This is a genomic window from Streptomyces sp. CLCI03, assembly GCF_053615355.1.
Map to the genome: position 1 here is coordinate 7,503,175 of NZ_CM132132.1, position 113,439 is coordinate 7,616,613.

Annotated in this window: 101 protein-coding genes and 4 pseudogenes (1 of these 105 only partly in view); 54 read left to right on the top strand and 51 right to left on the bottom strand. The window is 71.3% G+C overall.

Going from position 1 to position 113,439, the window contains the following annotated elements:
- Positions 1-944 carry the 3' portion of a DUF2252 domain-containing protein gene (locus ACWG52_RS34550; protein WP_453126886.1) on the top strand. The gene continues 397 nt to the left of window position 1, outside the view, so only the last 944 of its 1,341 coding nucleotides appear in the window; the start codon falls outside the window, past its left edge; it ends in the stop codon at positions 942-944.
- Between the two features lie 20 nt (positions 945-964).
- On the opposite strand, the gene ACWG52_RS34555 is transcribed toward ACWG52_RS34550, so the two are convergent.
- Positions 965-2,257: an MFS transporter gene (locus ACWG52_RS34555; protein ID WP_389813012.1), complete on the bottom strand. Its 1,293-nt coding sequence runs from the start codon at positions 2,255-2,257 to the stop codon at positions 965-967.
- A 132-nt stretch (positions 2,258-2,389) separates the two neighbouring features.
- Between ACWG52_RS34555 and ACWG52_RS34560 the strand changes: the two genes are divergently transcribed.
- The 3 genes from ACWG52_RS34560 (at position 2,390) to ACWG52_RS34570 (ending at position 6,453) form a co-directional block, all read left to right on the top strand.
- Positions 2,390-3,466, top strand: coding sequence for an AI-2E family transporter (locus ACWG52_RS34560; protein ID WP_389813015.1), 1,077 nt, complete (start codon positions 2,390-2,392; stop codon positions 3,464-3,466).
- 47 nt (positions 3,467-3,513) lie between these two features.
- Positions 3,514-5,547: a prolyl oligopeptidase family serine peptidase gene (locus ACWG52_RS34565; protein ID WP_390136396.1), complete on the top strand. Its 2,034-nt coding sequence runs from the start codon at positions 3,514-3,516 to the stop codon at positions 5,545-5,547.
- 132 nt (positions 5,548-5,679) lie between these two features.
- Positions 5,680-6,453 (top strand): class I SAM-dependent methyltransferase, encoded by a 774-nt coding sequence (locus tag ACWG52_RS34570; protein WP_389813021.1) that lies wholly within the window; start codon positions 5,680-5,682, stop codon positions 6,451-6,453.
- 33 nt (positions 6,454-6,486) lie between these two features.
- On the opposite strand, the gene ACWG52_RS34575 is transcribed toward ACWG52_RS34570, so the two are convergent.
- Positions 6,487-7,011 carry a DUF4188 domain-containing protein gene (locus tag ACWG52_RS34575; RefSeq protein WP_389813024.1) on the bottom strand — a complete coding sequence of 175 codons (525 nt, stop codon included), beginning with the start codon at positions 7,009-7,011 and terminating at the stop codon, positions 6,487-6,489.
- A 90-nt stretch (positions 7,012-7,101) separates the two neighbouring features.
- On the opposite strand from ACWG52_RS34575, the gene ACWG52_RS34580 reads away from it, so the two are divergent.
- Positions 7,102-7,782 (top strand): MerR family transcriptional regulator, encoded by a 681-nt coding sequence (locus tag ACWG52_RS34580; RefSeq protein ID WP_453129095.1) that lies wholly within the window; start codon positions 7,102-7,104, stop codon positions 7,780-7,782.
- Between the two features lie 3 nt (positions 7,783-7,785).
- On the opposite strand, the gene ACWG52_RS34585 is transcribed toward ACWG52_RS34580, so the two are convergent.
- The 3 genes from ACWG52_RS34585 to ACWG52_RS34595 all read right to left on the bottom strand — a co-directional run bounded on the left by ACWG52_RS34585 (position 7,786) and on the right by ACWG52_RS34595 (position 10,066).
- Complete coding sequence (locus ACWG52_RS34585) at positions 7,786-8,811, bottom strand: NAD-dependent epimerase/dehydratase family protein (protein ID WP_389813027.1); 1,026 nt, start codon at positions 8,809-8,811, stop codon at positions 7,786-7,788.
- 128 nt (positions 8,812-8,939) lie between these two features.
- A complete protein-coding gene (locus ACWG52_RS34590) occupies positions 8,940-9,488 on the bottom strand; it encodes a GNAT family N-acetyltransferase (protein WP_389813030.1) in 549 nt (182 codons plus the stop codon).
- A 35-nt stretch (positions 9,489-9,523) separates the two neighbouring features.
- A complete protein-coding gene (locus tag ACWG52_RS34595) occupies positions 9,524-10,066 on the bottom strand; it encodes a GNAT family N-acetyltransferase (protein WP_390136398.1) in 543 nt (180 codons plus the stop codon).
- A 218-nt stretch (positions 10,067-10,284) separates the two neighbouring features.
- Here ACWG52_RS34595 and ACWG52_RS34600 point away from each other — a divergent pair, with 218 nt between their 5' ends.
- From ACWG52_RS34600 to ACWG52_RS34615, 4 genes are all read left to right on the top strand, one after another.
- A complete protein-coding gene (locus ACWG52_RS34600; RefSeq protein WP_453126890.1) occupies positions 10,285-11,697 on the top strand; it encodes an Ig-like domain-containing protein in 1,413 nt (470 codons plus the stop codon).
- A 101-nt stretch (positions 11,698-11,798) separates the two neighbouring features.
- On the top strand, positions 11,799-12,497 hold the full coding sequence (locus ACWG52_RS34605; protein WP_389813040.1) for an HAD family hydrolase: 699 nt from the start codon (positions 11,799-11,801) through the stop codon (positions 12,495-12,497).
- 63 nt (positions 12,498-12,560) lie between these two features.
- On the top strand, positions 12,561-13,397 hold the full coding sequence (locus tag ACWG52_RS34610; RefSeq protein WP_389813043.1) for a class I SAM-dependent methyltransferase: 837 nt from the start codon (positions 12,561-12,563) through the stop codon (positions 13,395-13,397).
- A 126-nt stretch (positions 13,398-13,523) separates the two neighbouring features.
- On the top strand, positions 13,524-14,342 hold the full coding sequence (locus ACWG52_RS34615; RefSeq protein ID WP_453126893.1) for a 3-hydroxybutyrate dehydrogenase: 819 nt from the start codon (positions 13,524-13,526) through the stop codon (positions 14,340-14,342).
- 26 nt (positions 14,343-14,368) lie between these two features.
- On the opposite strand, the gene ACWG52_RS34620 is transcribed toward ACWG52_RS34615, so the two are convergent.
- Both ACWG52_RS34620 and ACWG52_RS34625 read right to left on the bottom strand, forming a co-directional pair.
- Complete coding sequence (locus tag ACWG52_RS34620; protein WP_030758738.1) at positions 14,369-14,626, bottom strand: hypothetical protein; 258 nt, start codon at positions 14,624-14,626, stop codon at positions 14,369-14,371.
- Positions 14,613-14,897, bottom strand: a complete 285-nt coding sequence (locus tag ACWG52_RS34625) for a DUF6400 family protein (protein ID WP_389813049.1) — start codon at positions 14,895-14,897, stop codon at positions 14,613-14,615. The genes ACWG52_RS34620 and ACWG52_RS34625 overlap by 14 nt, the downstream gene beginning before the upstream one ends.
- Before the next feature lie 281 nt (positions 14,898-15,178).
- Here ACWG52_RS34625 and ACWG52_RS34630 point away from each other — a divergent pair, with 281 nt between their 5' ends.
- On the top strand, positions 15,179-16,540 hold the full coding sequence (locus ACWG52_RS34630; RefSeq protein ID WP_453126896.1) for a serine hydrolase domain-containing protein: 1,362 nt from the start codon (positions 15,179-15,181) through the stop codon (positions 16,538-16,540).
- Between the two features lie 101 nt (positions 16,541-16,641).
- Positions 16,642-17,688: an NAD-dependent epimerase/dehydratase family protein gene (locus ACWG52_RS34635; RefSeq protein WP_453126897.1), complete on the top strand. Its 1,047-nt coding sequence runs from the start codon at positions 16,642-16,644 to the stop codon at positions 17,686-17,688.
- 56 nt (positions 17,689-17,744) lie between these two features.
- Here ACWG52_RS34635 and ACWG52_RS34640 read toward each other — a convergent pair whose 3' ends face one another.
- The 3 genes from ACWG52_RS34640 to ACWG52_RS34650 form a co-directional block, all read right to left on the bottom strand.
- Positions 17,745-18,704 (bottom strand): NAD(P)H-binding protein, encoded by a 960-nt coding sequence (locus ACWG52_RS34640; RefSeq protein ID WP_453126899.1) that lies wholly within the window; start codon positions 18,702-18,704, stop codon positions 17,745-17,747.
- 306 nt (positions 18,705-19,010) lie between these two features.
- Positions 19,011-20,123, bottom strand: coding sequence for a sensor histidine kinase (locus ACWG52_RS34645; protein WP_389813061.1), 1,113 nt, complete (start codon positions 20,121-20,123; stop codon positions 19,011-19,013).
- On the bottom strand, positions 20,116-20,985 hold the full coding sequence (locus ACWG52_RS34650) for a response regulator transcription factor (protein WP_389813063.1): 870 nt from the start codon (positions 20,983-20,985) through the stop codon (positions 20,116-20,118). Before ACWG52_RS34650 ends, ACWG52_RS34645 begins: the two co-directional genes overlap by 8 nt.
- A 124-nt stretch (positions 20,986-21,109) precedes the next feature.
- On the opposite strand from ACWG52_RS34650, the gene ACWG52_RS34655 reads away from it, so the two are divergent.
- From ACWG52_RS34655 to ACWG52_RS34665, 3 genes are read left to right on the top strand one after another with little or no spacing between them, the layout of a single operon-like run.
- On the top strand, positions 21,110-21,826 hold the full coding sequence (locus ACWG52_RS34655; RefSeq protein WP_389813066.1) for a glycosyltransferase family 2 protein: 717 nt from the start codon (positions 21,110-21,112) through the stop codon (positions 21,824-21,826).
- Positions 21,823-22,443, top strand: coding sequence for a TIGR04282 family arsenosugar biosynthesis glycosyltransferase (locus ACWG52_RS34660; protein WP_389813068.1), 621 nt, complete (start codon positions 21,823-21,825; stop codon positions 22,441-22,443). The genes ACWG52_RS34655 and ACWG52_RS34660 overlap by 4 nt, the downstream gene beginning before the upstream one ends.
- Positions 22,440-23,096 (top strand): class I SAM-dependent methyltransferase, encoded by a 657-nt coding sequence (locus tag ACWG52_RS34665; RefSeq protein WP_389813070.1) that lies wholly within the window; start codon positions 22,440-22,442, stop codon positions 23,094-23,096. Before ACWG52_RS34660 ends, ACWG52_RS34665 begins: the two co-directional genes overlap by 4 nt.
- Positions 23,097-23,183: 87 nt before the next feature.
- On the opposite strand, the gene ACWG52_RS34670 is transcribed toward ACWG52_RS34665, so the two are convergent.
- Positions 23,184-23,591, bottom strand: coding sequence for a hypothetical protein (locus ACWG52_RS34670; RefSeq protein ID WP_389813073.1), 408 nt, complete (start codon positions 23,589-23,591; stop codon positions 23,184-23,186).
- Entirely contained in the window at positions 23,591-24,733 is a 1,143-nt protein-coding gene (locus tag ACWG52_RS34675; protein WP_390136409.1) for a molybdopterin-dependent oxidoreductase, read from the bottom strand. Before ACWG52_RS34675 ends, ACWG52_RS34670 begins: the two co-directional genes overlap by 1 nt.
- A 112-nt stretch (positions 24,734-24,845) precedes the next feature.
- Between ACWG52_RS34675 and ACWG52_RS34680 the strand changes: the two genes are divergently transcribed.
- A complete protein-coding gene (locus ACWG52_RS34680; protein WP_453126904.1) occupies positions 24,846-26,282 on the top strand; it encodes a glycosyltransferase 87 family protein in 1,437 nt (478 codons plus the stop codon).
- On the opposite strand, the gene helR is transcribed toward ACWG52_RS34680, so the two are convergent.
- The gene (gene helR / locus ACWG52_RS34685; protein WP_390136412.1) at positions 26,269-28,476 is read right to left on the bottom strand and encodes an RNA polymerase recycling motor ATPase HelR; all 2,208 of its coding nucleotides are present in this window, start codon (positions 28,474-28,476) and stop codon (positions 26,269-26,271) included. The two genes, ACWG52_RS34680 and helR, sit on opposite strands and share 14 nt — an antisense overlap.
- A 469-nt stretch (positions 28,477-28,945) precedes the next feature.
- On the opposite strand from helR, the gene ACWG52_RS34690 reads away from it, so the two are divergent.
- Positions 28,946-30,250, top strand: coding sequence for a hypothetical protein (locus tag ACWG52_RS34690; RefSeq protein ID WP_389813085.1), 1,305 nt, complete (start codon positions 28,946-28,948; stop codon positions 30,248-30,250).
- Here ACWG52_RS34690 and ACWG52_RS34695 read toward each other — a convergent pair.
- From ACWG52_RS34695 to ACWG52_RS34705, 3 genes are all read right to left on the bottom strand, one after another.
- A complete protein-coding gene (locus tag ACWG52_RS34695) occupies positions 30,245-31,882 on the bottom strand; it encodes an MFS transporter (protein ID WP_389813088.1) in 1,638 nt (545 codons plus the stop codon). The genes ACWG52_RS34690 and ACWG52_RS34695 overlap by 6 nt on opposite strands.
- Positions 31,883-31,978: 96 nt before the next feature.
- Entirely contained in the window at positions 31,979-33,388 is a 1,410-nt protein-coding gene (locus tag ACWG52_RS34700) for a DUF2252 domain-containing protein (protein ID WP_390166888.1), read from the bottom strand.
- 126 nt (positions 33,389-33,514) lie between these two features.
- Positions 33,515-34,516, bottom strand: coding sequence for a YhjD/YihY/BrkB family envelope integrity protein (locus tag ACWG52_RS34705; RefSeq protein ID WP_389813095.1), 1,002 nt, complete (start codon positions 34,514-34,516; stop codon positions 33,515-33,517).
- 71 nt (positions 34,517-34,587) lie between these two features.
- On the opposite strand from ACWG52_RS34705, the gene ACWG52_RS34710 reads away from it, so the two are divergent.
- From ACWG52_RS34710 to ACWG52_RS34720, 3 genes are all read left to right on the top strand, one after another.
- A complete protein-coding gene (locus ACWG52_RS34710; protein WP_389813229.1) occupies positions 34,588-35,238 on the top strand; it encodes a GAP family protein in 651 nt (216 codons plus the stop codon).
- Between the two features lie 100 nt (positions 35,239-35,338).
- Positions 35,339-35,812 carry a DUF6325 family protein gene (locus tag ACWG52_RS34715; protein WP_389813099.1) on the top strand — a complete coding sequence of 158 codons (474 nt, stop codon included), beginning with the start codon at positions 35,339-35,341 and terminating at the stop codon, positions 35,810-35,812.
- Between the two features lie 27 nt (positions 35,813-35,839).
- On the top strand, positions 35,840-36,142 hold the full coding sequence (locus tag ACWG52_RS34720; RefSeq protein WP_389813232.1) for an SHOCT domain-containing protein: 303 nt from the start codon (positions 35,840-35,842) through the stop codon (positions 36,140-36,142).
- A gap of 236 nt (positions 36,143-36,378) precedes the next feature.
- Here ACWG52_RS34720 and ACWG52_RS34725 read toward each other — a convergent pair whose 3' ends face one another.
- Positions 36,379-37,917, bottom strand: a complete 1,539-nt coding sequence (locus tag ACWG52_RS34725; protein WP_453126908.1) for an aminotransferase class I/II-fold pyridoxal phosphate-dependent enzyme — start codon at positions 37,915-37,917, stop codon at positions 36,379-36,381.
- Positions 37,918-37,989: 72 nt separating this feature from the next.
- Between ACWG52_RS34725 and ACWG52_RS34730 the strand changes: the two genes are divergently transcribed.
- Positions 37,990-38,907, top strand: a complete 918-nt coding sequence (locus ACWG52_RS34730; RefSeq protein WP_389813107.1) for a LysR family transcriptional regulator — start codon at positions 37,990-37,992, stop codon at positions 38,905-38,907.
- 31 nt (positions 38,908-38,938) lie between these two features.
- Here ACWG52_RS34730 and ACWG52_RS34735 read toward each other — a convergent pair.
- Together ACWG52_RS34735 and ACWG52_RS34740 are read right to left on the bottom strand one after the other, a co-directional pair.
- A pseudogene (locus ACWG52_RS34735) lies at positions 38,939-39,265 on the bottom strand (diaminopimelate decarboxylase); the annotation flags it as partial.
- A 65-nt stretch (positions 39,266-39,330) separates the two neighbouring features.
- The gene (locus ACWG52_RS34740) at positions 39,331-43,608 is read right to left on the bottom strand and encodes a ricin-type beta-trefoil lectin domain protein (RefSeq protein WP_453126910.1); all 4,278 of its coding nucleotides are present in this window, start codon (positions 43,606-43,608) and stop codon (positions 39,331-39,333) included.
- A gap of 638 nt (positions 43,609-44,246) precedes the next feature.
- Here ACWG52_RS34740 and ACWG52_RS34745 point away from each other — a divergent pair.
- Together ACWG52_RS34745 and ACWG52_RS34750 are read left to right on the top strand one after the other, a co-directional pair.
- Positions 44,247-51,275, top strand: a complete 7,029-nt coding sequence (locus ACWG52_RS34745; RefSeq protein WP_453126912.1) for a polymorphic toxin-type HINT domain-containing protein — start codon at positions 44,247-44,249, stop codon at positions 51,273-51,275.
- Between the two features lie 11 nt (positions 51,276-51,286).
- Positions 51,287-51,589 (top strand): hypothetical protein, encoded by a 303-nt coding sequence (locus ACWG52_RS34750; RefSeq protein WP_453126914.1) that lies wholly within the window; start codon positions 51,287-51,289, stop codon positions 51,587-51,589.
- Between the two features lie 185 nt (positions 51,590-51,774).
- Here ACWG52_RS34750 and ACWG52_RS34755 read toward each other — a convergent pair whose 3' ends face one another.
- The 5 genes from ACWG52_RS34755 to ACWG52_RS34775 form a co-directional block, all read right to left on the bottom strand.
- A complete protein-coding gene (locus tag ACWG52_RS34755) occupies positions 51,775-53,040 on the bottom strand; it encodes a tyrosine-type recombinase/integrase (RefSeq protein WP_453126915.1) in 1,266 nt (421 codons plus the stop codon).
- Positions 53,037-53,222 (bottom strand): helix-turn-helix domain-containing protein, encoded by a 186-nt coding sequence (locus tag ACWG52_RS34760; protein ID WP_043432604.1) that lies wholly within the window; start codon positions 53,220-53,222, stop codon positions 53,037-53,039. Before ACWG52_RS34760 ends, ACWG52_RS34755 begins: the two co-directional genes overlap by 4 nt.
- On the bottom strand, positions 53,215-54,561 hold the full coding sequence (locus tag ACWG52_RS34765; RefSeq protein ID WP_453126916.1) for a replication initiator: 1,347 nt from the start codon (positions 54,559-54,561) through the stop codon (positions 53,215-53,217). The genes ACWG52_RS34760 and ACWG52_RS34765 overlap by 8 nt, the downstream gene beginning before the upstream one ends.
- 138 nt (positions 54,562-54,699) lie before the next feature.
- Entirely contained in the window at positions 54,700-56,028 is a 1,329-nt protein-coding gene (locus ACWG52_RS34770; RefSeq protein WP_453126918.1) for an FtsK/SpoIIIE domain-containing protein, read from the bottom strand.
- Positions 56,028-56,354, bottom strand: a complete 327-nt coding sequence (locus ACWG52_RS34775; RefSeq protein ID WP_453126920.1) for an SCO3933 family regulatory protein — start codon at positions 56,352-56,354, stop codon at positions 56,028-56,030. Before ACWG52_RS34775 ends, ACWG52_RS34770 begins: the two co-directional genes overlap by 1 nt.
- A gap of 259 nt (positions 56,355-56,613) precedes the next feature.
- Between ACWG52_RS34775 and ACWG52_RS34780 the strand changes: the two genes are divergently transcribed.
- Positions 56,614-57,450: a GntR family transcriptional regulator gene (locus tag ACWG52_RS34780; protein ID WP_453126922.1), complete on the top strand. Its 837-nt coding sequence runs from the start codon at positions 56,614-56,616 to the stop codon at positions 57,448-57,450.
- Between the two features lie 70 nt (positions 57,451-57,520).
- Here the strand turns inward: ACWG52_RS34780 and ACWG52_RS34785 are convergent, their stop codons facing one another.
- The gene (locus tag ACWG52_RS34785) at positions 57,521-58,243 is read right to left on the bottom strand and encodes a GntR family transcriptional regulator (RefSeq protein WP_453126924.1); all 723 of its coding nucleotides are present in this window, start codon (positions 58,241-58,243) and stop codon (positions 57,521-57,523) included.
- A gap of 156 nt (positions 58,244-58,399) precedes the next feature.
- Here ACWG52_RS34785 and ACWG52_RS34790 point away from each other — a divergent pair, with 156 nt between their 5' ends.
- The 4 genes from ACWG52_RS34790 (at position 58,400) to ACWG52_RS34805 (ending at position 61,901) form a co-directional block, all read left to right on the top strand.
- Entirely contained in the window at positions 58,400-58,597 is a 198-nt protein-coding gene (locus ACWG52_RS34790; RefSeq protein WP_453126926.1) for a hypothetical protein, read from the top strand.
- Positions 58,594-58,824 (top strand): DUF7848 domain-containing protein, encoded by a 231-nt coding sequence (locus ACWG52_RS34795; protein ID WP_453126927.1) that lies wholly within the window; start codon positions 58,594-58,596, stop codon positions 58,822-58,824. The genes ACWG52_RS34790 and ACWG52_RS34795 overlap by 4 nt, the downstream gene beginning before the upstream one ends.
- Positions 58,825-59,934: 1,110 nt before the next feature.
- The gene (locus ACWG52_RS34800; protein ID WP_389813117.1) at positions 59,935-60,360 is read left to right on the top strand and encodes a hypothetical protein; all 426 of its coding nucleotides are present in this window, start codon (positions 59,935-59,937) and stop codon (positions 60,358-60,360) included.
- Between the two features lie 1,199 nt (positions 60,361-61,559).
- Entirely contained in the window at positions 61,560-61,901 is a 342-nt protein-coding gene (locus ACWG52_RS34805; protein WP_453126929.1) for a hypothetical protein, read from the top strand.
- 100 nt (positions 61,902-62,001) lie between these two features.
- Here ACWG52_RS34805 and ACWG52_RS34810 read toward each other — a convergent pair.
- A pseudogene (locus tag ACWG52_RS34810) lies at positions 62,002-62,604 on the bottom strand (site-specific integrase); the annotation flags it as partial.
- Between the two features lie 165 nt (positions 62,605-62,769).
- Here ACWG52_RS34810 and ACWG52_RS34815 point away from each other — a divergent pair.
- Positions 62,770-63,378: a hypothetical protein gene (locus tag ACWG52_RS34815; RefSeq protein WP_389813122.1), complete on the top strand. Its 609-nt coding sequence runs from the start codon at positions 62,770-62,772 to the stop codon at positions 63,376-63,378.
- On the opposite strand, the gene ACWG52_RS34820 is transcribed toward ACWG52_RS34815, so the two are convergent.
- Positions 63,303-63,686 carry a hypothetical protein gene (locus ACWG52_RS34820; RefSeq protein ID WP_389813125.1) on the bottom strand — a complete coding sequence of 128 codons (384 nt, stop codon included), beginning with the start codon at positions 63,684-63,686 and terminating at the stop codon, positions 63,303-63,305. The genes ACWG52_RS34815 and ACWG52_RS34820 overlap by 76 nt on opposite strands.
- A gap of 7 nt (positions 63,687-63,693) precedes the next feature.
- Positions 63,694-64,047 carry a hypothetical protein gene (locus tag ACWG52_RS34825; protein WP_390136425.1) on the bottom strand — a complete coding sequence of 118 codons (354 nt, stop codon included), beginning with the start codon at positions 64,045-64,047 and terminating at the stop codon, positions 63,694-63,696.
- A 299-nt stretch (positions 64,048-64,346) separates the two neighbouring features.
- On the opposite strand from ACWG52_RS34825, the gene ACWG52_RS34830 reads away from it, so the two are divergent.
- Both ACWG52_RS34830 and ACWG52_RS34835 read left to right on the top strand, forming a co-directional pair.
- A complete protein-coding gene (locus ACWG52_RS34830; protein WP_453126932.1) occupies positions 64,347-64,712 on the top strand; it encodes a hypothetical protein in 366 nt (121 codons plus the stop codon).
- A gap of 1 nt (position 64,713) precedes the next feature.
- The gene (locus ACWG52_RS34835) at positions 64,714-65,103 is read left to right on the top strand and encodes a hypothetical protein (protein ID WP_389813130.1); all 390 of its coding nucleotides are present in this window, start codon (positions 64,714-64,716) and stop codon (positions 65,101-65,103) included.
- Here the strand turns inward: ACWG52_RS34835 and ACWG52_RS34840 are convergent.
- Positions 65,030-65,266, bottom strand: a pseudogene (locus tag ACWG52_RS34840) (ATP-binding protein); the annotation flags it as partial. The gene ACWG52_RS34835 and the pseudogene ACWG52_RS34840 overlap by 74 nt on opposite strands.
- A 1,033-nt stretch (positions 65,267-66,299) precedes the next feature.
- Here ACWG52_RS34840 and ACWG52_RS34845 point away from each other — a divergent pair.
- From ACWG52_RS34845 to ACWG52_RS34855, 3 genes are all read left to right on the top strand, one after another.
- Entirely contained in the window at positions 66,300-66,872 is a 573-nt protein-coding gene (locus tag ACWG52_RS34845; protein ID WP_386461127.1) for a hypothetical protein, read from the top strand.
- A gap of 89 nt (positions 66,873-66,961) precedes the next feature.
- The gene (locus ACWG52_RS34850; protein WP_389813133.1) at positions 66,962-67,798 is read left to right on the top strand and encodes a hypothetical protein; all 837 of its coding nucleotides are present in this window, start codon (positions 66,962-66,964) and stop codon (positions 67,796-67,798) included.
- Positions 67,799-68,120: 322 nt separating this feature from the next.
- Positions 68,121-69,137: a PucR family transcriptional regulator gene (locus ACWG52_RS34855; protein WP_390166655.1), complete on the top strand. Its 1,017-nt coding sequence runs from the start codon at positions 68,121-68,123 to the stop codon at positions 69,135-69,137.
- 34 nt (positions 69,138-69,171) lie between these two features.
- Here the strand turns inward: ACWG52_RS34855 and ACWG52_RS34860 are convergent, their stop codons facing one another.
- Positions 69,172-69,786: a TetR/AcrR family transcriptional regulator gene (locus tag ACWG52_RS34860; protein ID WP_389813138.1), complete on the bottom strand. Its 615-nt coding sequence runs from the start codon at positions 69,784-69,786 to the stop codon at positions 69,172-69,174.
- Between the two features lie 95 nt (positions 69,787-69,881).
- Here ACWG52_RS34860 and ACWG52_RS34865 point away from each other — a divergent pair, with 95 nt between their 5' ends.
- Positions 69,882-70,328: a nuclear transport factor 2 family protein gene (locus ACWG52_RS34865; RefSeq protein WP_389813141.1), complete on the top strand. Its 447-nt coding sequence runs from the start codon at positions 69,882-69,884 to the stop codon at positions 70,326-70,328.
- On the top strand, positions 70,325-71,188 hold the full coding sequence (locus ACWG52_RS34870) for an NAD(P)H-binding protein (RefSeq protein ID WP_389813144.1): 864 nt from the start codon (positions 70,325-70,327) through the stop codon (positions 71,186-71,188). The genes ACWG52_RS34865 and ACWG52_RS34870 overlap by 4 nt, the downstream gene beginning before the upstream one ends.
- On the opposite strand, the gene ACWG52_RS34875 is transcribed toward ACWG52_RS34870, so the two are convergent.
- Both ACWG52_RS34875 and ACWG52_RS34880 read right to left on the bottom strand, forming a co-directional pair.
- Positions 71,185-72,045, bottom strand: coding sequence for an alpha/beta fold hydrolase (locus ACWG52_RS34875; protein WP_389813147.1), 861 nt, complete (start codon positions 72,043-72,045; stop codon positions 71,185-71,187). The genes ACWG52_RS34870 and ACWG52_RS34875 overlap by 4 nt on opposite strands.
- A 50-nt stretch (positions 72,046-72,095) precedes the next feature.
- Complete coding sequence (locus ACWG52_RS34880) at positions 72,096-73,277, bottom strand: UDP-N-acetylglucosamine--N-acetylmuramyl-(pentapeptide) pyrophosphoryl-undecaprenol N-acetylglucosamine transferase (RefSeq protein WP_375942592.1); 1,182 nt, start codon at positions 73,275-73,277, stop codon at positions 72,096-72,098.
- Positions 73,278-73,516: 239 nt separating this feature from the next.
- Here ACWG52_RS34880 and ACWG52_RS34885 point away from each other — a divergent pair, with 239 nt between their 5' ends.
- From ACWG52_RS34885 to ACWG52_RS34900, 4 genes are all read left to right on the top strand, one after another.
- Positions 73,517-73,876 (top strand): hypothetical protein, encoded by a 360-nt coding sequence (locus tag ACWG52_RS34885; RefSeq protein WP_030732855.1) that lies wholly within the window; start codon positions 73,517-73,519, stop codon positions 73,874-73,876.
- A gap of 153 nt (positions 73,877-74,029) precedes the next feature.
- Complete coding sequence (locus ACWG52_RS34890; protein ID WP_390136438.1) at positions 74,030-74,473, top strand: SMI1/KNR4 family protein; 444 nt, start codon at positions 74,030-74,032, stop codon at positions 74,471-74,473.
- Positions 74,474-74,596: 123 nt separating this feature from the next.
- Positions 74,597-74,791, top strand: a complete 195-nt coding sequence (locus ACWG52_RS34895) for a hypothetical protein (RefSeq protein ID WP_389813155.1) — start codon at positions 74,597-74,599, stop codon at positions 74,789-74,791.
- Positions 74,792-74,918: 127 nt separating this feature from the next.
- Positions 74,919-76,343 carry a serine hydrolase domain-containing protein gene (locus tag ACWG52_RS34900; RefSeq protein ID WP_453126940.1) on the top strand — a complete coding sequence of 475 codons (1,425 nt, stop codon included), beginning with the start codon at positions 74,919-74,921 and terminating at the stop codon, positions 76,341-76,343.
- A 53-nt stretch (positions 76,344-76,396) separates the two neighbouring features.
- Here ACWG52_RS34900 and ACWG52_RS34905 read toward each other — a convergent pair whose 3' ends face one another.
- The 3 genes from ACWG52_RS34905 to ACWG52_RS34915 all read right to left on the bottom strand — a co-directional run bounded on the left by ACWG52_RS34905 (position 76,397) and on the right by ACWG52_RS34915 (position 80,153).
- Entirely contained in the window at positions 76,397-77,161 is a 765-nt protein-coding gene (locus ACWG52_RS34905) for a phosphatase PAP2 family protein (RefSeq protein WP_389813235.1), read from the bottom strand.
- Positions 77,162-77,329: 168 nt separating this feature from the next.
- Entirely contained in the window at positions 77,330-78,310 is a 981-nt protein-coding gene (locus tag ACWG52_RS34910; protein ID WP_453126942.1) for a YihY/virulence factor BrkB family protein, read from the bottom strand.
- Between the two features lies 1 nt (position 78,311).
- Entirely contained in the window at positions 78,312-80,153 is a 1,842-nt protein-coding gene (locus ACWG52_RS34915) for a diacylglycerol kinase family protein (RefSeq protein WP_453126944.1), read from the bottom strand.
- A 126-nt stretch (positions 80,154-80,279) separates the two neighbouring features.
- Between ACWG52_RS34915 and ACWG52_RS34920 the strand changes: the two genes are divergently transcribed.
- The 4 genes from ACWG52_RS34920 to ACWG52_RS34935 all read left to right on the top strand — a co-directional run bounded on the left by ACWG52_RS34920 (position 80,280) and on the right by ACWG52_RS34935 (position 83,335).
- A complete protein-coding gene (locus ACWG52_RS34920) occupies positions 80,280-80,831 on the top strand; it encodes a DoxX family protein (protein WP_390136448.1) in 552 nt (183 codons plus the stop codon).
- Between the two features lie 121 nt (positions 80,832-80,952).
- The gene (locus ACWG52_RS34925; protein WP_453126947.1) at positions 80,953-81,339 is read left to right on the top strand and encodes a hypothetical protein; all 387 of its coding nucleotides are present in this window, start codon (positions 80,953-80,955) and stop codon (positions 81,337-81,339) included.
- Between the two features lie 134 nt (positions 81,340-81,473).
- A complete protein-coding gene (locus ACWG52_RS34930) occupies positions 81,474-81,983 on the top strand; it encodes a GNAT family N-acetyltransferase (protein ID WP_453126949.1) in 510 nt (169 codons plus the stop codon).
- A 404-nt stretch (positions 81,984-82,387) separates the two neighbouring features.
- The gene (locus ACWG52_RS34935) at positions 82,388-83,335 is read left to right on the top strand and encodes an NADP-dependent oxidoreductase (RefSeq protein WP_453126950.1); all 948 of its coding nucleotides are present in this window, start codon (positions 82,388-82,390) and stop codon (positions 83,333-83,335) included.
- Between the two features lie 189 nt (positions 83,336-83,524).
- Here the strand turns inward: ACWG52_RS34935 and ACWG52_RS34940 are convergent, their stop codons facing one another.
- The 6 genes from ACWG52_RS34940 to ACWG52_RS34965 form a co-directional block, all read right to left on the bottom strand.
- Entirely contained in the window at positions 83,525-84,889 is a 1,365-nt protein-coding gene (locus tag ACWG52_RS34940) for a carotenoid oxygenase family protein (protein ID WP_389813179.1), read from the bottom strand.
- A gap of 81 nt (positions 84,890-84,970) precedes the next feature.
- Positions 84,971-85,411 carry an SRPBCC family protein gene (locus ACWG52_RS34945; RefSeq protein ID WP_453126952.1) on the bottom strand — a complete coding sequence of 147 codons (441 nt, stop codon included), beginning with the start codon at positions 85,409-85,411 and terminating at the stop codon, positions 84,971-84,973.
- 73 nt (positions 85,412-85,484) lie between these two features.
- On the bottom strand, positions 85,485-87,038 hold the full coding sequence (locus ACWG52_RS34950) for an MFS transporter (RefSeq protein WP_389813184.1): 1,554 nt from the start codon (positions 87,036-87,038) through the stop codon (positions 85,485-85,487).
- Positions 87,039-87,153: 115 nt separating this feature from the next.
- Entirely contained in the window at positions 87,154-89,157 is a 2,004-nt protein-coding gene (locus ACWG52_RS34955) for an AAA family ATPase (RefSeq protein ID WP_453126955.1), read from the bottom strand.
- A gap of 109 nt (positions 89,158-89,266) precedes the next feature.
- Positions 89,267-89,659: a nuclear transport factor 2 family protein gene (locus tag ACWG52_RS34960; RefSeq protein WP_033221360.1), complete on the bottom strand. Its 393-nt coding sequence runs from the start codon at positions 89,657-89,659 to the stop codon at positions 89,267-89,269.
- A gap of 126 nt (positions 89,660-89,785) precedes the next feature.
- Positions 89,786-91,006, bottom strand: a complete 1,221-nt coding sequence (locus tag ACWG52_RS34965; RefSeq protein WP_453126958.1) for a cytochrome P450, cyclodipeptide synthase-associated — start codon at positions 91,004-91,006, stop codon at positions 89,786-89,788.
- A 371-nt stretch (positions 91,007-91,377) separates the two neighbouring features.
- Between ACWG52_RS34965 and ACWG52_RS34970 the strand changes: the two genes are divergently transcribed.
- Entirely contained in the window at positions 91,378-91,674 is a 297-nt protein-coding gene (locus ACWG52_RS34970) for a hypothetical protein (RefSeq protein WP_266355377.1), read from the top strand.
- A 46-nt stretch (positions 91,675-91,720) separates the two neighbouring features.
- On the opposite strand, the gene ACWG52_RS34975 is transcribed toward ACWG52_RS34970, so the two are convergent.
- Both ACWG52_RS34975 and ACWG52_RS34980 read right to left on the bottom strand, forming a co-directional pair.
- A complete protein-coding gene (locus tag ACWG52_RS34975; RefSeq protein ID WP_453126960.1) occupies positions 91,721-92,395 on the bottom strand; it encodes a DUF4097 family beta strand repeat-containing protein in 675 nt (224 codons plus the stop codon).
- A 220-nt stretch (positions 92,396-92,615) separates the two neighbouring features.
- Positions 92,616-93,182, bottom strand: a complete 567-nt coding sequence (locus ACWG52_RS34980) for an HPP family protein (RefSeq protein ID WP_390136468.1) — start codon at positions 93,180-93,182, stop codon at positions 92,616-92,618.
- 212 nt (positions 93,183-93,394) lie between these two features.
- On the opposite strand from ACWG52_RS34980, the gene ACWG52_RS34985 reads away from it, so the two are divergent.
- A complete protein-coding gene (locus ACWG52_RS34985) occupies positions 93,395-94,009 on the top strand; it encodes a dihydrofolate reductase family protein (protein WP_389818248.1) in 615 nt (204 codons plus the stop codon).
- A gap of 20 nt (positions 94,010-94,029) precedes the next feature.
- Here the strand turns inward: ACWG52_RS34985 and ACWG52_RS34990 are convergent, their stop codons facing one another.
- Positions 94,030-94,575, bottom strand: coding sequence for a hypothetical protein (locus ACWG52_RS34990; RefSeq protein ID WP_389818245.1), 546 nt, complete (start codon positions 94,573-94,575; stop codon positions 94,030-94,032).
- A gap of 164 nt (positions 94,576-94,739) precedes the next feature.
- Here ACWG52_RS34990 and cutA point away from each other — a divergent pair, with 164 nt between their 5' ends.
- The 3 genes from cutA (at position 94,740) to ACWG52_RS35005 (ending at position 97,756) form a co-directional block, all read left to right on the top strand.
- On the top strand, positions 94,740-95,063 hold the full coding sequence (gene cutA / locus ACWG52_RS34995; RefSeq protein WP_389818242.1) for a divalent-cation tolerance protein CutA: 324 nt from the start codon (positions 94,740-94,742) through the stop codon (positions 95,061-95,063).
- A 323-nt stretch (positions 95,064-95,386) separates the two neighbouring features.
- Positions 95,387-96,553 carry an alanine--tRNA ligase-related protein gene (locus tag ACWG52_RS35000; RefSeq protein ID WP_453126964.1) on the top strand — a complete coding sequence of 389 codons (1,167 nt, stop codon included), beginning with the start codon at positions 95,387-95,389 and terminating at the stop codon, positions 96,551-96,553.
- Between the two features lie 135 nt (positions 96,554-96,688).
- Complete coding sequence (locus ACWG52_RS35005) at positions 96,689-97,756, top strand: MBL fold metallo-hydrolase (RefSeq protein WP_453126966.1); 1,068 nt, start codon at positions 96,689-96,691, stop codon at positions 97,754-97,756.
- Here the strand turns inward: ACWG52_RS35005 and ACWG52_RS35010 are convergent.
- The gene (locus ACWG52_RS35010) at positions 97,753-100,239 is read right to left on the bottom strand and encodes a CehA/McbA family metallohydrolase (RefSeq protein WP_453126968.1); all 2,487 of its coding nucleotides are present in this window, start codon (positions 100,237-100,239) and stop codon (positions 97,753-97,755) included. The two genes, ACWG52_RS35005 and ACWG52_RS35010, sit on opposite strands and share 4 nt — an antisense overlap.
- 107 nt (positions 100,240-100,346) lie before the next feature.
- Positions 100,347-101,138 (bottom strand): SDR family NAD(P)-dependent oxidoreductase, encoded by a 792-nt coding sequence (locus ACWG52_RS35015; protein WP_161290688.1) that lies wholly within the window; start codon positions 101,136-101,138, stop codon positions 100,347-100,349.
- A 147-nt stretch (positions 101,139-101,285) separates the two neighbouring features.
- Between ACWG52_RS35015 and ACWG52_RS35020 the strand changes: the two genes are divergently transcribed.
- Positions 101,286-101,858, top strand: coding sequence for a TetR/AcrR family transcriptional regulator (locus tag ACWG52_RS35020; RefSeq protein WP_389818232.1), 573 nt, complete (start codon positions 101,286-101,288; stop codon positions 101,856-101,858).
- A gap of 96 nt (positions 101,859-101,954) precedes the next feature.
- Here the strand turns inward: ACWG52_RS35020 and ACWG52_RS35025 are convergent, their stop codons facing one another.
- Positions 101,955-102,491 (bottom strand): NUDIX hydrolase family protein, encoded by a 537-nt coding sequence (locus tag ACWG52_RS35025; protein WP_030728338.1) that lies wholly within the window; start codon positions 102,489-102,491, stop codon positions 101,955-101,957.
- 141 nt (positions 102,492-102,632) lie between these two features.
- Here ACWG52_RS35025 and ACWG52_RS35030 point away from each other — a divergent pair, with 141 nt between their 5' ends.
- The 3 genes from ACWG52_RS35030 to ACWG52_RS35040 all read left to right on the top strand — a co-directional run bounded on the left by ACWG52_RS35030 (position 102,633) and on the right by ACWG52_RS35040 (position 104,811).
- Positions 102,633-103,448, top strand: coding sequence for a hypothetical protein (locus tag ACWG52_RS35030; protein ID WP_389818229.1), 816 nt, complete (start codon positions 102,633-102,635; stop codon positions 103,446-103,448).
- A gap of 183 nt (positions 103,449-103,631) precedes the next feature.
- Positions 103,632-103,997, top strand: coding sequence for a hypothetical protein (locus ACWG52_RS35035; RefSeq protein WP_389115224.1), 366 nt, complete (start codon positions 103,632-103,634; stop codon positions 103,995-103,997).
- Positions 103,998-104,109: 112 nt separating this feature from the next.
- Positions 104,110-104,811 carry a GNAT family N-acetyltransferase gene (locus ACWG52_RS35040; RefSeq protein ID WP_389818226.1) on the top strand — a complete coding sequence of 234 codons (702 nt, stop codon included), beginning with the start codon at positions 104,110-104,112 and terminating at the stop codon, positions 104,809-104,811.
- Between the two features lie 532 nt (positions 104,812-105,343).
- Here ACWG52_RS35040 and xdhC read toward each other — a convergent pair.
- The 3 genes and pseudogenes from xdhC to ACWG52_RS35055 all read right to left on the bottom strand — a co-directional run.
- A pseudogene (gene xdhC, locus ACWG52_RS35045) lies at positions 105,344-106,144 on the bottom strand (xanthine dehydrogenase accessory protein XdhC); the annotation flags it as partial.
- A gap of 1 nt (position 106,145) precedes the next feature.
- Positions 106,146-108,557 carry a xanthine dehydrogenase molybdopterin binding subunit gene (xdhB, locus tag ACWG52_RS35050; protein ID WP_389818223.1) on the bottom strand — a complete coding sequence of 804 codons (2,412 nt, stop codon included), beginning with the start codon at positions 108,555-108,557 and terminating at the stop codon, positions 106,146-106,148.
- Positions 108,554-110,026, bottom strand: coding sequence for a xanthine dehydrogenase small subunit (locus tag ACWG52_RS35055; RefSeq protein ID WP_389818220.1), 1,473 nt, complete (start codon positions 110,024-110,026; stop codon positions 108,554-108,556). The genes xdhB and ACWG52_RS35055 overlap by 4 nt, the downstream gene beginning before the upstream one ends.
- A gap of 593 nt (positions 110,027-110,619) precedes the next feature.
- Between ACWG52_RS35055 and ACWG52_RS35060 the strand changes: the two genes are divergently transcribed.
- Both ACWG52_RS35060 and ACWG52_RS35065 read left to right on the top strand, forming a co-directional pair.
- Positions 110,620-110,919 (top strand): hypothetical protein, encoded by a 300-nt coding sequence (locus ACWG52_RS35060; RefSeq protein WP_390136485.1) that lies wholly within the window; start codon positions 110,620-110,622, stop codon positions 110,917-110,919.
- Positions 110,916-111,512, top strand: a complete 597-nt coding sequence (locus ACWG52_RS35065; RefSeq protein ID WP_389818214.1) for a hypothetical protein — start codon at positions 110,916-110,918, stop codon at positions 111,510-111,512. The genes ACWG52_RS35060 and ACWG52_RS35065 overlap by 4 nt, the downstream gene beginning before the upstream one ends.
- A gap of 63 nt (positions 111,513-111,575) precedes the next feature.
- Here the strand turns inward: ACWG52_RS35065 and ACWG52_RS35070 are convergent, their stop codons facing one another.
- Positions 111,576-112,826, bottom strand: coding sequence for an esterase/lipase family protein (locus tag ACWG52_RS35070; protein WP_390136488.1), 1,251 nt, complete (start codon positions 112,824-112,826; stop codon positions 111,576-111,578).
- Positions 112,827-113,439 lie beyond the last annotated feature (613 nt).

The window sequence follows — 113,439 nt, forward strand, 5'->3', positions numbered from 1 at the left end:
GCGTCGCGGTGGCCGCCCGCGACAACGGGCACGGCGACGACCGCGCCGCGAGAGCGGCCCGTCGCGCCGCCCGGGCCTACCGCCGCACGATCCGGGAGCTCGCCGGACACCGCGAGCTGGACGTCTGGTACCACCGGATCGACACCGCCGACCTGCTGCCGCTCATCCGCACGCCGGAACTGCGCGACCGGGTGGAGGCCAATCTGGCCCGCGCCCGCCGTCGCACCAGCCTGCGCGCGCTCGGCAAGCTCACCGAGGTCCAGGGCGGGCGCCGGCGCATCATCCACGATCCGCCGCTGCTGGAGCCGCTCGCCCGGGCCGACTCACGGGAGGTCGCCGAGGTCTTCGGCAAGTACCGCGACACCCTCCCCGAGGAACGCCGCCTCCTGCTCGACCGGTTCCGCCTCGCCGACGCGGCACGCAAGGTGGTCGGCGTAGGGAGCGTCGGGACCCGCTGCTTCATCGTGCTGCTGCTCGGGCGCGACGCCGACGACCCGCTCTTCCTGCAGATCAAGGAGGCCGTGCCGTCCGTCCTGCAAGGGCACCTCCCGGACGACGGGCACGATCACCAAGGGCACCGGGTGGTCGCCGGTCAGCGGCGCATGCAGGCCGCGAGCGACATCTTCCTCGGCTGGACGACCGGACCCGCCGGTCGCCACTTCTACGGCCGGCAGCTGCGCGACATGAAGGGGTCAGCCGACATCGCCGGCATGTCCCCGGCCATGCTCACCCAGTACGCCGAGCTGTGCGGCCGGGCCCTGGCCCGCGCGCACGCCCGCACCGGTGACCGCATCGCCATCGCGGGCTACCTCGGTGGCGGCGACACCTTCGACCGCGCCGTGGCCGGTTTCGCGCTCCGCTACGCGGACCGCACCCACGCCGACCACGCGCTGCTGACCGCCGCCGTCGCCGACGGCCGGATCACCGCCACCACCGGCGTCTGACCGGCGGCGCGCCAGGCGCCTCAGGCCGGTGCGCCGCTCGGCTCCGCCTCCCGGGCCGCCCGGCGGCGCAGCGCGTCCTCGTCGGTGTCGGCGTCGTAGGAGATCAGCTTCGGGAGCAGGGCGGCCAGTATCGCCACCGCCGCCACACAGGCCAGGCCGCCGCCCCAGAAGGCCGATCGGGTACCGGTCCAGCCGGCCATCGTGCCCGCCCGGACCTGCCCCAGCTGCGGTCCCACGCTGTACGACAGCACCTCGATGCCCGCGAGCCGGCCCCGCAGCTCCTCCGGGATCGTCTGGTTCCAGATCGTCGCCCGGCCCAGCCCGCTCACCATGTCGCCCGCACCCGCCACGGCGAGGCACAGCAGCACGAGCCAGATACCGGAGGACGCGCCGGCCCCCGCGACCGCCAGGCCCCAGACCGCCGCACCGAACACCACCAGCAGCCCGTGCCGGCGCACCCGGGACGTCCAGCCGCTGGTCATGCCCAGCACCAGTGAGCCCACCGCCCCGGCCGCGTACATCAGCCCCAGCGCCCAGACCGCGTCGAGCTCGTCCGCGAGGAAGGGGTAGATGGCGTTCGGGAAGGCGAAGAACATCGCCGCCAGGTCGACGGCGTACGTCCCCAGCAGGACGGGCCGGCTCCACGCGTAGCGCGCGCCCTCGGCGATCCCGCGCAACGACGGGCGTTCGGCCCCCTTCACCGGCGGCGCCGGACTGAGCCGCAGGCACAGCAGTACCGAGGCGAGGAAACCGAGCACGGTCACGGCGTACGCCGCGGCGTGACCGGCGAAGGCGACGACCACACCGGCCAGCGCCGGACCGGCGATCGCCCCGAACTGGTAACGCAGCCCGTTGAGCGCCGCGGCGGCCGTCAGCTGCTCATGCGGCACGATCCGCGCCATCAGCGAGTCCAGTGCCGGCCGCTGGAGCCCGCTCAGGGCCGACACCCCCGCCGCGACCACGTACAGCGGCCACAGCAGCGGATCCGGCAGCAGCGCGTTGACCAGGAGCACCAGGGCGAGCACCCCGAGCCCGGCCTCGGTCAGCAGGATCATCCGCCGCCGGTCGACCGCGTCGGCGAGGGCGCCCCCGTACAGCCCGAAGACCACCAGCGGAACGAGCTCCACCGCACCCATCGCACCGACCGCCATGGGCGAGTCCGTCAGGTGCTTGATCTGCAGCGGCAGCGCGATCATCGCCATGAACGAACCGAAGTACGTCACCGTGCCCTGGTAGAACAGCAGCCTGAAGTCCCGACCGGATCGGAACGGGGCGAAATCGGGCAGGACGGCGGACCATCGGGAAGCGCTCACGAGATGCCATCGTCCGTGGACGCCGCGGCCGCGGCAACGGATTTTCCGTGCACCCGCCCCCTATCGATCACGGACGGGCGAATCCGGCGCCCGGCGCGTGGCATCGCGGGCCCGCCGTGGCACCCATGGGTCATGCCGCCGGTGTCCGCGTTCCTGCGTACGGCAGCGTCGTACGCCTGGCGCCTGCTGGTGGTCGGCGCCGCCGTCTACGCGCTCTTCGCCGTGCTCGGCCGCTTCCACGAGATCGCCGTGGCGCTCTTCCTCGGTCTCGTCGTCGCCGCCCTGCTGTGGTGGCCCACCCGGCGCCTCGCCCGCGTCCTGCCCCGCTCGGTCGCCGTCGCGGTCACCCTCCTCGGCAGCGCGCTGGTCCTGCTGGGCGTGCTGACCCTGGTCGGCACGGCGGTGGCGGGGGAGAGCACCACCTTGGCCCGGGAGTTCCGCGACGGAATCTCCAGCATCGAGGAGTATCTGGAGAAGCCGCCCTTCCGGCTGAACCCGAACGCGCTCTCCGACCTCCAGTCCCGCCTCGGCTCCTACCTGTCGAGCCACCGCTCCACCCTGCTCAGCCAGGCACTCAGCGGAGCCGGGGCCCTGGTGCACGTCCTGACCGTCCTCGCCCTCGGGGCCTTCTGCTCCTTCTTCTTCCTGCACGGCGGCGACCGGCAGTGGTCCTGGTTCTGCGCCCAGCTGCCCCGGTCGGTGCGCGCCCGCGTGGGCATCGCGGGCGCCGCGGCCTGGCGTACCTTCACCGGCTACACCCGGGGGATCGTCCTCGTCGCGGCGACGAACGCCCTGCTGGTGGGGGTGGCCCTGTACTTCCTGGGGGTCCCGCTGGCGGTGCCGCTGGCCGTGCTGGAGTTCTTCGCGGCCTTCATCCCGCTCATCGGATCGCCGGTCGCGCTGGCGGTCGCCGCCGTGGTCGCGCTCGCCGCGAAGGGGCCCTTCGTCGCGGGCCTGGTGGTCGCGCTGATCGTGGTCATCGGTCAGATCGAAGGCCATCTGCTGCATCCGCTGGTGATGAGCCGGGCGGTCCGGCTGCACCCGCTGGTGGTGGCGATCTCGGTGGTCGCGGGAGCCATCGCCGCCGGGGTGGTCGGCGCGGTGGTCGCGGTCCCCTTGGTCTCGGTGACCTGGTCGGTGCACACGGCGCTGCGCGACGCCCGCCTCGGCTCCGTCGGATCCGCCGGCCCGACGACCGACGACGCCTGAGCGGGCGGCCGGCGGACACCGGCGGTCGCTTCCTGCACAATCGCCTGATGAGCGATGAAGACCCCTACCTGTGGCTGGAAGACGTATCCGGCGACGCCGCCCTCGCCTGGGTGCGGGAACGCAATGCCGAGACCGTGGACGCGCTGACCGGTTCCCCCGGCTTCAAGGTCCTCGAGCAGGAGATGCGCGAGGTGCTGGACGACGACGGCCGGATCCCCTACACCGTCCGTAGAGGCGGCCACCTCTACAATTTCTGGCAGGACGCCGACCACGTGCGCGGCCTGTGGCGCCGGACGACGCTGGAGGAGTACCGGACCGACCACCCGGCCTGGGAGGTGCTCCTGGACCTCGACGCGCTCGCCGAGGCCGAGGGCGAGAAGTGGGCCTGGGCGGGCAGCCGGGTCCTGGCCCCCGACCACCGCCACGCCCTCGTCCTGCTGTCCCGGGACGGAGCGGACGCCTGCGTGGTGCGCGAGTTCGACCTGGAGAGCCTGGAGTTCGTCGAGGACGGGTTCGCCGTCGCCGAGGCCAAGACCCGGATCGGGTGGATCGACCACGACCGGGTCTGGATCGGCACGGACTTCGGCGCAGGCTCGATGTCCGCGTCCGGCTACCCGCTCCAGGTCCGCCGCTGGCGGCGCGGTACGCCCCTCACGGACGCCGAGCTGGTCTACGAGGGCCGGCCGACGGACCTGTCCGCCTCCGGGTGGCACGACGACACCCCCGGCTTCGCGCGGGACTTCGTCCACCGGCAGATCGACTTCTGGAACCAGGAGCTCTTCCTGCTGCCGGGCGACGCCGCCGGTCCGCCCCTGAAGATCGAGGTCCCGGACGACGCGGGCGCCTCCGTCCACCGCCGATGGCTGACCGTCACCATCAAGTCGCCGTGGCTCGGCCACCCCGCGGGCAGTCTGCTGGCCTTCGACCTCGACGCCTTCCTGGCGGGGGAGCGGGAGGCCGAGGTGCTGTTCACGCCGGACGAGCGCACCGCGCTCGCCGGGTACAGCTGGACCCGTGACCACCTCATCCTCAGCACCCGCGCGGACGTCTCCTCCCGGATGGAGCTCCTCACCCCGGGCGAGGGCGCCGGCGGATGGCGTCGCGCACCGCTGCCCGGACTGCCGCCGCTGTCCACCGCCTCGGTCACCGACACGGACCCGGACGTCGGCGACGAGTACTTCCACCAGGTCTCCGGCTTCCTCCAGCCCGCCACCCTGTACCGGGGCACGGCCGGTGACGACGGCGGGAGCGAGACCCTCAAGCAGAGCCCGGCCCTCTTCGACACCGCCGGCCTCGCCGTACGCCAGTACTTCGCGACCTCCGCGGACGGTACGAGGGTGCCGTACTTCGTCGTCGGACCCGAGGACCGCCCGGGCCCCGGCCCCACCCTGCTCTACGGGTACGGCGGCTTCGAGATCTCCATGGTTCCGCACTACAGCGCGGTCACCGGACGGGCCTGGCTCGCGCGCGGCGGTACGTACGTCGTCGCGGGCATCCGGGGCGGGCACGAGTACGGGCCCGCCTGGCACAAGGCGGCCCTCGGCGCGAACCGGGTCCGGGCCTACGAGGACTTCGCCGCGGTCGCCCGGGACCTCACCGCCCGGGACATCACCACCCCCGCCCAGCTGGGCATCGAGGGCGGCAGCAACGGTGGTCTGCTGATGGGCGCCATGCTCACCCGCGACCCCGAACTCTTCGGCGCGGTCGTCGCGCACGTACCGCTGCTCGACATGCTCCGCTTCCACAAGCTGCTCGCCGGAGCCAGCTGGATCGCCGAGTACGGGGACCCCGACAACCCGGCCGACCGGGCGCACCTGGAGGGGATCTCCCCCTACCACCGGATCCGGGAGGACGGTCCCGCGTACCCGCCGCTGCTCCTGTTGACCTCGACCCGTGACGACCGGGTGCACCCCGGCCACGCCCGCAAGATGGCCGCCCGGCTGCGCGAGTACGGGCATCCCGTCCTCTTCCACGAGCACCTCGGGGGCGGCCACGCGGGCGCCACCGACCACCGGCAGACGGCCTTCAACGAGGCCCTCGTCCACACCTTCCTGTGGGAGCGGCTGACCCCGCGGAACTGATCGGTACCGGGGCGTACCGGGTGCCCAGGTGAACGGGAGGCATCCGTACGGGGGATTTGCGGGGCCAGGCGCCGCCTTGGGCCGGGTTGTGCTCCACCATCGGCGGATGCGACCCCGGCCAGGGAGGACCCCATGAGTACCCCGTACGCGTCCGCCGCCCCGTACTACGCCCGCTACCGGCCCCCGTACCCGGCGGAGCTCTACGCGCTCCTCGCGGACCGCTTCGCGCTCGACGGCTCCCAGACCGTCCTGGACCTCGGCGCCGGACCGGGCACGGTCGGTCTGCCGCTGGCTCCGCTGGTCGAGCAGGTCTACGCCGTCGACCCGGAGCCGGCCATGCTCGCCGAAGGGTGCGCGCTCGCCGAGGAACAGGGCCACGGGAACATCTCCTGGCTGCGGGGCGACGCCGCCGGCATCGGCCGGCTGTGCCTGCCCCGGATCGACCTGTGCGTCATCGGCGACGCGTTCCACCGGATGGACCGGGCGCGGGTCGCGGCCGACCTGGACGCCGTGCTCGCACCCCGAGGAGGGATCGCGGTCGTCACCTCCCTGGCGGCGGCCTGGCCGGCCGTCGTCGACGAGGTGCGCGCCCGCTTCCTCGGGCCCGGGGCGGGGACGGGGACGGGGGCGGGGGCGGACCACGTGCGGGACGCGGAGGACCAGCTCGCGAAGTCCGAGTTCTCCCGCGTCGGGACGACCAGGTGGGAGCGGTCCGCACGCTGCACCGTGGACCAGGTGATCGGCCTGCAGTTCGCCCGCGCCTCCTCCCACCCGGCCCTGCTGGGCGACCGCAAGGACGCCTTCGCGTCCGAGCTGCGGCGCGCGCTGCTGGACCACGACCCGGGCGGTACCTACACCCGTACCGTCACCGTCGCGGTCACCGTCGCGACCCGGCCGCGGCGGTGACCACGGCCCCACGGCGGTGACCGCCGCCACGCCTCACCCGGCGCGCCGATCCGTTCCGGCGGCGGGTGTCCGGTGCGCGAACCGGTCGGCCGCGCGTCGGCCGCGGCTCTCCAGGGGCAGCACCCCGGTGGCCGCGGCCAGGCCGAACGGGGGCATGTCGAAGTAGATCGACTCGTACGAGCCCTCGGGCACGATGTAGGACTCGTGCCAGAGGCCCACGTGGCGGCGCAGCTTGCCCGCGCGGTCCTTGCGGTTGATGATCGACCAGGCTTTGTGGTGGAGCATGTCCGGGGCCGCGGCGTACGCGTAGAGCTTCTCCTTGGACTCCCAGTACTGGACCACGTAGTACGTGCGGGGCGAGGCGGTGAGCAGGACACGGCCGAGCAGGCCCCGGGTGGGGTGCTGGGCGAGTTCGCGGAGCATGCGTGGCATGGCCAGGACCACCGGAACCCAATGGTGCACGGCCCAGAAGTGGTTGATGCGCATGCCGATGAGCAGGACGACGACGTCCCCCTCGGCGGCTGCGGTGGTACGGCCCGGTAAGGGTTTCGCGAACATGCCGGCCTCCCGATCGCTTTGTTGGATAGCGCTGCTGTCCAACCGTCACGTGATGGGATGGTGGCACTCGCCGAGGGAAGGTTCAAGAGAGTGCGGCTCGCGGAACTGAGTGAGCGGAGCGGCGTGGCCATCGCCACCATCAAGTACTACCTGCGCGAAGGGCTGTTGCCACCGGGCCGCCGCGTCAGCGCGACGACCGCGGACTACGACGAGGGTCATCTGCGCAGACTGCGGCTGGTCCGCGCGATGATCCAGGTCGGCCAGGTGCCGGTGGCGAGTGTCCGACAGGTGCTCGCGCACGTCGACGACGAGTCCCTGGGTCGGACGATGCGCCTGGGCGCGGCCCTGTGGGCCTTGCCCCCCGGGTCCGAACAGGACGACGGCACGGGCGCGGGTACGGGCGAGGGCGCTGACGGCGAGGACGAGGCGACGACCGCCGCGCGCGCCGAGGTCGACCAGCTGCTCCGGACGCTGGGCTGGTCCACGGCAAGGGAGTTGGGGGAACTCTCCCCGGTGCACCGCTCGCTCGTGGCGGCCGTGGCCACGCTGACGCGGCTCGGCTACCCGTGGGACGCGACGCTGATGGCCCCGTACGCGCGGCTGATGCACCAAGTCGCCGTGCGGGACCTGGACTTCGTGGAGACCTTTCCCTCGGAGGCGGAGAAGGCCGAGACCGCCGTGGCGGCGACCATCCTGTTCCAGCCGGTGCTGAAGGCGCTGCACCGACTGGCCCAGGAGGAGGAGTCGGCCCGGAGGTACGGCCTTGAGTGACCGTCAGGGGGTCGGGGTGCCGTCCGGGGACGGTGCGTCGGCGAGTGCGGTGAGGAGTTCCTGCTCGCGCGCCGTGCTCAGACCGGCTCGGCGGGGGCGGTCCAGTCCCTCGGCGCGTTCCCACCGCAGGACGTCCGCCAGCATGTCGGCGCGTGGGCGGTCGCGCAGCCCGGCCGCGTGGGCCGCGGCTCCGCTGCGGGCGCAGAAGCCGGCCCACTTCGGATCCGGCATCCACATGGCCATCGACTCGGGGCCCATGAACGCGCCGACGCCTTGGTCGAGGAGCCACTGAGGGTCCGCCACCGCCACCGGTCCGGTGTACCCGGCCGCGGCCGCCGCCAGGGCGACCCAGTCGTCGAAGGGGACGACGGGGCCGACGGCGTCGAAGGTCCCGGTGGTGCCCTGCTGGGCCAGGTCCAGGAGCCAGGCCGCCAGGTCGCGCACGTCGATCGCCTGCGTCGGCACGCCGGCCGGCCGGGGGAGGAGCACGGGCTGGTCCACCTCGCGCGCGAAGCGCGCCGGCCAGTATCCCGACCGTCCGCTCGCGTCGCCCGGGCCGCCGATCAGACCGGCCCGGGCGATGACGAGCCGGTCTCCCACCGCGGCGCGCGACGCCTCCTCGCAGGCGACCTTGGCCTCCCCGTACTCCTCCCGCCCCACGTACGCGCCTTCGGCCGCCGGCAGCAGCGCCGCCGACTCGTCGGCGCCCACCGTGCCGTGGTCGGCGTAGGCGCTGATGGAGGAGACGTAGGTCCAGTGCCGGGCCCGCCCCGCGAGGGCCGCGAGCGCGCCGCGGACGAAGGCCGGCTGCCAGGACACCTCGATCACGGCGTCCCAGTCGTGGTCGCGTTCGAGGAGTTCGGCGTAGGCGGACTCCTCGTTCCGGTCCGCCGTCACCAGCCGCGCGCCGGGCGCGACGGCTCCGCTCTCACCGCGCGCGAGGCAGGTCACCGTGTGCCCCCGCTCCAGCGCCTGCCGCGTGATCTCACGCCCCAGCCATGCGGTCCCGCCCAGTACAAGAAGGTCCATCAGGCCACCTCAACACATCGCGGCCACCGCCGCGATGCCGGTTCACGCTCGGCGAAGAGGAGCCCCGGTGCGTCCGGGTACGGGCGCGGGTACGGATCCGGCCGGGTGCCGCCCGCCCGTCCACCGCGTCATGCGGGCTTCGCCCACTCCTCCCGCAGCATCCCGAAGAGCACGCTGTCGTAGCGCTCGCCTTCCAGCAGGACGGCCGACCGGCGTCGGCCTTCCTCGCGGAAGCCCAGCTTGCCGAAGGCCCGTACGGCGCGCTCGTTGCCGCTCCAGGTGTCCAGCTCCAGGCGGCTCAGACCGTAGGCGCCGAACAGATGGTCCACGAGCAGCCGTAGCGCCTCGCTGCCGTGGCCGCGACCCCACAACCTCCGCTCTCCGATGGTGACTCCGAGCGTGGCCACTCCCGCGTACGGGTCCAGGTCCCGATAGTCGACCATGCCCACCACGCTGCCGTCCGCCAGGTCCTCGACCGTGAACACGGCCGACTCCCGCGGGCTCAGGCGCAGCATGGTGTCGAAGCCGAGCCCGACCGCCTCCGCCGTGACCGGGCCGAAGCAGGGATCGCCGGCCGCGGCCCAGCGGACCACCTCCGGATCGTTGCGCCACCGAAGGTGATGCTCCGCGTCCTCGGAGCGCAGTGCGCGCAGTCGTACCAGTCGTCCTTCGAACATCACGTAACCCTTGTCGCATCGTTCTGTTGAATTGATCATGCTGTCGGTCCGGGGGGCCGTCGGACGTCCCGCCGCATGCAGACGCGGGGCCAGCGGTCCAGGCCGTGCGCCGCCTCGCGCTCGCGGATCTCCCGGAGGCCCGCGGTGAGCTCCGCGTCGTCCAGCCGCCGGAACCCGCAGCGCGCGTAGTACGGGGCGTTCCACGGGACCTCGGTGAAGGTGGTGAGGGTCAGGGCGGGCACGCCCGCGCGCCCGGCGAACCCCGCCAGGTGCTCCAGCAGCCCCCTACCGAGCCCGCGGCGGGCATGGTCCGGGTGCACGGACACCTGCTCGACGTGCAGGTTCCCCTCGACGTGCTCGGCGATCAGATAGGCGGCCGGGGTGCCGGCCCCGTCGACCGACACCCAGGCCAGTCCGGCCCGTTGGTAGGGCGCGAGCTCGTCCGGCGTCAACGGTTCGTCGTCGGCGATCTCCGGCATGCCGATGCCCCGGAAGCAGCGACCGGCGGCCCTCTCGATGTCCTGGAGCACGGTCAGCTCGTCCGGCCGTGCGAGGCGGACGGTAGTAGCGATGGCCATGGCCGCATTCTCGCGGGCGGCCGGCGCGAGGGCATCCGATTATCGGACCCGCGGCCGATCCCCGCTCGCCGAGGGCGGGTTCTGTGCTCCGTACGAGTTCTCTTGCGTGCCCGTTCGGCCGCAGCGCCGAGGGAGTGATCATCATTTTGGTGTCACATCGCTTTGATACGGCTATGCCACGAATGCGACGGAGACAACCGACCAAGGCGTGGGGCGCCGTGGCTGCGGTGACGGGGGCCATGCTGGTCGTCGCCGCAGCGCCGGGCCGCGCGCCCGACGCGGACACCGCGGAGGGGACCCTGGCGGGCCCGCCGCGCGAGGCCGCGGTCACCCTGCTGGTCGGGAGGGTGCTGGACGAGGGCCGCGTGTCCGGCGACGGGCCGTGCGCCGTGCGCATGTTCCGGCCCGGCCTGTGCAGCGGCTGGCAGGAACAGCGGGTACGGGCCACCGCGCGCGGTGTGGGATCCGTCGTGAAGGAGCCCGCCCTCGGCGACACGGCCCGGACCGCCCGGACCGACGTACTCCCCACGGACTCCGGCGGGCCGCTCCAGATCGCCCTCGCCGAACCGGGCCGCCTCACGGACGTCACGGTCCGGGACGGGCACGGCCGTCACCTCGCCGGTGAGCTCGCCCCGCACAGCGAGCGCTGGCTCAACAGCGAGCCGCTGCGGGCCGGGGAGACCTACACCGTGCAGGTCGGCGCCCTGGACCCGGACGGGACCGCGGTCGGCGTGACCATGGCGTTCCGGACCGCTCCCCCCACGGACGGGGGCCGGTTGACGGTCGAGTTCGGCCCCGGCCCCGGCACGTACGGAGCGGGGGAGATCGTGACGGCGAGCCTCAGCCGCCCGGTGCCCGCCGACGACCTCCCGGCCCGCGCCCGGCTGGAGCGGGGCCTGCAGGTGACCTCGGAGCCCCATGTCGAGGGCGCGTGGCACTGGGTCGACGAATCGACCCTGCACTTCCGGCCGCGTACGTACTGGCCCGCCCACACCGTCGTCCGCGTGCGCAGCGGTCTCGACGGGGTCGAGGTCGGGGACCAGGACTACGGAGGCCCCTCCGACGCCGTGCAGTTCACCATCGCGGACCGGATCGAGGCCGTCACCGACTCCGCCACCCACCGGATGACCGTACGCCGCAACGGACGGGTCATCAGGACCATCCCGGTCACCACCGGCAAGGAAGGCTTCCGGACCCGCAGCGGCATCAAGGTCGTGCTGCGCAAGGAGCCCAAGGTCCGCATGCGCGGTGACACCGTCGGCATCAAGCGCGGCACCAGCGAGTTCTACGACCTGCCCGTCTCCTACGCGACCCGGGTGACCTGGAGCGGCGAGTACATCCACGCCGCGCCCTGGTCGGTCGAGGCGCAGGGCGAGGAGAACGTCAGCCACGGCTGCACGGGCATGAGCACCGAGGACGCCGCCTGGTTCTTCGAGACCGTCCGCGAAGGGGACATCGTGGAGGTGGTCAACAGCGGCGGAGAGAAGATGGCCCCCTTCGACAACGGCTTCGGGGACTGGAACGTCGACTGGCGCACCTGGCTGGCGGGCAGCGCCCTGGCCACCGTCGACGGGAGCCCGCAGGACGCACCGGCCACCTCCGTCCCCTCGCGGCTGCACCCGACCACCTGACCACCCGACCGCATGACCCCCGCCCGGGCACCGCGGCCGCCCGGCCGGCCGCGGCGCCCGCACCCGGTCGGCGGCGGCGTGCACCGGACTACGATCACCACATGATCAAAGGAGTGATGTTCGACTTCTCCGGCACGCTGCTGCGCGTCGAGTCGACGCGGGAGTGGCTCGCCGCCGCCCTCGCCGAGACCGGCATCCCGTCCGGCGAGGAGGAGTTCGGCGAGACGACACGGCGGCTGACCGAGTACGGCGCCCTGCCCGGCGGGCTGTCGCCCCAGCACGTGCCGGCCCACCTCGAAACCCCGTGGGACCGGCGCGACATCAGCGCGGAGCTGCACCGGGAGGCCTACTGCGGCCTGATCCACGCCGCCGGGGTCACGAATCCGGAGCTGGTGCGGGCGCTCTACGACCGCCACATGACCCCAGCGGCCTGGCGCCCCTACCCGGACACCGAATCCACCCTGCGCGCACTGCGCCGCCGCGGGCTTCCGGTGGCCGTGGTCAGCAACATCGGATGGGACCTGCGGCCGATCTTCCGCGCGCACGGGCTCGACGAACTGGTCGACGCCTACGTGCTCTCCTTCGAGCTGGGCGTCCAGAAGCCCGATCCGGTGATCTTCAAGGCCGCCTGCGACCGGCTGGGCCTGGCCCCCGCCGATGTGCTGATGGTCGGCGACAGCCGCGAGGCGGACGGCGGCGCGCGTGCGCTCGGCTGCCCGGTCCACTTCGTCGACCACCTCCCCGTCGACCGGCGCCCCGACGCACTGGCCGCGCTCCTGAACCTGCTCGGGCCCGCCTGAACCTGCTCGGGCCCGCCTGAAACGGCTCCCCGGGGACGGTCGGGGTGTGCCATCCTCGGGTCCATGCCCGATCTCAGGCCAGGTACGGACGACGGCCTCGCGCCCAATCGCGCCCTGTGGGACCGGTGGGCCCGTATCCACGGCTCGACGCCCACCGACCGGTTCTACGACGTCGAGTCGTTCGTCACCGGACGCCAGACCCTGCGCGCGCTCGAACGCGACCTCGCGGGGGAGGTGGCCGACCGGGACCTGCTCCACCTCCAGTGCCACATCGGCATGGACACGCTCAACTGGGCCCGGCTGGGCGCCCGGGTCACCGGCGTCGACTTCTCACCGATCGCGATCGAACGGGCCCGGCTGCTGGCCGCCCGGACGGGCCTGCCCGCCACCTTCGTCGAGGCCGACACCCAGCGCCTGCCCGCGACCCTGGCCGGCCGCTTCGACCTGGTCGTCGCCACCTACGGGATCCTGTGCTGGATCGGCGACCTCGACGCCTGGATGGCCGGCGCGGCATCGGCGCTGCGGCCCGGCGGCAGCCTGGTCCTCGTCGACCTGCATCCGGCGTTCCAGGCGGTCGCCACCCTCGATCCGCTCGTCGTCGACTGGCCCTACGGCGGGGGCGAGCCGCACCACGAGACGCTCACCGCGACCTACGCGGAACCCGGCGTGAGCCTGCCGCCCCAGGAATCCGTGCAGTACCCGTACTCGATCGGCGAGATCGTCACCGCCGCCGCGGGCGCGGGTCTCACGATCAAGCACCTCGGCGAACACGTCGCCGCCGACTTCGACCCCCGCGGCATCCTGTCCGCGGACGAGGACGGCCGGTACCGGCTGCCCTTCGGGGACTCCCACCTCCCGATCCTGTACTCACTGCGCGCGGTGGCCCCGGACCGGGCCTGAGCGGGCCGGTACGGGCACAGGTCCGACTCCGCGGCACGCCCTGGCCGCGGCCGACACACCCCGCGACCCGACTGTGGCGGCCGCGCACATGGGAGCGGCCCACGGGTGTCCCGGATGATTCCGGGCATGACAAGCGGATACCTTCCCGTGCCCCCTCCCGTGCCCCCTCCCGCGCCGCACGCGACAGCCGCCACCGCGGGCACCGACCTGGCGGGCCGCACCGCCCTGGTGACCGGCGCGGGCAGCGGCATCGGGCGGGCCGTCGCCTCGGCGCTCGCCGCGGCCGGGGCCCACGTCCACGTGGTGGACATCGACGCCGCCACGGCGAAGGCCGTCGCCGAGACGATCGGCGGGCGGGCGCACGTGGTGGACCTGGCGCGGGCCGAGACCGTCGAGGAACTGCCGGCCGACATCGACATCCTGGTCAACAACGCCGGGCTGCAGCACGTCGCCCCGCTGACCGAGTTCCCGCCGGACCGCTTCGCCCTCATGCAGCGCGTCATGGTGCACGCCCCGTTCCTGCTGATCCGCCGGACCATGCCGCACATGCGGGCAGGCGGCTGGGGCCGCATCGTCAACATCTCCAGCGCGCACGGGCTGCGCGCCAGCGCCTTCAAGGCCGGATACGTGACCGCGAAGCACGCCCTGGACGGGCTGAGCAAGGTCACGGCCGTCGAAGGAGCCCCGCACGGCATCACCAGCAACTGCGTGAACCCCGCCTACGTCCGCACACCACTGGTCGAGCGACAGATCGAGGCCCAGGCCGCCACCCACGGCATCGACACCGGTCAGGTGGTGTCCGACGTGCTGCTGAGCCGCCCGGCGATCAAGCGGCTGATCGAACCGGCGGAGGTCGCCGCGGCCGTTCTGTGGCTCTGCGGCCCGCACACCGGCTACATCACGGGTGCCTCGATCCCCCTGGACGGAGGCTGGACCGCCACCTGACCCCCGGCGGGGCTGTCATCGGCGGGTCAGAAGCCCGGCCCTGCGCCCGTGACGCGGTCCCACAGGGAGCGGGTCGCTCCGAAGCCGCTCTCGTGCACCCACACGTGGGTGCAGCCGGGGCACTGGAGGTGCAGCATGCTGCCGGTGTTGGTGAGCAGGTAGCGCCAGTGCGTGGAGCAGGTACGCCGCTGCTCGCAGGGTTCGCAGCCGCGCGCGTCCGCACACTTCGGGCAGGCCACCCAGGCACGACGCCCAGGATCGGCCTGCGGGTCAAGCGGCAGCACTGCCGTCTCCGCGCGAGGGCAGCACACCGGCCGCGACCAGGTCGTCGTAGAGGCGCTGCTGCTCGGCGTCGAGCCCGGAATAGAGCAGGTCGTACGCGGCCTCCTCGCCGAGGAGCACCTCCAGCGGATCCCAGTCCGGGCCGAGGGCCGCCATCACCTGGGCGCGCCGGAGCACCTCCTGCGAGGTGAGGTCGACGGCGAAATCGACCAGCTCGGACGCGTCGGACGCGTCGGAGGCGTCGGAGGCAGGGGTGGGTTCGTGGGGGGCCATACCTTCGAAGTTAGGTAGCCCTTCCTTCCCCGGTCAAGGGAGGGTGGGCGGAGTCACAGTCCCCTGATCGGAGGGTGTACGAGCCCAGGGGGGTCGGTCCGGACGAGGGGGTGCGGCCGAGAGGCTGACGTGACAAATGTAATGGCCTGTCAAGGTGCTTCTCGGTCTGGAGGTTGATGCCCGCTTCGTCCCTGCGAAGGAGGTCGCGGCGCGGGTCCGGGACGAAGAATTGCAGGGACAGAGATCGCCGGGCCCCACCGGGCCACCGACGAGGAGCCGCCGTGCCCCACACCCGTCCCGCCGACCGACCCGCACCGCGCCTGCGGCGTGCCGTCTCGGCCACCGCCGTCGCCATAGCCCTCCTGGCGGGCCTCGCGCCCGCCGCGAGCGCCGCAGCCCGGCAAGGACCGAGCGCCTACGGTCAGGACGCCGCCCGGCGCCTGGACCGCACGCAGCTGCAGGCCGGACTGGACGCGATCCGGGAGGCGGGCCTGTACGGCGTCTACTCCGGGGTCCGCGACGGCCGCGAGCGCTTCGACGGCGCCGCCGGTCTCGCCGACATCGCCACCGGGCGCAAGGTCCGCCCCGACCTGCGGCACCGCGTCGGCAGCGTCACCAAGACCTTCACCGCCGTCGCCGTCCTCCAGCAGTCCGCGAAGGGCCGGGTGGACCTGGACCGGCCGGTCGGCGACTACGTGCCCGAGCTGCTGCCCGGCGAGCGCGGCCGCAAGGTGACCGTACGCATGCTCCTCAACCACACCAGCGGTATCCAGGACTACCTCGGCGACGCCTTCCCCTCCCTTCCGAAGGGCACCACGGAGAGCCTGGACCAGCACCGGTACCGCACGATCGAGCCCGCAGAGCTGATCGGCCACGGCGTGGCCCGGCCGCAGCTGTTCGAACCCGGAACCGACTGGTCCTACTCCAACACCAACTACATCCTGCTCGGCGAGGTACTCCGCAAGGTGACCGGCCAGGACCCGGAGCAGGTGATCACGCGGGACGTGATCCGGCGCGTGGGGCTGCGCGACACCTACTTCCCCGGGACCGACCCGCGCATCCGCGGCGCCCACGCCCGCATGTACGAGAGCTTCTACGGGCTGATCGACCCCCCGCGCGACTACAGCGACTACAACATGACCTGGGCCGGCACCGCAGGTGCCCTCGTCTCCACCCCGCAGGACCTCAACACCTTCTACCGCGCCCTGCTGGGCGGCGACCTCCTGCCGCGCCGCCAGCTGGACCAGATGCGCACCACCTACGACGTCAAGAACAAGCAGACGGGCGCGGTGGTCATGCACTACGGCCTCGGCATCTACTCCCTGGACACGCCCTGCGGCCCGGCCTGGGGCCACGACGGCGGAGTCTGGGGCGCCGGCACCTGGGCCCTGTCCAGTCCGGACGGCAGGCGTCAGTTCGCCGTCGGGTACAACCTGATGAAGTACCAGCGGGTCAACGCCGACGGCACCGACTTCGACTTGCATCCGGCCGACGCCGCCATGCGCGACTACCGCGACCAGGCCCTCTGCGGCACCACCCCGCCGCGCACCCCGGACCCGACCGCGAAGAACCGCCCCGCCGGGGCCCCGCCCGCCCAGACCACGCCGGCGCTCCCCGGGCCGCTCGCGGGTCCCCTCCGCTGACCGGGCGCAGGTGCGCCACCGCCCTGCCGCCGTTCTTACGGATCCGTGACGTGCGGCCCGGTACGAGCGGCGCGGGGCGGTGCGCGGCATAGCGTCGGGGCATGCGCGTACTTGTGACTGGAGGCGCGGGCTTCATCGGCTCGCACATCGTCGCCGAGCTCATCGGCCGCGGCCACGACCCGGTGGTCTTCGACCTGGCGGAGGACGGACGGGACGTACGGGACCCGGATGCCGTGGCGGAGGCGTTGACGGGCGTGGACGCCGTCTGTCACCAGGCCGCCAAGGTGGGGCTCGGGAAGGACTTCGGGGACGCCCCCGGCTACGTGTCGGCCAACGACCTCGGCACCGCGGTGCTGCTGGCCGAGATGGCGCGGGCCCGGGTGTCACGGCTGCTGCTCGCCGGGTCGATGGTCGTCTACGGCGAGGGGCGCTACGCGTGCCCCGCCCACGGCACGGTCCGGCCCGGGCCGCGCGCCGAGAGCGACCTGCGCGCGGGGCGGTTCGAGCCGCGCTGCCCGGCCTGCGGCGCCGACCTGGCGCCGGGACTGGTCACGGAGGACGCCCCGACCGACCCCCGGAACGTCTACGCCACGACCAAGCTCGCCCAGGAACACCTCGCGTCCTCCTGGGCCCGGGCCACCGCCGGACGGGTCATCTCACTGCGCTACCACAACGTCTACGGACCGGGGATGCCCCGCGACACCCCGTACGCGGGCGTGGCCGCGCTCTTCCGGTCCTCGCTCGCGCGGGGTGAGGCACCGCGCGTCTTCGAGGACGGCGGACAACGCCGGGACTTCGTCCACGTACGGGACGTGGCCGCGGCCAACGTGGTGGCCCTGGAGACCCTGGACGCCTCGGCCGGGGTCATCGCGCCCACCGCGCCCACCGGGCCCGCGGGTTTCACCGCGTACAACGTCGGCAGCGGCGACCCTCGGACCGTCGGCGACATGGCCGTGGCCCTGGCCGCCGCGTGCGGTGGCCCGGCGCCGGTCGTCACCGGCGAGTACCGCCTCGGCGACGTCCGGCACATCACCGCCGACTCGGCGCGCCTGCGCCACGAGCTGGGCTGGCGCCCGGTCGTCCCGTTCGCCGCGGGCATGGCCGAACTGGCCACGGGCCAGGCCGTTTCCGCGGCGACGGGACCGTGACACAGAGCTGACGCCCGGCCGCTCGTCCCGGCCGGCCGGGCCGGCCGGGATCCGCGTCAGCGGAACGTGTCGATGTGCTCGCGCACCCACTCGTCGTAGGTGCGCAGGGGACGGCCGATGACCTCCTGCACGGACGGTCGTTGGTCGAGCGTCCACTGCAGGAGCTCGGCGTAGCGGGCGCCGTAGACCTCGAGTGCGAACAGGGTCACGTCGATCGCGCCTTCGGGCCAGCCGAGACCTCGCCAGTGCGCCCGGCAGTCGTCCGGCGCCAGATCGACCGTGGCGATGTCACGGCCGAGGGCGGCGCCGATGCTCCGTACCCGGGCGCGGGTGCTCAGCGGAGGGCCCACCGCCTCCATGATCGTCCCGGCATGGTCGTCACAGGTCAGGGCCACGGCGGCCACGGCCGCGAGGTCCTCCTCGTGGATGAAGGGGTAGTGCCCCTCACCGAGGTGGGCCTCCCGGACCACCCCGTCGGCCCGGACGGTGGCGGGCCAGTCGGACCCCGTGGCCGGGTAGGTGCCCTCGATGACGGCACCCATCACGGCCGAGGGCCGGATGTGCGTCCAGGCCATGCCCGACCGCTCCACCGCCTTCTCGATCGCCAGCCAGAACCAGGTCTCCGGCGGGTTCGCCGCCTCGTGCTCCGGACCGTGGGACGACAGCACGACGATCTTCTCGGTACCGGCCTTCCGGGCGAGAGCGAGGGCGTCCGGGACCGTCGACGGATGGGCTCCGGCGAGGAACACGGCCTCGACACCGTCGAAGGCCCGGACACATTCCAGCGGTCGTGTGACGGACCCTTCCACGACGTCGACCGTGTCGGGCCAGCCGTCGCACCGGCCCGGCTCCGCCAACACCCGCACCTGTCGGCCCATGGCGAGCAACTGCCGTGCCAGGCACCGGCCGACGATCCCCGTCGGACTGTTGCCCTCGTCCTTGCGCGGACCGACGACGGTCAGCAGGACGGGGCGTTCGGCGGGCGGCACGATGTCATCGCGCTCGACATTTTCCACGGCAAGAACCTTCCACGCGTGAGCGGAGATCTTGCACCTGGCCCGTACACACCGGACGGCTACGGCCGTACCCGGCGCCGACGGAGAACCACGGCTGCGGATCGAGGTCGGCCAGCTTAACCCGGCGCAGGCTCACAGCGGAGGGGAATTCGCGAACGCGTGTCCGTCCGCGACGCCGAAGCCGCTCGCGCAGCGCGGGCATTCCGCCCGGCCCGCGCGCTCCGCGAGGTCAGACGGACCAGAGGCGGCCGTGTGGCGGAACCGGTGGGGAACACCAGGTCGTACCCAGCGGCCAGGACCGGTCACCTATCCGGTGGCGGCCGGCAGGGTCAGCTCGAAGCGGCAACCTCCGGAGACGTTGTGGACGTTCGCGTGGCCCGCGTGGGCCTCCACGATGCCCCGGACGATCGCCAGGCCCAGGCCCGCGCCCGAGGGAGGGGTACGGGCCGGGGTGCCGCGCCAGCCCGTGTCGAAGACGCGCGGGAGGTCCTCCTCGGGGATGCCTCCGCAGGCGTCGGTGACCGAGACCACCACCGAGTCCGCGCGGCGTTCGGCGGCGATCGCGACCGTACCGTCGGCCGGGGTGTGGCGGATGGCGTTGACCAGGAGGTTGGACAGCACCCTGGTCATCTCCTTGCCGTCGACCTCCACCGGCAGCGAGGCGACCCCCTCGCCGACCAGTCGAACGCCGTGCTCGCGGGCGAGCGCGTCGGTCCCGGCCAAGGCGTCGCCCACCAGATCGTGGAGGGACATCCGGGTCAAGGTGAGGGACAGCGCGCCCGCGTGGATGCGGGAGAGCTCGAAGAGGTCGCCCACCATGGAGTTGAGGCGGTCCACCTCGGTGCGGATCTGCCGGTGGTAGCGGGCGGGATCGGCCGCCATGCCGTCCTCCAGCGCCTCCGACATGGCGCGGAGCCCGGCCAGCGGCGTGCGCAGATCGTGCGAGATCCAGGCCACGAGCTCGCGCCGCGAGGCCTCCAGGGCCCGCTCGCGCTCACGGGAAGCGGCCAGCCGTTCGCTGGTGAGGGCCAATTCCCGACTCAGCGCCGTGAATTCGGCGGGGGCGGGTGCGGTCGGCGCCTCGAACGTGCCCTCCTCCCCGAAGATCCGGGCCGCGCCGACGAGTTCCCGGCAGCGCCGCACCACCTGACGGCCCAGCAGCAGCGCGGTGGCCATCGAGACGGCCGCCGCCGTCGCGACGACCAAGGTCACGACGGTCAGGTCGTGGGAGGACAGGAACATCGCCCAAGCCACGGTCAGGGTTCCGGCGAGCATCGCGGACACGGCGACCGCGGCGACGATCGCGAGGGAGACGGCGACGCTGCGCCGGCGCAGTATCCGCAGGGCCACGGCCCCGAGCAGTCCGGCCGCGCCCGCGCCGAGGAGCGCGTACAGGGCGATCAGCAGCAGGTCACGCATGGCCGTCCTCCGTCCGGAAGGCGTGGCCGGACCCGGTGTCCGGGGCCGCCTCGAAGCGGTAACCGGCACCCCAGACGGTCCGGATCAGCTGCGGGCTCCCCGGATCGTCCTCGATCTTGCCCCGGAGCCGCCGGACGTGCACGGTGACCGTCGACAGGTCGCCGAAGTCCCAGCCCCAGACCTCGCGCATCAGCCGCTCCCGATCGCAGACCTGGCCGGGATGGCGCAGGAAGTAGGCCAGGAGATCGAACTCCCGCAGGGTCAGCGCGAGCTCCCGGCCCTCCTTGTGGACCCGGCGGGCCGCCGGGTCCAGCACCAGGCCCGCCACCGAGACCCGCGGACCGCCCTGCGGGCCACCCTCCGAAGCCTCGGCCGGGGCGCCGGCCTGCGCCCGACGCAGGACGGAGCGCACCCGCAGCACGAGTTCCCGCGGGCTGAACGGCTTGGTCACGTAGTCGTCCGCGCCCACCTCCAGGCCCAGGATCCGGTCGTCCTCGTCGCCGCGCGCGGTGAGCATGATGACGGGGACGGGCCGGCGACCGTGCTCCCCGGCACGCAGCCGGCGGCAGACCTCCAGCCCGTCCATCCCCGGGAGCATCAGATCGAGGACCATCAGGTCGGGCCGGTGCTCCTCGGCGGCGCGCAGTCCGGCCGGGCCGTCCGCCGCCAGACGGACCGCGAATCCGGCCCGCTCCAGGTACCCCGCCACCACCTCCGAGACGGTCGGATCGTCGTCGACGACCAGAACGCTGCCCTGGACGCCGACCGCGGCACCGGCCTGGGCCGTCCCCGCGACGTCGGCCCGGGTGGTCCCCCCGGCGCAGGGTCCCTCGTTCGTACTCTCCGCATCGCTCACTGCCATGCCCCCAGGCTGCCACCCCTCCGGGCCCGGGTGGGGCACGCACCCCCTCCCACGGGCCGGGCGTCCGCGTTTCGTAAGGTCTACGGGCCCCTTTTCCCCGGTACCCGTTCCTACGGTGTGGAGGGTGACTTCATCAGCTTGCTCTCCGCCCCGCGCGGACCTCGTACTGCCGTGCCTCGACGAGGCGCAGGCGCTTCCCTGGGTGCTGGCGCGGGTGCCGGCCGGATGGCGCGCCATCGTCGTCGACAACGGTTCGACCGACGGCTCGGCTGACATCGCCCGGAGCCTGGGCGCCACCGTCGTGCACGAGAGCCGGCGCGGTTTCGGCGCCGCCTGCCACGCCGGGCTCCTCGCGGCCCGCGCCGACCTGGTCTGCTTCTGCGACTGCGACGCCTCCATGGACCCCGGGCTGCTCGCCCCCATGGCGGTGCGCGTCGCCGCCGGCGAGGCCGACCTCCTGCTCGGCCGCCGCAGGCCCCGAGGGCGCGGCGCCTGGCCCGTGCACGCCCGCGCCGGGAACCTCGCGCTGGCGCGGATGCTGCGCCGCCGTACCGGACTGCGGCTGCACGACCTCGGACCGATGCGGGTCGCGCGCCGCGAGGCGCTGCTCGGTCTGGAACTGACCGACCGGCGCAGCGGCTACCCGCTCCAGATGGTCGTCCGGGCCGCCGACGCAGGCTGGCGCGTCGCCGAGACCGACATCCCCTACCTGCCGCGATCCGGGAAGTCCAAGGTCACCGGAACCTGGCGGGGCACCTGGCAGGCGGTCCGCGACATGCGCGAGGTGCTCGCCGAGCCACCGGGCAGCCGGTCCGCGCCCACCGAGGGGGTCTCCGCATGAGCACCCTCCTCGTCATCGCCAAGGCGCCCGTCGCCGGCCGGGTCAAGACCCGACTCACCCCGCACTTCACCCCCGAGCAGGCCGCCGAGCTGGCACGGGCCGCGCTCCAGGACACCCTGACCGCCGTACTGGCCACCCCGGCCCGGCGGCGCGTCCTCGTACTCGACGGAGCGCCCGGGCCCTGGCTGCCCCACGGCATCGAGGTCGTCCCGCAGTGCGCGGGTGGGCTCGACGCCCGGCTGGCCGCGGCCTTCGACCGGGCCGACGGACCGGCCCTGCTCATCGGCATGGACACCCCGCAGGTCACCCCGGACCTGCTCGCACGAGCACTCGACTTCGACGAGACGGACGCCTGGTTCGGCCCCGCCGACGACGGCGGCTTCTGGGCGCTCGGCCTCGCCGAACCCGACCCGGCCCTGCTCCGCGGCGTACCCATGTCGCTGCCGACCACGGGCGAGGTGCAGCGCGCCCGGTTGACCGCCTCCGGGCGGACGGTACGGGACCTGCCCGAGCTGTGCGACGTGGACACCCCGGCCGACGCGGCGCGGGTCGCCGCCGCCGTACCCGACAGCCGCTTCGCCGCCCTGCACGCGGGCCTGCGCACGGTGACACGATGACCGCCCAGCTCGCCGAACCGGCGCTCGCCTGGCGGGCCGACCCCTACGCCGACGCGCTGCGCGCCGGCCAGGGCCCCCTCTACCTGCGGCGCTCGGACGGTTGGTTGCTCCCGCTGGACGTCGAACGGTGGTGCGCCGAACCGGACGAGGCCGACGAGGAGGTCCTGGCCCGTTGTACGGGGCCCGTCCTGGACATCGGCTGCGGCCCCGGGCGCCTCGTCGCCACCCTGGCCGCGCGCGGGCACCGGGCGTTGGGAGTGGACGTGACCCCCGAGGCGGTGGCCCGTACGACACGGGCCGGCGGCAGCGCGCTGTGCCGGTCGGTCTTCGATCCGCTGCCCGGCGAAGGCCGCTGGGGCACGGTCCTGCTCATCGACGGCAACATCGGCATCGGCGGCGACCCGGCCGCGCTGCTCCATCGCGCCGCCCGACTCGCGGCCCCGGAAGGCTCCTTGCTGGTCGAGGTGACCACCGTCGACGTGGACGAACGCGTAGAGGTGCACGTCGACGACGGCCGCGGCGGTCGCGGGGCGCCCTTCCGGTGGGCCCGGCTCGGCGCCCGCGCACTGTGCGGTGAGGCCGCGGACGCAGGCTGGACCCGGTCCGAGACCTGGCAGGCCGCGGGCCGCGCCTTCGTGGGCCTGCGGCGCTGACCGGGCAGGAACAAGCAGGCGGAGGGGGAGCGGACGCCGCACCGGCGTCGACTCCCCCCTCGCCGTTCCCCTTCGCCGTTCCGCTCCTCAGCGACGACGGGCCGCCCGCCGGCGCCCCCAGGCGAGCCCTCCCGCGTACCCGGCCGTGAGCGCGCCGATCGCGACCATCGCCAGCAGCCAGTTCCGCGGATAGTCCAACGGCAGCACCGACGGGTTCGCCACACCACCGGGGCGCAGCAGCGGCGGCAGGGCGATCACCGTCAAGGAACCCGCGACGACCAGCGCGGCGCGCGGGACCCCGCGCAGACGCACGCCCGCCGCCGCGCAGAGCGCCCCGACGGCGATGACCAGCGGGGCGATCAGCCCGTCGTGTACGAGGACGCCGCCCGCGAGCCACAGGACGATCCGCCACGGCTCGGGCTCCCGCACCAGCAGGAAGCCACCGAACGCCATCACGGCCACGCCGATCCCGCCGACCGTGTACCGGAAGGCCATCACACCACCTCCAGTCGGCCGACCCACTTGGTCTGCAGCACGCCCGGCCGGTTCGGGGCGATGATCCGCGCCGGGTAGCCGTGGTCCAGGGACAGCTCCTCACCGTTCAGGCGCAGCGCCAGCAGGGTGAGCGGGTCCTGCGCGTACAGCCGGCCCATCTCCATCACCCGGTACGCGCCCACCGCTTCCAGCGACACCACCCGGCAGCGGGAGGCCGGGCCCCCGCCGGCCAGCTCCAGCAGGTCCCGTACCCGTACGCCCGTCCACCGGGCGGACTTGCTCCAGCCCTCCACACAGGCGATGGGCAGTGTGACCTCGTGCTGCGGGAGCGCGCGCAGCTCCGCCAGGGTGAGGGCGGCCGGGCGTGGACCGGCCAAGGTCAGCCGCCAGCCGTCCGGCGAGGCCGCCGTGACCCGTGCCGCGGCGGCCGTACGGTTCACCGGCAGCCCCTGCGGTCCGTGGGCCGGGCTGCGCGGAGCGAACAGCTCCAGCGGGCCGAGCGCGGTGACGGACTGTCCGACCGTGGTCAGTGTGACCGCCCCGACCCCCGCCGCGACCGCCGCCAACAGCTGCCGCCGGTCCGGACCGTCGGCCTCGGGCAGAGCCAGGGTGCCGGGGGAGCGACGGGTGAAGTGGTCACGGATCCGCGGCCATTGAACGGCCACGTGCAGCAGCAGCGCCCCCAGCAGGAGCCAGGCGACGGCGTAGTGCACGGGCACGAACGAGAACGGCCAGGGGTACCACTGGAAGGTGTTCAGCAGCCCGGTGAACAGCTGGAAGATCGCGGCGGCCACGAGCACCGCCACCGAGAGCCGTTCCAGCGCGTGGAGCACGGACCGTACCGGCGGCCACGTGAAGAGCCGCGGATAGACCGCCCACAGCTTGGCCAGAAGCAGCGGGATCGCGGCGGTGCCGGAGGCCACGTGCAGCCCCTGGGTGAGCCGGTAGCCCCAGTACGGGCGGCTCGGCAGCCGGTCGGCCAACCAGACCGGCGGGTGTTGGAGGACGTGGCTGAGCACACCCGTGGCGAAACAGACGACGACGGCGAGCCCGAGCAGCCGGCCGATCACCGTCGCGGTGCGGGCGTCGTGCAGCCGCGCCCTGAACGTGATCGGCGGGCCCGGGGGTGGAGTGAAGCGCATGATCCCATGACACCGCGCCGACGCCCCGAAGAGCGGACGGAACACCTTACGGAACGCGGACGTGCGGGACGGCGGACGGCCCTTCCGGACCCGTAGCTGAAACGCTGCGGAGGTGAAACCGCGTACCGACCCGACCGCGACCGCGATCTTCCTCACCGCGACCGCCGTCCTCGCCCTGATCGCCGCCCTCGTCCTGACCGTCCGCCACGACGGCTACTTCACCGACGGCACGGGGCTGTTCCTCCGGTACGCGGCCTGCTGGGCACTGTTCGCCCTCGCGCTGCTCGCCCTGCGCAAGGTCCCGACCGGCCACGTCGTGCCCCTGCTCCTCGCCGGGGCCCTCGCCGTCGCCATGACCGGGCTGGTGGCGCCGCCCCGCACCAGTACCGACTCCTACCGCTACGCCTGGGACGGCCGGGTCCAGTCGGCCGGCATCTCGCCGTACGACCACGCCCCGCAGGATCCGGGACCGGCCCGGCTGCGTGACCCCTGGCTCTTCCCCACGGGCGCCGCCTGCGCGGGCCCGGACCGTGCCCCGATTCCCGGCGAAGGCCCCGTACCGCACTGCACCCGCATCAACCGGCCCGCCGTGCACACCATCTACCCGCCCGTCGCCGAGGCGTACTTCCTGGCCGTCGACCAGCTCTCCCCGCACGGTGCCCGGCACAAGCCGCTCCAGATCGGAGCCGGTCTCCTCTCCCTCGGCGTGACGGGCGCACTGCTGCTGATCCTGCGCCGCCGGGGCCTGGACCCGCGCCGGGCGGCCTACTGGGCCTGGTGTCCCGCCGTACCGATCGAAGCCGTGAACAACGCGCACGTCGACGTCCTCGGCGTGCTGCTCACCGTGATCGGCCTCGGACTCGTCGCGCGGCGCGGGCTCCGCCACCGGGCGGTGGGAGGCCTGGTCATCGGCGCCGCCGTCGCCACCAAACTGATGCCCGCCGTCGTCCTGCCCGGTGCGCTGTCGGGGGTGCGCCGGGTCCGCGACGCGGCCGCCGTCCTGCTCCCGGCCGCCGCCTTCGTCCTGCTCGCCTACCTGCCCTACATCCTCCTCTCGCACGACTCCGTCCTCGGCTACCTCGGCGGCTACCTGGACGAGGAGGGCTACGACGACCCGTCCGCGGGCTCCCGGTACGCCCTGCTCCGACTTCTCCTGCCCGACAGCTGGGCGTTCGCGGTACTCCTCATCGCCATGGCGGGGGTATCCCTGTACGTGATGCGGCGCGGCGACCCCGGACGCCCCTGGAGCGGCGCCCTCCTGGTCACCGGATGGGCCTTCGTGCTCCTCACCCCCGGCTACTCCTGGTACGCCCTGCTGCTGATCGCCCTCGTGGCCCTGGACGGCCGCTGGGAATGGCTCGGCATCGCCCTCGCGGGCGCGGCGGTCTACCTCCTCGCGCCCGTCGTCGGCCACCGACCGGCGCTGAGCGTGACCGCGTACGGCGCCGCGGTCCTCCTGATCGTGGCGGCCGGAGCGGTCAGGCGGCGCCGCGGGACCGGCGAGCGGGGCGCGACGGCACCGGTCCACGACCGGGTCAGGAACGCGTGAGGACGACGAGTCGCTGCGTCGCGCGGGTCATCGCGACGTAGCGGTCGACCGCCCCTTCGATCCCGGTGCCGAAGGTCTGCGGGTCGAGGAGCACGACGAGGTCGAACTCCAGCCCCTTCGACAGTCCGGGCGTCAGCGACCGGACCCGGGAGGTCTCGCGGAAGGCTCCGGCCCGGATGTCTGTCGCGCCGATGTCCGTGGCTCCCATGTCGGCGGCGCCGATGTCCTCGGCGCGGATGACACAGGCGACCCCGTCGGCATGCTCCGCCAGCCAGCCGTCGAGGATCGCGGTCAGTTCCGTGACCGAGCCGTGCGCGACGGGGATACCGCTGCCGCGGACGGAGACCGGCACGTTGGCGTCCGGGAGCGCCTCCCGGATGGTCGGCTCCGCCACCGCCATGACCTCCTCGGGCGTCCGGTAGTTGATGCTCAGGGAGGCCACCTCGACCCGGTCGAGACCGACCCGCTCCAGCCGTTCCCGCCACGACTCCGTGAACCCCTGCCGGGCCTGGGCGCGGTCCCCCACGATCGTGAAGCTCCGGGACGGGCAGCGCAGCAGCAGCATCTGCCACTCCGCGTCGGTCAGTTCCTGGGCCTCGTCCACGACGATGTGCGCGAACGGTCCGGCGAGCAGGTCCGGGTCCGCCCCGGGCAGCGCGTCCTCGTCGATCAGGCTGCCTTGCAGGTCCTTGCCGCGCAGCATCGTCACCGCGCCCTCACCGTCGTCATCGGCCGCGAGCAGGTCGTCGATGACCCCGGCCATGCGCTCGCGTTCGGCGGCCAGCGCGGCGCCCCGCCGCCGTAGCCGTCGCGCCGACTCCGGGTCGCCGAGCCGCTGCCGCGCCGCGTCCAGGAGCGGCAGGTCGGACACCGTCCACGCCTGGGCGTCCGCGCGCTGCAGCATCGCCACCTCCTCGCGGCCGAGCCACGGAGCGCACATCCGCAGGTAGGACGGCACCGACCAGAGGTCCCCGACGAGATCGGCCGCGTCGATCGTCGGCCACGCGCGGTCGAGCGTCGCGATCAGCTCCTCGTCGTACCGCAGTGATCCGCGCAACAGGTCGGCCGAGAGGTCCTCGTCGTCGAACTTGTCGAGCAGGATCGTCACCAACTCCTCCCAGATCAGCTCGCGTGCCTCGTTGTGCGCGGTACCGGCGGCGGCCTCGAACGCTTCCGCCCAGTCGTCCGGGCTCAGCCGGACGTCGGACCACGGCGTGGTGACCGTCATCCCCTCGGTGGGCGGCTCCTCGTAGATCCTGACGGCCTTCTCGATCGCCTTCACCATGGCCGCCGAGGACTTCAGGAGCGCCACCTCCGGGTCGGCCTCGGGTACGGCCGCGGCCCCCTCGGCGACGAGGTCCCGCACGGTGCAGGTCCGCACGCCCTCCTCGCCGAGGCTGGGTAGGACATCGGCGACATAGGCCAGATACGGCTGGTGCGGGCCGACGAACAGCACGCCGCCCCGACGGTGACCGAGGCGAGGGTCGGAGTAGAGGAGGTGCGCGGTGCGGTGCAGGGCCACGACGGTCTTGCCGGTGCCCGGACCGCCGTCCACGACGAGAGCACCCCCCGAGCCCGCGCGGATGATGGCGTCCTGGTCGGACTGGATGGTGGCGAGCACGTCCCGCATCCGCGGCGAGCGGCTGCCGCCCAGCCCGGCGATGAAGGCGGACTGGTCGTCGAGCGCGGCGTGCCCCTCGAAGGCGTCGGCGAGGAACACCTCGTCCCAGTAGTCACCGATCCGGCCCCGGGTCCAGCGGTACCTGCGGCGGCTCGCCAGGCCCATCGGGTCGGCGTGGGTCGCGGCGAAGAACGGCTCGGCCGCGGGCGAACGCCAGTCGATCAGCAGCCGGTTGCCGGCGTCGTCGGTGAGACCGAGCCGCCCGATGTACACGGGCTCGGAATCGGCCTCGCCGACCATCCGACCGAGGCACAGGTCCGACCCGAAGCGCCGTAGCGCCCGCAGACGGCCCGTCAGCCGATGGATCTCCACGTCCCGGTCCATCGCCTCACGGCCCAGACCGCCCGGAGACCGCCGCAGGGTCTCCAGACGGTCCGACAGCTCGGCGATCGTCTGCTCCAGGCTCTCCGCGACGGCCGCGAAGTGCTTCTCGTCCTCGCCGATCAGCGCCGGGTCGGCCTTGGGGGCCAGGCGGGCGGGAAGGTCGAACGCACTGGTGGTCAGGGAGTTCATCTCAGCGGCTCCTCTTTGCGGTGTGGTACCCGCGAACTCATCGAACGACCTGTCGACCGACAACTGCACACGCACGAGGGGCATCTCCCGTTTTCGCAGGTCCTGGCTTCGAGGAGCGATTCTGCGGGACGGGAGGGGCCTTGCCGCAAGCCCCCCTGTGCGTTATAACTTGAGAGTGGAGAGGAGTGGGTGCTCCTCCTTCTCCCTCGATCGTCCGCTCCGCACGGACGTCCTCCCCCCCCGCCGAGTGGCAGCGCGTAAGCACGCCGGCCCCGGCCTTCCCACCCGTCGAAACCGACGCCCCGCCGCGCGTTCATCCGTACGGCCGAGCTGCGGATGCCGCCCCCGGCCGGCCGAGGCAGGCTGTGGAGGCAAGGAGAGCCGCCATCGCCTGCCCTGGCGCAGCTTCAGCGTCATCCAACCGGATCTCGAGGGATCCACCGGCTCCCGATCCGGTAGGAGGTCAGCCATGCAGGGTGACGAGAACGCGGGCGAACTCGCGGCGCTGCGGGCCAGGGTCGCCGCCCTGGAATCGGAGGCCGCGCGACGGACTCCGCCGAAGCACCGGATGAAGTCGCTGCTGTCCGCACTGCTGATCATCATCGGCTGTGTGCTGGCCCCGCTCGGCATCGTCGCGTCCTGGACCTCCAGCATCGTGGGGAACACGGACCGCTACGTCTCCACGGTCGCCCCACTGGCCTCCGACCCCGATGTGCAGGCGGCCGCCGCGAACCGGGTCACCGCCGCTCTGATGGAGCACCTCGATCTCGCCACCCTCCTGGAGGACGTGGCCCCCGACCAACGGCCGCTGCTCCAGAAGGCACTGGGCAAGCTCGGCGGCTCGCTGGAGGGCGCGGTCAGCAGCTTCGTCAAGGAGAAGGCTCAGGACGTCATCGCCTCGGACCAGTTCGAGACGATCTGGACCAACGCCAACCGCACCATCCACACCTCGCTCGTCAAGGCCCTCACCGGCAGCGGTGACGGCGCGGTGGAGATCAAGAACGACGCCGTGACCATCGACCTCGCGCCGGTGATCGAACAGGTCAAAACGCGGCTCGTGGATGCCGGGATGGGCGTCGCGGCCAAGATCCCGGAGATCCACACCGACTTCACCGTCGTGCAGTCCAACGACATCGGCCGGGTCAAGACCGGCTTCCGGCTGCTCCAGATCCTCGGCGTATGGCTGCCGATCATCGCCGTACTGCTCGTCGCCGCCGGCGTCCTGCTCTCCGCCCACCGGCGCCGCATCCTGGTCACCGCGGCCCTCGCCGTGGCGTTCTCCGTCGCGGTCCTCGGCCTCGGGCTGACCGTCTTCCGTACGGTCTACCTCAACGCGCTCCCGGACACCGTCTCCCAGGCCGCGGCCGGCTCCGTCTACGACGCGATGATCCGCCTGTTGCGCACGACGATCCGGATGGTCGTGGTCCTCGGCGTCGTGATCGCCCTCGCCGCCTGGCTCTCCGGCCCGGGCAAGTACGCCACGGCCGCCCGCCAGATCTGGCACTCCGGGATCGTCGCCACCCGTGCCACGGCCGACCGGCTGGGCCTGCGCACCGGTCCGGTCGGCCCGTTCATCCGGCGCCACCGTGCCTGGTTCACCTGGGGCCTGGTCGCGATCGCCGTCATCGTCTACGTCCTGTGGTCCTACCCCACCGGCTGGGTGGTCGTGGGCCTCGCCCTCGCCCTGCTCTTCGCCCTCGCGGTCACGGACTTCCTCGCCGAGGACACCACCGCCCCCGCCGAGGGGACGACCCCGAGTCCGCACCCGTCATGACGGGGCGCCCTCCGGTTTCCGTGCGGCGCCCGGCTGGGCCACCGGGATCCGCTGGGTGAAGAAGAGGGCGAGCAGCGCCGCCAGCGCCAGGAGGGCGAGCGCGGCCCGCAGCCCCTCGATCCGTGCCTCCTCGTTCGCGTCGAGTGCCGCCTGGGCCACCACCGGGTCCGTGCCCGCCTCTTCGAGGGCCGTGGTGAGCTGCTCGTCCGACAGGAACGGGGCGCTCCCGGCGAGGGCGGTGTGCGCCTGGGTCTTCACATCGGCCGGGATCGCCGGGTTCTGGTCGATGGTGGTCAGGAACGAAGCCGTCAGCACGGCGATCATGATCGACCCGGCGAGTGCGGTGCCGATCGAGGCGCCGAGGTTGGTGACGGTGTTCTGGACGCCGCCGACCTCGGCGCTCTGCTCGTCCGGTACGGCCGACACGGTGACGGCCCCGAGCTGGGAGGCGAGCAGCCCGATCCCGAGCCCGATGAGCAGCATGGGCACGGTGACGACCTCCGCGCCGGAGTCCGGGGTGAGGGCGGCCATCAGAACGACGGCGCCGGCGAACATCGCCAGGATTCCCCACCGCACGACGCGCCGGGGCGAGGCCTTCGGGAGGAACCGGGGGACCCCGATCGCGGCGGCGAGCAGCGTGATGGAGAGCGGCAGGATCAGTGCGCCCGTATGGAGGGCGGACAGGCCGAGCGCCACCGACAGGTAGAGCGGGACGACGAAGAACACGCCCATCTGCACGAGGTACTGGAAGAGGAACATCGTCAGCCCGCCGGAGAGCTGCCGGTTCTTCAGCAGTTCCGGGTCGACGAGCGGTTCGACACCGCGGGCCACCAGGCGTGCCTCCCAGCGGAAGAACAGCCAGAGCAGCAGCAGCCCGGCCATCACCAGCCAGACGACGGGCGAGACCCCGAACCACGAGGGACCCGTGGCCTTGGGCCGGAACCAACCCCATTCGCTGGTCCGCAGGATGCCGAACACGAACAGCCCGATCCCCGCGGCGGACAGGACCGCGCCGAGCACGTCGATCCGCGGCCGGTGGTCCGGGGGCGCGTCGACGATCGGGCGGGCCAGCAGCAGGATCACGAGGACCATCACGACCTCCCCGGCGAAGACCCAGCGCCAGGAGAAGAACGTGGTCGCGGCGCCGCCGATCAGCGGTCCGACCGCGATCGCCACGGCCGCGGCCGCCGCGACCAGACCGTAGGCGGCGGGCCGTTGTTCCTTGCCGAAGTTCGAGGCGACGAGCGCCACGATCGCGGGCAGGATCAGCGCCGCGCCCACGCCCTCCAGGAACGACCAGCCCAGCAGCAGGACCGTCAGGTTCGGGGCGAGCGAGGTCGTGAGGGATCCCAGTCCGTAGATGACACAACCGATCATGAACGCCCGTTTGCGTCCGATGAGCGCGCCGACCTTGCCACCACTGATCATGAGCATCGCCATCACCAGCGTGTAGGCCGTGATCGCGCCCTGCATCCCGCTCACGGTGGTGCCGATGTCCTCCGCCACCGTGGCGATCGAGACGTTCATGACCGAGCTGTCCAAGGCCATCAGGAACTGCCCGGCGGCGAGTGTCAGCAGGATGAGTCTCGTCTTCCCCGCCGCCCCGGCCGGTCCCGCCTTCGCTGCTGTCATGCGCGCAGAGTGCCACGGCCGCGGGAGGCGGCCGGGCACCTCGCCCGCCGTGTCAGGCCTGTCAGCCGACTGGCCGAAGCGCCGGTCCGGTCCGGCTCAGGCCGCGACGGCGGTCACCCGACCGGACGCGATGGCGTCCAACAGACGCTGGTGGTCCCGCTCGTTGAGGTCGGCGTAGCTCTCCGCGAACCGTACGAGCGCCTGGTCGAAGACGTCGCCACGGCCCAGGTACGCCGCGATGGCGATCCGGTCGCCGGACCGGGCGTGCGCCCGCGCCAGGGTCACGCCGCAGAGCGAGGCGAAGACCCGCATGCCCCGCGGCACCATCCGGGCGGGTTCGGCAATGCCCTTCCAGTCCCGCAGCTGGCGTACGTAGAAGTCCCGCTCGACGTCGTCGAGCCCGTGGGTCTGCTGCCAGCCGAGGAAGATGTCGCTCGCGGCCTGCATCAGCCGCTGACCGGCCACCACCCGCTCGCCGCCGGTGGCGTACTCGCTGGGCCCCGCGTACGCGGCGAGCACCGAGTCACCGGCCTCCTTGGCCTGCAGGATCAGTGGGTCCTCGCCGTCGCGGCCCAACAGCAGCACGATCCAGCAGCGCGTGCCGACACTGCCGACACCGACCACCTTGCGGGCCATGTCGACGATGGCGTACTGCTCCAGCAGGTGCCTGCGGTCCGTCTGGAGACTGTCCCCGTACCGCCGGACGACGCCCCGGATCTGGTCCTCGATCGCCTCGCCCTCCTGACCCAGCAGTTCGGAGGCCGGAGTGATCAGCTGCGGCACGGCGGCGAAGCGGCGGCGGCCGTCGACCACCTCGGTGAGTTTCTCGAACGCCTGCAGGCTGTCGCGTCCGCGCGCCTTGCTCAGCGCCTCCGTCAGGTTCTTGCGGCCCCGGGTGTGGAGGGCACCCTCCGCCACCGCCTGGAGGTGCGACTCGTCCACCCTCGCGTACCAGACGTCGAGGTTGTTCATCCGGGCGAAATCGCGCATCTGCTCGCGATAGCCGGCCACCGCCGACGTCACGATCGACGCGCGCTCGCGATCGGAGAAGCCGTTCTCCCGCCCGGCGATGACCAGGCTGGTCGCCAGCCGCTTGACGTCCCACTCCCACGGCCCGGGCAACGTCTCGTCGAAGTCGTTGATGTCGAACAGCAGGTTCCGTTCGGGGGAGCCGAGCAGCCGGAAGTTCAACATGTGGGCGTCGCCGCACAACTGGGCCCGGATACCCGAGTCGGGTGTGCCGGCCAGGTCACCGGCCATGATCGCGGCAGCGCCCCGGTAGAAACGGAACGGCGACTCGGCCATCCGGCCGTAGCGGATCGGCACCAGCTCCTGCAACCGGGTGGCCGACTGCCGCTCGATGACGTCCATCGGGTCCGCCCGGTCCGGCGACGGCTCGAAGTCCCCGTGGGCGGATCTCGGGGCGGCCGTCCGGGCCGCCCGGCCCTTCGCCGCCCGATCCTCGGGGGAGAGCCGGGGGCCACCGCCCGCCGCGGTCGTCGTCATGGCCTCGGTCGTGTCGCGCTTCGCCATCGTCGTTGACCTCCCGGCCACCAGGACCCCTGTCCACCAGGATGGCACTCACCCCGCACCGCTGCCCCACGGGCGCTCGTAGGGCCTGTCTTCCGCCCCTCAGTCGCTGTCCTGCCGCAGCCTGCTCGGTAGCGGGCTCCCCAGCCGCCGGGCGAGGTACGGCTCCTGCGCCAGGGCGGCGCCCAGGGTGATGCCGATCGCCACCGCCACGCACAGCACGATCAGCCACGACAGGATGACGAACACCGAGCCCGTGGACCCGTACGTGGCGAGCGCCCGGTTGAGGGCGTTCGGCATGTAGAACCGTGCGCCCAGCGACAGCGTGGTCACCGCGGCGGCGGTGAGGAGCGCCCCGGGCAGCAGCGGCGGCCACCGGATCACCCCGCCCAGCAGGATGTGCTGGCTCCACCACCAGGCCGCCGTCTGCAGGAGGAGCGTGAGCGGGATCCCGAGCCACAGGCCGAGTCCGAATCCGTCACGGACCGGCCCCTGGAAGATCAGCAGGACCATCCAGGCGCCGATCCAGGCGAACCAGCGCCAGATCGCGATCCGCGTCCCGCCCCGCGGGATCTCCCAGGCACGCTTGCACAGCCGCTGCATGGCACGGCTCACCGCGGTCGCCGACAGCAGCACGATCACGGCGCCGACCGCTCCCACCGTGTTGCGGATGTCGTCCTCGCCCGAGCCGTCGAACACGTTGCTCAGCTGGTCGCTCGCCTGACCGGTCAGCCCGAACATCGTGCGCACGGAGGAGACCAGCTGGTCGCGCACCCCCTCCGGGGCGAACGAGGCGACGACGAAGAGCAGGGGCACCGCTGTCAGGAAGCACTGGGCGGCCAACCGGGTGGCGGAGTCGAAGATGTTCACGCCGATCATGCGCTCCGTGACATGGGTGATCACGGGGAATCGGATCTCGGCCCGCTCCTGAGTGCGTTTGGCGGCCGCGGTCAGCTCCCGGGAGCGGCTGCGCCACCGTGCCTTGCGCTCCGACCACATCAGCGGCCCGCAGCGGCGTGCGGCACGGACGGCGGATGCCGGGTCGTCGTCATGGCGGCCTCCTTCGTCTGCGTCCAGGTTGGTGGACGCGGACGAGGGCGGCATCTCGATGGGCAAAAGGTGTCGGAGGCCGGCCCGGTGCGTAGTGTCGTATGTCGTCGCACGATTGGGGCGCCATGGTCCTCGACCTCATGCTCATCGCCTTGGCCATCGCCCTCTACCCGCTGCCCCTGATGGCGTTCATCCTCGTGGTGTCCTCGCACAGGGGAGTGTGGAAGGGGCTCGCCTTCCTCCTGGCGTGGCTGGCCAACCTCGTCGTGGTGATCGCGATCGTGCTGGCCCTGACCGGCGGCCAACCTCCGTCGCCCCGTTCCCCGCCCGGCGTGGCCGCTCTCGCCCTCAAGCTGGCCATCGGGGTGGGACTGGTGGTCTACGGAGCACGCCGCTACCGCCGTATGAAGGGGAAAGCGGACCGGGACGCCACCGCGGAGCCGTCCCGTGTGGAGGTCGGCTCCGTATGGGCCGCGGCGGGCCTGGCCGTGCTGATCCAGCCGTGGGGCATGGTCGCGGCGGGCGCGACGACCGTGATCGAGGCCGACACCTCGCACGCGACCACGTTCATCGCCCTGTTCGGCTTCTGCCTGCTCGCCAGCTCCGGCCTGCTGGCCGCCGAGCTCTACATGGTGTTCGCCCCCGAGGCCGCTCAGGACCGGCTGCTGCGGATGCGCGCGTGGATGGAGGGCCACAAGGACGAGGCCATCGTGTTCGTCTGTCTGCTGCTCGGGCTGTGGCTGACCGGGCAGAGCATCTACGAGCTGACCGGTTGACCCGGCGGCCCGGCGCCCGGCGGGATCGGCCAGACGTGCGGGGGAGCGGGCAGCGTGCTGGAATGAAAAGACCTTTCCCCCCTCTCCGACAGGAGCTGCCATGAGCAGCGAGACCGAGCCGCGAGCCGATTTCGGCGACATCGACGAACTCGGCCCGGTCGACTACATCGTGGTCGAGTTCCCGGGCAACCGAATGACGGGCGAGGGGTTCCCGATCCTCGTCGACCTCGTCGACCGGGGCATCATCCGCATCTTCGACTTCGCCTTCATCCGCAAGGAGGAGGACGGCACGGTGACCGCGCTGGAGCTCCAGGACCTCGGCGGCGAGATCGATCTCACCGTGTTCGAGGGCGCGTCGTCCGGCCTGCTCGACGGCGGTGACATCCAGGAGGCCGCAGCCGCCCTGGAACCCGGGAGTTCGGCCGGGGTCATCATCTACGAGAACACCTGGGCGGCGCCGTTCGCCCGTGCCCTGCGCCGCGGCGGAGCCCAGCTCGTGGCCGCCGGACGGATTCCCGTGCAGGCCCTACTGGCGTCGCTGGACGCCTTGGAGGACCCGCCCGCCGGAGAGTGAAGCCCCCACAGCCTGGAGATGAGCACCATGCCCGGACTCCTTCGCGGGGTCGCCCGCACCGCCGTCATCGCGGGTACCGCCACCGCGGTGTCCAACCGAGTGTCCCGCCGCCAGGGCGGCCGATGGGCGCAGCAGGACGCACAGCAGCAGCAGGCCCAGCAACAGGCCCAGCAGCAGGCGGCGCCGCCGCCCCCGCCGCCCGCCGCGGCACCGCCGGCCGACGACATGACCACCAAGATCGAGCAGCTGAAGCAGCTCAGCACCCTCAAGGAACAGGGCGTGCTGACCGAGACCGAGTTCGCCGAGCAGAAGCGCCGACTGCTGGGCTAGACAGACGCTCCCTGGGTCCCGTCACGACGACGGAGCAGGGGTACGGACAACGGTCCGTACCCCTCCTCCGTCGTTCATGTGTCGATGTCGTCGGTCACTGCGACTGCCCTTCAGGGGTGCGTGCGGGTCAGGAGCCGGTGTCGACGTTCACCGCGGGGACCGCCCCGGTGCCGGCGCCCCACTCGTCGAGTGCCTTCTTGCACGAAGGGCGAACCGGAGCGGGTACGCCCGGTGTCTCAGGCGACGACGCGCAGGCGCGTCACGCCCAGGTCGAGTGCGCCGCGGACATGGCCGTTCGGCGCGGCCGCGGTCCGCTGGAGGAACCGGACGGCCTCGGCGGTGATCACTTCGCCCGGCAGCACGTTGGGGATGCCCGGCGGGTACGCGGCCAGGGTGTCGGCGGAGATCCGTCCGACGGCCTCCTCCGCGGCCACGACCAGGCCCGGGCTCAGGAACGCCTCGCGGGCGCTCAGCTTCGTGGCACCGGGAGCCGGCAGTCGCAGCATTCCGAGTCCGGCTCCCGCTCCGGTACCGGTACCGGCCGGGGCGGTGGTGAGCGGGGAGGGCAGGGTGTGCAGGGCCTCGACGAACCGGTCGGTGTCCGGGGCCGACCCGGCGCCGATCACGGCGACGATCGCCGCGTCGGTCGCCACCTCGACCATGATCTGGTGGTCCCCAAAGAGCCGGCGCCTGGCTTCGTGGCCGGTGATCCCGCCGGCCCGGGTGTCGATCGCGAGGCGCAGCGGATCGGCTCCGACGATGTCGGCGAAGGCGTGGAACCCGTCGCTCACCACCGTGAAACGGCCCAGCGCGCGGACGGCGCGCCGTACCCGGTCGGCGGCCTCGATCGAGCCGCCCGTCGCGGCGGCGCCGGTGACCAGACTCCTTCGGGCGAGGTCGAGCGAAGCGGTCAGCAGGGCGCTCGCGCTGGTCGACTGCACGAGCCGGAAGGCCCGGTCCACCAGCGGTTCGAGCAGGTCCGCGAAGGGGCCCTCCGCCAGGTGGAGCATCGCCGACTGGGTCAGGCTGCCCGCCAGCTTGTGCGTACTCGACGTCGCCAGGTCCGCGCCCGCGGAGAGGGCGTTCGCGGGAAGCCCGGGGTGGAAACCGAAGTGCGATCCCCAGGCCTCGTCGACGATCAGCGGTACCCCGGCGGCGTGGGCGGTGTCCGCGATGGCACGTACGTCGGCGACCGCGCCGAAGTAGCTCGGGGAGACGATGTACACGGCGGCCGCGTCCGGCGTCCGTTCGAGCGCCTCCGCCACGTCCGCAGCGGTCACACCGTGGGCGATGCCCTGCTCCGGGTCGACGGACGGCTGGACGAAGACGGCGTCCAGGCCCGAAAGCACCAGTCCGTCGATCACGCTGGAGTGCACGCTGCGCTGCACGACGAGGGTGCGTCCGAGGGCGGGGGCGACCATCGAGGCGATCTGATTGCCCTGCGAGGCCCCGTTCGTCAGGAACCAGGTCCGCCGCGCGCCCCAGGCCTCCGCCGCCAGCGCCAACGCCCTGTCCAGCGGGGTGTCCGGGCCGAGGTCGATGCCGTCGAGCAGCGGCGGGAAGTCCAGGGCCGTGATCCGCGAGCCGAAGAGACCGGCGAGATCCGATCCGGGGGCCGCGGCATGGCCGGGGACGTTCAGCCTCAGCCAGTCCCGTCCCGCGTGGCGCAGCACCGCCTCGGCGTACGGGGCGCACAGCTGACCGCCGTCAGGAAGGGAGGGAGCGGGGGAGAAGGAGGGGGAGGGGGTGCGGTGATCGGTGGTTCTTGTGTTCACCCCCGGAGCGTGGCAGCCGTCCAGCCATCGAGGAAGGGTGGACTTTTCGTTACCCCTCCATACGATGTCTATATGCTCGACGTCAGGCAGCTCCAGGTGTTCCGTGCCATCGCGCAGGAGGGCTCGCTCGCCGCGGCCGGCCGCGCCCTGCACTACAGCCAGCCCACGATCACCCACCATCTCGCCGCCCTGGAAGCCCACTTCGACGCCCAGCTCGTCCAGCGCGGACCGCGCGGCGCCACCCTGACCGAGCTCGGTGAGGCCCTGCTGCCGCACGCCGAGGCCGTACTCGACCGACTGCGCCACGCCGAACTGGAGGTACGCGACCTCGCCGAGCGTGGCATGCGCACCCTCCACATCGGTACGTTCCCCACCGCGGGCGCCCTCCTGCTGGCACCCGCGGTCAAGCGCCTCCACCGGCAAGGCGTCCACATCTCGCTCACCGAGGGCGAACTTCCCCTGCTGCTGCGCGGGTTGCGGGCCAAGGAGCTCGACGCCGCCCTCGTCTTCTCACAGCCGGGCGACAGCCTCGACCTCGACGAGCACTTCGAAGTGCACCCGCTGCTGTCCGATCCGCTGCTCCTGGTCATGCCGGAGGACCACCCCTGCGCCTCGCGGGACCAGGTCTCCCTCGGTGAACTGCGGGACACCGCATGGGTGGGCGCCGCGGACCCGCACGACCCCTGCGACCGGGTGCTGGCATGGGCGTGCGGCCAGGAGGGGTACGAGCCCCTGCACGTGATGCGCACCGACGACTACGCGGTGGTCCAGGGCCTCGTGGCCGCGGGGACGGGCGTGGCCCTCGTCCCGCGGCTCGCCCTGGGCCCGTACCGCCCCGACCTGGCCGTGCGGCCCCTGGCCACGCCCGCGCTCGCCCGGGAGATCAGCGTCGCCGTACTACGGTCCACCTCGGCCGGCGCCGCCCAGGAACTGATCGAGGCGCTGCGGGAGCAGGCCGCGCTGATCACGGACCGCTGGGCGGCGGCCTGATCCCACGAGGCGACTCACGGGCCCGGCGCACTCACCCCGCGTCGATGCCGACGTCGCGCCGCAGGAGGTCGTCGTACGTCTCCCGGCGGACCACCTCACGGGCCTCGCCGTCGCGGCAGAACACGATGGGCGGCCGCCGGGCGCCGTTGTAGTTGTTGGCCGGCGAGGAGCAGTAGGCGCCGGTCACCGGCACCGCGACGACATCGTCGACGCGCGGTTCCCGCAGGCGGACGTCACGGATCAGGGTGTCCCCCGACTCGCAGTGACGGCCGACGAGATCGCACGGTTCGCCGCCTCCGACGCGCGAGGCCACGGCGGCCTCGAACCGTTGGCCGTACAGCATCGGCTCCAGGTTGTCGGAGCAAGCGGCCGCCTCCCCGCAGAGGGGAGACGGCCGCTGCTGCTGTCAACCGGGCCGATCGGTCACATGGCCGGCCGGGGATCCGGCACCGGCAGGGGTGCCGTCGCCAGCGCGGCCACGGTCCACCGCTGGGCGTCACTGCGGTTGCAGCTCCAGAGCCAGAGCTGGGTTCCGCTCTCGGTTCGGGCCCCGTTCAGGTCGAGGCAGCGTCCCGAGACGGGGTTGAAGATGCTGCCGTCCGCTCGGGGATGGAACTGCTGGGCGGGGTTGCCCTTGCAGGTGACGAGCTGGATGAGGGTCCCGTCGGTGGTTCCGGCGTTGCGGGCGTCGAGGCACTTGCCCTGTACCCGGATGGATCCGTCGCCGCGCACTTCGAACGTCTGCGGGCCGCTGCCGTTGCAGTCCCAGAGCTGGATCTTGTTGCCGTCGGCCGTGCCTCCTTGGTCGTTGTCGATGCACTTGCCACCCACGACGGTCAGCGAGATGGGGCCGGCGGCCCCCGGGGCGACGGGGGCAGTTGCGTACGGGTAGACGGCGAGGTTGCTGACTCCGCCGATGAAGCCGCCGAAGGTGTCGGGCTGCCCGTTGACCTTGTACCGGCCGAGGACGAGCGGTCCGACCGGGGCCGGGCTGTCGGCGGCCCGGTGGTGTCCGCCGGCGGCGAGGATCCCGTTGGCGTACAGGCTCATCCGGCCCGTGTCGGCGTCGTAGACGGCGGTCAGCCGGGTCCACTCGCCCTTGGTGACGCGTGCTGCGGAGTTGCCGCCGGGGGAGGTCCAGTCGTACTCCCAGCCGGCGGTGTCGCCCTTGGCCAGGGCGAAGCTCCAGGTGCCGTTGGGATCGGCGTAGAGGGTGAACGCGCTGCTGGTCGTGCCGTCCTGGCTGAGGACGAGGCCGCCGGCGCTGTCGACCTTGGCCATCGTGGAGATGGTGAAGCTCTTGCGCGTGTCGATGACCTTGTCGGTCCCGGTGCCGGCGGTGATGGTCGAGTCGGCGCCGCTGAAGGCGGCGTAGGGGGTGGTGCGGCCGTCGACGGTGCCGGTGGGCCAGGTGATGCCGGTGGTGGTGGCGGGGTTGTTGCCGATCTTGCTCGGGGTGGTGGTTCCGCTCTGACCGGTCAGCAGCCACTGGAAGCGGGGTGTGTTGAGGTTGCCGAGGGGGACGACGGTCGGGTCGATCCCTGTGACGGTGGGGTGCTGGGTCGCCGTGCCGAGGCCGGTGAAGGAGACGAGCTGCTGGTCGGTGCCCACGGCCCACAGGTCGGGCACGCCGTCACCGGTGAGGTCGCCGTCGGAGCCGATGCGGGGGTAGGCCTTGGGGTCGACCTTGCCGGTGAGCGTGCCGGAGGCGGGGTCGGTGAATCCGGTGAGGTCGGGCGCCTCGGGGGTGCCCTTGACCGTGAAGGCGTGCAGGGATCCGTCGGCCTTGGAGCGGGCCCAGAGGGTGGGGAAGTCGGTGCCCTGGGCTCGGCCGGGGGTGATCAGGTCGTAGGCGTCCCAGCGCTGGTCGTTGGCTGAGAGGAGGATGGCCGGGGAGTTGAGCTCGTCCGCGCTGCCGGCGGGGCTGTGCCACAACCGTCCGTTCTCCACGAACACAAGGGAGGTGCGGGGCAGGTTCCCGTCGCCGTCCGCCTCGTCGCCCGTGATCGACCCGAGCGCGACGATCTGTGTGACGTCGGACCAGTTGGCGCTGTATCCGTGGGCTGCGCAGTCAAGAGTCGCCAGTGTCGGAGTGGCGCACCCGACGGGCTTGACCAGCTTGCCAGCAGCCTGTCCGTCGAAGCGCCCCCCGTTGCCGTCGTTGGTGTACAGGTGCAGATCGGGGTTCCCCGGCTCGTGCGCGATGAGGTCGTCGATGTTCTTGAAGCCCAGGCTGCCGCGGTGGGTGGTCTGGATGTTGCTCCATCCGTGGCCGCCGGGGGCGGGTCGGATCCGGGCGTTGGGTGCCGCGTACGGGTCTGCGCCGCCGTTGAACTGGCGGAGGTTGCCCGCACCGTCCGGGAGCAGGATGTCCGCTTTCCGGTCGCCGTCGACGTCGCCGAAGATCGGCGCGGGGGCGTTGGGGTCGGACGGTGCGTAGTAGCTGTAGGCGACGGGCTGGGAGAGGTTGCCCGCGATGTCCTGGGTCTGGAAGTAGAGGAAGTTGGTGCCCCAGCGAGGCGGGGTGACCTTGATGTCGGTCTTGCCATTGTTCAGCTTGACGATGCCGGGAGCGGTGTCGGTGCACTTCCAGCTGGTGTTCGCGGCCTTGACCGGGTCGGTGGTCCAGCGGCCGCAGGCGAGCCCGGAGAAGTGGCCGCCGCCGAGCGGGGCGAGGTCGGTTCCCGAGAGGGTGAATGTGCCTTCTTCACCGGCCTTCTTGGGGTGGGCGTCGATGGAGCCGGAGGCGGGGAAGTCGATGGAGGTGACGGCGGCCGTGGGCGGGGTGCGGTCCACCCGGAAGTAGCAGAGGGCCGAGTCAGCGCTGGTCAGGGTGCCGTCGGTGGTGCGGGCCTTCCAGCCGTACGCGTGGCCGTCGTGGATGAGGTCCGGCTGCTGGTCGAGGTTGACGGCGACCTCGCCGTAGTCACCGTTCCAGGGTGTCTGGGGGTAGAACGTCTGCTGTCCGCGGTCCTCGTCCCAGATCTGGAACGTGGTCTGGAGCTGCTGATGGGTGGGGGACCAGGTCGAGGCGTTCAGCGTGATCCCGGTGTGTGCGCCGATCCAGCCGGGGTTGTCCCAGGGGTTGGCCGTTCCGGGGGTGGTGCAGTCGCCGTGGACACCGGTGTCGGCGAAGGCGGGGGTCGGGTTGGTGCGGGGCCACCAGATGGTGGGGGTGAAGTCGTACTTGACGACGATGTGTGGGGTGTTGCTGAAGCGCTGGCGGAAGTGTTTGTTGTACTCGTCGTCCGGCGCGAGACCGAAGGTGAAGTTGCTCCACTTGTCCCGGGCCGCTGCCTTCATCTGGCTGACGACGTCGAAGGAGATGTCTCCCGAGCCGGACATCCAGGTGCTACCGATCTTTGCGCAGCCGGCCATGCGGGACGCCTCGCCGCAGGGCTGGTGGTCCCAGCTGGTCGGGTTGCCGATCGGCGGCGTGTGGTACAGGCCCATCGGCGTGTTGGTCGAGGGGCTGGAGGAGGAGACGACCGTGGCGTACAGGCGGGCTTCGAGGACCTCGGCGCCGTGGATCGTGGAGTTGATGCCGACCTGGAAGTAGGCGCGAGTGCGGCCGATTCCGGTGCAGGGCGGGTTGCCCACGTCGTAGCCGCAGTAGCCGGTGGCCGGCTTGTCCTGGCCGTCGGTGGTGCCGTTGTACTCGTTGGTGGACCGGTACGCCTCCTGGACCTGGGCCCAGGCCTGGGTGGTGTTGTCGAGCGTGGGGTTCAAGCCCGGGTCGATGAACCAGGGGCCGGTGCCCTGACTCAGCAGTGCGGCGTCGGGGACGAGCTGGATGCCCTTGGCATCCACCGAGGTACTGATTTTGGCGACGGTGGCTCCGGTGCCCGGGCCGTCCGTGGTCGAGGCGACGGTCGGTCCGCCCTCGGCTGGGGATGCCGCCAACGTGCGGGTGCCCGCTGTCTTCGACACGCTCTGTTGTGGGGCGGCGGTGGCCGAATCCCACATCATCGGTGTGGGTGCCGAGAAACGGATCCGTCCCTGGGCATCGGCCGCCTTGAGGTTGCCCGCCGCGTCGGCGGAGACGGTCAGGCCGACGGTCTCGACACCGAGTTGAAGCTTCTTCACTGCCGGGTTGGCCGCGGCTTCGGGTGTGCGGACGATGAGGATCTGGCGCCAGCCGCCGAGGGTGGTCGCGCTGAGTTCGAGGTCGACGTTCGGCAGGACGCCCTGGTACAGGGCGCTGTCGCCGTTGAGGGTCGGCTTGGGCAGTGCGAACGGGGCTTTGAGCGCGAGCTTCTTGCCGTCGGCGGTGGTCATGGTGGCCATCGGGCCGTTACCGCCGCCGGAGAAGCTGAGCTTCGACGGTACCGCGCTCGGGGCGATGGAGCCGTCGGCCTGGACGCGGAGCGTGGGATCGATTCCGCGCCAGTTGCCTGCGGCGTCCTTGACGCGCTGCGGGACCGGCGCGGTGTCAGTGGTGAGCGTGCCGTCGGGGTTGGCGAAGGTCTGCGTGTTCTCGGTCGTCAGATGGCCGACGACGGTCTGCTTCCCACTGGCTTTGGCCTCGGCACGGGCGGCGTCCAGCGCCTTTTCGGCCTCCGTGGGCGCAGGCTTCGGCGTCGGGGCAGGCCAGTTGGGATTGGCCGGGCTGTGACCAGGACTGGCCGCGGCATGGACCGGTGGGGCGGCGAGCAGGCCGGCGCCGAGCGAGAGGACGGCGGCGACAGGAAGCACGAGCACGCCCGACGCGGCACGTCGACTTCGGAGGCCAGGCGGCCAGGGTGTGCGTGAAGGAAGTTTCGCCCTCAAGGCAGAGGTCCTCGCTGTGAGCGGTCTGTGGACAGAGATCAGCCGCACCGTTCCTTCCAGTCTGCAAACCTGTCAACAGTCTGTGAGATTCGAATGTCCACTTCATGGCGGCGCATACCGGCTTGCACCCCGAGTGACATTGGTCATGCGATGTGGATTCCGTAAATCCCTGGGCGTGTCGAACGTCCGTTCCTTAAAGTGCGTTCGATCTGGGCCCAGTGGCCCGGTGTCGCCATGTTCCTGTTTCCTGTGGGGGGATTCAGTTGTCTCGTAGGGGTGGGTTCGCCATGCGTTGGAAACGCGGGCGAACGCGGGTAGCGGTCACCACCGCGCTCGCGGTTCTCTTTTCTGGTGCGGGTCTTCCCGCAGTTCAGGCGGCGGAGACGCCGCCGAAGGTGTGGGTGCCGCCGAATACGCCGCTGCCTGACGCCAAACCGGTGAAAGGTTCGAGCGCGAAACTGGCCGGAAATGCGACACAGGGCGGCCGGAAATGGTCGGTGCCGAAGGATTCGGCCAAGCCGGCCGGCGCGGCCGTCGTGAATCTATCGGGGGAGGGAAGGGGCCGGTCGGTGACCGGTCTCGATTCGGCGCGTGCAGGCGAATTGCCGGTATGGGTCGCATCCCGCGATAGCGCAAATCGGCCAGTTTCGCTGGCGCAAAGTGCTCTTGGCTCCGGGGCCGGTGACAGCTCTACCCGTCGCGCCGAGGTCAAGGTCGAGGTCAAGAACGATGCCCAGGCCCGCGCCGCGGGCGTCAACGGCGCCCTCGTCGCGTTTACCGGCACCGCCGCCGTCGGCGCCATCCCTGCCGGCAAGCTCCAGGTCGGCCTCGACGTCTCCGCCTGGGCCAAGTCGGCCGGGGCCAACTGGGCCGACCGGGCTCGGCTGGTCCAGCTTCCGGCGTGTGCGCTGACCACGCCCGGAGCGCAGGGCTGCACCCGGCGGACGCCGGTCGAGACCCGCCGTGACGGCTCCGGGCGCCTGGTCGGCGAGGTCGACGCGCCCAAGGGCCCGGCTGCGGGCATGCTGAAGGCGCCGACAGCGGAGAACTCGGCCTCCGCCGCGACCCCGCAGGTCCTCGCCCCCCAGTCCGTCGCCCTGGCCGTCGAGCCCGGCCCGTCCGGCGCGAGCGGTGACTTCACCGCGACCCCATTGCTGCCCTCCGCTTCCTGGCAGGCCGGTTCGAACGCCGCCAACTTCACCTACGGCTACACCGTCGAGCTGCCCTCCACCATCGCCGGCCCGGCCCCTGGCCTCGGCCTGGGCTACGACTCCTCCTCCATCGACGGCCGGACCGCCTCCACCAACGCCCAGGCCGGCCTCTTCGGCGAGGGCTGGGACTGGCACCCGGGATCGATCTCCCGTACGTACAAGTCCTGTAAGGACGCGGGCATCAAGGACTCGGGCGACGAGTGCTGGGCGGGGGACATCCTCTCCCTGAACCTGGCCGGCCACGCCGGCCAGATCGTTCGTGACGACGCAACGTGCGTCTACCGCCTCCAGGGCGAGGACGGCACGAAGATCGAGCGGCTCACCGGGCAGCGCAACGCCGCCTGGAAGGGCGAGGGCTTCAAGGTCACCACGACCGACGGCACCCAGTACTACTTCGGCGCGAACCGCCTACCTGGCGGCGACGGCACCGACCCCGAGGCCAAGTCCGTCTCCACCGTTCCCGTCTACTTCAACAGCGGCCAGGACAAGTGCCTCGGCGCCGACACCCCCGCCAACGGCTCCTGGGCCCAGATGGGCTGGCAGTGGAACCTCGACTTCGTCGTGGACCCGCACCAGAACCTGCTCCAGTACCGCTACGAGCAGGAGGGCAACTTCTACAGCCGCGGCGGCGGCCAGAACGACGGCAAGGGCACCCTCACCGCGTACCAGCGCGGCTCCTACCCGACCTGGATCGGCTACGGCCAGCGCCTGCCCGACCAGCTCGCCGCCAAGGGCGCGGCCAAGCCCGCCGCCCAGGTGTGGCTGCGTACGACCGAGCGCTGCTTCGCGTCCGGCTCCATCACTTGTGACCCGTCCCAGCGCACCAAGGCGAACGCCAAGTCCTGGCCCGACACCCCGGTCGACCAGGGATGCGCCGCCACCGGCCAGTGCCTGAACCTCTCGCCGACGTACTTCACCACCAGGCGCGTCACCAAGATCGACACCGAGGTCCTGGACGGCACGAACTACCGCACGGTCGACTCGTACGCCCTGAACCAGTCCTTCCAGGATCCGGGCGACGGTACCTCCCCGACCCTGTGGCTGGACTCCGTCCAGCGCACCGGCACCAACGGCAAGACCCCGCTGACCCTCCCCGCGGTCTCCTTCCAGCCGATCCAGATCCCCAACCGCGTCGACGGCGTCGTCAAGCGCCCGGACGGAACCGAGGCCTCCGCGCTGCCGTACAACCGCCCGCGCATCCAGGCGATCACCACCGAGACCGGCGGCCGGATCAACGTCGTCTACAAGGCCCCGGAGTGCTCGCGCCTCCAGAACCGGATGCCGGCGTCCGAGGACGCCAACACCATGGCCTGCATGCCGGTGAAGTGGTACCTGCCCGGCCAGTCCTACCCGGACCCGGTCAACGACTGGTTCCACAAGGTCGTCGTCCAGTCCATCACCCAGCAGGACCTGGTGGCAGGGCAGGTCTCCACGGTCACGGAGTACGAGTACGGCGGCGGCATCGCCTGGCACCGCAACGACTCCGAGTTCACCGACCCCAAGACGCGCACCTGGGACCAGTTCCGCGGCTTCGCCACGGTCACGACCCGCACCGGCACCGGCAGCGACGGCCCGCGCACCAAGTCCGTCGCCACGTTCCTGCGCGGCATGGACGGCGACGTCCTCGCCAACGGCACCAAGCGCAGCGTGGACGTCACCGACGCCCAGGGCGGCACCATCAAGGACGAGGAGGTGCTGTCCGGCTTCGTTCGCCAGACCCAGACCTACGACGGTGACGGCGGGAACGTCGTCGCCGACGAGGTCTCCACGCCCTGGCTCGGCGCGATCACCGCGACCCGCGCCCAGTCCGGCGGCATGCCGCCCACCACCGCCCGCGCCATGAACACGGCCAAGGTGACCAGCCGCGTAAAGCTGGCCAACGGCAACTGGCGCACCAGCGAGCGCACGTCCACCTACGACAACACCCTCGCCACCCGCCCGCTCAAGGTCGACGACTGGGCTGACACCTCACGCCTCGACCAACGCCTGTGCACGATGTTCGAGTACGCCACCGCCCCCGATGGCTTACCCACCCCGTTGGTCTCGCGCACCCTGATCTTCTCGGGCGGCTGCGGCGAGCCCCCCAACCGCAACAACACGGTCGGCGACACCCGCACCTACTTCGACAACCTCCCCCTCGGCCAGACCGGCACCACCGCCGACCAGACCGGCACGGAGGTCCTGGAGCGCTACGACGGCTTCAGCACGCCGGTCTACCGCCTGAACGCCACGTCGACGTACGACGCGTACGGCCGCGTGACCACCACCACCAACCACACTCGGAGGGACGCCGCCCACCCGGGCGGCGCGGTCACCAAGACCGAATACACCCCGGCCACGGGCGCCCTGCCGTCGGAAGTCACGCACACCAACCCGCTGGGCTGGAAGTCCGTCAACACCCTCGACACCGGCCGCTCCCTGCCGGTGAAGACGAGGGACGAGAACGACCACGTCGCGGAACGCGAGTACGACGCCTTCGGCCGTATCGTCAACGTCTGGCAGCCCGGCCAGGAACGAGCCAGGGGCTTCAAGCCGGTCCGCACCTTCTCGTACGGCATGAACGGCACCAACGCGCCGTCGACCGTGCTGAGCAAGGCGCTCATGCCGGACGGCCAGACCTACAGCTCCACCTACACGATCTACGACGGCATCGGACGCATCCGCCAGACCCAGGCCACCACGGCCTCCGGCGTGGACGGTCGCCTGATCACCGACGCCCTGTTCGACTCGCAGGGCCGGCAGGTGAAGACGAGCGCCGCCTACTACAACGACGAGGCTCTGCCGTCGGCCGCACTGTTCCTGCCCAACGGCGGGGTCCAGCCCGACAGCAAGATCCCGTCCCAGACCTACCAGGTCTTCGACGGCCTGGGCCGTCCGACCGCCACGGTCTTCCAGTCGTACGGCGTGGAGCAGTGGCGCTCGAAGGCGGAGTACCTGGGCGCAGACGAGGTCCGTTCCGTCCCGCCCAACGGCGCCTTCGCCTCGGCGTCCATCACCGACGGTATGGGCCAGCGGGTGGCGCTGCGCCAGTACAAGGCCAACACGCCCACCGGCTCCTACGACGAGACGACCTACGGCTACAACGCCCAGGGCAAGGAACTATGGCGCAAGGACTCCGCAGGCAACGAGTGGACCTTCGCCTACGACCTCCTCGGCCGCGTCGTGAAGACGAGCGACCCTGACGCCGGCACCGGCACCACCACGTACGAGGACGCCAAGAACCAGATCACGGTCACCGACGCCCGCGGCAAGAGCGCCACCGTCGTCTCCGACATCCTCGGCCGGACCCTCGCCACCTATGAGGGCACGGTTGTCGACCCGGTCAAGCAGGTCGCCGGGTTCACCTACGACACCAAGGTGCTGGGCAAGCCCAGCAGCACCACCCGCTACGTCGGTGGCGTCGCAGGCCAGGCGTACGTCTCGGAGGTCACGGGCTACGACGGCGGCTACCGCCCGCTCGGCACCAAGACCACTATCCCGGCGTCCGAAGGCAAGCTGGCCGGCGTCTACGAGACCGCCAACACTTACACCGAACTCGGCAACTTGTGGAAGAGCAAGCAGCCTGCCATTCCCGCTGCAGGTCTCGGGGCCGAGACGCTCACCTTCAAGAGCGACATCATCGGAAACGTCGTCGCCCTCGACGGCCTCATCGGCTCGGCGCTGTCGCCATACCTGGTCGACACCCGCTACGACGCCTACGGCCGCGCGATCCGCAGCACGGTCGGCAAGACTGGCAAGCAGATCGTGTCGACCACCGACTACGACCTGGCCGCCGGCAGGCCGGTCCGCTCGTTCCTGGACAAGCAGACCTCCGCCAAGGCCGGCGTCGACGTCATCGACTACACCTACAACCAGGCCGGCCAGCTCACCTCGATCGGCAACACGCAGGACGGCACCGCCCGTGACCTGCAGTGCTTCACCCACGACTACCTGGGTCGCCTGACCCAGGCCTGGACTGACACCGGCGCCCAGACCACGGCTCCGCAGCCGTCGGTCCGCGGCATCGGCGGCTGCGCCAACACGGACGGCCCAACGGTGGACGGCGCTGGGAAGCCGAGCGTGGGCGGTCCGGCGCCGTACTGGCAGCAGTACGACTACGACAAGCTGGGCAACCGCACCAAGCTGGTCCGCAGGGACCCGACGGGCGACACGTCGAAGGACGCGACCGTCACCCAGACCTTCGGCACGGGCCCGAACACCCCCTCCACCGACCCGAAGACGGGCGGCGGCACGGGCGGCCCGCACGCGCTGATGACCTCCACGGAAACCGGCGCCGCCACGGGCACGAAGGTCATGTCCTACACGTACGACGCGAGCGGCAACACCACATCCGTCACCAGCACCCCGGGCACCAAGACCCTGACCTGGAACGACCAGGGCAAGCTCGACAAGATCACCGGCACCGGCGAGAGCGCGGGCACGAGCTACCTCTACGACACGGCCGGCAACCAGCTGATCCGCCGCGACCCGGGCAGCACCACGCTCAACCTGGGCAGCGACCAGATCACCCTGGATACCGCCAGCGGCAAGGTCTCCAACGTCCGCACCTACGGCGTCTCCGGCGGCCTGTCCGTCACCCGCACCACCAACGGCGGCACCTCGACCCTGACCTACCAGGGCTCGGACCACCACGGCACGGGCGGCGTCCAGTTCAACGCCACCGACCTCACCCACGTCCGCCGCCACTCGGACCCGTTCGGCAACGAACGCGGTACAGCGCCGGGCACGTGGGCGGGTGACAAGGGCTTCGTCGGCGGCACCAAGGAGAAGGCCACAGGCTTCACCCTCCTGGGCGCCCGAGAGTACGACCCGAAAACGGCTCGCTTCATCAGCCCGGACCCGATCATCGACCCGGGCGACCCACAACAGTGGAACGGCTACGCGTACTCCAGCAACAGCCCGATCAACAAGTCCGACCCCAGCGGAATGAAGGAGTTCTGCGACAACTTCACCAGCTGCACAGCCCCTCGTTCCAAGGGCGCTTCGGGTGGCAATGGCAATAGCACGGGTGACGCCCCGGGCAATGGTGGCTCGTCCGGTGGATCTTCCTCTGAACAGAAGGACTACGACGAAGCCCAGGACAAGGTCACCAAGGCCAAGCAGCGGACCGGTCAGCTCAAGCATGAGGTTGTCGAGCTCATCGGGGACCTGATCGGCTACAACGACGCCCGGGACTGCTTCACCAAGGGCGATGTGATGGCTTGCATCAACACGGCCTTGGGCGCCGTCCCCTGGGGCAAGATCGCGAAGGCGATCAAGGTCGGCATCAAGGCTTTCAAGATCTACAAGGAGATGAACAAGGCCTACGACGCCGTCCACGCAGCCGAACGCAACGCCTCCCGCGCCTCTGAAGCCCTCAGCCGCAGCAAGAAGGCGATTCAGGAAGCCCGGGAGGCCGAAGCGAAGGCGGCCAAGGCAGCCAAGGAGAAAGCCGGCTCGAAGTCCGAGAGCGACAGCGCAGGAACAGACTCCAAATCCAGCAGAAGCGAAGCGGACGGGGAAACCCAGTCCGCCAGCGCCGAATCCCGTGGTGGGAGCGGTTCGGAGGGCGGAGCCCCGGCCTGCAAGCTGAACAGCTTCCCGACCGGCACCCACGTCCTGATGGCCGACGGCACCACCAAGGCCATGGAGGACATCCAGGTCGGCGACAAGGTCATGGCGACCGACCCCCAGACGGGCGAGACCGCCCCGAAGGAGGTCACCAACACCATCACCACGCCGGACGACAAGGAGTTCACCGACCTCACTCTGACCGACGACGCCAACCCCCGCGGCCCGCCGGCGGTCATCACCTCCACCTACCACCACCCCTCGTGGAGCGAGACCCGCCACCAGTGGGTCGACGCCGGCGAGATCAAGATCGGCGAGAAACTCCGCCAGCCCAACGGCAGCACCCTCACGGTCCAGGCGACCCGTAACTACCCCTTCGCCGTCACCACACACAACCTCACGGTCTACGACTTCCACACGTACTATGTGCTGGCAGGCGCCACGCCGGTCCTGGTCCACAATTGTGGAGATGCCGATGAGCCGGTAAAGCTGTACCGATCCCCTCAGAAGGGGAATCGCGATTCAGAGGCAGGCGGGCTGAATCCGGAGAATCACAGGGCGACCGATTTGAACGGGCGTAACTTCGCCTACCTGGGAAATTCCCACTCAGTGGTGCGGCAGTATGCTGGCCAGGGTGTGTATGAAGACGGGTACCACGTGTTCACGATGAAGCCTGGGTTCTTGGATGAATTCCATCCGAGCGTCTATCGCCGATTCCATGACGATGACGGTGGGCTTCAATGGATCATCGAGGACATGGATTTCGATGATTTCAACTCCTTCATCGATCACGACAAGACCGAATGGGTACCCTGGAAGAAGGGTGTCCACTTCTGAGGGAGGGTTTCATGGAAGATCGTGACGGGATGTGGCAGCTCAGTGGGCTCCGGCAGTTCCAAGTCGTGCGCTGTGTCGTCACGGGACATCGAGGTCGTTTCGGCGTAGAGGTCTCGCTCGTTGATCCTGAATCAAGCGTTACGGCCTTCATCGATTTCGTCATGCTGACTGATGATGAGCGGCATCCGACACCAGCTGAATTCCCTCCAGTGGGTGACCTCCTTGAAGCTGTGACGCTAGATTTCATGCCGGGAGGTGAACTGCGTCTTTCGGCTCGCCCATCGTCGCTCGCGAGGCAACGGGGGGCGCAATGAGGGGACCTGAAAATCTGTTCGAAATGATGCCCGCTGGGACGGCATTTCGGCAGTGAATGCGCAACGGATTTTCTGACGCTTAGCGCTAATGAATAGGGAAAACTGCTGGGGAGTGCACGGACGCACTCCCCAGCAGTTTCCGTTCCATGGGTGTTGGGGCTTTGACGGCAACGGTGACGGCAACGTCAGCGGACGACGGCTGCGGCGGGTGGGTCGTCAGCGTCGTCGTGGGCGCCGAGGGCGTTGCCGAGGGTGTCGATGGCTTGGCGTTGGAGGCGGAGTCGGACGTGTGCGTAGACGCCGGCGGTGACGCCGATGTGGGCGTGGCCGAGGAGCTCCTTAATGACGACGAGGTCGACGCCTTGTTCCAGGAGCAGGGTGGCGGTCGAGTGCCGTAGGTCGTGGAATCGGATGCGTCGGAGTCCGGCCCGGTGGAGGAAGGTGCGGAAGCGGCGGGTGAGGTTAGCGGGGTCGAGGGGCTGGCCAGTGGGCGTGGTGAAGACGAGGCCGCTGTCTGTCCAGTCCGGCCCTGCGGTCGTGCGCTCCTTGTCGTGCTGCTGCTTGTGCTCCCTGAGGGAGTACAAGCATTCGGTGGGGAGTGCGATGCGGCGTTCGGATGCCCGGGTTTTGGTGGGCAGGTGGGTGAGTCCGCCGGTTCGGGTGCGCTGGAGCGAGTGGCGGATGGTGGCCGTTCCCGTGGTGAGGTCGAGGTCTTCCCAATGGAGGCCGAGGAGTTCGCCCTTGCGGAGTCCGGTGCGGAGGGCGAGTTCGTACAGCGCGTGGAGTCGGTCCGTTTGGGCGGCGCCGAGGAACTGCCGGGCCTCCGTTGCGGTAAGCGGCCGGAACCGTCTGGGTCGGTGCACAGTGGTCTTAACATTCCGGGCGACGTTCCGGGGCAGCTCGTCTTCGCGGAGCGCGTGTTCCAGCGCCGATTTGAGCACCGAGTGCACGTACGTGACGGTCGAGGGGGACAGGCGCTTCTGGCAGCACTCGCCGACCACGCAGCACTTCTTCCGTTCGGTGTCGAGTCCCTGGGTGCAGCACTGGCAGGTGGTGCGGAGCCGGTCGAGGAAGGTGCGGATGTCCTTGGCCGTGAGGCGGGCGATCTTCTTGGTGCCGAGGCCGGGGATGAGGTGGAGGCGAACGCAGGCGGCGTATCGGGTGTGAGTGTTCTCCCGAAGCCGGTGGACGGCGACGTTGCTCAGCCAGTAGGTGAGGTAGTCGCCAACGGTGCTGTCGGCGGTGGCGATGGGCAGGCCGCGGTTGCTGTCGGCGATCTTCTCGGCGAGTTTGTCGGCGGCTTCTCTCCGCGTGCTGCCGTAGACGCGGACGCGCTTGCTGGTGCTGTTGGCGGCGAGGACGTAGCTGGCGGCTTCCCAGCGGCCGTCTTTTCGCTGGTAGATGGTGCCTTCGCCGTTTGCGCGGGCCTTCTTGCGCTTGGGGGCGGTCATCGGGCGGCCTCTTCCAGGTGGTGTTGGACGTAGTCAGCGAGGGCGTGGGCGGGGATGCGGCGGGCGCGGCCGATGGTCAGGGAGGCCAGGCGGCGTGTGCGCAGGAGGTCGTAGAGGGCGGAGCGGCCGATCTTGAGGCGGGCCATGGCCTCGGGGACGGTGAGGAGTTCGTCGTCACGCACCTGCGGCCATCGCCTGTTCGCGCGTTGGTCCGCCGCCGATGAGGGCGGCGAGGCGTTCGAGGTCGGGTGTGAGGCCGGTGCCGTCGTAGGCCCAGTGGGCGAGGACGAGGGTGGTCGGTGAGATCGGAGGGGTGTGGCGGCGGTGCCAGGCGGCGCGGGCGGCCCGGAGGGCACCGAGGGTGGTGGAGTAGGCGCGGGTCTTGGTGGAGAAGTGGCCGCGGAAGCCGAGCATGTGGGCCCACTTGCGCAGGTTCAGGTGCTTGAGGTCGTCGCGGTTGCCGAGGGTCCAGGCGGTGCGGATCATGCGGGCGGCGTGCTCGGGTACGGACTCGAACCAGAGGTCGGTGATCCTCTTCAGCCGGTGGTTGAGGCTGCCGGTGGCGGCTTCGGTGCCCTTGGTCGCGTACTTGGCGACGTATCCGGCAACCTTGCCCTCGGTGATCGTGGTCCCGCCCTGGAAGGCCGCGGATCGGATGATCCTGGTGTCGACCTGCTCGCCGAAGGCGAAGGAGTGCGTGAGATTTTTGAGCGTGGGCCCGTCGACGTGGGCTCGGGCGGCCGCGAGCCGGATGGAGTCGGCGAGGAGTTCGGGGGTGGCCCATGCGGGTGGTGGGGTGTAGGGGCCTGCGGGGCCGTCGAGGCGGATGACGGCGTGGAAGTGGATCAGGCCGCGTTGCTGGTACTCGGCGACCTTGGCGGACGAGACCCGGACGACCCTGGAGAGCAGGCGCTGCGGGACACCGGCTGCGGCGGCGATGGTGCGGCGCAGGTGGAGCATGAAGCGGGCCCACAGGGCGGGGGCGTGGGCGTTCCACAGCACCGCGCCGGTGTAGTCGTACCGCTCGGGGTCGAGCGGGGTGCCGAGGCGCGGATCGTCCTTGGTGTGGGTGCGTCCGCATCGGCAGCGGGGAGAGCCGCCCGTGCGTCGGCCGTGGACCGGCCCGTACGACGGTGCTGTGAGCGTGGCGAAGACGCGGGGGTGTGTGGCGACCTGTTCGGGGATGTTCTTGCCGCCGCGCAGGCCGGCGGCGATGAGGTGGTAGGTGTCCTGGCGGTAGAGCTCGGCGCAGGAGGGGCAGCGGGTGCTGCGGCGGTTGCCGCAGCGGACCAGGAGGTGCCCGGCGGGAAGTTCCTTGGACTTCAGTTCGCGCAGGATCTCGCTGGTGAAGGCGTCGATCTCGGTGCGCTGCCCTTTGAGCCGGATCGGCTGGGCACAGCCACCCAGGGTGGACAGCTGCCGTACCAGGCCGAGCAGGTCCTGGTACCCGGTGAAGGCGGGCAGCGCGGCCGTGGCGGTTTCGGGGCGGGGGATTGTGGCGGTGGGGTTGTGCGGTGGCATGCTGGCGGGACCTCTCTGCGCTGCGGCACACGCGTGTGCTGTGGACGGGTAAGGGAGGGAGGCCCCGGCAGGGGCGAGGGTTTGGCGACTACACGCCCTTGCCGGGGATCACTGCGAAGCGGGACCAGGAGGCGGCGGTCACGCGGCCTTGTCCAGGTCGACGCGGTCGGGCAGGTCGCGGACCTTGAGCCCTTCGGCGCACATGAGGTCGTTGATCTGCCAGCAGGCTTCGGTGGGCAGGTAGACCGAGCGCAGCCGGACGGGGGTGCGCAAGTCGCCGACGGAGGCGATGGAGACGCCCTGGGGCATGGTGCGGTCGGCGGCGGTGATGTCCAGTTCCCGGCCGTCGGGGAAGAGGTGCAGGAAGTCCTCGACGGTGTCGACGCGGTGGCAGATCCGGGCGGGCAGATTGGTCCGCACGGCGGTGGTGAGCACGTCGGCGGAGGGCTTCTGGGTGAGCAGCCACAGCCGGATACCGAACTTGGCGCCCTGGCTGGCGATGGCCAGCAGTTCGGCCTCGAAGCGTTCGCGGGCCTTGCGGTCGGGGTGCCGGGTGTAGTTCGCCACCTCGTCGATCACCACGAGTAGCAGCGGCAGCTCGGGGCTGAATTCGGTGATGCGGTCGGTGCGGCCGGACCAGAACAGCCGCTCCCGGCGCTGCATCTCCTCACGCACCCAGCGCAGAATCTCGGTCGGCTCGTCGGGGTGGACGGCGTCGGAGACCTTGTAGGCGGTACGCCACCAGGGCGCGACTGCACCGAGGTTGGGGTCGATCACGATCAGCCGCACGTCCCGCATCAGCGACGCGTAGGCGAGGAGGGTGTTGACGGTGATCGATTTGCCGGAGCGGGTGAGGCCGGCGATGAGGGCGTGGGCGGAGTAGGCGAGGTTGAGCACGATTGGTGTGCCGTCTTCGTCCCAGCCGAGCAGCACGTCATCGGTGGAGACGAACTGCCCCGGTCGGCACACCGGGGAGCCGTCCGGGCCGAGCAAAGGTGAGCGGATCACCGCCTCCAGCGGCTCGCGCCGGAAGCCTCGCGCGACGATCACTCCGGGCTTGGGCTGGCTGATCCGGATGCGCCGCATACCCCAGGCGTCGCACAGGCCCTCGGATGCCTCTAGCCAGGCGCTCAGCCCGACCTGCGGCAGGGCATCGGCGGTGACGGTGACGCCGAAGGCGTCGGCGCGGGTGCGCAGGCGTGGCACCAGCACGCGCGGCTTGGTCGCTTGCTCCTGCGGGCCGTACTGCTGGAGCACGGTCGGGGTGGCGTCCTTGACTGCAAGGCTCAGCATCGGGGCGAGCCGCTTCCAGCCCCACCGCATCCGCCGCGCCTGCCGCAGACTGACCCGGGTCTCGGCATCGGCCTGGTACCAGCGGGCGAAGCAGTACCCGGCCCAGCCCAGCAGTCCGAGCGCGCCGAGGCCGGAGACGACCAGAAGCGCGACCCCAAGAGAGTTCTCGGGCATCAGGCGCCTGCCTTGACGGTGATCGCGTCAGCGCGAACGGAGACACCGTGCCGGTCCTTGCCGTTGATCTCGTTCTCCCAGGCCGAGGCGACAAGCCCGGTGAAAGCCACTGGCAGGCCGACCTTCAGTCCCTTGCCGAGACCCGGCTCCGGGACCTTTACGGAGATCACTTCGGCGCGGCCGTTGAACGCGAACATCACGTCCACCAGGTGCACGTGGGCGCCGGTGCCCCGGTCGATCGCGGGCTGTCGGCCCTCGCGGTCCTTGAAGTGCGGCCGGGGCTCGGAGGCCAGGATCATCAGGGCCTGGGACTGGTCAATGGGCATGGTCTTCACAGCAAACCTCCAGGTAGAGGGGTGCGAGTCACCCGTGTGGGTGATCGCGTGCCGCAACCCTACATTCATTCCATCCGAAGTCCATCCCTATTGAGTTCCATCCGTTCTTGCGGTGGTCCATCCGTCAGGCGGCTACTCTGACCCCGTGAGGCCGCTGAGCTGGTGAAACGCGACAGTCAGTGGGCGGCCTGCGGCGGGTGGAATCGGACTGGGACCAGGGATGGACATGGCTGCTGCTGACGAAGCGCGCTTGACGTTCGAACGCATCGCGGACGACCTGCGGCAGCAGATCCGAGACGGCGAACTGCGGCCCGGCCAGCTCCTGCCGACGCAGAGCCAGCTCATGCAGACCTACAAGGCATCGAGCCTGACCGTGCAGAAGGCCATCCGGCTGCTCAGGAACGAGGGCTGGGTCATCGCCCGCCAGGGACGCGGCACATTCGTCACGCGCTCGGCCGACTTCGAGGACGCCTTCGAGAAGGTCGCAGGAGACCTCCAGCAGCAGATCTACTCCGGCACCCTGGCCCCCGGTGCCAGACTGCCCGCGCGCGAGGTCCTGGCGGAGCACTACGCGGTGCCGCTCAACGTGGTCACCAACGCCATCGCCCTGCTGGCCGGTAACTTCCTCCTGCGTTACCCCGGTGAGCTGCCCGGCGACGAGGTCTACGTGCGCGACTGGGACGACCACGGCTTCGCCACCCAGCTCACCCACGGCCGCCTGGTCCGCAAGATCAGAGACGGATCACTGGCCAGGGGAGCCACGGTCACCGTGGACGAGGTGGTTGACACGATCGGCGGCGACCCGGAATCCGCCGACCAGGCCCTGACCTTCCTCGCCCTGGAGGGCAGGATGAAGAAGGCCCACCAGCGCAACGGGTCGATGGCGTACGTCGTCGTGGGGGGCGAGTTCGGCACTGAGGTGCCGGTCACGGTGCAGCCGGTGGACGAGTCGTCGACCGCCCCTCAGAAGGAGTTCCCGGCGGAGGCCGGAGTAGCGGATCTGGCCTACAAGCTGGAACGAGCCCTGGAGCGGATCGAGGAGCTGGAGGAGCGCGTCGAACGCCTCGAAGGCCGCGACGCCAACTGAGGCGGGTATGCGAACGGCAGCGTCCCCGAAGGCCGCAGACTGGCCTTCGGGGACGCTTCGCGTGGATCGGTCAGGGCTGGTATTCGTAGCCGATGGTGAACCGGGGCGGCAGACACCACTCCCCGTACTCGATGATCCCTTCCGCGTCCGACCAGCGGTGGGCGCCGGCCAGGATAGGGGAGCCGATCGGCAGTCCCAGTGCGTTGGCCTCTCGGGCGTCGGCGGGGCGGGCGTGCATGTCGTCGCGGGCGTGGGTGATCGTGCGCCCGGTGGCTTCCAGCACTCGGGCGGACAGTCCGTGATTGCGGCCCGGGGCGGTGTTCAGCAGGTCCGGTACGAGGGCGGCGAACGGGGCCGGGTACCAGGTGACGGCGAACACGGTCCGGGTCTTGCCCCGGCCGGCCAGCCACTCGCGCCGGACTACCTGGTCCCCGGGTTCCAGGTCGAAGATCTCCGCCACATACAGCGGCGGGATGATCAGTTCGGCGGCCGTCACTCGGCTTGTCTCGCCCTCTGCCAGGAACGACTTGACCCGCTGGACCCGGGCCAGCCGGTCCCGCGCCGACAGCGTCCAGCGAGGGTCGTCGGCGACGTAGGTGCCGCGCGGGGTGGTGCGGATGAAGTTCTCGACCTGGAGGGCCTGCAAGGCTCGGGAGACGGTGGCGGCCGCGGCCTGCCACTGGCCGGCGATCTCCCGGTTCGTCGGCAGCTTGGCGCCCGGCTCAAGCTCTCCCGACAGGATGCGTTCCCGGAAGTGATCCGCGATCTTCGTGAACGTCTTGGGACTGGGCATAAGGCGTGCCCCTCCGTTGAGTTGACGTGATGTCAGTGGGAGCACACTAGTGCACTGCGAACCGTAGCGGGAGTGCTTCGGCCACTCGAATACTGAACTAGAGCACCGGCCTGTCAAGAGGTCGGCCATGTGACGTTCGAGAGGTGGCGATGTGCAATGACGGAGCCGACCAGGTACTCCACCCAGCCGGTCGAACTCCCCTTGCGCCTGGAACTGGAGCCGACTCCCGTTGAAGGCTGCGCGGGCTGCGCCGAACTGGCCAACGTACGCGACCGGGCCCGCACGTTCGGCGACATGGCCACCGTCAGCGACTGCAACGTCTACATGCGACGCCACCCCGAGGGTCACCAGTGAGCCCCCGCGCCGTATACCGGCACATCACCCGCACCATCCGCCACGCCCCTGAAGGCGGCATCACCTACGAGGCGTTCTGCACCGCTGCCAACTGCGAAGCCGAATCCGGACCTCACGCCGAGCAGGAAGCCGCACAGGACTGGGCACTCCGCCACACCGGACGCACCGGTCACAACCTGTTCAGACGCGTCTTCACCGACCACGCCAAGGTCACCCGAGCCGAATAGAACCACCACCCCCAGCCTGAACAGGACCCACAACCCGCAGACCATCGCCCCAGGCCAGCAGCCAGCCGGACGCTCGGCAACCGACCACGGCGTACCGCCGAAGCAAGATGCGTCCAAACTTTCTCTACGTCTTCAAGGCGACCCGCTGACGCGGGTCGCGCGCGGCACGGCCGCTCACCCGGCCCGCTCTCGGCTTCGCCACCGCGGGCCGGCCAGCGACCAGGCCGCGCAGAAACAGCGCAGCGTTGCGCCGGAAGCGAGGGGAAGGCGGATGCGCCCGCACGACGAGCGCCAGGCGGACGGTCGGGCGATGGCGGGGAGTTGGCCGGGGCGGAGGCCCGGAGGTGGGGTCGGTCGGCTCCGTGGGCTTTACCCACCTCCCCGGGTCGGGGCCCTCGTCGGGCAAGGCCAGGGGGCCACTCGTTCAAATTCCGGGCAGGATCACGACCTGCCCGAGTTGCCGTGCCGGCGTACGGCCCCCTGACCATGCCCGACCCCAACCCGGGCAGGACACCGGCCAAAGCCCACTCCACCGCCCTCACGCGCGTAGCCGTCTGACGGCAACGCCGACGGCAACAGGGGCGTACAGAGGGGAACTTCCACGCACATCCACGGACTGGCCGAATTGCGCTGACCTGCAAAAACGCAGATGACGGCACCTCAGCCAGCACACGTACTATGTGCTCGCAGGCGCCGCGCCAGTCCTAGTCCATAACTGTGATGGGGTGGCAACGGTCCATTTGGACCCAGAGAAGAAACACGCCTTGATCACCGTGCAGGCGCATGACGGCGAAGTCATGCACACTGAGCAGTGGGGAGGGGTTGATGTGGCCACCAACGGAGTCAGGCATTTTAAACCCGAGACCCTTTCTCCGTTCACCATCAACGTACGAGTTGAACTTCCGCGAGTTCAAGGGGCCCTGTCCTACATCGAAACGCAGATCAGCCGAACGGCTAAAGGGACGTACCCGCCCTACAGTCTCGGTAGGCAGAGCTGTGTAACGTACTGCATGAACGTACTTGAGGCTGGCGGAATCGAAGGACTTCCCAAGACTACGGGCCGCGCGACAGACTGGCTCCGAGAACATCATGGTTGATGAAAGGAGCGGAGTGTCAGTACCGCCGAACTGGGGATGGCTGGATGAGATGCCGGATGAATGGGATCCTCCAGAGGAGCTGTTGGCCCCATCCAACTCCATCGAAAATAATCTAGCTATCAAGATCCTTTCGTCCGAACTTGTCGGAGCTAAGATCTCAGAGTGGACAGGCCGCTTCATCGTGGAGCAATCGCTCCTTTCGGTTTGGCTTCACGAAGCCAAGCAGGGCGATGCGGAGATGGCTGTGCGCCTTTCAGGGGAAGCGCTTGAGCAGACACGTCTCGTCTTTGAGGCGTGGAAGCCGCTTGAAACGCTTTTGTCTCCGCACGGTGCGCGCCCTGACGGTCGTAATGAGGTTCGGGAGCAGGCTGCCAGATTGGTGGCCACACTTCGGCGGTCTGTTGATGCACTGAGAGCCATGCGTGGTCTTACCTCTTGAATTTCGGCAAACGAGCTGGAGGCGGTGGCAGGGATCGCCGTTTGATGGCTTGACGGCAGTCGTGACGGCAACGCTGGTGGCGCTGCACAGGCCTGGGGTGACGGGACGTGGACCGCACCCAGGCGTCTGCGTCGGACGAGCAACCACACCTGCTACCCAACCAACGGTCCTGGCCTACCGCCGGGGCCGTTGGCGCGTCCAAACTTTCTTTACGTCTTCAAGGCGACCCGCTGACGCGGGTCGCGCGCGGCACGGCCGCCCACCCGGCCCGCTCTCGGCTCCGCCACCGCGGGCCGGCCAGCGACCAGGCCACGCAGAAACAGCACAGCGTTGCGCCGGAAGCGAGGAGAAGCCGGACACGCCAGCACGGCGAACGCCAGGCCGATGGCGTGGCGACGGCAGGGAGTTGGTCAGGGCGTAGGCCTGGAGGTGGGGCCGGTCGGCTCCGTGGGCTTTACCCACCTCCCCGGGTCGGGGCCCGCGTCGGGCAAGGCCAGGGGGCCACTCGTTCAAATTCCGGGCAGGATCACGACCTGCCCGAGTTGCCGGGCCGGCGTACGGCCCCCTGACCATGCCCGACCCCAACCCGGGCAGGACACCGGCCAAAGCCCACTCCACCGCCCTCACGCACGTAGCCGTCTGACGGCAACGCCGACGGCAACACAGGCGCACCACGGGGCACTTCCACGCACACCCACGGACAGGCCGGAATTCGCTGACCAGCGAAAACGCAGCTGACGCCCGCCCGGCGAGCACACGTACTATGTGCTGGCTGGGGTCACCCCGGTCCTCGTCCATAACTGTGGTGGTACCGCTACGGTTCTCTATGACCCTGATGTTCCACCTACCGGACACGCCGTGATTCGAATTGACATGGCCGACGGTTGATCGCGACTCACCGAGCAGTTTATCCACGGGCCTCCCACCAGGCAGGGCGGACTTACCGGCCGTGCGACCACAGGCGCGGACGCTATTGCTGGCGATCTTGGCCCTAACACAAGGTCGCTCACTTTCGACCTCCCCGATGCAGAAGCGGCCTACGAGGCTCAGAGAGGGACCATTGGTGCGGACCTTGGCGGGTACGACGGGTTTGATAATAGCTGTGTGACCTATTGCTTCGACATCCTGCGGGCTGGCGGGGTTAATCTCCCTGAAGGGCGTCGCGGGATGGCCGTGTTACGAGGAAGGATGAACAGAGGGTGAGTCAGGTGGGCGGCCCGTCGCAGTACACCAGAGTATTGACGGAGATTATTGTCAGCCCGATCGTTGGTGGATTGCACCTCCGTCGAGTTGGTGAACTTCTCGTTGCGCGCGACGAGCTGAACGAGCGATTTCTGGATCGAAGTAAGCGGAAATTCTCGGATTCCGAGTTCGACGAAATGATCGTTCAGTCGTCAGAACTTGATGACGAATACGTCCGTGTGTGGCGATCTTGCCAAGAAGGAACTCGTGAGTGGCGTCACTCTGAAGGCTTGCCGTCGTTGGCTCTCGCGCTGAAGCAAGCCGCCGATTACTACCGTGGTGTTGCATCAGCCGCCTGATGCTGAACAGGAATGGAAATCGAGCGGCCCCACCAGGTTCATTCTGGTGGGGCCGCTTGCGTGCGCTGGGGGCGCCTGACGGCAGTAGTTGACGGCAACGTCAGCGGACGGGTGCTGCACAGAGCGGCGGTTCGCCGCGGTCGTCGGGCTGTCTGGTGGCGTCGTCGGAGCGCCGGAGAGCGCGGCCGAGGAGGTCGATGGCGTCGCGCTGGAGCCGGAGCCGGAGCCGGAGCCGGAGTCGGACGTGGGCGTAGACGGTGGCGGTGACGCCGATGTGGGCGTGGCCGAGGAGTTCTTTGATCACGACGAGTTCGACGCCTTGCTCCAGGAGCAGGGTGGCGGTGGAGTGCCGTAGGCCGTGGAAGCGGATGCGGCGGAGTCCGGCCTGATCGAGGAGGGCGCGGAAGCTGCGATTGAGGTTCGCCGAATCGATCGGCCCTCCTGCCGGCGTGCTGAAGACGAGGCCGTTGTCCTTCCAGCCCTCCACTGCACCGTCACGCTCTCGGTCCTGTACGTCACGGTGTTCCTTCAACGAATGGATGCACTCGCTGGGGAGGGCGATGCGTCGTTCGGATGCGCGGGTCTTGGTGGGCAGGGCGGTCAGGCCGCCGGTCTGGGTGCGCTGGAGGGTGCGGCGAATGCTGGCAGTGCCTGTCTGGAGGTCAAGGTCTTCCCACTGAAGGCCGAGGAGTTCGCCCTTGCGGAAGACCTGCTCCACACCGCACTGGTCGTCCTTGCAGACCAGGCTTACGACGACGCGCAGCATCTGGGGGACCAGTTCCTCGCAGAGGCTGACTCCTCCACCTGGGGGGTTTTCGACCGAATGCCCCCGCTCACATGGACAGCCGACCACCGCTGGCGTCGTCGCATGGCGCGTGCCTTCGACGACCTGGCCGCCGACCTTGCCAGGGGAAACTGGCCCAACCCCAACTGCACCGCGGAGGAGATGGCACTGCACCTGGCCATCGAAGACGCCCCGACCTACCTCGAAGACCGCCCTGCAGAGGACGACCACAACGCCCTCCCGGAACACGAGGACGACTACGGCTGGGACAGCTGCTCCGACCTGATGTTCCAGGACCACGATGTCCTGATGCTCTTCCACTCCAAGTTCACCGGCATCGAGGACCCCGACCACCCCGCGAACCAGTTCCTGGGTGTGGGCGACCTTCGAGAGGCTGCCTGGTTCGACCCGTTCGACAACCGCGGCATCCGGGACCCCCGGCGAGGCTTCCGGCGATGGACCACAGTTCCTCGCGCTGGTCTGCTGGGGCCAGTGCGAGGAACTCCTCCCCGGCGCCGCCTACTGCGCCCAGTCGATGCCGAGGTCTGCGAGCGTGCCGAGTTGCGCCTGGCGAGCTCGGCGCGAGATTCCGGTGCAGAGGCCGTCGTGGTCGGTAGTCAGTGGCATGTCCGGGCTAGCGGCAACGTTCGTTCCGTTTCTCCGTCCGCATGGAGGAACCGTTCGGCTTCCTGACGGATTCGCTCCCATTGTTCGTGTGTCCTGAGTCCCTGGGCGGTCCAGACGGTGGCGCCCTCGTCAGCGGTCAGGCGGTTGAGCAGGTCGTTCATGCGGGTGAGGTCGGACAGTGCTTCGGGGGCGAGCCACCCCACGTCGCCGAGTTGCGGTGCCATCACGACGGCGTCATCGAAGTTCAGCGCGATCTCGTCGACCGGGACGTCGTGCTTCTCCAGCCAGGCCAGCTGGTCGGGTGCGGGTGCCGCCAGCAGCGCCACGGCGGCCAGGAGCTGCCGGTACGGGCCTTCTCCGGTCGTGTTGTTCATGATCCGATCATGTCAGCGGGCTGGCCGACTGTCGCACGGTTTCGCACGGACGTGACAGGCCACCACCCGGGCCGGGGTACTGAGGGCAGGTGATGAAGCCGTCGAACCGTTTCTCCGTCTTCTCGTCGGAGAGGTCACCGCCGATGGCGTGCCACCGTGTGAACTTCATGGCGAAGGACAGCCGGATACAAAAGGCTTCGGACATGTAGTTGACCACGGCGAATGCCGTCCCACCCGCGTCCTCGGACGGGCCGAGTTCCTCGATCAGACGACGAAGCACCGGGACTACGGCCCCCTCCTCCAGCCAGCACTCCCGGACGGCTGCGACGACGCCTCGTCGCCGCGCGAGGTAAGCGGACATTTCCGCCGAACCCGGCCCGAGGGTGGCTTCCGACTCTCCCCAGCACTGCCGGGCCCTGGCACCAATGCGCTGCAGTCGCGCATCGCCATCCTGTTCGTCCCTTGTGGGTTCTGGCCGCACGGATCCTCCCCTTCCCATTCGGTGCGCCAGCCCTTCTGTCACACCACGGAGACCTTCATAGTCGGCCTGGTGACGGGCGATTCCGTTGGGCCGTTGCCGCACGGCCCGGATCCTCCAGCGGGCGGCACCGTCGGCCTGGCCCGGCATCGCCGCCGCGATGGGCGGTTTTCGATGCCGCGGTGATCGACGTCGCCCGGGTCCTCACCGATGCCCACCGGCCGGGTCCGGGCCGGGGCCAGGCCGTCGCCGCGGCCGCCGCCAACACCCCCGCCCCCACGACGGTCCCGGCCGCTCCTACCGCCCCGGCTACCGCAGGCGGAGTCCGGGTTCCGGCCGACGACCCGTGGGCACCGCCCACCCGAACGGTCCCATGCGGCATCGGGCCACGAATTCTCAGGAGCACCCGTCTGGCCGACCTGGTGAACACTCTCGACCCCAAGCTCGTCGCCGCGGTCCTCGGCATGCACCCCGAAGGCATCATGATCTACTTTTCGGACCCTGCCGATGCAGGACGCCTGCCCGACCAGCAAGAACGGAGACAGTAAGGTGCGACACCTCACCCGATCCTTCGCAGTAGGAGCGTTGCACCGCGGGAGGCAGGTCGAGCAATTCCTCGGCGGCTTCGAACACGAGGGCCGCCAGGCGCTTCGCTGGATCGCCCTCGGCCCAGACCGCCAGGGCATCACCATCTTCCTGAGCGAAGTGGAAGACGCTGGCACCACCACCTACTCGGCCATCGACAACTTCCCTCCGATCGATCCCGGTGACGAGACCTGGGGCAAGGTCATCGCCACGAAGTCGACCCCCGAGGAGGCACTCGACCTTGCCGAGAGCGAGCTCGGGGCTCGACCAGACCGCTGGGTCAACGAGGCCGTTGTCTGCTCCGAGTACCACGATTACAAGATGGCGGCGCAAGACGAACTCCCGACGCCGTGAGGTTTCGGCGCCGCCTCGCACACGTTCGCCGGAACATGTGCGCTTTGCCGAAGGACTCGTTGGAGGCGATGGTGACGCTGTTCTTCTCCTCGCGTTCGGTCAGGACCTGGAAGAGGAGTTCGGCGCCGCGGCGGTCGAGTTCCATGTAGCCGAGCTCCTCGAGTACCTCTTCGGTCCGGGGGAGCGGGACGAGCACGTCGACCCCATCTTGTTGCTGCCCGGGATCCGGACCTGCCCTGCCCGGCCCGCGACCCCGGCCGGATGACGCTCGCCGGCCCGGGCCTGCTCCTGGACGCCCCCGTCGAAGCTTTGCGCGGCCCGCGCCCGGCCGAGCACGTGTGGCACGCCGACGCGCGCACCTGCCGTCACTCGACCCGGCCGGAGCGGATGCTGCGCCCGGCCCAGCGGCCTCAACCTGTCGCCAGACGTCGGGTATCCGTCCCGGCGCCGGTCGTTTCGTGGGCACGCACGGCGGGGGAGCGGCCGGATTCGAACCGGTTTCCCACTGAGCAAGAGGGCACGTCTACCTCTGCGCTACACCCCCGCGGTACGCGCACCTTATGAGTTCCCGCCCTGACCCCTGGTTTTCGAACCTGCCGTTCGCAACCGTCCTGCGCAGGGCAACGCCCGCCTCCGAGGGCCCCGGCCTGTCTGCTGGTCGATACGGCCCGACGGGTACCGGCGGAGCCGTATGCGAGCCGCCCGTGGGCGGAAATGCGCGGCCGGGTGGTCAGGTCGTCTCGGCGAAGTCGCGGAGGCCAGCGCCGCCCCGTAGAAAACCCGCCCGGACCACGGCCCGGATGGCCTCGATCACCGGCCCTTGGTCACCTGGCCGCATCATGGCGAGCGGGACCTTGACTTCCGGTTCGCCGGCCTGACGACAGCGGATCACCTACCTGAGGCGCCCTGCCTCCTTCACCTCGCAGCCCGCCCCTACGCGACGTCCGGCGATCGCCGGCAGCCCAGGCTGTCCCCAGCCCCCCAAAAAAGAGCAACTACACGCGAACAAACAACCGTTGGACCGCTCCCGACCCCCCTTGAGGATGCGCCCTCGCCATGAGCGCCGAACCCGGCCCGCTGTGATCCCCGGGGCGGAAATCACCTGCGTACGCCGTCCCTTCGGTCTGTAGGGTGGCGGGCGACCAGTACAAGAAAGCTCGCCTCGGGCGGCTCTGCCCACAGGGGGATCCACCACCATGCGCACGTTCGTAGCCGCTGCCGCGGTCTCGTCCGCGATCATTCTCGGCCTCTCCACCACCGTGCCCGCCCACGCCGCCGAACCCGATGGGCCGGCGGACGCGGGCTTCGTCTCCGACGCCCTCACACCCGCCGACCTTTCCGAGGAGGGGGCCATCTTCGGCGAGGAAGGCCCTGACTCCGCCGCGGTCTCGCAGCCGCAGGGCGCTCCGAGCGCCGGCGTTTTCTACACCAACGGCGACAACGTCCACATATCCAGCACGGCCCCGGCCGCCGCGTCCGGGCACGGTTGGTGGGTCAAGATCAGCGGTCCCGGCACCAAGGCCAAGGTCACCATCGAGCTGCAGGCACTGGACTACCGCGACAACAAGTGGAAGACCGTCGCCACCGGCAGCAAGACGGTGTACTCCGGTACCGGCAGCGCCAACCGCGCCGCCGCCCGCAAGGTCTGCACGAACCGCATCATGCAGGTGCAGTGGCGCAGCCGGATCGACGTGGACATCATCGGTGTCAATGACTCGCCGGAGAAGGCCGTCACCAAGACCCAGAAGCTGTGGTGCGGCGCGTTCTGACGCCCTGACTTGTCGTTCTGACGCAACCTCGGTGTCCTGCCCCTGCGATCGGGGCAGGACACCGCCCCAGCGAGCACGAGGAGAGCGCCGTGCCGGAAGCCTCCATTCCCGCCCCCATGATCATGGGGGTCCACGGCGTACTCGCCCTGCACCCCTGGGTGAACGCCGAGACCCAGGACGTCTTCGCACTCGCAGTCAGGCGTACGGTCGCCTACGGCTGGAGCTCCTTCCACGCAGCAGGGCCGCACGGCGTGCGCTGGGGCCACAACGACGCGGGTGGCGACTGGGGACAGCAGGGGCGCGACCGCCGGACGGGCGAGGCCGAGAGGGTGCGCCAACTCGCCTGGCTGCAGGTCGACGTCGCCGACGCACCGCCGGGGCAGCGCCTGCCCGTGCTCCCGATGGCCACCGTGCTCGGCGACGCCCTCCACCGCGTCGGCGACTTCCGCCTCACCGGCCTGCACACCGTAGCCCCCTTGTACGAGGCACGGGACGCCCGCGCCGACCTGGCCGTGGCCGCCGAGTGGTTCGCCCTCGCCGATCCCGTCCGCTCGGCCGGGTTCACCGTCTCGGTCGCCGGCACGAAGACCGCCGACCTCCCAGGTCGGATGCCCGAGATCCTCGCGGCCGCCCGTGAGAGCTCGTACGGGCAACTCACCATCGAGCCGGAGCCGTCCGATGACGCCACCTTGGAGTCCGGGCTGGCGCTGCCCCTGGCCGGGGAGACGGAAACGGGCCACCTCCGGTACGGGCAGTCCTTCCGCTGCACCGCCCGCGAATGGTCGCTGGACTGCGCCACCTGGGTCACTGAGATCCTCATCGACGCTCTCCGCGCGACAGGCGTCACCCAGCCGGCGCTCGTCAAGGTGTCGAGGACCCCGCGCGTCGGCGGCGCCCAGGTCCTGTCCGGCGGATCAGGGCGGTAGCCGTAGTCGTTCCTTCTCCACGCCGGCCGCAGTGAGCAACGGTGACGGCCGACACCCCGCTGACCGCGCTCGTGGAGGCGGCGGAGGCTGCCGCCGACTGGCACCGGGTTCCCGTTCCGCTGGCTGCGCATACCCGGCACTCGACGTACCGGACATGGATGTCCTGATCGGGCTCGTCGACGAGAACCGCACCTGAGCACGGTCCGCCCCCGGTCCGCCCCGTCACCGCTTCCTGGCGCCGGGCCGGGTTCGGCTGAGCGTCCCGAACCGACGTCCAACTCCGAAGCCCTCGCCGAGGCAGCGCAGACCCCACCGGCTGGTGATGACCATCAACGACGCCGCCCGCCGCGCCACCCAGGCGGGTCGTCGACGACCCGGGTACGGGGCGTCGCCACCATCGGCCGTCGCTGAGACCGCACACCGGCCCTGCATCGAACCGGAGAAAGGGATCGACGCCGACGACGAGCGTCGACTGCTGGACGCGGCACGGTTCGCGGCACCGCACCTCCTGCGCGCCCTGAACCTGCCGGAGGCCGAGCGGCGCATGCGACGGGACACGCTGCGCGCGGTGCTCCACCGTTCCGGCCCGCCCGCCGACGAGGCCGCGGACCTGCTGGGACTGCGGCCCGGTACGGAGTTCTGCCTCACCGCCTTCGCGCCCGCCCTGCCGGCGGGCGCGGATCCGGCGCTGCTCACGCAGGCCGAGTGGGTGCTGATGCGGCACTGCGCCGCGCACCGGGCGACCGCGACCGTGGCCGCCGCCGCCCACGCCGTGTACGTCCTGCTGCCCGCGACGGGGCAGGCGGCGGGCCACCGGTTCGCGGACGGCGCGCTCGCGGCCGTCCGCCGATCGGTGGGTGACGGCGCGCGGGCGGCGGTGTCCGGGCCGTACACCGACCTCGGCCGGTCCGCCGCACTGTGCCGCGAGGTGGACGGCATCCTGCGGGCCACCGCGCACCGGGGTCCGGGTCGGCCGGTCGCCACGACCTCCGACGTACGGCACCGGATCCTGCTGGACCGCCTGGGCGACGAGCTGGAGCGGGACGCCTGGCTGCGACTGCCGGAGGTCGACGCGCTGCTGGCCCACGACCGCGCCCAGGGCACCGACTACGCGAACACGGCGATCGCCTGGCTCGACGCGACGGGCGACATCGCCTCCGCCGCGGCCCGGCTGAAGCTGCACCCCAACACACTGCGCCACCGGCTGCGGCGGATCCGCGAGCTGTTCCACCTCGAACTCGACGATCCGGACGTACGGCTCGCCGCCTGGCTGGAACTCAGGCGCGCGGCACCGGCGGACGGCTCTGTCCGGCGGGCGGAGGAACCCGGCCGCGGGTGACGGCGGGCACGCCGGCTGCTCCCGCGGCGGGCGGTCATTCCGTGGCGGCGTCCGTGCCTCGCCCCGCACGGGCGTCGAGGACCGCGGCGGTGAAGCCCGCCAACTGCGCCCGGAGTTCCTCGCGGGGGACCTCCTTGTCGCCCGCCAGGTACGCGACCAGATCGGCCCGGGTGGCCGCGAGCAGCGCGTGGGCGGTGAAGTCGGTGTCGGCCGGACCGGGGACGCGCCGCAGCAGGTCCCGGAGCAGCGTGTGCCAGTGCTCGTAGTGCTCGGTCCGGTAGGGGCTGTCGGCGCCGCTTCCCTCCAACGCCAGGGCGAGGTGGCGGTTGTCGAGCTTGAAGCACAGGAGGGCGTCGAGCAGGGCCGGTACGCGCAGGGGTGCCGGTGTGGTCGGGCCCAGCGGCTGCGGGCCCCGCTCGACCGCTTCCGTGATCGGTTCGAGCCGTGCCCGGTACAGCGCGCGGATCAGTCCGTCGCGGTCACCGTAGGCGCGGAAGAGCGTCGCCTTGCCGACGCCGGCCGCTGCCGCGATGTCGGCCATGGTCACTTCTTCGGGACTCGCGCACCGGGCGAAGAGGGTGTCGGCGGCGGCGAAGACGGCCGCCCGGTTGCGGACCGCGTCCTTGCGCGGCTTGCGTTCGACGGTCATCGGGTTCCCTCCGGTTTGCGAAACGGACCGGCGGTCCGTATCTTTCGGGAGAGAAGCGGACCGTCGGTCCGTATCGTAGTGGACGGAGAACCGTCGTGCCCACGACCACCTCACCCTCACCCTCGGATCTGTACCGCCAGAGCCTCCGCCTGCTCCTGGACAAGGACATCGCCTCCTGGGTCGGCCTGTGGGCCGAACACGGCGTCATGGAGTTCCCCTTCGCGCCCGCGGGTCGGCCACGGCGCCTGGAGGGGCGGGAGGCCGTCGCCGCCTACATGCGCGACTATCCCGACCACATAGACCTGCACGACTTCCCCGACCTGCTGATCCACGAGACCACCGACCCGAGCACCATCGTGGTCGAGATGCGCGGAGTGGGCCGGCTCGTCGCGACCGGGAACCCCTTCGACATGACCTACATCGCCGTCGTGACCGTCCAGGACGGGCGGTTCACCTCGTACCGCGACTACTGGAACCCCCTTGCCGTCCAGGAACCCGGGGCGGCCTTCACCACGCACGCCACCAGGAGCAGCGCCCGATGACCGCCACCACCCCCACCACCCTGGTCATCGGCGCCACCGGCACCACCGGCAGCCGCACCACGGCCCACCTCGTCGCCGCCGGCCGGCGCGTCAAGGCCGGCAGCCGCCGGGCCGCACCGGTCCCGGGCGCCGAGCCGGTCCGCTTCGACTGGTACGACCCCGGCTGCTTCGCCGACGCCGTGGCCGGAGCCGACAGCGTCTACCTCGTGCCACCCGTCGGCGATCCCGACCCGGCGGCGGTCATGCTGCCCTTCCTCGACCGGGCCCGCGCCGCCGGAGTGCGCCGCGCCGTACTGCTGAGCTCCTCGGCGATCCCCGAGGGCGGCCCGGCGGTCGGACAGGTCCACCGAGCTCTGCCCGGCCTGTTCGACGCGTGGGCGGTACTGCGTCCCTCCTGGTTCATGCAGAACTTCACCGGCGCCCACGCCCACGCGGACAGCATCCGCGCCGACGGCGTCATCCGGACCGCGGCCGGGACCGGACGCGTGGGATTCGTCGACGCGGAGGACATCGCCGCCGTCGCGGCCCGCGCCCTCACCGACGACCGGGCGCCCGACGCCGACCTCGTCCTCACCGGACCGCGGGCACTGAGCCACGACGACATCGCCGCACTCCTCACCGAGGTCACCGGGCGTCAGGTGGTCCACCACCACCTGACCTACGAGGCCATGCGCGACCGCCTGGCCGCGGCCGTCCCGCCGGCGTTCGCCGCGATGCTGGCCGGGATGGACCGGTCCATCGCCGAAGGAGCCGAGGACCGCACCACGGACACCGTCCACCGCCTCACCGGCCGCCCGCCCCACGACTTCCTGACGGTCGCCGTACGGGAACTCGCCGCCCGGTCTGCCCCGATGGTCTAGGCGGTGTGGTCGAGGATCGCTGCCGCGACGGTCGACCGGTCGGCGCGATCGACACCGTGCCCGGCGTCCGGCAGGACCAACAGCCGTGCCCCCGGGATCCGTTCCGCGAGCGCCTCACCGTGCCGGAGCGGGAACATCGGATCGGCGCTCCCGTGGATCACCAGCGTGGGGACGGCGATCGAGGACAGGGGGGCCTGCGGGACGGTGCCGTCCCTCAGCACGTCGTGGTGGGAGGCCGCGCCGGCATCGTACGCGCGCTCGACATCGCGGCGGACGAGGGCGCGGGCGGCGGCCTCGTCGAACGGGCGCCGCCCTCCCGCGAGCACGCCCGCGTAGGCCACTTCGTGCTCGATCACCGACTCGACATCCGACCGGTCGACCCGGGCGGCCGAGGCGAACCGGAGGAACTCCTCGGTCGGCGGAGGGAGGTCCGCCGGCAGGCCCGGGGGCAGCTCGTCGGCGGGCACGGCGGGGGAGGTGCTGATCAGGACGAGCGACCGGACACGGTCGGCGTGATCGAGCGCGAGCAGCTGCGCGAACGCCCCTCCGGCCGAGACGCCCACGACGTGCGCGGCCGGGATCTCATGGGCGGTGAGCACGCGGGCGGCGTCGGCGACCAGGTCCGCGCCGGTGTACTCGGGGCGGCCCGGCCCGTAGGTGACCGACCGGCCCGTGTCGCGGTGGTCGTAGCGGATCACGAACCGCCCGCCCGCGGCCAGCATCCGGCAGAAGCCTTCGTCCCACCAGAGCATCGAAGCCCCCAGGCCCATGATGAGCAGGACGGGCGGATCCGCCGGATCGCCGAAGGACTCGGTGCACAGCTCGATGCCGTCCACCTCGATCACGCGCTCGGCCATCACCGCACCTCCTCGCCCGTCCCATCATGCCCACGTACGGGAGGCACCGGTCAGGCGGATGCTCCCGCCGCCGCGGACAGCAGCACGTCCACGAGTCGGTCCGCGGCGTCCGGCCGCCCGTACGCACGGGCCCGCGCGGCCATCGCCGTCCGCCCGGCGGGGTCGGTCAGCAGCGGACCGACCGCTTCCGCGAGGGACCGGCCGGTGACCTCACCGAGCAGGGCCACCGCGGCGCCCGCATCCGCCAGGTGCCGCGCGTTGTGCGCCTGCTCGTTCCCGGCCGAGGTGGCCAGCGGCACGAACACCGCGGGCTTGCCCAGCGCGGTCAGCTCGGCCAGCGTCCCCGCTCCGGACCGGGACACCACCACGTCGGCGAGCGCCAGTACGTCCGGCAGCTCCGGCCCGACGAAGCCCGTCAGGTGGTACCGGCCCGCGAGGAACGGATCGAGAGCCGCGGCGGCGGACCGCAGCTCGTCGACGTTGGCGGGCCCGCACTGGTGGATCACGTTCGCGTGGCCCAGCAGCCACGGAAGCACCTCCCGCACCACGCCGTTGATCTGCTGGGCGCCCTGCGCCCCGCCGGTGACGTAGACCGTGGGCAGACGCCGGTCGAACCCCGTCAGGTTCAGCGTGTGCACCGCCTTGTCGGGGTGCCCGGTGAGGATCTCGGGCCGCACCGGGTTCCCGGTGACCACGGCCCGGTCGCGCACCTCGGCCGGCAGCAGCGGGAGCGACGACTCGGAGGACACGGCGATCCGCGTCGCCGAGCCGGCCAGCTTACGGTTCGCCAGCCCCAGTCGGACCGTCTGCTCGTGCAGGACCAGCGGGCGCTTGCACAACCGGGCGGCCAGGCCGGCCGGAACGGCCACGTACCCGCCGGTCGCCAGGACCACGTCCGGCTGGAACTCGGACACGATCGTTCGGGCCTGGGCCACTCCGAGCGGCACCCGCGCCATGTCCTTGACGTTCGCCGCCGAGAGCATCTTCAGGGGATTCGCCGATCGGCGGATCTTCCCCGTGGCGACCGTCCGGAACGCGATGCCCTCGGCCGGGGCGACCCGCGCCTCCAGACCGTCCGCGGTTCCGATCCACAGCACGTCGAGCGTGGCGCCTTCGGCCGCGAGGCGGCCACGCAACGTGCGGACCGCTGTCAGAGCAGGGTAGGTGTGACCGCCGGTCCCCCCACCCGTGACGAGCAGGCGGAAGGGACGGGGGTGCGAGGAAGCGTCCATCCGGTCACCCTACTGTCCGGTCCGTCAGCGACCTCCGATCGGGTGGGTGCACCGACGCGGGAGCCCCCGAGCGGCCCTTCGGCGCGGGCCCCGCGGCGGCCGGAATTCGTCCGGACAGCCCAACGGGCGCGGCCCTGGGGGGACGCCTACGCTGAAACGGCAACCCGCCGACACGCCCCTGGTCCCGCGGTCAGGGCCGGCGCGGCCGGCTCAGTTCAGCACCGAAAGGCGGTTCCGACATGGCCACCAGGTCCGACGCTCCCGTTCTCGACACGCTCGCCGCGATGACCATCGACTCCATCGAGCACTGTGGCATGGACGAGAAGACACTCATCACCACGCGCATTGCCGCCCTCGTCGCCATGGACGCCCCGGCCATCTCCTACCTCGCCCACATCAGCCCCGCGGTCAAGGCCGACTTCACCGTCGAGCAGTTGCAGGACGTGCTCGTCGCGATCGCCCCCGTGGTGGGCACCGCGCGTGTCATGTCGGCCGCCGGCCACATCGCCCAGGCGTTCGGCGTGGCCATAGCGATGCTCGAAAGCGAAGCCGAAGCCATGGCCAACGCCGAATCCGAGAGCCGCCACAAGGCGTCCTGAATCCCTCCCCGACCGGACCTGCGCGCCTCCCGGCCGGGAGGCGCGCAGGTCCGGTCGGCGCGGAGCCGTCCCGACCGAGGCCGTACTGTTCGCGCGTAGGCCCCGTCGGCCGCCGGCGGGGCCTACGGCCCGACCCGATCACAAGCACAGTCCATGGAGGCCAGGTCAACCGTGTGGACCGAAGCCGTTGCGGCCCTGCCCGGCACGACCGTCTTCCAACCTCCGGTGTCGGAGCCGGCGCTGCTCCGCTGTGCGGCGGTCCTCGGCCATGCGCTACCCAGGGACCTCACCGCGCTGTTGCGCGAGAGCGACGGCATCGAGGACGAGTACGGTGACGGGCTCATCTGGTCCGCCGAACAGATCGCGGCCGAGAATCGGAACCTCCGTGGGGACGCCGCGTTCAGCACCCTGTACATGCCGTTCGACCCGTTGCTCTTCTTCGCGGACGCGGGGAACGGCGACCTGTTCGCGCTCCTGGCCAGGATCGACCGGCCCGATGTCTTCGTCTGGAACCACGAGGACGACAGCCGCACCTGGGTGGCACCGAGGCTCGCCACCTACCTCGAATGGCGGCTGACAGGGAAGATCGAGGTGTAGGACCGCACCGCACCGCACCGCACCGCACCGCTCTGCACCGCCACGCACCGCACCTGCCGATCGGCCGCGCGGGCACGTTCCCTGGCCCGGGTGACGGACGGGGCGACCGTGCGTTGTCCGGGCATGACCGAAGACCTGCTGGACGTCCTCCTCGACGGAGTCACCGAACCACGCCTGAAACTGCTGAGCGGGGACGAGGCGAGAGCTTTGATGGTCCTCCTCGGCGTCCTCGACGACGACGCGCAGCCCGAGGATGTCCGTCGGGCCGCCCGGGAGATGCGCTTCCGTATCGCGTCGCGCCTGGCACTGCCGCTGTAGGGAAGGGCGGCCCATGAGGGAGGGACGGACGTGTCAGCGGCTTGTCAGTGCCCTGCCAGTGGCCTGTCAGGGGGGCCGGGCATCGTCGTGGTCATCGAGAGCGACGACACCCGATCAGGAGAACCCCATGAACGCCGAAACCACCCCGAACCCGCAGGGCGAGACGTCCCGGACCGAACCGGCCGAGTTCGTGGAGCGGGCCGCCAGGACGTTCGGCATACCCGGCGTCACGGTCGGCGTGTGGGCGGACGGCCGCGAGACCTTCGTGAGTCACGGCGTGACCAGCCTCGACAACCCGCTGCCCGTCGACGAGCACACGCTGTTCCAGGTCGGCTCCGCGACGAAGACGTTCACCGCGGTGGCGCTGATGCGGCTGGTCGCCGACGGTCGGATCGACCTGGACGCGCCGGTGCGCCGGTACGTGCCCGAGCTCGTCCTCGCGGATGAGAAGGCCGCGGACACGATCACCGTCATGAACCTGCTCAACCACACCTCGGGCCTGGGCTGGAACATCGTCGTCGACACCGGCGACGGGGACGACGCCCTGGCCGCTTTCGTGGGGAAGCTGGCCGACCTGGAGATCATCGACGAGCCGGGTGCCCGGGCCTCCTACAGCCAGGCCGCGTACAACCTGCTCGGGCGCGTCCTGGAGAACGTGACAGGTCTGACGTACGAGAAGGCCGTCTCCTCGCTCCTGTTCGAGCCGCTGGGACTGGCGAACAGCTTCTTCGGCACCGCCGACGTCATGACCCGCCGATTCGCCGTGGGCCACAACGCCGACGAGGACGGCCACCTCGCCGTCGCGAAGGAATGGCGGCTCACCCGGGCCAACAACCCCGGCGGGGGTCTCGCGTCCACGGCGGCCGACGTCCTGGCCTGGGCGCGGTTCCAGCTCGGCGACGGGCTCACCGAGAACGGGCAGCGACTGCTGCCGGCCGAACTGCTGCACCGGATGCGGGAGCATACCGTCGAACTGCGCGGCAGCAACCTCGGCGACGGCTTCGGCATCTGCTGGTTCCTGCGCGACCTGGAGGGCGGCGTACGGACGATCGAGCACGGCGGATCGGCCAACGGCCAGTTCGTCGAGCTGCTGATCGCGCCCGAACGGAACTTCGCCGTCGTCGCCATGTCCAACGCCGGCCCGAACGGCATTCCCTTCAACCGGGCCGCCGTCCGCTGGGCCTTGGAGCACCACCTCGGTGTCGTCGACGAGGACCCGGAGCCGCTGCCGTACGACGCGGTGCGGGCCCGGGAGGTCGTCGGGGCCTTCGACAACGACGTCATGACGCTCACCGTCGCCGACGACGAAGCGGCGCTGACCATCGGAGTCGTGATCAAGCCGGAGGTCCGCGAATCGGCCGACTTCGAGATGCCGGCGGACTACGAGCCGGCGGCGCTGGGCCTGCTGCCCGGCGACGGCGACGAGTTCATCGTCACCGCCGGCGGACTGCGGGGGCAGCGCGGCTTCTTCACCCGCGACGCGAGCGGCACCGTCGTCGGCATGGACCTCGGCGGCCGGATCTTCAACCGGGTCCCCAGCTCCTCCGCGTGACCGCGTGACCGCGTCTCGCTGTTCGAGGTCTCGTAGTCGGGCGGCGGACCGGATCATCGACCACCTCGGCCGGACCGCAGGCCGCCGTGCATCCGCCCGCCCTGGGACGCTCCGGCAGGCGGTTCCGGGTGGGCCGTCACCAGCTCCGGTTCCAGGCCCTCGGCGGGCGTGGTGCGGGGGCGGCCGATGTCGCCGCGCCACGCCTCGAAGGCCAAGGTGGTGGCGGTGACCACGGCGAGGCCGAGCAGCCAGCCCCCGATCACGTCGCTCACCCAGTGCACGCCGAGCGCGACCCGCGTGCCGCCGACGCCGAGCACCGCGACCACGGCGAGCACCCAGGCCGGTAGGCGCCACGCGCGCGGCACCAGGGGGAGCAGGACCAGCAGCAGTACGGCGCAGGAAGTGGTGGCCGTCATGGCGTGCCCGGAGGGGAAGGAGAAACCGGGCGCGTGGGACACCGGGTCGGGCAGGTGCGGGCGGGCTCGCTCGACCACGTGCTTCGCCAGCAGGCCCACCAGGCCTCCCCCCACGGCGGTCACGGCCGCCCAGGCGGCCAGCCGCAGCGCCCGCTGCCACAGCAGCCACACCACCACCGCGGCCACCAACAGCCGCATGGTCAGCGGCCCCCAGGCGACGTGCGTGAGGAATTCGAGCACCCGCACCCAGGCGGGGTGGTCCAGTGCGGTGCGGTGCAGCCACTCGGCGGCGCCTTGGTCGAGCCGCCGCAGCGGCGGCCACCGCGACTCCACGAGGACCAGCGCGAGGGAGAAGGGCACGGCCGCCAGCGCGGTCGCGGCCACGGTCGCCAAGAGCCGCATGCCGAACCGGGCGTCGGGCCCGGTCCGCCCGGACACGAGTCGTGCGAGCAGCCGCCGAAGCCGGAATCGGGGGCGGGGGCGGGGTCGGTCGGATCGCTCCGTCATGGTCGGTGGGGTTCCTTTCTCCGTGCGGTGGGGCAGGGGCCGGCCGGCCCGTGGGGCCGTGCATCAGATCCCCGGGTCCGCCGTGACCGGCTCGACCACGCCCGCCCGTACGGCTTCCAGTTGGGCGGCGAAGGACAGGCCCAGGAAGAGGGCGAGCGAGGTGAGGTAGGACCACAGGATCAGTGCCATGAACGCGCTGAGCGGCCCGTACACGGTGGTGAAGGAGCTGTCGGCCCCGACGTACAGGCTCAGCGCCCACGTCGCGCCGAGCCACAGCACCAGGTGCACGGCGGCCCCGAACGCGAGCCAGGTGTAGCCCGGCTGGGTGCGGCGCGGGGAGCGCCGGAAGACGGCACTGGTGGCGACGACGGCCAGCAGGATGCCCACCGGCCGGCGCAGTACGTCCCACGCCCGGTGCGCGGTCGGTCCCAGGTGGTAGACCTCCGTCATCGCCAGGCTCAGGTCGGAGCCGAGCACGGTGACCGAGAAGGCGAGCCCGAGGGGCAGCCCCGCCGACAGCGCCATCACCAGCCCACGGGTGTACTTGCGCACGAAGGGGCGGTCGCGCTCCACGCCGTAGATCCGGTTGGCGCCCCGCTCGACCTGGCACATGGCGGTGGTGACGTTGGCGATCGAGAACAACAGCCCCAGCCAGAGGGCCACCTCGCCGCCGTCCCCGGCGTGGCGGTGGCTCTCCCGCAGGGCGTCGTCCACGACGTCCTGGCTGGGACCACTCACGAGCCGGCGGATCGTCAGCTCCGCGATCCGGCCGATGTCCTCGGTGTGCAGTACGCCGGACAGGCCGATGAGCGCGATGGCGAGCGGCAGTATCGCGAGGACCGTCTGGAGGGCGAGGGCCCGGGAGTGGCTGAACCCGTCGGCGTAGCGGAAGCGTACGAAGGAGTCCCGTACGAGGTTCCACCCGCCGTAGCGGCGCAGCGCGGCCCACGCCTCCTCGGCGGAGAGCTCCTCGCCCTGGATCCGCAACTCGGCCTCCGCGGCCTTCACTTGGCTGCGCTGCGGTACGCGTGTGGCGGTGCCCATGTCAGCGCACCCCGTCCGGTCGGCCGGTCCGCGCGGGTGGGCGGGCCGTGCCGCGCGCCCCGTCGGGCTCCTCGGCCCCGTCGGCCGCCCGGACCGGCCCGGCTGCGGCGATCGGCTCGGCCGGCTCGCGTACGGGCAGGCAGACGCGCAACGCGCCCGGCTCGACCTCGGCGGTCAGCCGGGTCCCGGCGGCGAAGGCGTCGCCGTCGAGCTCGCGCGGCTGAGGTCGGGCGAAGCGCAGGTCGATCCGCCCGGCGCTGAAGTACTCCAACGCCCCGTGCGCCGCCCGCCGGTCCTGGCCGCCGGAGAGGCACGGCCCGGACGCCCGCGCCGCGGACCGGGTCAGGAGGTGCCGGGCCGCCGCGAGCCAGCCCGTGACACCCCGCGGATCGAGGAGCACCACCTCCAGCCGGCCGCTGTCGGGGCGGGCGTCCGGCAGGAGGGGCAGCCCGCCCTGCAGGGAGCCGACGTTGCCGAGGACGACCATGCGGGCCCGCCGTTCCAGCGGGGCGCCCCCGTCGAGCCGGACCGACAGCCGCATCCGGGGATCTCCGAGGTGGCGCAGTGCGGAGAGTACGTACGCGGCCCAGCCCAGGCGCCGCTTGAGCCGGGCGGAGGCGTCCCGGACCATGGCGGCGTCGAACCCGGCCCCGGCCATGACCGTGAACCGGGTCGGCACGAGTCCGTCACCGTGGATCCGGCCCAGGTCGATCCCGACGGTCGTCCCGGCCAGGGCCTCCCGCAGGGCCGTGTCGGGATCGGTGGGCAGCCGCAGGTTCCGGGCGAGGAGGTTCCCCGTCCCGCAGGGGACGATCACCAGCGGGATCCCGCCGCCGGACAGCACGTCGGCGCAGGCCCGTACCGTGCCGTCGCCTCCGCACACCACCACCAGGTCGGTGTCCGCCTCGGCCACGCGGGCGGCGAGTGCGCCCGCCGGCTCCTCGGCGGTGGTCGAGGTCCACACCTGGTCCGTGCGGCCGTGGCCGCGGAGGAGATCCCGCACCCGGGCGGCCGTGCCGTCGTCGCAGCCGTGCGGGTGGCGGACCACCACGGCCCGGCGCGGGCCGGCGGGAGCGGTGGGAGCGGTGGCGGGTACCCGGGTGGTGGCGATGTGGGCGGCCCGGGTGTCGTCCGGGCGGGTCCGGGGCGCGGCGAGGCCCGCCGGGGTCCTCGTACCGGGTGTGGACCGGAGCAGCGCGTACGCCATCACCAGCAGGGTGCACCCGCCGTTCAGCAGCCCCACCACGACGTCCGAGGGGTGGTGCATACCCCGGTACACCCGGGAGACCGCCACCGCCGTGGGGACCAGCAGGAGCAGGCCCACCACCAGGACGCGCCGGGCACCGCTCAACCGCCCGGCCGCGAGCACGGCCAGTCCGCCGAAGAGCGCCGTGGCGGCCCCGACGTGCCCGGAGGGGAAGCTGGAGGTCGGCGGCGCCGCGTCCAGGTGCGACACATCGGGCCGGGCACGCCCCACCACCACGGTGACGAGCAGGAAGACCGCGGACTGGGCGGCCACGGACCCGGCGAGGAACGCGGCATCCCGCCACCGGTGGACGCGGGGCACCCCCGGCACGAGCAGCAGGGCCAGCACGGCGACGAGCGTCAGCGTGACGATGCTCTCGGTGGCGGCCAGCTGCGACATCCCCGCCGAGACCGCCGTGACGAGGATCTCGCGCCGGTCCGCCAAGGCCTGGTTGACGCCGTCCTCCACCGAGAGCGGCCACCGGCCGGCCAGCGGCCCGGTCACCAGCAATCCCAGACCGGCGACCGAGGCCGCCTGCAAGGGCAGCAGCAGGAGGAGGAGGCCGGATCTCTTGCCTGCGGAGTGTGCGTTGTTCATTGACGGCGTGTTACCCACCACGGCTCGGTCATGCGTCCCGCCGCCGCCACGTCCCGGGCGAGCCCCGGTCGGGGGCGCACAGGAATCCGCCCGGATGGAAGGGCGGGGTGTGGGCAACAGCGGGCCATGGCCGTTCTACGAAAGCTCGCCCGCCCTCTCCTCGCCGCCCCGTTCGTCACGGGCGGCCTACGCACCCTGCACCGCCCCGAGACCGTCGCGGAAGGGGCCCGACCCGTCATCCAGGAGGTCGGGAAGCGCGTCCCGGCCCTTGCCGGAGATCCGCTCCGGTTGGCGCGCGTCACCGGCACGATCCAGGCCGCGGCGGGACTGATGTTCGCGACCGGGCGCGCACCGCGCCTGAGCGCGCTCACGCTCGCCGCCACGCTCGTGCCGACCTCCCTCACCACGCATGCCTTCTGGACGGTGGAGGACCCACAGGAGCGCGCGCGGCAGCGCGCCCACTTCCTGACCGACCTCTCCACGCTGGGAGGGCTCCTCATCGCCGCCGTGGACACCCACGGCAAGCCCTCGCTCGTCTTCCGATCCCGGCACGCGTTCGATCACAGGCATCCGGTGGCTGCCGTCCGCCGCCCCGTCGAGGCGGCCGCGGCGCGTACGGTCCACCGCGCCAAGGGGGTGGCCGGCTCCCTCACCGGATCCCTCACCGGATCCCGCTGAGGCAGGCCGAACGGCCGCTCCGCTCCGGTCTCCCCGGCCGGCAGCACCACCCGGCGCACGACCTCCGGGTCCCGGCCGCCACCACCGATCCGGCACCCGACCGAACGGCGAGGAGAACCCCATGGCAGACGCCCGTGGCAACGCCCTACGGATACCCGTCGGCCCGCTGCTCCGCCCGAGCACGCTTCGCCCGCGCCACCTGGCGCAGATCCTGGCCGGCGTCGCCCGGAGCGCCCTGCGCCGCAGGCGACCAGGCATCGCCCCCACCTGTGCGGGCGCCGCCGAGCACCGCTCCTTCGCCGACACGGAGATCGGTTCCGGAGCGGATGCCAGGGGTGAGCCGCGCTGCCGGGACACCGCCGCGGGCCTCGCCGCCGGCCGCCGCGAGCGAGCCCACGCGGCGGTCTCTGCCCGTACCGCAGGCCCCGAAGACCTGGCGGCGCTGCTCGCCATGCTGGACCTGCGGACCGGGCCGGACGAGGGGCCGCCCCGCCCCGGTGACGACTGAGGGCCGCCGATCTCAGCGGCAGGAACGGCTCGTGATGTGCGCTTCCGGCGGAACCCGGGTCGCCTGCCGGCATCGTCGACCCGACGTCCAGCATGATCGAGAGCATCAGGTGGAGAGCCGACAGAGGAGTAGGGATGCAGCTGCGGGACGTCCAGCTGGGCGATGTGGATGCCTACGTACGCATGCGGTGCGACCCGGCCATGATGACCGATCTCGGTGGGCCGCTTCCGCGTGAAGGCATGGAGGACAAGGTCCGTCGCGACGTTCGGAGCGCGGAGTCGGGTGCGCAGTGGATCAAGATGATCGTTCTCGACGAGGCGGATCCCGCGGTGGCGGCGGGCACCGTGACGCTCTGGTCCCACTCGGAGGACGGCGAGGAGATATCCGAGATCGGCTGGATGGTGCTGCCGGAGTTCCAGGGGCGTGGCGTGGGCGGGCGGGCGGTGCGGGCACTGCTGGAGCGTGCCCGGGACGACGGCCGGTGGGGACTCGTGCACGCGTTCCCGACGGTGACGAATACCCCTTCGAACGGCATATGTCGTTCACTGGGATTCCAGCTCCTGGAAGAGCGGGACGTGACCTTCGCCGACCGAGTCCTGAGGACGAACCATTGGCGCGTCGATCCCCGTGCGGCGCTGAGCTGAGGACCGCACCGCACCCGCACCCGACCCCGGTGGGGCGGGCGGCACGGCCGAGACCCCTGCCCGGTTGCGGGTAGGGGTTCGGCAGGGGGCTGGTCGGCGGTGTGCGTGGGGGCACATGGCGAAGCGAGGCGTCGACGACGGATGAGGGCGCAGGTGCGGGAGGCTTCGGTGCCGCTGCCCGACACGGCTCCCACAGTGGTCGGCCGCGCCCCCGCAGCGTAGGTTCCGGGCCGCCTTCCGATACGCCGTCCGGGTCGCCCCTGGCCGATCGGGGTGTTCCGGGCGCTTCCGTCCGTCGTTCCCGGGCGATGATCCCTTGCGGTCCATGTCGGTGTCCGACCGTCCTCCGACTCCGGCTGCCTCAGGCCGCAGGGTTCGGCGGCCATGTCTGAAAGGCCCCCGCTGTGCGCGCTTACGTCATCGACGCCTTCGGCGATACCCCCGCCCTTCGGGACGTCCCCGTTCCGGACCCCGGGCCGGGCGAGGTGCAGATCAGGGTTCGTGCGGCGGGAGTCAACCCGCTCGACTTCAAGACGGCCGGCGGAGAGCTGGCCGGCTCGGGAGCCGAGTTCTCCTTCCCCCTCACCCTCGGCTTCGACGTGGCAGGCATGGTGACCGCGACCGGTGAGGGCGCCGGCTTCGCCGTCGGAGACGAGGTGTTCGGCCTCGTGTGGCCGCACTCCTTCGAGCACGGCTCCTTCGCCGAATACATGACCGCCCCCCGGCAGGCGGCGCTCGCACACCGCCCCGAGGGCCTGGACCCCGTGGCCGCCGCGGCGCTGCCGATGACCGGCGGGACCGCGCAGAGCGCGGTGGACTGGCTCGGCCTGACCGAGGGCGAAAAGCTCCTCGTGGTCGGTGCGACCGGCGGCGTGGGCTCGTACGCGCTCCAGATGGCCACCGACCACGGCGCCCACGTCATCGCCGTCGCGTCCGCCGCGGACCACGCATACGCCCGTTCCCTGGGCGCGGCCGAGACCATCGATCACCGCACCACCGATGTCGCGGACGCGGTCCGCGCCGCCCACCCCGACGGCATCGACGCCGTGATCGACCTCGCCGACGACGCCGAGACCGTCTCCACCCGTATCGCACCTCTGCTGCGCGACGGCGGCCGGCTGCTCAGCACGGTCTTCGCCACCGACCCCGACGCTCTCGCGGCCCGGGGCATCAGGGCGGTGAACTTCGCCTACCGGGCCACCGGCGAGGACATGGTGCGCCTGGCCACCGGGGTGACGGCGGGCGGCCTACGCGTCGCCGAGACCCGCAACTACCCCCTCGCCTCCATCGACGAGGCCCGCACCGCCCTCCTGAACGGGCACGTCCGAGGCAAACTCGTCATCACGACCTGACAGCTGCCGGGTCCCGGTGTCGACCTCTCCGTTGCCCGGTGACGCCGGCCCGACCGCGCGTCGGCTCGCCGGCACAGAAGCGTGCCGGAGCCGCGTGATGCACGCGGCTCCGGCAGTCGGCCCCGGGGAAGGGCCGTTCGGGGGAGCGGTGGTGGATGCGCCACAGGGTGGGCGCATCCCCGCTCGGGGTCAGCTCGCCGAACCGTCGAGCTCGCTGTCGGGGATCCAGGACCCGTGGATGCCCGCGGTGACGCGTCGCGGCAGGTGGACGGTGGCGATCCGGTCGAGGCCCGAGGCGTCGAGGACCAGCAGTTGTGAGGCGTCCTGCTTGAGGTCGGAGACGACGCTGAGGAGGTAGCCGTCGTCCTCGCCGGTGGCGCCTGCGGCGGGGACGAAGACCGCCTCGCTCGGCAGCCGGGCGTCGCCGACCTGGTGGATGCGGCGCGCGCCGGTGGTGCGGTCGTACTTGACGATGCCGTAGCCGCCGAAGCCCTTCTCGTCGGGGAAGGAGATGGCGTACTGGTAGCGGTTCTCGGCGCCGAGGTAGTCCTCGTTGAGGGTGGGGAATTCGATCGCGAGGTCGTCGATTATCTGCTCGTCGACGGTGCCGGCGGACAGGTCGATCACCCATCGGCGGGTGTAGGAGCGGGTGTTGGGCTCGCTGCCGCGCCCCGGCGCACCGACCCACCAGTTCCAGGAGAGCTGGAAGCCCTCCCGGTCGACGGTGGGGCCTTCCAGGACGATGCGGCCCTGGCCGTCCTCGTAGGCATTGGAGACGTGGAGCATGTTGCCCGGCTCGATGGAGAACCAGCGGGTGTGGCGGGCGCCGTCCTCGCCGCGGGGCATGACGCCGATGCGGGAGGGCTGGTGGTCGCTCCAGCTGTACGGGATGCCCGAGTGCTCGGTGGGGTCGAAGGTGACGTTGCCCTCGATGAACACGACGTGGCGGCGGGTGATGGCGAAGTCGTGCTTGAGGGAGGCGGTCGCTCCGGGCACCTCGGCGCTGTGGGTGATGGCGCCCTTGGCGTCGGCGACGTAGTGGGTCAGGAACGGCGGGAAGGGCGAGGAGCCGAAGAAGTGCAGCTCGCCGGTGACCGGGTCCTCCTTGGGGTGTGCGGTCATCGCGCCGCGCAGCTTGCCGTCGAAGTCGTGGGCACCGACGGTGTCGAGGTCGGGGGTGAGTTCGAAGGGGAGGTTGGCCTCGCACAGGGCGAGGAGGCGTCCGGCGTGTTCGATGACATGGGTGCCGGCGGTGCTGGCGGTCAGGTCGGGGCCGTGTTCGGTCATGTACGGGGCGCCTTCGAGGGCGGGGGTGTGGACCCAGCGGTTGCGGTACCACTCGGCGCGGCCGTCGCGCAGGCGGATGCCGTGGACCATGCCGCTGCCCTTGAACCAGTGGGTGGGCGTGACACCGGGCTTGGGGTTGTGGCCGTTGCGCAGCAGTCGGCCGGTCAGCTCCGGCGGCAGGGAGCCCTCGACGGTCAGGTCGGTCGCGGAGATCTCGTCGGCGACGGGGGTGTAGTGGCCGGTCAGGTACGGCGGGGTGGTCGTCATGGCGGGAATCCCTTTCGTGGATGCGTGGACGGGTCGATCGGGGGAGAGGGGCGGGTGTGGCGACATCGAGGTGATGTCCCGTCAGGCAGGCTGCTCCGCACGGTTCTTCAGGTGGGAGAGCCAGCCTTCGAGGGAGGCGTGGAGAGCCTTGCCGAGTTCGTCGACCTCCGCGTCGACGGGTTCTCCGCTCCAGGACTCCTCGGTGTGGACGACGACACCGGCGTCGGACTGCTCGAAGGTCCATACGTGGACGCCGACGATGCCCTCGACGGTCCCGCCCCACACGATCCGCTTCCCCGGGACCAGCTCGCACACGGTGGAGGTGATGTCCAGGCCGTGGGTGAGCCAGCGGAAGGATCGGCCGGGAAGGAGCGGTCCGTCGACCGCCGTCCGGTCGATGTCCGTGTTCCAGGTCGGCCAGGCCGCGACATCGGTGTGCAGCGCCCACAGGGTCGAGAGCGGGGCGTCGATCACGGTGCTCAGGCGGACGATCACGGGGGCGGTTTCGTCGATGGTGACCATGGCTGTACTTCCTGTCTGGATGAGATGTGTCGGTGCTGTGGCTGTGGCTGTGGTTGTGGTTGGTGTGGCTGATCTACCGGTCCAGCGGGACCGGTGGGAGCGGAGAGGTTCCCGGATCGGCGCCGGCCGGTCGGGCGGTGGTGTCGGTCGCCGTACGCGCGCCGGGACGGCGGGTCAGGAACAGGGCGAGGAGTGCGGTGGCGGCCAGGACGGCGGCGGAGGCGGTGAAGGCCGTCTGGTAGCCGGCGGTGAGGGCGTCCAGAGGCGGTCGGTCGGTGGAGGCGTGGGCGGTGACGGAGCCGGCCAGGGTGGCGAGCGCGGCGAGGCCGATGGCGCCGCCGACCTGGCGGGTGGTGTTCACCAGTCCGCCGGCGAGACCCGCGTCCTCACGCGGTACGCCGTCCACCGCGAGCGCGGTCAGCTGGACGAAGGCGATGCTCAGGCCCAGGCCGACCAGGATGCTCGGCCCGAGGACGTCGACGAGGTAGGTCCCGTCCGGCCGCATCCACGACAGCCACAACAGACCGGCGGCCTCGGTCAGCAGCGCCGCGGTCACGGTCGCGGTGGCTCCGACGACTCGGGCGATCCGCGGAGCGAGCGCGGAGCCGATCATATGGGCCACCGCGAGCGGGAGTTGTCCCACCCCGGTGAGCAAGGGGCCGGATCCGAGGACCTGTTGTTGGTAGAGCGGCAGGAAGAAGAACAGGGCGATCCATACGGACCCCAGCAGCGCCATCAGCAGATTGCCCGCGGCGACCCGGCCGGTACGGAGCAGCCGCGGCGGTACGAGCGCGTTCGGCCGGCGGCGCTCGATCACGTAGAAGGCCGGCAGCAGCACGGCGGCGGCGCCGAGGGAGCCCAGTACCCGGGCGTCGGTCCAGCCGGCGCCGCGTGCCGTGGTCAGCCCCCACACCAGCGAGGTCAGGGCGAGGGTGACGGTGACGGTGCCCAGCAGGTCGAACCGCCCGCGGTTCGCCACGGCTTGCCGTTCGCCCTGCCGTGCGCCCTGATGTCCGGTCTCCGCCGCGGTGTCCCGTGGTACCAGCGCGACCACGGCGGCCAGTACCCCCGCCGATCCGAGGGCCACCGAGTGGAAGATCCAGGGCCAGCCCCACGCCTGGGTGAGCACACCGCCGAGCAGCACGCCGCCCGCCGCTCCCGCGCCCGAGACCGCACCCCACACGCCCAGCGCCCTACCGCGCCCCGGGCCGGGCGGGAACCGGTCCATGACCAGCGCGAGCGCGGCCGGGGCGATCGCGGCGGCACCCACACCCTGCACCGCACGGGCGGTGATCAGCACGCCGGAGGAGCTGGTCAGTCCGGCCGCCGCCGAAGCCAGTGCGAAGAGGGCGAGCCCGCCGACCAGCACCCGGCGGCGGCCCAGGAGATCGGCCACCCGGCCGCCCGCCAGGAGCAGTGCCCCGAACGCCAGGCCGTAGGCGTTGACCACCCAGGTGGTCCCGCCGTCCGAGAGGTTCGCCCCCGCGCGGATCTGCGGCAGCGCCACATTGACGATCGAGGTGGCGAGCATGACGGTGAACTGGGCCGCGGCGAGCGCGGCCAGCACCGTTCCCGGCCGGGGAGCCCGGCCTGCGGCCCGGCCCGTCTGCGTGAGTGCAACGTTCATGTCGCACAGACTCGACGCGGACGCTGTCCACTATCCAGGTCCGCCAGGACCGGCCACTGTCCACTCCTGTCCGCACCTGTCCACCGGGCCCGCCGGCGGTGCGCGTCCACCGTCGCTACCGCGGATCGTGCAGCTCCTGCTGCCACAAGGCCTCAGAGAGCAGATCCAGGCCCTGGCGCAGATGGCGGCGATAGGTGCCGTACGGGAGACCCAGGCGGCGGGCAGCGGCCTCCTGGGTGGGCGCGCCGGAGAAGTAGCCGGCCGTCAGGGCCTCGCGGGCGCGCACCCCGCGCGGGTCGAGCCCCAGTTCGTCGACGGCCCCGCGCAGCAGGGCACGCAACTCCCCGACAGGACTGTCGAAGTCGGCCGCGAGACGGGACCGCATCAGCGCGCAGGCGGAGAACGCGTCCGCGTCACGCCAGTGGGCCAGCGCCTCGCGCACGGCCTGGTCGAACGCGGTGCGCGAAACGGGCGACGGCCCGGACGGGGCTGCGGGCGCCTCGGTGGCCGATATGAAACGCATGAGCCAGGTCTCCACGGGCAGTTGACGCCAGTCGACGCCGAACAGCCCGTACGTGTGAGCGCCGACCCGCGGCCGCGCCCCCGTGTCCACCAGCGTGCCCTTGACCCGCGCGGCCCACGTCTCGGCGTCCTGGAACACGGCGAACCCGTACGCGCGTCCGCGGGCGCGGGCCGCCTCCGCCTGGGCCCGGGAGCTGCTCAGGTCGATGACCCGGGAGGGCACCTGGTACTGCTCGGGGTAGATCGAGAAACGGCTGACGCCGATGTGCTCACCGGGGCTCACCGGGTCGGTGTCCTCGGTGTACCGCCAGGCCGCGGCGACAACGGGATCGGTGGCCAGGTCCTGGGCATCGGGAGGGTACGGCAGGACCAGTCGCGCCGTGAACGCCACGATCCGGCCCGTGCCCACGAGCCGGTACACGCTGAACGACTGCGGCTGACGCCGCGTCCAGTAGCGGACCAGGTCCGCCGAGGCGGCCCCTTCCGTCTCGGCGGCCATGCGCAGGATGACATCGATGTCGTCCGGGTGCAGCGGACGGTCGTGGACCTCGTCCTCGCGGGACCAGGAGCGCAGTCGGGCCAGCGTCGCGCCCTCCCGGAACAGGTAGAAGAGATCGTCGGTGACGGTCCACACCCGTTCCTCGGGCGCCTCGCGCAGGATGCGCAGGTACTCGTCCGCCAGGCGTTGACGCATCGCCTCGAAGGCGTTGGGCGCCCGCCAGCGCAGGTCGGCGGCCAGCGTCTCGCGCGCCGCGTCGTGCGGGTACAACCCCCGCAGGCTGGACTCCATGAAGGGCAGGTCGCGCAGCCAGGAGAAGAGCGGATGCACGTCCTCCCCGGGGAGCACGGCGGCCAGCAGCTCCTCGGACGTCGAGTGGGCCTGCGCCGCCACCTCCAGGGCGCGACGGTGGGACGCCGTGGGCACCTCCCCGATCAGCCCCGCGAGCAGGGTGCGCAGCACGTCCGCCGTGGGTGCCCAGATCTCCTCCCGGCCGCAGCCCTCCGATCCGGCGGCGGCCGCCAGCGACAGCGCGAGCGGGTTGCCCCCGGCGAAGCGCAGCACCCGGTCCCGCAGTTCGGGCCGGATCTGCGCCGCCACCAGCAGGCTCCGGGCCTGCTCCGCGGAGAACGGCTCCAGCTCGCTCACGCGCAGGAGCCGGGACCAGGCCGGATCGGCGGCCCACTGCGGCTGCGGAGCCCGCCGGCCGCCGAGGACGACCAGGGTGTCGTCCGCGGCACGCGGCAGGAAGTGGTGCCACAGCCAGCTCTCCAGCCACTGGCAGTGCTCGAACGAGTCCACGAACAGGACCGTGCCCGGCACGTCCAGGAACGGCCCGGCGGCGTGCTCGAAATCGGCCGGGTCGCGGCTGACGAAGCGGCCGTCGAGTTCGACGAGCAGCCGGCCGGCGGCCCGGGCGTGGTCCGCCAGCCGCCGCAGCAGCGTCGACTTCCCGATGCCGCCCGGACCGTACACGTAGAACGCGAACGGTGCCTGCGGATCACCCGCCAACGCCTCGCCGAACCGTTCGAGTTCCTCGTCCCGGCCGACGAACGCCCGTACACGTGCTCTGCTCAGTCTTTCCCCCACGGACACCATGGCGGCTCCATCCTTCATTGCGGCGGTGGACAGCGGTTGCGGGTGGCCGGGCACTGTCGCGGACACCCTGAGCCTGCGCGAAGTCGATCTCCACGCAGGCCCGTTCATGTCACTTGACGAGGCCGAGGTTCCCGTCGTCGGCGTGACCGGTGACCAGGAGCGTGGTCTCCTCGACGCGCCGGAAGCGGCCGTCGGCGGCCAGCAGGGCGAAGAGGTAGACCTCGGTACGGGAGGTGTGGCCGTCCTCGTGGACGAGGGTGACGGTGTGGCGGTCGGCGTAGCGGGTCCCGTCACGGAGTTCGTCGTGGACCTCGATGTGCCCGCTGCGGATCAAGGAACGCAGGCGTGTCATGTGCTGGGTGAAGGAGGCGCGGTCGCTCCACACGCCGTTGGTGCGCTGGCGGTAGTCAGGGGTGAAGTGCCGGTCGATGGCTTCGGTGAGGTCGAGGCCGGGGGTGAACAGCAGATCGTCGATGGCTCGGGTGATGTCGGTCGATGTCATGGTCGTCTTCGCCTGAGAGTGGGGGGTGTACGGGGGGAAGTCCCGGGGAGGGACGGACGTAGGGCGGTCACGTACGGCGCTCACGTGCGACGCTCACGTACGTCGGTCACGCGCGTACGAGTCGCGTCATCGGACGGGGGTGAAGTCCAGCGACAGCGCGACCGGGCCCCGGGTGTAGAGGCCGGTCTCCTGGTACCGGAAGCCGGGGCTGTGGCGGACCTGGTCGAGCAGGGGCAGGAGCATCCCCGCGACGGTCTCCAGCTCGGTGCGCGCGAAGGCGGTGCCGACGCATTGGTGGAGTCCGGTACCGAAGGCCAGGTGCTGGGCGGCAGCGGTGAAGGAGCGGGCGGTGCCCAGGTCCGAGCGGTGGATGTCGAAGGTGTCCGGCGCGGTGAAGGCGTCGGGGTCGCGGTTGGCCGCGCCGATCATGCAGAAGACGGTGGCGCCCGCCGGGACGGTGGTGCCGGCGAACACGGCGTCGCTCTCCGCCTGGCGGGGAATCAGCTGGACCGGCGGGGTGTAGCGCAGGGTCTCGGCGATCGCGGCGCCCAGCAGATCCGGATCCCGGCGGACCTGCGCCATCTGCTCGGGATGGTCGACGAGGTGCTTGAAGAGCAGGGCGAGGGTCTTGTCCGCGGGTTCGGTGGCGGCCACCAGAACGTTGATGATCAGTGCGGTGACCTCGCGGCCGGTCATGGCGACGCCGTCGAACTCGGCGGTGCACAGCTGGGATATCAGGTCGTCGCCGGGATCGCGGCGCCGTTGTTCGATCACCGGGAGGAGATAGGCCTCCAACCGCTCGGCTTGGTCGACGCAGTGGCGGCGGCGCTCGGGGGTGAGGTTCAGGCCGGTGATGAACTCGGCCACCCCGCTGTGCCAGGCGGCCACCTGCTGCCAGTCCTTCCGGTCCAGTCCCAGGACGTCGAGGGTCACGTGCATGCCGAACGGCTTGCCGAAGTCGTTGACCAGGTCCACCCGGCCCAGGGGGAGGAACGGGGCGATGAGCTCGGCGGCGTTGGCGCGGATGATGCGTATCCGGTCCTGCAGCGCCGATCCGGTGAAGGCCCGGACGACGATTCTTCGTTTGGCGGTGTGCTCGGCCCCTGTCATCTGCGCGAGGACGGGCCCACGCATCACCGGCTCGGCGCGCACCTGCAGATTCTCGGTGGTGAACAGCTCATGGTCGGTCAGCACCCGCTTCACGTCCGCGTGACGCGAGACGAAGTAGCTGTCGATCGCCGGTTCGTGATGCACCGGTCTCCGCTCCCGGAGTTGGGCGAAATAGCGCTCGGGACCAGCGGCGAACTCCTCGGACAGGACGCTGAAATCGGTATCGACCACGGACATGGGGGAAGGCCTCTCGAACTGCGCGACGCACGGAAGGAACGAGAGCGGGGGTCGGCGAGAGCCCCCGCCCTGGTCCTGGCCGAAGGAGTTCCGGCCGGGACGGCCGCCTGTGTACCTCGCGTGCGCGGGAGAACGAGCAGGTGGGCGGTCCGGCCTGCAAGACGTGCGAACGCCCGTACGGGTTGCCCCGGTTGGAAGGACTTCACCTCCGGCCATTGGGTCGAAAACGGCGCAAGATCCGCAGCTCAGGGCGCCAGGCCCGAGGCCTGAGGGTTCGTGGCCGCATGAGGAGGGAGCAATTTCTTGAGCGTGTCTGTTCAAACGGCGTTTATGGTGAGCCCTGTTCGAAAACGCCCCCGAAAGGACATGCCTTGAACGCCTCGGCAGGCATATCGACCACCGGCGAGAAGCAGGAGAAGCCGGGATGGGGATTGCCCTCGACGCTGTTCGCCGTGCTGTCCCTCGTACTCCGCCTGACCGAAGTCCGGTCCTGGTGGGCCGTCCTCTGGGCGCCGCTGCTCCTGCTCGCCGTCGGCACCACGGCGTACGCATGGCGGGCGACGGCCCGCGGCCGATGGCGCATGGGTCCCATGGAGTGGGTGTTCCTGGTCGTCACCCACCTCGGCCTGATGCTGTCACTGGCCAGGGTCCTCGGTTGGCGGCCCTGATGAGGGTGCCGCCGCCCGATCCTTCCGTACCGGTCCAGATGTTCGTTCAGTTGCTGCGGGCGGTGATGTCGCCGTAGGAGGTGGTGGCGCGGATGGTGAGGCCGGCGGCGGCGCCTTCGGTGTTGGTGAGGGCGTTGTGGACGCGGCCGTAGGCGGTGCCGGCGTCGAGGGTGGCGGAGACCCCGCGGGCGGTGCCGATGGTGATGTCGCCCGCCTGGGTGGTGAGTTCGACGGTGCCGCGCTGGGCCTCGGTGATGTGGAGGTCGCCCTTCTGGGTGGTGATCTGCGCGGGGCCGCCCAGGCGTCCGACGGTGACGTCGCCGGCCATCAGGGTGAGGTGGGCGCTCGCGGTCTCGTCGAGCTTGACCGTGCCCTGGGCGCTCTCGAAGGTGACGTCGCCGAGGCGCCCGACGCCGCGGAACTCGGCGGCCGCGGTCTTCGCCTCGACGCTGGAGCCGGCGGGCAGTTGGACGGTGATCTCGACGGATCCCGGGTGGTTGCCGAGGACCCGGTTCTTCGCGGGTGCGGCCGCGATCCGCAGCACGCCGTCGCTGTACTCGGCGCCGGTCTGCTCGGCGGCCTTCACGTCGCGGCTCTTGGAGGCGTCGGCGGGGAGGATCTCGACGGTGGTGTCGGCCCGGTCGGCGGCGATGAACCGGATGAGCCCGGCGGGGACGTCCAGGACGGCGGCGATCGGGGCGGTGGTGGCGAACTTCTGCATGGTGCTTCTCCTTCATCAGCGGCTGCGCTCCGTGCGCCCCGCGGTTTCTGATGAACGAAAAGCTACGTTGCGTTCGAGAAACTGGCAACATACTCGTTGCGTTGAATCTGCATCACTGCAGGTCAAATAGAGGATTTCATTGCAATGGTTTCGCGCTTAACGCAACAGTGTGCGACGTGTTCGTTGCAATGGAATGGAAGTGAACGTCAGTCGGGCCGCACTACCACCAGCGGACCGGGTACCGGGCGGCTCCCCGGCGTACGCGGGACGCCGCGAAACCGCCGAGCACGAGGACCACGGCGGCCCCGAGCAGCAGGGGGACGAACCGTCCGGGAGCCGGGGTCTGCAGCACGACCACGACCGCGGTGGCGCAGGCGGGTGAGTGCGGCGTCCGCGCGAGCGTGGTCGCGGCGAACGTCAGTCCTCCGGCCAGCGCCGCACTCCAGGGGTTGCTCTGCCCCAGCGCGAGGGCCACGTACCCGGCGGCGGCGCCCAACAGGTGCGCGACGACGACGCTCCGGGGCTGGGCCATCGGGAGCGTGGGGGCGCTGTGCAGGACCCCGGCACTCGCGGCCAGCGACGGTATCAGGACCGGCTCGCTGATCACCGCCCCGATGGCCGCGAGCGCCAGCAGGACTGCGGTGACCGCGCCGACCCCGTGCAGGCCCGCCGCCGCGCCGCGCCAGGCCGGATACCGGTACCCGCGCCTCTTCGGGAGCGGTACGTCGTCATGCGGCGCCTCGGGGCCGGGCACGCCCCGGCGCGGCAGCACGGAGTCAGCGGTCACTGGGGCGGCTCCTGGCGCGGCGGTCCACGGATCGGGTCGGGATGCGACGGGAGGACCCGCGCACCGCCCGCCACCCTGCACCGCCGGTCTGTCACCGGCCTACAACGCCTGCGTATCGGCTGCCGTCGGGGAGTCGAGCGGCATCCTGCCGGCGCATGCCCTTGGATGGGGCCGTACACGGACGGACCGACGACCAGCTCCCGGAGACCGGTATGAGGAAGATCAAGGCGCAGCTGTTCATCTCGCTCGACGGTGTCGTCGAGGCGCCCGACCAGTGGCACTTCCCCTACTTCGACGAGGACATGGGGGCGGCCGTCGACGCGACCCTCGGCAGGGCCGACACGCTGCTGCTCGGGCGCCGGACCTACGACAGCTTCGCGGGCGCCTGGCCGGGGCGGGAAGCGGCCGGTGGGGAGGACGCCCCGTTCGCCGAGGTGCTCGGCGACGCCCGCAAGATCGTGGTGTCGAACAGTCGGCTCGACTTCACCTGGCGGAACTCCGAACAGCTCGTCGGCGACCTCACCACAGCGGTCGCCGCGCTCAAGAACGAGCCGGCCACGGACAGCCCCGTCTGGATCAGCGGCTCGGTCTCCGTCGTACGTCAACTCGTGGCCGCCGGCCTCCTGGACGAACTGAACCTCCTGCTGCACCCGATCGCCGTACGCAACGGCATGCGCCTGTTCGAGGAGGACGCACCGACGATCCCGCTGGAGCTGCTGTCCGCCGTCACCTTCCGGACCGGCGTACTGAACCTCAGCTACGCCGTGGCCACCGCACCCGGCGAGGGCACGTACGAGGACGCCAGGACCCACCTGCCCCAGCACTAGGCCGCCTCCACACCTCGGGGTCACCCGGAGAGCTCGGCCTGCCACTGTCGTGGCCACTGCCCCGACGGCGGTGGAGCTCCCCCTATCCCCAGGTCGCTCCGTGCGCTCTCGTAGAAGGCGTCGCGTGCCGCACTCGCGAGCCGATGCGCCTTGGTCCACCTCTCGCCGTCGACCGTGCCCTCCCGCACCAGCAGCTCCACGGTCCAGATCGTCTCGTGCCAGTGCCGTGCCGCCGCGATCGTCGCCGCGTCCCCGACGAGCAGGACGGACTCCCACTCCGTCGCCCGGTGGGACTCCGCGTCGGCGAGCATCGGCAGACCCTCCGCCGGTGCCAACGGGTCCGCCACGTCGGCGAATCCGAGCGAGGCGCCGATGCGCTGGGTGACGCGGAGCTGCGCCTTCAGGGCATTGGCGTAACGGCCGTACGTCTCGAAGCGCTTCTCGTCCCACCGCTCCTGCCGCTGCCGCGTCCACCGCCGACGCTCGGTCAGCGTCTGTGCGGCGTAGGAGCCGAGCGAACCGACCACGACGCCTATCAGAGCGGGCAGTTGATCGAGCAACGCCACAGTTCCTCCCCCGAACCGGTTCCCCTGCCGCCGCACGACAGCCGCGCCGCGGCAGTCAGCCCTACCCACCTTCCGGTCGGTTCGTGCCTGCCGGCGCGGACCGGAGTACCGGGGCGGGTGGGCGCCGACCGTAGGGTGGCCGAACCCGACCCAGGAGGACCCGCATGGCGAGCATCGTGATCGCGCAGACGACCGTGGACGACGAGACGAAGGCGTACGAGATCGCGCGGGCCGCGGTGGAGGCCCGGCTCGCGGCCGGTGCGCACATCGACGCCCGGATGACCACGTTCTACTGGTGGAAGGACGCGGTGCAGCACGAGCGGGAGTACCGGATCTCCTTCAAGACGACCGCGGAGAAGGTCACCGAACTGCAGGCGTGGGTCCACGAGCGGCACCCGTACGAGGTGCCGCAGTGGATCGTGCTCCCGACCGTCGGAACCTCGCAGGAGTACCTGGCGTGGGTGGAGAAGGAGACCACGACCGGGTAGCCCCCCGCCCCCGTCCCCGTCCCCGACCCGCCCCGTCCCCGACCCGCCCCGTCCCGCCTCGCTCCTGCCGCCGGCGCGAAAAATACCCGCGCACCGGCGGCAGGCTCGCACTAGGGTGAGCCGCATGAACGTCACCGGCCCCAGCACCACCGCGACCGCGCGAGCGACCAGCTCGCCGGTTGCCGCCGCCTGACCTTCCCCCTCTCCCCGGCGACCGGACAACGGTCCGTCGGTTGTGCCGTGGCGCCCTCGCCCCCGGTCGGAGACTGCACGGTCCCGTTCTCCGGTGCCTCCCCCGCGCGATGCGAAGGAGCAGTCACCCCATGAACCACCACACCACCACCGAGCAGTTGGCCGGCACGTTCGTCGAGTACTTCGAAGAACGCGAGCACCGCCGCATCGTCGGTTCGACGCTGCTGCCACCGCCCGGCGACCCCGTACTCTTCACCACCTCCGGCATGCACCCCCTCACTCCGTACCTGGAGGGCCGCCCCCACCCGCAGGGCCGCCGCCTGGTCAACGTCCAGCGCTGCCTGCGCACCACGGACCTGGAGGAGGTCGGCGACGCCACCCACCTGACGGTCTTCGAGATGCTCGGCACCTGGTCGCTGGGCGACTACGACGGCCCCCGCAGCCTCGACTGGGGGTACGGGCTCCTCACCGAGGGGCTGGGCATCGATCCCGGCCGGCTGTACGCCACCGTGTACGCCGGCGACGACCGGACCGGGCCCGACACCGCCTCCCTGGAGCTGTGGCAGGACCGCGGTGTCCCCGTCGAACCCACCGTGGAGGACAACTGGTGGTCCAACGGGCCCGTCGGACCGTGCGGTCCCGACTCGGAGATCTTCCTCTGGAGCGGCGACGGCCCGCCCGAGTCGACGCCCACCCGCGACGACCGCTGGGTGGAGGTGTGGAACCACGTCACGATGACCCACCGCCGGCTCGACGACGGTTCCCTGGTGCCGCTGCCCCAGCGCAACGTGGACACCGGCCTCGGCCTGGAGCGGCTCGCCTCCCTCCTCCAGGGCAAGCCGTCCGTGTTCGAGTGCGACGTCTTCGACCCGTGGCGCAGCCTCGTACCGGCCCTGTGGCCCCTGGACGAACGGTCCTTGCGCGTGGTCTGCGACCACCTGCGCTCGGCCGTCGTGGTCCTCGGCGACGGTGTACGCCCGGCCAACACCGGGCAGGGCTACGTCCTGCGACGGATGCTCACGCTGCTGTGGCGCGACGACCCCTCGCGTAGCCTCGGGGACCTGCCGGACGAACTGGTCCGGCACACCCTGGACCGCTTCCGGCAGGACATGGACCCCGGCGACGTACTCCCGATCCTGTGCGAGGAGGAGCGCCGGTTCCGCCGGCTGCTGGAACGCGGGCGGCAGGTGCTGGCCCGGCCCCGGTTCCGCGGCCCGCTGACCGAGGAGGACTTCCACTACCTCCACGACACCCACGGGCTGCCCCGCGAGCTGGTCACCAGCCTGCGCCAGGAGTGACCACATGGGTGCGGACGGCGTTCCCCGCGAGGCCCACCGGAGCGGTGGGCCTCGCGGGGACACGACTCCGGATGCGGCGTACGCTCGTCGACGGGGGAGCGTACGCCGTGCACCGACGGGACCGCGGGAGGACCGATGACCGCGCTCGGTGATGTGATCGAGATCGACGAACGGACCCTGCTGGTCCTCGGGCAGGAACTGGACACCGCACACGACCGGCCCGACGTCGCCAACGCCCTCGTACACCGGGCCGGCGACACCCTGGTGCTGGTCGACACCGGCGTCACCACGACCTTCCGGACGGCCCTGCGGCAGGCCGCCGACCGGGTCGGGCCGTGGTTCCGGGCCCTGGTGCTGACCACGCACGGTCACCCCGACCACGTCGGCAACGACGACCTGGCCGACGAGCTGGGTGTGCCCGTCGAGCACTACGTCCCCGCACCCGACCTCGACCAGATGAGCGACCCGGTGGCGTACTGGGTGCGGACCTTCGAGCGCGTCGCCGGGGCGTTGCCCCTGGCCCCGCCCGCCCTGGCGACCCACTTGATGTCGCTCTTCGAGCCCATGCGCCCCTTCGGCGCCACCACCCGTACCTACGAGCAACGAGCCCCGGAGCGGATCCGTATCGGCTCGTCACGATTCACCGGCTGGACCTTCGCGGACGGCGCGGTACGCGTGCTGCGCAGCCAGGGCCACTGCGCCGGGCACGTCATCGTCCACCTCAGGGACCCCGGCGTCCTCCACCTCTCCGACGAGGGCAACGGACCCTGCGGGGCCATGGCCGACGCCGACCAGCTCAAGATCCAGACCGTACTCGGCGCGGTCGCCCTCCTCTTCGAGGAGGGGCGGGCCGCACTCCTCACCGACGGCCACACCTTCGCCCTGCGCCGCGGCGCCGAGGTGGTGCCCTACCTGGACGGGCTGCTGGAACAGGCCACCGCCCTGCAGGAGACGGCGCTCGGGCTGCTCGGCGAGAGCGGACCGGTACGGCCGAGCGAGTTCGGCGCCCGCTACGTCGAAGCCGTCACCGCACTCGGGGGCGGCGGAGCCAACCCGAACGAGATGTTCTTCGCGATGATGGCCGTCAACCAGCTCCGCGAGCTCGGGCTCCGGCCCGAGTCGGCCGACCCTGACGCGCCCTGGTCCCGGCCCCCGCTCCGGAACCCCACGGCTCGGGCTCCGGAGCAGGGCCCCGGTTCCTAACCGGCGCTGATCGCCGTCACGTGCGTGGAGCCGTCCCGCAGGGCGGTGATGCGGACCTGCCCGGCAGGGAAGGGGTCCCTCCCGTTCGGCCCCGGTATCCGCGAGAAGGGCGTCCAGGAGCCGTCCGGCCTCCTGATGTTGTGCCAGACCCGTCCGTCGAGCCCCACCGCGACGACCTGGGCCGAGCCGTCGGGCGTCCCCGCGATGCCGATGGCGCTCGCGCCCATCGTGGCGGTGGTGACGCCCCGCGGGGGCCGGAAGCCGGTCCAGGAACCGTCCGGCCGCCGCACCTGGTGGTACACCATCCCGTCGAGCCCGATCGCGAGGACCTGGGAGGACCCGTCGGGCATCCCGGTGATCGCCAGGGCCGGACCGGAGAACGTCGGCGCCCCGTCGTAGCCGGCCAGACGGCCCCAGGCCGTCCACGCACCGTCCCGCCCGCGCACGCAGTGGTACATGGCACCGTCCGTGCCGTAACCGATCAACTGGGCCGAGCCGTCGGGCATGGCGGCGATCGACACCTTCGTCGCGCCCCAGCGGCCCTTCGCGGTGAAGCCGGGCAGGGCCCGGAACCCGGGCAGCCCGCCGTCGGCGCGACGCTGCTGGTGGTAGGTGGTGCCGTCCATGGCCGTCGCCACGATCTGGCAGGTGCCCTCGGGGAAGGCGGCGATGTCCGCCTCCCGCACGGTGAATCCGGTCGAGCCGTCCGGCCCGGCGACGCGCTGCCAGGGCTGCGGGGCGGCCGAACCCCGTACGGAGGTCAGCCACAGACCGTTGTCGGGCGCGATGCCCAGCACCACGACCGAGCCGTCCGCCATGCCGGCCACGGCGCTCTGCATCCCCGTGAACGAGCCCGTACCCGAGCCTGATCCGGCGGTACCCGGCAGCGGACGCATGCCGCCCCACGACCCGTCGGATCGGCGCTCGGTGTGGAAGAGCACCCGCCGCTCGACGTCGTACGGGGGCAGGTGCGCGGAGTGGAACCACACCGGGTTGGTGATGGCCACCAGTTGGTCCAGGGTGGTGGAGGCGGGCTTGGGCCGGCGCACCTCGGCCCGGGCGAACAGGGAGGCCTTGCCCCAGCCCCGCCAGCGCAGTTGCCCCGTGCCGCTGCCGTCGATGCAGGTGGCGGCCATGATGCCCCACTCGGTGCTGAGCGTGGCGATGCTGTCGGGAGCGCCCGTCACGTTCAAGGTCACGTCGACGGCGTCGAAGAACGACAGCGGCAGTTCCTCGCCGGGCCCCGCGACGGCTGCGCCGGTGCGGGCGGTGAAGTCCAAGGTCACGGCGGCGGACTCGACGGCGTACGACCGGCCCAGGCGCAGCGCGTCCAGTACGGCGGGCGTGGACAGGCTGTCGGCGTACACGACGTTGTGGGGGCGGCCGACGGCGTCCGAGGGGCTGTGCGCGTCGCTGTTGCCGACGGCGGCGACCCGCTTGCCGAGGCAGAGCATGACGTGCCAGGCGGCGATGTTGGCCGCGTCGTCCAGCGTCCAGGGTCCGTTCCACACCTCCAGCGCGTCCACGCGATCGAGGCCGAACTCCCAGAAGGAACCCGCCGCCGGAGTGAGAGGATGGGCGGCGATCGTGAGTCCGCCCAGACTGTGCACGCGCCGGGCCTGCGCCTCGAACGCCCCCTGGTTCGCGGGACCGTAGCGCCAGTCCACCCATTCCCCCTGCGGCAGACCGACCGCCAGCCAGTGGCCGTGCCGGGTGGTCACCTCCTCGGCGTTGACGACCAGCAGGTCCGTCGGGACGTTGCCGCGCCATGTCACCCCGGTGGAGCTGGTGTTGTGGTCGGAGGTGGCGATGAAGTGCAACCCCTCCTGGCGGGCCGCCGCGACGATCTCGTCCACCGTGCGCTGCCCGTCGGAGTGCACGCTGTGCAGGTGCAGGTCACCCCGGTACCAGCCGGGGCCCCGCCCGGCCACCGAGGTCGGCAGGATGTCGTACGGGGCCCGGGGGAGCGGATCTCCGAAGTGGAGGGTGACGTCCACCTGCCAGGCCATACCGCCGGTGCTGCCGACCATCGGCCCCAGGATGACCGACCAGCCGCCGGGGTCCACGGGTCCGGGCACGTAGCCGGGGGTGGCGTCCGCGGCGGAGACGGTGAAGCCGGTCCGTGCGCCGCCCGACCAGCCGCGGAAGCCGGACGGGCCGAAGGCGCCGAGGTCCAGGATGCCGGCGGCGGCGTCGTGGGTGGTGGCGACGGAGATCCGCCGGACTCCGGCGGGGACGTCGAAGGGGACGTACGCCCACTGGTCGTTGCCGTAGGGGGAGTGGCCGCGGTAGGTGGTGGTCACCGAGTCGGTGCCCCGGCCCCGCGTCGCGGCGAACGCGACCGGGGCGGGAACCAGCGCGGCGACCCCGCCCGCGGCCATCAGGGCCCCCAGGCGGAGCAGGGACCGGCGCTCGACCCCCGCCCTGGCGCCGGGCGCCGGGGCGGGGTCGGGCACATCGCTCGGGAGGTGTTCACTCGACACAGCTGTGCTCTCCGTTCACGTGGGGGTGGCAGGGAAGGCGTGCTGGTGCTGGTGCTGGGGCGAGCGGGAGTGCGTGCGAACGGCTGCACCCGGCCAGGGGCCGGCGACTAGCGGCTGGAGCGCTGGGCCTCGACGATCTGTCGTACCGACCCGTCGACGTCCGTACGGGCCTGGACGCGCTCGGCGAACCCGGGGAACTGCCCGGCGACCGCGCTCAGCAGCCGTAGTTCCAGCGGTGCGACATTGACCTCGCACCGGTCGCGGCGGACGGCCCGTTCGACGCCGTCGGCGACCTGGCCGGGCGTGACGGTCCTGATGCCCTTCGGCGGAGTGGCACCGGTGGCCGCGAACATCCCGGCGTCGCGGACGAAGCCGGGCTGGACCAGGGACACCCCCACCCCCGTTCCCCGGAGTTCCTGGCGCAGGGCGAGGGCGAATCCGCGCAGCCCGAACTTCGTCGCGTTGTACAGGGAGGTCGACTTGGTCGCCGCCTTGCCGGAAATGGAGCCGACGAGCACGATGTGCCCGCGGCCGCGGCCCACCATGTGCTCCGCGAGCAACCGGGACAGCAGCACGGGCGCGCGCAGGTTGACGTCGAGGGCCCGGTCGAGCTGGTCCTCGGTGTAGTCCAGAAGGTCGCCGCTGGCCGGCAGGGCGGCGTTCGCGACGAGGATGTCCGCCTCCGCGCAGCTTTCGGCGAGCCGGACGACGTCGGACCGTACGGCCAGATCGGCGACCACGGTACGGGCGCCACAGGCGTCGGCGGTGGCCTTGAGGGCCTCCTCCCGCCGCCCGCTGACCGTGAGGCGGGCCCCCTGCGCGGTGAGGCGCGCGGCCAGGGCGGCGCCGATGCCCCCGGTGGCGCCGGTCAGTAGAACGTTCGATCCGGATATGTCCACGAGCACTCCCGTGCGGCTGGCGAAGTCCCTCAACTGTTCGTTCGAACGAACAGTATGGACGGCTCCGCTCCTTGTCCACAGCTCCTCGTCCCCAACCACCCGGCCCCACCTGGGCGATCGAGGCGGTGGATGGGGCAGAATTACGCCATGCCCCACGCTTCCGACACCCGCCAGAGCATCATCGACGCCGTGCTGCGGATCATCGGGCAGGACGGCGTCGCCGCCGTCACCAACCGGCGGATCGCCAAGGAGGCGGGAGTCTCCCTCGGTTCCGTCACCTACCACTTCGCCACCCAGCACGAGCTGCTGCGCGAGAGCCTGCTGCACTTCGTGGCCGAGGAGACCCGACACTTCACGGCACTCGCCGATGAATGCTCCGACGAGCACTTCGACATCGGGCAGGCGGCCGAGGTCGTGGCGCAGGTGGCGGGCGGCAACGCCTTCGACAGCCGCCACATCGCGCCGTTCGAGCTGTACGTCCAAGCCGGCCGCGACGAACGCCTGCGCGCCGCCGCGGCCGAGTGCTTCGCCGCCTACGACCTGCTGGCCACCCGGATCCTGACCCACCTCGGCGTCCCGGACCCCGAACGCCTGGCCGGGGTGGCCGTCGCCCTCGTCTTCGGACAGCAACTACGCCGCCTGGCCACCGGCGCCCCGGCCGAAGACCTCGTCGACACCCTGCTGATCCTCACGAAGTTCACGCCGACGCAGACCCCCTAGCCGGGGGTACGGCACCGGCCGCCGTCCGCGAGGAATGCGGACGGCGGCCGGAGCCGGGCGCGTCGCCGCGCGGTGTGCGCGCTGCGCGCGGGGACTTCAGTACGTGTAGCCCACGTGCGCGAGGGCCTGCTTGAGCAGCGCCGCGTGCCCGCCCGGCATCTCACCCTGCACGGCCGCCGAGAGTGCCTCCTGCGGGCTGAACCAGACCAGGTCCAGGGCGTCCTGGCGCGGCCGGCAGTCACCGGTGACCGGCACGATGTAGGCAAGGGACACTGCGTGCTGGCGAGGGTCGTGGAACGGGGTGACGCCCGCCGTGGGGAAGTACTCGGCGACGGTGAACGGCTGGAGGGAGGTGGGGATGCGGGGCAGGGCCACGGGACCCAGATCCTTCTCCAGGTGGCGGAGCAGCGCGTCACGGATCCGCTCGTGGTGCATGACACGGCCGGACACCAGGGCCCGACTGATCGCCCCGTCCGTGCCGATCCGCAGGAGCAGTCCGATGGTGGTGACTTCGCCGGTGTCGTCCACGCGTACGGGGACGGCCTCGACATACAGGATCGGCATCTGGGCCCGGGCCATCTGCAGCTCGTCGTCGGTCAGCCAGCCGGGCGTAGTTTCGGTCGTGTCAGACATTCCTTGATCCTACTTTCCAGGGTGGGCTCAGGCCCAGATCACGCGTCCGCCCGACCCAGGAAGAGTGGACCCGTGGGGGCCGTCCCCGCGACCCGGACCCGCGACATTCTGCCGCGTACGGGGCTGACGTACCGTTTGGGCATGAGCATGCCCCCGCCCCAGCAACCCCCCGGCCCCTACGGGCCCCCGCAGCCCCCGTACCCCCACGGCGGACAGCCGTACGCGGCACAGCCCGGACAGCAGCAGCCGTTCCCGGGCCGGCCCTACCCGCCGCAGCAGTACCCCGGCCAAGGGGCATGGGGGCAGCCTCCGACGGGCATGCCGCCGCGCAGGAACCGGACCGGCATGGTGATCGGCATCGTCGTGGGATCGCTGGTGGTGCTCGGCGTGCTCGGCGCGATCGGAGCCGGTCTGAGCGGATCCGGATTCCCCGAGGCCCGGTACCGGCTCACCGTTCCCAAGACGCTGGTGGACGGCAAGTACCAGCTGGTCCAGGACCATTCGGACACCGAGGGCAAGAAGGCCCTGCAGGGCACCTACGACTCGAAGATCCGCGATCCGAAGCCGGCTGTCGGCCAGTACGCCTTCGAGTCCCCCAAGGAGTCGGGCGCCCTGGTCGTCTCGGGGATGTACGGCCGGTTCAAGGACCCCGCGGAGGCTCGCAAGAAGATGCTGAGCGGCGCCGCGGAGTCCGACGGCTCGTCCTTGGGCGCCCCCGTGCGGGACATCACGCCCACCGGATCCGACGTCACCCTGTCCTGCCAGGTGCTGACGGTGCGACAGGGCGGGGTCGAGAGCTCCCTGCCGATGTGCGCCTGGGCCGACGAGAACACCGGTGCCTCGGTCGGGATCCTGGGCCAGGAGACCGCGTCGCAGAAGCCCGGTTCCGTCGACCTCGCCAAGACCGCCGAGACGACCTTGAAGGTGCGCGCCGAGATGCGGCAGCCGATCGGTTGATCCGGGGCGGGCGCTGAGGCGCGCCGGAGATGCGCCAGAGGTTGGCGGCTCTAAACCGCCGCGGAGTTATGCCCAAAAGGTGACTTTCTGGAGCCCGAAGCGGTCGGATAGCAATGACGCGGTGCCTGGTGCGGCCTGCCGACCGTCGGCAGCGATCCCAGCGCGCCGAGGAAGGAACGTCCCGTGATCCGCATCCGTCACGCCGCCGCTCTGGCCACCATGGCCGTCACCGCCCTCGCCATCGCGGCGAGCCCCGCCTCCGCGGCACCCGGCGACACGCTCACCATGTGCTCCAGCACGCTCACCCCGGACGGCTGGGTGGACGCCCAGTGGTGGAACAGCGGCGGTTGCGGTTCCGGCTTCACGCCCAACACCAAGCAGATCAAGGACCTGAGAGGCTACCCGGTCGGCACCCAGGTCAACGCCTGCGCGTCCACGTGGCCGCCCGCCGGCTGGACGATCACCAACACCTACTACTCGAGTGGTTGTCGCTACTCCGCCGTGCCCAGCTTCAACCCCAACACCTGGACCCTGAAGCGCACCTCCTGACCACGCGCGGGCGCCGGGGCCGGTCGGATCGAGCGGTCGAGCGGGTGGCTCGTACGGCGTGTCCCGCGCCGCGCGGCCGCCCCGGCCCGACCCCGCTGCCTACCGTGACCCCATGAGCGCACCTTCAGCACTGCCGTCGGCCGGGTACGGGATCCGGTTCGCCCGGCCCGCCGAGTCCGGGGCGGTCGCCGCGCTCCTCGCCCGCGCCTTCGCCGACGACCCGGTCATGGCATGGATGATTCCCGCCGCCGACCGGGAACGCGGGATCGCCCGCTACTTCCGGCTGGCCCAGCGGCAGCAGCGGCCGCGCGCCGGCGCCGTCCGGGTCGCCGCGACGCAGGACGGGCGGTTGCTGGGGGCCGCGCTGTGGTCGGGACCCGGGGCCTGGAAGCCCTCCGGGGCAGCGGAGTTGGCGGCGCTGCCGCGGTACGCGGGCGTCTTCGGCCTCCGTGGCCTGCAGCGGGCGGGGGAGGTCCAGAACGCCATGCACGAGGTCCATCCGCTGACGCCGCACTGGTACCTGCCGTCCGTGGGGACGGACCGGGGGCTCCAGGGGATGGGCGTCGGTTCGGCGCTGCTCGGCCAGCAGCTGGCGGACTGCGACCGGCTCGGGCAGCCCGCGTACCTGGAATCCAGCAACGTCACCAACCTCCCGTTCTACGAGAAGTTGGGCTTCCGGATCACCGGAGAGATCCGGCTCCCGGAGGGCGGGCCGACCCTCTGGCCGATGTGGCGCGACCCTGACCCGGCCGGCGGACGCGCGGGGCGCCGGGGCGCGTCCCGCGGATCGTCCGAGCGCGGGCCGACACGGTGATGTGACCGATGCGGCCCTCGCGTTCGCGGCCCGGGAATGGCGGCCCGCCCGTACGGATCGGTCCGTTGCCGTCACATGCCATCAATTCCCAAGCCTGTCATGGCCGTTGACGAAACGATCACGCTCGCGTCTCGGACAGGTGCTCTGGAACCCTCCGCTTGGCTCACCTGTCACACGAGCAACGGAGGCAACCCCCGCATGCCCTCAAGCCGAATACGCCGTGCGTGGCCCGCGGCCGCCACCGCCGTCGCGGCAGCGCTCGCGCTCACCGGTCGCACAAGCTGAGCGCGCTCGGCGGCCGGCGGGTGTCTCCTTCGGATCCCGCCGGCCGGGCTCGCCCGGCACGGCGGGATCCGAAAGAAGCGCCCTAACGGATGCCGGAGCGTACGCGGACCTCGCGGACCTCGCGGACCTTGGGGACCGCGGAGGTCCTTGCGGCCGCGCGGACCTCGACCTCCCGGACCACAGGAACCTCAGGCACCTCAGGCACCACGGGTACCTCGGCCACCGGGTCCGGTACCGCCCCGGGGCGGTCCTGCTCGAAGGTACGGAGCAGGTCCGCCGCCACGCTCACCGCGATCGTGGCCGGCTCCTTGCCGGTGATCTCGGTCATCCCGATCGGAGTCTTGATCCGATCGATGGTGGCTGCGTCGTGACCGCCCTCGGTGGCCAGGCGCTTGCGGAACCGCACCCACTTGGCGGCCGAGCCGATCAAACCGATCGAGCCGAGACCAGGGGTGCGCAGGGCGGCGTCGCACAGCGCGGCGTCCTCGGCGTGATCATGGGTCATGATCAGGACGTGGGCGCCGGGCGGCAGCTCCGCGAGCACCTCCTCCGGAAGCAGCGGCGTGTGGTGCACGTGGATCTGCGCCACCGCGTCCGAGAGCACACTCAGCCGCTCGTCGGTGAGCATGTCGGACCGGGTGTCGATCAGGTGCAGATCGAGGTTGTGGCGGGCCAGGATGCGGGCCAGCTCCAGTCCGACGTGCCCGACGCCGAAGACGGCCACCGCCTGGACCACCGGCAGCGGTTCGAGGAGCAGGCTGACAGCACCGCCGCAGCACTGCACACCGTGGGGTCCGACGACCTTGTCGTTGAGGGCGAACTCCATCAGTTCCGGCTCCGGATCCGGCTCGACGTTGAGCTGGCGGGCCCGATCGATGGCGACGGCCTCGATGTTGCCGCCGCCGATCGAACCCCAGGTCTCGGTCTGTCCCACGACGAGCTTGGCACCGGCCCCACGGGGCGCATGGCCGCGCACGGTCGCGACGGTCACGAGCACGCCGGGCTCCCGGCGTGCTCGCAACCGCGTGACCGCGGCGATCCAGGTCATGTCAGGCATTGCTCAAAGCGCTTGTGTCGGTACGGATCTCGCTGTCGTCCGGAGCCTGGCCGTCGCCGCTCCGCACGTCCGCCTTCTCGCGGACCGACTCGATCGCCCAGAAGACCGCCTCGGGCGTCGCGGGAGCGGCGAGTTCCACGCTGACCCCTGCGGGACCGAACGACGCGGCCGCCTGGCGCAGCGCCTCGCGCACGCAGAACGCCAGCATCAGCGGAGGCTCGCCGACCGCCTTGGACCCGTACACCGCGCCCTCTTCGGTGGCGTTCTCCATCAGCGTGACGTTGAACTCCTCGGGCATCTCCGAGAAGCTCGGCAGCTTGTAGGTGCTCGCGGCCTGGGTCAGCAGCCGGCCGCGGTTCGGCCCGTCACTGGTGTCCCAGCGCATGTCCTCCAGCGTCAGCCAGCCCGCGCCCTGCACGAAACCGCCCTCGACCTGACCGATGTCGATCATCGGGGACAGGCTGTCGCCGACGTCGTGCACGATGTCCACCCGGCGGATTCGGTACGCGCCGGTGAAACCGTCGACCTCCACCTCGGCCGCGGCGGCGCCGTAGGAGAAGTACTTGAACGGGGAGCCCCGGAAGCTCTTCGCGTCCCAGTGCAGCCCCTCGGTCCGGTAGTAACCGGACGCCGACAGCTGAACGCGCTGGAAGTAGGCGGTGTTCACCAGGTCGTCCCAGGCCAGCTCCTTGTCGCTGCCCAGGGTGCGGGCGACACCGTCGACGATGCGCACGTCCGAGGCGTTCGAACCGAGCTGGCTGGCGGCCACCTGCAGCAGCCGCGTGCGCAGCTGCTCACAGGCGTTCTTCACCGCGCCACCGTTGAGGTCCGCACCGGAACTGGCGGCGGTGGCGGAGGTGTTGGGCACCTTGTCGGTACGCGTGGGCGCCAGCCGCACCTTGTGCAGCGGGATGCCCAGCGTGGTCGCGGCCACCTGCAGCATCTTGGTGTGCAGGCCCTGGCCCATCTCGGTGCCGCCGTGGTTGATCAGGACGGAGCCGTCCTTGTAGATCAGCACCAGCGCGCCGGCCTGGTTGAAGGCCGTGAGGTTGAACGAGATGCCGAACTTGATGCCGGTGATCGCGAGCGCCCGCTTGGTGTGCGGGTGCGCGGCGTTGAAGGCCGCGATCTCGCGCTTGCGGTCGGCGATGCCGCCGTCGTTCTCGACCTGCTGCCAGACCGCGGCGATCCGTTCCGCCTGCGGGACCGGCTGGCCGTACGGCGTCGCCTGACCGAGACCCGGCTGGTAGAAGTTGCGCTTGCGCAGCTCCATCGGGTCCAGGCCGAGCAGCGGCGCGACCCGGCCCAGGATGTCCTCGATCACCAGCATGCCCTGCGGACCGCCGAAGCCGCGGAAGGCCGTGTTGGAGACCTTGTTGGTCTGGGCGATGCGACCGGCGACCCGCGCGTTGGGGATCCAGTACGTGTTGTCGATGTGGCACAGGGCACGGGCCGTCACGGGCTCGGACAGGTCCAGGCTCCAGCCGCCGTCCGAGGTCAGCGTGGCGTCCAGCGCCTGGATGCGGCCGTCGGCGTCGAAGCCGATCTTCCAGTCGGCGTGGAAGCCGTGCCGCTTGCCGGACATGGTGAGGTCCTGGGTGCGGTTGAGCCGCACCCGGACCGGCCGACCGGTCAGCTTGGCGCCGAGCGCGGCGATGGCCGCGAAGCCGTGCGGCTGCATCTCCTTGCCGCCGAAGCCGCCGCCCATCCGCAGGCACTGCACGGTCACCTCGTGGCTGTGCAGACCGAGGACGTGCGCGACGATCTCCTGGGTCTCCGAGGGGTGCTGGGTGCTGCTCTGGATGAACACCTGCTCGGCCTCGTCGATGTAGGCCAGCGCGGCGTGCGTCTCCAGGTAGAAGTGCTCCTGGTCGGAGAACTGGAACTCACCGCTGAACACGTGCGCGGAGTCGGCGAAGCCGGCGTCGATGTCGCCGGTCACCATCAGGGGCCGGGCGCCGTGGAAGGCCTCGGCCTCGATCGCTTCCTTCAGCGTCATGATGGAGGGCAGTTCGTCGAGTTCCACCTCGACGGCCGCCGCACCGAGCCGAGCCGCCTCCAGGGTCTCACCGAGCACCCAGGCGACCGCGTGGCCGTGGAACATGACCTCGTCGGGGAAGAGCGGCTCGTCGTGCTTCATACCGGCGTCGTTGACACCGGGCACGTCGGCGACGGTCAGTACGCGGACCACACCGGGCACGGCGAGCGCGGGCTCGGTGCGCAGCGCGGTGATCCTGCCCCGGGTCTTCATGACCTGGACGGGGTAGGCGTGCAGCGTGTCCTTGGTGCGGTACACCAGGTCATCGGTGTAGAGCGCGGCGCCGGTGACGTGCAGTACGGCACTTTCGTGCGGCATGGAGAGGCCGACCACCGGCTTCTCGGGACGCTCGGACAAATGGCTCATGAAGACACCGCCTCGGTGGTTTGCGCGTACAGCTTCAACAGGCTCTGGCCGAGCATCGCGGAACGGTAGACGGAGCTGGCACGGTGATCGCTCATCGGCGTGCCCTCACCCCGCAGCACCCGGGCCGCGGCGTCGACCGTCTCCGCCGACCACGGCTTGCCCTCCAGGGCGGCCTCGGTGGCGAGGGCGCGGATCGGGGTGGCGGCCACGCCGCCCAGACCGATGCGTGCCTTGCGGACGATTCCGCCCTCGATGTCGAGCGCGAATCCGATCGCCACGCTGGAGATGTCGTCGAAGCGTCGCTTGGCGATCTTGTGGAAGGCCGTGACCGGCGACAGCGGAAGCGGGATGCGCACCGCGCGGATCAGCTCATCGGGGCGGCGCACGCTCTGCCGGTAGCCGGTGAAGTACTCCGCGAGCGGGACGACGCGCTCACCGTCGGCGTCGGCGAGCACCAGCGACGCCTCCAGGGCGAGCAGTACCGGCGGGCTGTCACCGATGGGGGAGCCGGTACCCAGATTGCCGCCGAGGGTGCCGCTGTTGCGGATGAGTCGGGAGGCGAACTGCGGGAACAGCTCGGCCAGCAGCGGGACATCGCCGTCGAGTCGACGCTCGATCTCGGTGAGCGTGACCGCCGCCCCGATCTCGATGTGGTCGGATTCGACGCGCAGCTCCCGGAGTTCGGGCAGCCGGTCGATGGCGACCACGCACTCCGCCCGACGGGAGCGGATGTTCACCTCGACGCCGTAGTCGGTGGAGCCGGCGACCACGACCGCGTCGGGCCGCTCGCGCAGCAGCTGCAGCGTTTCGGCCAGGGTGTCCTTCCGCAGGAACGTGGCGCCGTCCTGCGTGTATTCGGTGGCGACCGGCGCGGGCGGGTCCTGCTCGCGACGCTGCGCCAGCGGGTCGTCCTCGGTGGGCTCACCGACCGCGAAGGCGGCGTCGCGGATCGGGCGGTAGCCGGTGCAGCGGCACAGGTTGCCGCTCAGCGAGTGCAGGTCGAAGCCGTTCGGACCGTGCTCGGCGTCGTGGGCGTCGCCGCTGTCGGCGGACTCGCCGTGGGCGCAGCGGTCGGGCCGGTAGTACTCGGACGCCATGCTGCAGATGAACCCGGGCGTGCAGTAACCGCATTGGGAACCGCCGCGGACCGCCATCTCCTCCTGTACCGGGTGCAGCGTGGGCCGCTCACCGGGTTCGCCGACCGTGGCGAGGCCCTCGGAGGTGATGATCTCCTGGCCGTCCAGTGCCGCGGCCGGCACCAGACATGCGTTGACGGCCACCCAGTCGGTGGGCTTGTTCACGCCAGGACGGGCCACCAGCACCGAGCAGGCGCCGCACTCACCCTCGGCGCAGCCCTCCTTGGTACCGGTGAGGCCACGATCGCGCAGGAGATCGAGCACAGTGGTGTGGGGTGCAGCCGGGGAAAGCGGTGTCTCTTTCCCGTTGACGGTGATCCGCGCCGCTACCATGGCACATCCTCATTTCCGCGCATGGTCGAGCTGATTATGCTAGTAGCCATTTCAGGGGCTTTCTATTTCGCTGGCGCAGCCCGGGGGAGAATCCGGGGCGCGACTCGGCACGCGACGACGTGCCGCAGGCGGTGTGAGAAATCGAAAGATGCCGGGGCCACAGAAGGGCACACCGGAGAAGAGGGCTGTTCAGCAGCCGTGTGCTACGAGACCCGGAGTCCAGGCGACCTGATGCGCGGGGCGGTGCAGTTCGGAGATGATCGACATCCGACTTCGCCTCCTCCATCAGTTCACGGGCCGGTCGGCTCGAAGTTACGTTGCCGCAGGTCGATCGGTCAAGCCGCCGTGCGCAGACCATTTCGGGTCCGCCGAGATCCGGGCCGCCGGCGGACGTGGCCCGACGCCCGGTCCGACAGATCGAGATGCTGTCCGGAATGTGACGTATCGGCTGGTCGGGGCGTCGAACGGTCGGCGGCACCGGAGCTCCACGACCGGGCTGCGAGCCGTTCCGATCGCTGTCGATCAGGTGACCGTCGCCGCCCGCGCGTCAAGGAAGTCTTGACAGAGCAGGGCTGTCAAGGTTTTCTTGACGTATGACGATCTTGAAGAAGACGGTCTCCTCCGAGGAGGGCGGCCCTCGCTCCACCACGGCCCCCACCACGGCTGCCCTGCTGCCGCTCGCGGTGATGCTGCCCGCGGTGACGGTCATGTTCCACGACCGGTTCGGGGCCGTGGCCTCGGCCGCCCTGGTCGTCGTGTCCCTCGTGCTCGTCGCCGCCGGGGGAGCCCTGCTCGCCCGTACCACGGCCGAGGCCGATGCCGCCGCGGTCCGCGCCCGACACGACGCGGACGTGCTCGACGCGCTGGAACCGCTCGTGGGCGCCCGGCGATGAGCGACGTACCCCTCCTCGGCCCCTTGGAGACGGCCAGGATCCGCGAAGGCATCGCGGCGGCCGTGATCGGCGCCCCCGAGGGCCTGGCCGACGCGCTCGAACACGACGCCGACGGCTATCTGCGCCTGGTGGATGCCTCGCGGGTCGGAGCCGAGGAGGCGAGCCGGCTCCTGCGTGAGGCCGTACAGGGCGCCAGGGCCGCCGGACACAGCTGGGAAACGGTGGGCCGCATCCTGGGAGTGAGCCGGCAGGCCGCCCAGCAGAGGTTCGCCGGCGCGTCCGCACCCGGTGCGCCGACCGGCGGTGGGGCGGGCGCCGCGGAGCGCCGCATCCTCAGTCCGCTGACCGCGTTCAACGAGATGGCCGCCCTGGAGGAGGCCGGACGCGACGGATGGCACCTCGTCGGCTACGGATCCTTCTTCCACGAGGTGGAGGCCTCCGCGCACCCGTGGGAGCACTGCCGTGTGACGCTCTCCGCCGGCGGCCGCCACCGACGGATGGAGGCGGAGGGCTGGATCCCCGTCGGCGCGGGCTGGTTCCCCTGGCGCTACTACAAGCGGCCGCTCGGCCCCGATCCCAAGGCGGCCCGGTGACCGTCCCGGCCCGCCGAGCGAGCGGAACCGGGACGGCCGCCGTCGCGGCAGGGGGCCTGGAGGTCAGGGAGTCCGGAGCTTGTCCACGATCCACTCGCCGAGCTCCACGGTGATGACCGTGTGTCCTTGGTTCTCGCTCGCGCACAAGAAGTGGTCGAGCTCGCTGTCGGCGGGGTCGATCTTGCTGTAGAGGGCGTCACGGTCGTCGATCGCGCCGGCCGCCACGGCGCTGACGCTCGGCACGAACGTGGTCGCGTTGTACGTGAGTTCCGCGGGTTCGCCTTCGAGGAGCCCGGCCAGCATGGCGGCGGTGCCGAAGTTGGCGGGGCGGCCCGGCAGGTTCAGGGCCTCGGGGAAGAGGCCACCGGGAGCGCCGTCGATGTCGGGCAGGTTGTTGGTGGCGATCGGGATCTCGGGGGAGCCGGTCTTCTTCAGGATGGCGACGATCTGCTCGCCCGTGTCCTGCGTGTCCAGCCGGGTGCCCGTCAGCTCCGCACCGGTGGTGCGCATCGCCGTCACGCCGGCCGGGATGTTGTTCCCGGCACCGGTTCCCGTGCCGTTGGCGACCCCGAGCCGCCGCACACCGGGGGGCCAGCTGCCCACCCGCTCCAGTTCCGCGAGGAAGTCGGTGCGGGCCCGGTCCTGCCGGGGCTCCGCGGAGACACTCTCGATGTGCCAGCGCAGCAACTGCCGGGCGGCCGTGCTGTTGACCATCCGGGAGAAGCTGCCGAGGAGTTCACCGAATCCGGGGAGGCCGCCCCAGTTGTCCTTCACGAAGTGCGCGAACGCCTGTACCGAGATCGGCAGCCAGGCTCCGGTGTGCGGGGTGTCGTAGGAGAGGAAGGTCGAGGTCTGGTGGTCGTCGCCTTCGTGATGCATCTTGGCGAGGGCGTACCGGGTGACCAGCCCTCCCATGCTGAAGCCGCCGACCGTCAGCTCGGCCGAACCTTCGCGGTCGTCGATCGCCTTCTTGATGCACTCGATCGCCACGTCGGCGTTGTCGATGATGGACGCCGACCGCTCGTCGAAGCCCAGGAGCACCAGGTCGAAGCCTGCCTCACGCAGCTGGGAGATGAGCGGGTACTCGCCGTTCTCCAGGCCGTTCCACAGGGCGTCGGGATCGCTCTTGCCGGAGGAGAACCCGTCGGCGAGGATCACCGGCTTCCTGACCCGGGTCTGGCCCGGGCTGCTGTAGAACACCCAGGCGGTGCCCCTTTCGAGGGGCCACTCGACGTCCCAGGCGGTTGCCCTCGGGTAGTGGGGCTGGGCGCCCGGGAAGGTGTTGTCCCAGATGCTCACAACAGGCATGGACATGTGGTGCGGCTCCTCTGTCTCGTGGTGCGGTACGGCCCGCCCCCGGGACGGGGGGCGCGGCGGGGGCCGCCCCGGGTCGCGGCGCGAAACACACTCGGGGACGGCCTGCACATGCCGACGGCCTCATGCCGACGTCATGTGCGGAACCGGAACCATGATCCCGAAGCAAGTAGCCCGAAACCAACGAATCCCGACCATGTCACTCGTACGTGGAAAGTGGTTTCGTCGCAGGTCACAGGGCTGCAAGGGAAGAAACGATGATGCGGGCCCGACACGGACGCCACACGGTGCAGCCGGGGGTGCGCACGGTGGTCGCCCGCTCTTCGCGGGCGCCTGGCGGTGAGCGCGGCGGGATGCTTAAGAGCAGATCAACTGAGCCTTAAACGTGCCTGTGGTCTCCTCGCCCCGCGTCGATCGAGACCGTCGGCAGGCGTGCCGTACGCGCGATGACCGTCCGTGGCCCTGGGGTCGTGACCTGCTTCTTCGGACGCGCGCGCACGAGTCACGAGCCTCGCGGTGGCTCGCCGCACAGCGCCCCAAACCTCCCCGCGGCCTGATTCGTAAAAAGGCAACAGGACTGAACTCCCCTGAGAACTCGGCCGTATGCAGGACG

Bases quoted from the DNA above. Each gene is read 5' to 3' on its own strand.
- ACWG52_RS34925 (WP_453126947.1), top strand. From the start codon at position 80,953: ATGGCAGACGCCCGTGGCAACGCCCTACGGATACCCGTCGGCCCGCTG.
- ACWG52_RS35055 (WP_389818220.1), bottom strand. From the start codon at position 110,026: ATGGTAGCGGCGCGGATCACCGTCAACGGGAAAGAGACACCGCTTTCC.
- ACWG52_RS34750 (WP_453126914.1), top strand. From the start codon at position 51,287: ATGGAAGATCGTGACGGGATGTGGCAGCTCAGTGGGCTCCGGCAGTTC.
- ACWG52_RS35065 (WP_389818214.1), top strand. From the start codon at position 110,916: ATGAGCGACGTACCCCTCCTCGGCCCCTTGGAGACGGCCAGGATCCGC.
- ACWG52_RS34670 (WP_389813073.1), bottom strand. From the start codon at position 23,591: ATGGCCTTCCGGTACACGGTCGGCGGGATCGGCGTGGCCGTGATGGCG.
- ACWG52_RS35060 (WP_390136485.1), top strand. From the start codon at position 110,620: ATGACGATCTTGAAGAAGACGGTCTCCTCCGAGGAGGGCGGCCCTCGC.
- ACWG52_RS34635 (WP_453126897.1), top strand. From the start codon at position 16,642: ATGCGCGTACTTGTGACTGGAGGCGCGGGCTTCATCGGCTCGCACATC.
- ACWG52_RS35040 (WP_389818226.1), top strand. From the start codon at position 104,110: ATGAGCGCACCTTCAGCACTGCCGTCGGCCGGGTACGGGATCCGGTTC.
- ACWG52_RS34625 (WP_389813049.1), bottom strand. From the start codon at position 14,897: ATGGCCCCCCACGAACCCACCCCTGCCTCCGACGCCTCCGACGCGTCC.
- ACWG52_RS35020 (WP_389818232.1), top strand. From the start codon at position 101,286: ATGCCCCACGCTTCCGACACCCGCCAGAGCATCATCGACGCCGTGCTG.
- ACWG52_RS34570 (WP_389813021.1), top strand. From the start codon at position 5,680: ATGAGTACCCCGTACGCGTCCGCCGCCCCGTACTACGCCCGCTACCGG.
- ACWG52_RS34700 (WP_390166888.1), bottom strand. From the start codon at position 33,388: ATGACGACGACCGCGGCGGGCGGTGGCCCCCGGCTCTCCCCCGAGGAT.
- ACWG52_RS34720 (WP_389813232.1), top strand. From the start codon at position 35,840: ATGCCCGGACTCCTTCGCGGGGTCGCCCGCACCGCCGTCATCGCGGGT.
- ACWG52_RS34615 (WP_453126893.1), top strand. From the start codon at position 13,524: ATGACAAGCGGATACCTTCCCGTGCCCCCTCCCGTGCCCCCTCCCGCG.
- ACWG52_RS34825 (WP_390136425.1), bottom strand. From the start codon at position 64,047: ATGTCCGCTTACCTCGCGCGGCGACGAGGCGTCGTCGCAGCCGTCCGG.
- ACWG52_RS34690 (WP_389813085.1), top strand. From the start codon at position 28,946: ATGCAGGGTGACGAGAACGCGGGCGAACTCGCGGCGCTGCGGGCCAGG.
- ACWG52_RS34915 (WP_453126944.1), bottom strand. From the start codon at position 80,153: ATGAACAACGCACACTCCGCAGGCAAGAGATCCGGCCTCCTCCTCCTG.
- ACWG52_RS34565 (WP_390136396.1), top strand. From the start codon at position 3,514: ATGAGCGATGAAGACCCCTACCTGTGGCTGGAAGACGTATCCGGCGAC.
- ACWG52_RS34775 (WP_453126920.1), bottom strand. From the start codon at position 56,354: ATGCCCATTGACCAGTCCCAGGCCCTGATGATCCTGGCCTCCGAGCCC.
- ACWG52_RS34695 (WP_389813088.1), bottom strand. From the start codon at position 31,882: ATGACAGCAGCGAAGGCGGGACCGGCCGGGGCGGCGGGGAAGACGAGA.
- ACWG52_RS34870 (WP_389813144.1), top strand. From the start codon at position 70,325: ATGACCGCCACCACCCCCACCACCCTGGTCATCGGCGCCACCGGCACC.
- ACWG52_RS34855 (WP_390166655.1), top strand. From the start codon at position 68,121: ATGACCATCAACGACGCCGCCCGCCGCGCCACCCAGGCGGGTCGTCGA.
- ACWG52_RS34675 (WP_390136409.1), bottom strand. From the start codon at position 24,733: ATGCGCTTCACTCCACCCCCGGGCCCGCCGATCACGTTCAGGGCGCGG.
- ACWG52_RS34955 (WP_453126955.1), bottom strand. From the start codon at position 89,157: ATGGTGTCCGTGGGGGAAAGACTGAGCAGAGCACGTGTACGGGCGTTC.
- ACWG52_RS34895 (WP_389813155.1), top strand. From the start codon at position 74,597: ATGACCGAAGACCTGCTGGACGTCCTCCTCGACGGAGTCACCGAACCA.
- ACWG52_RS34710 (WP_389813229.1), top strand. From the start codon at position 34,588: ATGGTCCTCGACCTCATGCTCATCGCCTTGGCCATCGCCCTCTACCCG.
- ACWG52_RS34880 (WP_375942592.1), bottom strand. From the start codon at position 73,277: ATGGACGCTTCCTCGCACCCCCGTCCCTTCCGCCTGCTCGTCACGGGT.
- ACWG52_RS34665 (WP_389813070.1), top strand. From the start codon at position 22,440: ATGACCGCCCAGCTCGCCGAACCGGCGCTCGCCTGGCGGGCCGACCCC.
- ACWG52_RS35025 (WP_030728338.1), bottom strand. From the start codon at position 102,491: ATGTCTGACACGACCGAAACTACGCCCGGCTGGCTGACCGACGACGAG.
- ACWG52_RS34930 (WP_453126949.1), top strand. From the start codon at position 81,474: ATGCAGCTGCGGGACGTCCAGCTGGGCGATGTGGATGCCTACGTACGC.
- ACWG52_RS34900 (WP_453126940.1), top strand. From the start codon at position 74,919: ATGAACGCCGAAACCACCCCGAACCCGCAGGGCGAGACGTCCCGGACC.
- ACWG52_RS34820 (WP_389813125.1), bottom strand. From the start codon at position 63,686: ATGAACAACACGACCGGAGAAGGCCCGTACCGGCAGCTCCTGGCCGCC.
- ACWG52_RS35000 (WP_453126964.1), top strand. From the start codon at position 95,387: ATGAACCACCACACCACCACCGAGCAGTTGGCCGGCACGTTCGTCGAG.
- ACWG52_RS34845 (WP_386461127.1), top strand. From the start codon at position 66,300: ATGCGCACGTTCGTAGCCGCTGCCGCGGTCTCGTCCGCGATCATTCTC.
- ACWG52_RS34860 (WP_389813138.1), bottom strand. From the start codon at position 69,786: ATGACCGTCGAACGCAAGCCGCGCAAGGACGCGGTCCGCAACCGGGCG.
- ACWG52_RS34730 (WP_389813107.1), top strand. From the start codon at position 37,990: ATGCTCGACGTCAGGCAGCTCCAGGTGTTCCGTGCCATCGCGCAGGAG.
- ACWG52_RS34885 (WP_030732855.1), top strand. From the start codon at position 73,517: ATGGCCACCAGGTCCGACGCTCCCGTTCTCGACACGCTCGCCGCGATG.
- ACWG52_RS34660 (WP_389813068.1), top strand. From the start codon at position 21,823: ATGAGCACCCTCCTCGTCATCGCCAAGGCGCCCGTCGCCGGCCGGGTC.
- ACWG52_RS34920 (WP_390136448.1), top strand. From the start codon at position 80,280: ATGGCCGTTCTACGAAAGCTCGCCCGCCCTCTCCTCGCCGCCCCGTTC.
- ACWG52_RS34610 (WP_389813043.1), top strand. From the start codon at position 12,561: ATGCCCGATCTCAGGCCAGGTACGGACGACGGCCTCGCGCCCAATCGC.
- ACWG52_RS34975 (WP_453126960.1), bottom strand. From the start codon at position 92,395: ATGCAGAAGTTCGCCACCACCGCCCCGATCGCCGCCGTCCTGGACGTC.
- cutA (WP_389818242.1), top strand. From the start codon at position 94,740: ATGGCGAGCATCGTGATCGCGCAGACGACCGTGGACGACGAGACGAAG.
- ACWG52_RS34910 (WP_453126942.1), bottom strand. From the start codon at position 78,310: ATGGGCACCGCCACACGCGTACCGCAGCGCAGCCAAGTGAAGGCCGCG.
- ACWG52_RS34650 (WP_389813063.1), bottom strand. From the start codon at position 20,985: ATGGCAGTGAGCGATGCGGAGAGTACGAACGAGGGACCCTGCGCCGGG.
- ACWG52_RS34960 (WP_033221360.1), bottom strand. From the start codon at position 89,659: ATGACATCGACCGACATCACCCGAGCCATCGACGATCTGCTGTTCACC.
- ACWG52_RS34705 (WP_389813095.1), bottom strand. From the start codon at position 34,516: ATGCCGCCCTCGTCCGCGTCCACCAACCTGGACGCAGACGAAGGAGGC.
- ACWG52_RS34785 (WP_453126924.1), bottom strand. From the start codon at position 58,243: ATGCCCAGTCCCAAGACGTTCACGAAGATCGCGGATCACTTCCGGGAA.
- ACWG52_RS34560 (WP_389813015.1), top strand. From the start codon at position 2,390: ATGCCGCCGGTGTCCGCGTTCCTGCGTACGGCAGCGTCGTACGCCTGG.
- ACWG52_RS34765 (WP_453126916.1), bottom strand. From the start codon at position 54,561: ATGCCACCGCACAACCCCACCGCCACAATCCCCCGCCCCGAAACCGCC.
- xdhB (WP_389818223.1), bottom strand. From the start codon at position 108,557: ATGAGCCATTTGTCCGAGCGTCCCGAGAAGCCGGTGGTCGGCCTCTCC.
- ACWG52_RS34815 (WP_389813122.1), top strand. From the start codon at position 62,770: ATGGCGCGTGCCTTCGACGACCTGGCCGCCGACCTTGCCAGGGGAAAC.
- ACWG52_RS34965 (WP_453126958.1), bottom strand. From the start codon at position 91,006: ATGTCCGTGGTCGATACCGATTTCAGCGTCCTGTCCGAGGAGTTCGCC.
- ACWG52_RS34940 (WP_389813179.1), bottom strand. From the start codon at position 84,889: ATGACGACCACCCCGCCGTACCTGACCGGCCACTACACCCCCGTCGCC.
- ACWG52_RS34605 (WP_389813040.1), top strand. From the start codon at position 11,799: ATGATCAAAGGAGTGATGTTCGACTTCTCCGGCACGCTGCTGCGCGTC.
- ACWG52_RS34575 (WP_389813024.1), bottom strand. From the start codon at position 7,011: ATGTTCGCGAAACCCTTACCGGGCCGTACCACCGCAGCCGCCGAGGGG.
- ACWG52_RS34945 (WP_453126952.1), bottom strand. From the start codon at position 85,411: ATGGTCACCATCGACGAAACCGCCCCCGTGATCGTCCGCCTGAGCACC.
- ACWG52_RS34645 (WP_389813061.1), bottom strand. From the start codon at position 20,123: ATGCGTGACCTGCTGCTGATCGCCCTGTACGCGCTCCTCGGCGCGGGC.
- ACWG52_RS34755 (WP_453126915.1), bottom strand. From the start codon at position 53,040: ATGACCGCCCCCAAGCGCAAGAAGGCCCGCGCAAACGGCGAAGGCACC.
- ACWG52_RS34890 (WP_390136438.1), top strand. From the start codon at position 74,030: ATGGAGGCCAGGTCAACCGTGTGGACCGAAGCCGTTGCGGCCCTGCCC.
- ACWG52_RS34595 (WP_390136398.1), bottom strand. From the start codon at position 10,066: ATGGCCATCGCTACTACCGTCCGCCTCGCACGGCCGGACGAGCTGACC.
- ACWG52_RS34585 (WP_389813027.1), bottom strand. From the start codon at position 8,811: ATGGACCTTCTTGTACTGGGCGGGACCGCATGGCTGGGGCGTGAGATC.
- ACWG52_RS34875 (WP_389813147.1), bottom strand. From the start codon at position 72,045: ATGGCCGAGCGCGTGATCGAGGTGGACGGCATCGAGCTGTGCACCGAG.
- helR (WP_390136412.1), bottom strand. From the start codon at position 28,476: ATGAACTCCCTGACCACCAGTGCGTTCGACCTTCCCGCCCGCCTGGCC.
- ACWG52_RS34905 (WP_389813235.1), bottom strand. From the start codon at position 77,161: ATGCGGCTCTTGGCGACCGTGGCCGCGACCGCGCTGGCGGCCGTGCCC.
- ACWG52_RS34590 (WP_389813030.1), bottom strand. From the start codon at position 9,488: ATGTTCGAAGGACGACTGGTACGACTGCGCGCACTGCGCTCCGAGGAC.
- ACWG52_RS34985 (WP_389818248.1), top strand. From the start codon at position 93,395: ATGAGGAAGATCAAGGCGCAGCTGTTCATCTCGCTCGACGGTGTCGTC.
- ACWG52_RS34790 (WP_453126926.1), top strand. From the start codon at position 58,400: ATGACGGAGCCGACCAGGTACTCCACCCAGCCGGTCGAACTCCCCTTG.
- ACWG52_RS34715 (WP_389813099.1), top strand. From the start codon at position 35,339: ATGAGCAGCGAGACCGAGCCGCGAGCCGATTTCGGCGACATCGACGAA.
- ACWG52_RS35005 (WP_453126966.1), top strand. From the start codon at position 96,689: ATGACCGCGCTCGGTGATGTGATCGAGATCGACGAACGGACCCTGCTG.
- ACWG52_RS35030 (WP_389818229.1), top strand. From the start codon at position 102,633: ATGAGCATGCCCCCGCCCCAGCAACCCCCCGGCCCCTACGGGCCCCCG.
- ACWG52_RS35070 (WP_390136488.1), bottom strand. From the start codon at position 112,826: ATGTCCATGCCTGTTGTGAGCATCTGGGACAACACCTTCCCGGGCGCC.
- ACWG52_RS34770 (WP_453126918.1), bottom strand. From the start codon at position 56,028: ATGCCCGAGAACTCTCTTGGGGTCGCGCTTCTGGTCGTCTCCGGCCTC.
- ACWG52_RS34950 (WP_389813184.1), bottom strand. From the start codon at position 87,038: ATGAACGTTGCACTCACGCAGACGGGCCGGGCCGCAGGCCGGGCTCCC.